This window comes from Acinetobacter sp. NIPH 817, from assembly GCF_000368405.1.
In the GTDB taxonomy this organism is placed as follows: Bacteria; Pseudomonadota; Gammaproteobacteria; order Pseudomonadales; family Moraxellaceae; genus Acinetobacter.
In genome coordinates, this window is the sequence record NZ_KB849420.1 from 961,666 (window position 1) to 1,048,808 (window position 87,143).

Below are 87,143 nucleotides of genomic sequence, written 5' to 3' on the forward strand. Positions count from 1 at the left end.
CGAGCAATGACTGGGCCGGGAGGTGTGGTGCTTGAAGATGAAAAGCATCTAGATACTTTTAAAAAATGGGCGCAAATTGGCCGTTCAAAAGGAGCTCAGATTTGGCTTCAAATTAATCATCCGGGTCGTCAAATGCAAGCGAACCTTGGTCAACAAACTTGGGCACCTTCTGCTGTTGCTTTAGATTTAGGAAAAATGTCAAATCGCTTTAATACGCCAATCGAAATGACTGAATCTATGATTACAGAGGTGATTCAGCGTTTTGCAAACACGGCACGTTTAGGTGAAAAAGCAGGATTTACTGGAGTAGAAATTCATGCGGCGCATGGTTATTTATTAAGTCAGTTTCTTTCTCCACTCAGCAATAAACGCCAAGATCGTTGGGGTGGCTCTTTAGAAAACCGTGCTCGTATATTAATTGAAATTGTAGAAGCTGTTCGTAAAGTAGTTTCACCTCAGTTTACTGTGGCGGTAAAACTCAATTCAGCCGATTTCCAACGTGGCGGATTTAGTGCAAAAGATGCCCAGCAAGTCGTTAAAATGTTAAATGAGCATGCAGTCGATTTGGTTGAGCTTTCAGGCGGTAGTTATGAAGCGCCAGCAATGCAAGGCCAGGCACGTGATGGACGAACACTTGCACGTGAAGCATACTTTCTAGAGTTTGCACAAGAAATTAGCAAAGTTGCCAAAATGCCTGTTATGGTGACAGGTGGAATCCGCCGTAAACAAGTGGCAGAGCAGGTAGTTGAAAGTGGTGTAGATATGGTTGGTATTGCTACAGCACTAGCAATTGAACCTAATTTGCCAAATGCTTGGAAACAAGGCCACAATGTCACACCAGAGCTAAAACCAATTACTTGGAAGAATAAAACACTAGCTTCACTTGCGAATATGGCTGTGGTGAAATTCCAGTTACGTAATTTAAGCGTTGCTAAAAAAACAAAACCAAATGTTTCACCAGCTTGGGCTTTAATTTTGCAACAATCAGCGATGTCGTGCCGTACCCGCCAATACAAAAAAGGCATGCGTGACTATACATTTGCTTCTTAATAAAAGAGTAGTGTTATGACAAATCCTAACGATTCAAATTGGATAATCTATGGAGCAAATGGCTACACGGGTGAGTTAATCGCTCGTGAAGCTGTACGCCAAGGTCTAAAACCAACTTTGGCTGGTCGTAACAAAGCCAAGGTTGAAACACTCGCTCAAGAGTTGGGGCTCAACTATAAAGCTTTTGGACTTGATAGCGTAGATGCAGTAAGTGAGCAAATCCAAGGCTTTAAGTTGGTCATGCACTGCGCAGGACCATTTTCAGCGACCTCGAAGCCCATGATGGAAGCTTGTATAAAAGCAGGTGCTCACTATCTCGATATTACTGGTGAAATTGCAGTTTTTGAATTAGCGCAGTCACTTAACAGCCAAGCCGAAAAAGCCGATATCGTGCTTTGTCCGGGTGTTGGTTTCGATGTGATTCCGACAGACTGTGTGGCAGCTGCCTTGAAAGAAGCACTGCCAGATGCGACTCATTTAGCACTTGGTTTCGACTCAAGAACAGGACTTTCACCGGGTACTGCCAAAACCAGTACAGAAGGTATGGCAGAGGGTGGAAAAATTCGTAAAAACGGAAAAATTACTACGGTTCCATTGGCACACTACGTCCGAACTATTGATTTTGGGGACGGTAAAAAAAGTGCCATGAGTGTTCCGTGGGGAGACGTATCTACAGCGTTCTATACAACAGGTATTCCAAACATTGAAGTGTTTGTACCTGCATTTCCCAAAATGATCTTGGGCGCGAAAATGATGAACTATGTACGCCCAGTATTAAAACTAAAAGCCGTACAGAAGTTTATTAAGTCGCGTATTGAAAAAACGGTCGTTGGGCCAAATGAGGAACTCCGTGCGAAAGTACCTACCTATGTGTGGGGTGAAGTGAGAAACTCACGTGGGGAAATAAAAACTGCCCGTATCCAAACAGAAAATGCTTATAGCCTTACCGTAAATGGCTCTCTGACTGTGGTGAATTATTTACTCAAAAATACCGTTAAAGGCGGTACATATACACCTGCAAAACTGATGGGTTATAAACTAGTGACCGAGTTGCCGGGTTCTGGTCCGCTGGTCATTAATTAAAAGCCTTTATTAAAATAGTACGTTTATAGATAGTCCCGAACAAGGAGTCACTCTTGTTCGGGTTATTTTTAAATATTTCAAGTAAATACAGCTTTATATGGGTGAAAGAAAAACAGAAAACAAAACACTCCATAAGAAATAATTTAAATTGAATATACTAAAAAGCGATAAATTTTTTTCATAACAAAGGAATGAGAATAATGAGAAAACTCATACTTTTTCTACATGCATCGCTAGATAGTTTTGTCGAAGGTCCAAATGGGGCAATGGACATAAGCTGGATTGCTTACGACGCCGATTTAGCAAATCATGCCAAAGAAGTTTTGAGTACTGCTGATACGGTTATTTGGGGGCGTGCAACTTACCAAATGATGCATAATTACTGGCCAACCATGCTTTCAAACCCAGAAGCTTCGGAGCACGAACGAAATCATGCTGAGTGGATTGAAAAAACAGAGAAAATCGTTTTTTCTACAACCCTAGATAAAGTTGAATGGAATAACTCTAGACTGGTGAAAGACCATGTCGAAGAAGAAATTAATAAACTTAAACAGAAGCAGGGCAAGGATATGGTAATTCTGGGGAGTCCTCGCTTTGCGCATTATCTGATGCAACTTGGTTTAATTGATGAATACAAAATTACGGTTTCGCCTGTGCTGATTAGTAGTGGCTTACCACTATTCCAAGGTATTCAAGAAAAGACTAATCTTAAACTTATTGAAAATAAAACGTTTGCTTCAGGTGCAATAGGCCTTCACTATCAAAAGATTGGCTGATTTTTTATAGTATTTATATAAAAAAGACGAATTACAGCCCTATTCTGTAATTCGTCTTTTTAGATTTATTGAATGTTACTTAAACGCTTAACAACTGCCTCGGCAATTTCCTTACTCGACTGTGGGTTTTGTCCCGTAATAATTCTATCGTCCGAAACTACATATGAGGTAAATGGAACAAATGCTTGTTTATATTTTGCTCCACGTTCAATGAGCCCATTTTGTAGTGAAAAAGGAACTTGAGACTTAATACCCGACAGCGTTTCTTCAATATTTGCGAAACCCGTAACGGTTCTATCTGCAATTAAAGGTTTGCCATTTTCATCCTGCAAAGGTAATAAACCACCCACGCCGTGACATACTGCTGAAACGATCCCTCCTTGGCGATAGATCTGTTCACTAATGTTTTGTAGAGCTTTATTGGTTGGGAAATCCCACATGGTGCCGTGTCCACCAGTATAGTAAATGGCTTTGTACTGCGAAGGATTAATCATATTTGGAGCTAATGTTGATTTTAACCTTTGCATAAATGCTGGGTCGGCTAAGTGATCTTGTACCGATTTGTCTAAATAAATAGACTTTAAGCTACGTTCATCCAGAGGAACATGACCGCCTAAAGGACTTACAAAATCCATGTCATAGCCAGCAGCCAAAGCGACATCGTAAAAATGAGTGAGTTCAGTCAGCCAAAGTCCTGTTTTATCCGAACGGAAAGGGTAAGCTGAGTGATTGGTCATCACGACTAAAATTTTTCCATTTGCTTTGCTAAGGTTTTGAGCCTTATCTGACTCTGCGGCATGTGCCACATTGGCAGTCAAAAAAATAGCAAAAATAATTGTTAACCAACGCTGAAAATCCCAAACTTTAAACATCACAGGCTCCTCATCTATCACCTGAGATCCATCGTATGTTTAAAGTGCACTTTAAGGTCAATAGTCCTCTAAGAAATTACGGTGTTTTTGCTTTGTCGTAATAGAGGTTCATGAGTCGTTCTGCATTTTCTTCGCAAGTAATTTCATCTGGTTTGTTATTAATCGCTTCAACCATGGTTCGTAAATTTTGCTTACTCACTTTTAGTTTTTGTTCTAAAAGTTCAATTTCTTGAATTTTTGATTCAAGTGTTTGGATGAGTGCGTCATGGTTCCAACTACTCACTTTTGAAGGGAGAAAAGCTTTAATTTCTGCTAAAGAAAATCCAACTTGCTGGGCTTGCTGAATTAAAGAAAGTTGCTTTAAATCGTTGTCGGTATATTCGCGGTAGCCATTTGATTTTCTTTTGGCTTTAGGCAAGAGTTTGATTTGCTCGTAGTAACGAATTGTAGGGGTACTTAAACCGCTTAGTTTAGATAACTCACTAATATTCATAACCACATACTCTATTGACATTCAAGTTAACTTTAGACTTATAGTCATGTAAAAGCAAGGTTCATAACTTTACTAAGCGCACACTTTCAGTAACAGCTTTCTATGCTTTGATAGATGAAAGAAAGAATTATAAATATGAACAATGAGGTGATGAAATGTCTAAACGTATATTACATGTCGTGACCAATGTTTCACGCTATAAAGATATCGATGAACCAACAGGGCTGTGGTTAGGTGAGCTTACCCATGCCTATGACGAATTTGAAAAGCAAGGGTATATACAAGATATTGTTAGTCCCAATGGCGGAAAAACTCCGATTGAACCAAAATCATTAGGAGCTTTGGTTTCTGATAAGTCTGTAAAAGCGAGGGAAGATGATCAAGCTTTTATGACTTTATTGGCCAATACTTTTAAGCCTTCTGATATTAATTGGCAAGATTATGATGTGATCTATTACACAGGCGGTCACGGTGTTATGTGGGATTTTTTAGATAATCCTGAACTGCAAGAAATCACCAAAAATATTTATGAAAAAGGTGGCATTGTTTCGAGTGTTTGTCACGGTTATTGCGGCTTGCTCAATGTAAGGCTTTCAAATGGCGAACGACTGATAAAAGACAAAAAGTTAACGGGCTTTGCTTGGAGTGAAGAGGTTTTGGCAGGGGTCGCGAAAAAGGTCCCATACAATGCTGAAGAGTTGGCTAAAGAATATGGTGCACATTATGATAAGGCCTTTATTCCATTTGCACCGCACGTAGTTCAAGACGGCAATTTAATTACAGGACAAAACCCGTTTTCTGCTAAAAAAACGGCTTTAGCGATAATAGAAGAGTTAGAAAAGAGTGCTTAATCTAGATAACTCATAAAATGATATAAATCGAACACTGCAAATCAGTGTTCGATTTATTCGTATCAAGCTACGAACGCCACCAATAATTTTCGACATTTGGCTCGTTTAAGTTTAAGAGTTCACCCATTTGAGGTGTACTAATCGCTAACTCGTTTTGTTGAGCCAAAGCCACTATACGTTCAAACGGGTCATCCCAAGCATGAAGTGCCAAGTCAAAAGTCCCATTGTGCACAGGCAACAAATGACGACCTTTTAAATCGATATGTGCTTGTAAAGTTTGCTCTGGTTGCATGTGAACATCTGGCCATTCAGGGTCATAAGCGCCAGTTTCTAACATAGTGAGATCGAAAGGGCCATAGCGATGTCCAATCTCTTTAAACCCATCAAAATATCCCGTGTCACCGCTAAAAAATACACGTAAGTCACTATCAATAATCACCCATGAAGCCCAAAGCGTCGCATTGCTATCGCCCATGCCGCGGCCTGAAAAATGATGAGCAGGGGTAGCAACCAATTTTAGTCCATCCACATGGGTAGTATCCCACCAATCAAGTTGTTGAACCTTTTCCGCTGGAATTCCCCATTTAATGAGCGTATCACCCACACCAAGCGGTGTTAAGAAATGTTCAACTTTATCGTTAAGTTGCATGACTGCATGGTGGTCGAGGTGGTCGTAGTGGTTATGCGACAAAATCACGCCTTTAATAGGCGGTAAGTCCACAATGCTAATCGGTGGCTGGTGAAAACGTTTCGGGCCAATCCACTGAAAAGGCGAGGCACGCTCTGAAAAAACAGGGTCGGTTAACCAAAACTCATTACGTAATTTTAACAAGATGGTTGAATGCCCAAGACGAAATAGGGAGCGGTCAGGCGCACTTAAAAGTTGTTCTTTTGACAAACTTAAAACAGGAATCTCTTTATTAGGTACCGTGTCTTTGGGTTTGTTAAATAAAAATTTCCACATTAACCCCAGTGTTTTTCCGAAAGAAGGCTGATGCTGGTTCGGGCATGTATTTCTAAATTTGCCATTTTGCTGCTGAGATGGCATTAAGGGAGAAGGCAAGTCTGTTGTGTTTAAAATAGTCATTTTGTTTTTCCTTATTGGAACAAACCTATATGTGCAAATAAGAACTTGGGCTAAGTGCTTATTTTGATTTATTTAAATGAGTATTTGCTCACTCATTAATTGCTTTAAAAATAAGGACGCCGCGCATCCTTAACTTTTATCTAAATTGAAACTGCATGCCAAAACGCTTCAAAACCAGATTTACGATAACGCTCGGTTTGAGAAGGATCTTGGGCAATAAAATTGAGTGTAACTTCGGCAAGCGCACCTAAAATTGAAGCGATAAATAACGGTGGATAATCTCTTAATTTGCCATCGTTAATTCTTTCTTGAATGTTTTGGGTGAGGTCACAAAAGGTTTGCATGCCAATTTGTTTGCTCTCTTCAGTAATTTGTTCTGATGTGGAAAGCTGTGCCATGACTTTACGTTTAAGAGGAGCTTCTAAACTCCAGTCCAAATAGCTTTGCCAGATATGCGACATTTGTGTTTGTAAGTCAGAATCAGTAGGGTAACCAAGCATCATCACTTGTCGTAACTCGGCCTTTAATGAAAGATATAACTGGTTAAGCAGTTCTTCTTTATTACTAAAATAGGTAAATAAAGTACCTTCTGCCACACCAGCGATTTTTGCAATTTTTGAGGTAGACGCACGTTCGCCAAGCTCTGCCAATGTTTCTATAGCAGCGCTTAAAATTGCATTACGTTTATCTTCACTACGAGGACGAGCCATATATAAATACATTAATTGAGTGATTACTCAATCATACATAAAAATAATGAGAGAGCAATCATATTTTGTATAAACCTTAATAATAAGATGAAAAAAAATATTACGAGTCAAATTGTAAAACGACTTTCCCTTTTGATCTGCCAGCATTTACATATTGAAGAGCTTCTTTTATTTGGAAAAAATCATAAGTTTGGTCAACTACAGGTTTAATTTTTCCAGCTTCTACCAATTCAGTAATTTTTGAGAGCTGTTGACCATTCGGCTGCATAAATAAAAATGTATAAGTAATGCCGTGTTTCTTTGCTTTATGTCGAATTGACCAGCTTAACATCGGGATAACACATTTTAGGAACCAATTCGGATTAATTGCCTCTACAAAAGCATGGTCAGGTGGGCCTGAAATACTAATAAGACGTCCACCGCGTTTAAGAACATTTAATGATTTTTCTAAAGTTTTTCCACCTTGCGTATCTAAAACCACGTCGTAGTCTTTAAGTTCTTGCTCAAAGTCCGTTGTTTTATAGTCAACGATGATGTCGGCACCTAGCTCTTTAACCCAACCACTGTTTTTGGCACTAGTTGTGGTTGCAACCGTAGCGCCAAGAGACTTGGCAAGTTGAATTGCAATTGAACCTACACCACCTGAACCTGCATGAATAAGTACTTTTTGGCCAGCCTTAACTTTTGCAATTTCAACTAGCACTTGCCATGAAGTTAAGGAAACTAAAGGTAGTGCTGCTGCTTGTTCCATCGAAATATTTTGCGGTTTAAGCGCCAGTGAAGACTCTTGAACGACCGTATATTCAGCAAAAGCACCGTTTAAATCGGTCTTGGCATAGACTTCATCTCCGACTTTAAACTGAGAAATCTTCGAGCCTACTTCTACAACTGTACCTGCAAAATCATTGCCTAAGATGAAAGGAAATGGGGCGGGCAGAATTGCCTTAAAATCACCATCTAAAACTCGTATGTCGAGAGGATTAATACTGGCTGCATGAACTTTAACAAGTACCGCATTTTCTGACACAGATGGTTTAGGCTGTTCATCGACCTGCACATCACTAATATTGCCGTAGCGGGTTATATAAGCTGCTTTCATTTGGAACCTCTATTCTTTTTGAAATTTTTTAATGTTTTAATTTTTGTTCTGTACTACACCTTCATGCTTCGCTGAATTAACTTGTCAAAGATTTTTACAGGAGCAAAGCGTCGTAATGCTTTTAAGCTTTTTGCAGTTTTTCCTGCTGTGTAACGTGGTACAACATGTTGACTCTCAATGACATTTAAAATGGTATGGGCAACCACACTTGGGTCATCTGACTTATTCATAGCGTTAATCATTTGTCGGTGTAACTTTTCACGCGTTTGATCGTAAAAAGAAACTTTATTGTCTGCTTCAAGTAAGTTTACTCCTAAAGATGTATTGGTATAAGCAGGTTCAATTAGAGACACACGAATTCCTTGTGATCTTAGCTCGTGGTCTAAAGATTCAGAATAACCTTCAAGTGCATGTTTAGACGCAGAATAAAGAGCGCCAAAAGGCATAGGTACAAGTCCAAGAATTGAACTGATATTTAAAATAAGCCCTGAGTTTTTCTGACGCATGTGCGGAATAACTGCGCGAGTCATTCGAACGGCACCGAAAAAGTTAGTATCAAAAATAGCCTGTGCTTGTTGCATTGAGCTTTCTTCAGCACCAGCGGGTGAAATTGCAAACCCAGCATTGTTAATTAAGACATCAATTCGGCCTTCACTTGCTATTACTTTTTCAATGGCTTGAGTGACTGAGTCATCTTGATTTACATCTAACTCAATCAGATGAAATTTATAGTTTGATGATTTTTTTGCTTGTCGGCTTGTGCCATAAACAATAAATCCTGCCTCATGTAAAAGGTCTGCGGTTGCTAACCCAATACCCGAAGACGCACCTGTAATGAGAACTACTTTGCTGGTCATATCATGTTCCTTACTTAAATTTTGTCGCCTGAACCAAATCAATTTCGGCTTGATTTTTTCATCATAATCTAAAAATAAAATAGTTACTACTAAAAAGATAGTGACAATATATTTTTGCCTGTGTATAGTGAGTATTAAATCGATACTTACTCTGTTTTTTATCTTTTCTCCCTTTGAAAGATCACTCATAAAAAACAGATAAATCAGATCAATGAATTAAATTTGAGGATCAGAGAAATGAAGTTTTTATTAAATACAGTGGCTATGAGTTTGACGGCGTTATCTGTTTTTAGCGCTCCCTTAACTCAGGCAGAGGTTGTGCCATCGGTTTCTTTTAATGAACCGTCAATTCAGGCACATAAAGTGTCATCAATTGCCGTTAGCAACCTGCAAGCAGGGCAAAACGCCGAGCAAGATACAAATTGGAAGAATGTACCAACTCAATTTATTCGTGCAGGTGACATTAACTTCGCTTACCGAGAATATGGTCAACAAAACGGTGGAACGCCTGTCATTTTCTTAAATCATTTAGCGGCTGTTCTAGATAACTGGGACCCACGAATTATTGATGGAATTGCGGCTAAACATCATGTTGTGGTGTTTGATAATCGTGGTGTTGGTGCTTCTACAGGTAAACCAGCCCAGTCGATTGAGCAAATGGCAGACGATGCGATTGCATTCATTCAAGCAAAAGGCTTTAAGCAAGTTGATTTATTTGGCTTCTCGATGGGCGGCATGATTTCACAAGAGATTGTTTTGAAGCAGCCAAATTTAGTTCGAAAAATGATTTTGTCGGGAACTGGCCCTGCGGGTGGTACAGGCATTAGTACGGTTGGACGAATTTCTAATTGGGATTTAGTTCGTGGAATGGCTACCGGCCAAGACCCTAAAGTTTATCTTTTCTTTACGCGTACAGAAAATGGTAAAGCTGCCGCTAAACAGTTTATTCAACGTATTAACGAACGTACCGAAAATCGCGATAAAGAAATCACCATTTCTGCCTACCGTGCCCAGCTTAAAGCACTCAAAAAATGGGGAAGTAAGAAACCTTCCGACCTTTCTGTGATTCAACAACCTGTGTTAGTTGCTAATGGTGATCATGACCGAATGGTCCCAACTGTGAACACCTATGATTTGGCAAAACGTTTGCCGAATAGCGCTCTCGTTATTTACCCAGATGCTGGTCATGGTGGAATTTTTCAATTCAATGAAGATTTTGTAAAACAATCACTTACATTCTTAGCGAAATAAGAACTTAAATTTAGGACAATGACGATGACAACAATTACACATCAAACAGCCGAGACCCAATTCATTGAAGTAGATGGAGCAAAATTTGCCTATCGTCGATGGGGTAACTCAAATACAGGGCAGCCACCGCTATTTTTTCTTCAGCACTTTCGAGGCGGTTTAGACAATTGGGACCCAATCATTACCAATGGTTTGGCACAAGGGCGTGAAGTCATTTTGTTTAATGGTCGAGGCATTGCTTCATCTACAGGTCAACCTCGTACCCGTATTGAAGATATGGCAGATGATGCAGCCGCAGTCATTCGTGCATTGGGCCTAAAACAAGTTGATTTATTAGGCTTTTCACTCGGTGGCTTTCAGGCACAAGATTTAGTACGCCGTCATCCTGAACTTGTAAGAAGACTTATGCTTTTAGGTACAGGACCACGAGGTGGTAAACCACGCGGTGACGACGCCGAAGTGGCGACATTGGTATTGAAACATGCCACAACTGCTGTGCCATCTGAAGAAGACTTTCTCTTTTTATTTTTTGGCCGATCTGAAGCTGCTATTCAAGCGGGCCGTGACTTTTGGCAACGTCGACATGAACGCAAAGATCAAGATACCCCAAGCTCAGTTGAAGTCATGCAGGCACAGATAGAAGCCAATATGCATTTTTTACCTAAACTTGATGAACAAGATCCATTTGCGCATTTACGTGAGATTAAACAACCTACTTTCATTTTAAATGGTGTCGATGATGTGATGATTCCGACCATCAACGCCTATCACATGGCACTTAACATTCCAAACGCGCAGCTATTTATCTATCCAGACGCAGGACATGGCGCTCAATTTCAATACCCTGAACGCTTTGTAAAGCATGCAATCCAGTTTTTAGATGAATAAATGCATGAGTTAGAGCTAATCAATTTGATGAATCAAGAAGGTAAAAATGATGAAATTTAAATTGTTGCTGTGGATGCTCACCAAGCTCATGCAGCGTGCGGTAAAAAAGAATCCGAAATGTGCAGCGTTTGTGAATGATAAAAATGTCACCTTTCAGATTCAGACGGCAAGTGGTGAAGGGCGATATTTTGAAGTTAAAAATGGCAAGATTAATTCGTACTCAGGGCTAACCAAGTCGCCAAGTTTTATCTTTACATTTAAGACTGCGAGTAAAGGATTCGCCGTATTGTCTGCTAAAGACAGTGTGAATACTTTTTTAACTGCACTTAAGACACAGGACCTTGTCATTAGCGGAAATTTTGTAGATGTGATGTGGTTTCAAAGTTTAGTGGACTTTATTCAACCTCATTCAAAATCATCTTTAACTGTGTGAGATAAGACCATGACTCAACCGCAATTAGAAACCAATCTTTTGAATCAGCCCTTAACTTTGCCGAATGGCGTTATCGTTCCAAATCGCTTAGCAAAGGCTTCAACCAGCGAAACCTTAGCCACCTATTCAAATAATCCAACTGAAAAACATGTGCGGTTATATCAGCGCTGGGCCGCATCAGGCATTGGCATGATCATTAGTGGCAACATTATGATTGACCGACGTGCCTTGGGTGAGGCGGGTAATGTGGTTGTTGAAGATGAGCGTGATTTTGCGATTTTACAAAAATGGGCGAAAACCGTGACCGTGCAAGGTTCTCAGTTGTGGGCACAGTTAAATCATCCGGGAAAACAATCACCCAAAGGATTAAATGTCCGTACTATTTCTGCATCGGCAGTGCCGTTTGGGCCAGAAATGCAATCTTTATTTGCGACGCCTGATGAAGCCACACAAGCAGAGATTATCGACATTATTCAGCGTTTTGGTCGTAGCGCAGCAATATGTAAAAAAGCGGGATTTGGTGGTGTTGAGATTCATGCTGCACATGGTTATCTGATTAATCAGTTCTTGTCGCCCTTACATAATTTAAGAAATGATGAATGGGGTGGTACACCTGAAAAACGCCGTCGTTTCTTAATGGAAGTGTATGCAGAAATCCGCAAACAAGTCGGTCAAGAGTTTCCGATTGCGATTAAGCTTAACTCGGCAGACTTTCAAAAAGGCGGCTTTACCGAACAAGACTCGTTAGAAACCATTCAGGCTTTAGCCGATGCAGGGATTGACCTGATAGAGATATCAGGCGGCACCTATGAATCTGGCGTAGCCAAAGCGCCACAAAAAGCATCGACCATTGCACGTGAAGCTTTCTTCATTGATTTCGCAGAAAAAGTTAGAAAACTTGTAAAAACACCGTTAATGGTTACAGGTGGTTTTCGGACTGTAGAAGGTATGAATCAAGCTTTGCAGTCTCAAGCGTGTGATGTTATTGGGATTGCGAGAATTATGGCGATTGAACCTGATGTACCCAAACTTTTATTAGCTGGCAAAAATGGTCTTCAGTCTGTGCACCCAATCAAAACAGGCATTAAGAAGGTCGATAGTCTGGGTGTTATGGAAGTACTTTGGTACACCCAACAACTAAAACGCATGGGTAAAGGTAAAGAACCAAAACCACATGAAAGTGGTTTATGGGCATTTCTTAAATCGATTTTACGTAGTGGTTGGGGAACGTATGCAACTCAACGGGCACGGGCAAAATAATCTGTTTACTTTACATGAGCCCAATAAAAAGCACTCCAATTGAGTGCTTTTATCTATTTAAGTTATCCAGTTTTTTGGCGAATAGGGCGCGTACCAATTTCGGCACCAGTGATTTGATCAATCACAATTGGTTTAATTTCAGTGCCTTGTTCTGCATCCAGAAAAGTCACCATTTTTTCGGGTTGTTCAAAGGGTTTATGTTTTCTACCCCATGCACCAATCACAAATAAAGCTGGTAAAAAATCTTTACCCGCTTCAGTTAATAGGTACTCTTCACGCGGCGGATGTTCAGAATATTGTCTTTTTTCGAGTAAACCTTCCTCTACTAAAACAGACAAACGTTTAGTTAGCATGGTTGGTGCAATACCTAAACTTTTACGGAACTGATCAAAACGTGTAAAACCCGCATGAGCATCACGTAAAATCAACATACTCCACGCATCGCCTAAAACAGAAAGACTTCTAGCGATTGGGCAGACTTCAAGATTGCTATTTTTACTCATATCGAATTAATAAACCCAATAGTAACTACTAAAAAAATACTAACACAATTCCACTAAATAAGCTATGACACTCGTAATGCCGATTGATAAGTTTTAGTTAAAGAACGGTGTATTTCAATATAGATTTAATCCTGCCAATAAGGTGTTTCACCATAGACTTCAGCAAAATAATCAATAATTACTCGAATATTTAAAGGCGGATGACGCACATTTGGATAAATTGCGGCAATATGCTGTGGTTGCGATTTAATAGATGCTTCATATTGCGGTAAAAGTTTTATTAATTTGCCATCCTTTAAAGCCTCACCAATTAACCAGTCAGGGAACAAAACAATTCCCATCCCATTGAGTGCAGCCGTCATTAAGCTCTCAGCATTATTTGAAGCAAGTAAGGGCACAATTGGATAATGTACCCATTCTTCATTGGGTTTTTTAACTAACCAACGGTTAGGACCTTCAAATCCTTTATAGACTAAGCATTTATGGTTATGGAGTTCTTTAGGATGATCAAGCGCGTCATATTTAGCGATGTAGCTAGGCGAGGCTGCCAAATGATATTTTTGTGTGCTGAAAATACGTGCATGAAATGATGAATCTGTCAGAGTTCCAATACGAAAAATTAAATCGGTACTATCCCGAAGAGGATCTATAAATTCGTCTGTCTGAATGAGTTCTATTAAAAGCCTTGGATAACGTTCTAATAAACCCGCTAACCAAGGCGCAATATGCCGTTGACCAAAAAATACCGGTGCATTAATTCGGACCAGTCCAGAGGGTTCTATTGTTTTATCTTGCAATGCCTTTTGAGCTTCATCAAATTGCTCTGTAATTCTTTTGGCATATTCAAAAAATAATTTGCCCGATTCGGTCGGAGTGATGGCTCGTGTATTTCGATAGAAAAGTTGTTGTCCCAACGCATCTTCTAACTGTTGAATGGTCCGAGAAATCATCGATGCCGACACATCTTCTTTTCTCGCCACAATAGAGAAGTTTTGAGCATTATATACACTGATAAAAAAGCGAAGGGTACGAATATCAATCGAATTGGTTAAATTCATCTGTGCAATTTCTGCAAAAGTGTTTCATGAATTATGCTGTTTTTCTATTGAATTGACTACTCTAACATTCGTTGTCTAAATAAAATGAGACAATGTTTTATGCAAATTCTATTACTGTTCCTCACCATTTTGGGTGGAATGGGGCTATCAGTGGAGGCAGGGCTTTTAGGGCCATTAGGTACAGAAGTCGGGGAGTTATGGGCCACTTTTAGTATTTTTGGCGTAGGGGCAGCCCTTACTTTTTTATTAATGCTGTTTTTTAGCCCACGTAACAGCCCTTCATTTTTTACCCTTCCATCTTGGCAGTTATTGGGAGGTGTTATTGGTCCCATCTACGTCATTATTCTCACCATTACTGCGCCGATTATTGGCATTGCCATGACCATGATTGGGATTTTGGCGGGTCAGGTTTTTAAGAGTCTTATTATTGATCACTATGGACTACTCGGAACTCCGCATAGAAAAGTAGATCGTAAACGTGTGCTTGCGCTTGTTTTTATTGTGGTTGCACTTTCATTAGTTGCAAAAGCATAAGAGGGTAATATGACAATATTCATGATTTTATTGGCTGTCATCGGTGGTGCGCTTTTAAGTGTTCAAGCCGCAATTAATGGTCAGCTTGGCAGTAAAGTAGGCGTATTTCGTAGTGCTTTTTTGACGTTTTCGGTAGGCGCTTTAATTACGGCATTGCTTATTTTTTACTTTGAGCCAAAACAAACTTTAACCCTATTAGACGTACCTAAATGGCAATTGCTTGGCGCAATGTGTGGCGTTCCCTATATTGTGATTATGGTCTTAGCTGTGCAAAGAATAGGGGCGGCTGTTGCTACGGTTGCGGTGATTTTTGGGCAACTCTTAATGAGTATGTTGATTGATAATTTTGGTTGGTTTGGCAATGAAATTCTGCCTTTTTCAACATATCGCTTAGGCGCACTCATCTGTTTAGCGATTGCACTGTATTTTATTTATTCGAGTAGTAAAACGGCTCAAGTTGAACCTAATAGCTAACATGCTTATAAAGCAGGAGAGTTTTATTAAGATAATATTTAAGATGTTCCTTAAATGTGTAATTTAATGAAAAACAATAATTAATTAAATATTATCTAGCCAATTTTACATTGACACCTTAAATATTGCAGATTAACATTTGCGGGCTGGCCTACATTGCCAGTCGGTTTTGACGGACCGTTATTTGAACCACATCAGGATTATTTCTTCTGAGGAATAGTTTTGTGTGTGCACACCCCGTTCCCTCCCGTTGCGGTAGGACGGGAGTGGGACACCTACGGGTGTGCTGGAGTTCAAACCAGTCCGTCAACCTGCTTCCGTTCTGCCACCATAATTTATAATGTTTTGGCAGAACTCCAAGTTTAAAGGAGTTGGCTTTGCACATTCATTATTTATTGGCAGACATTGCCAAGGTCTATAACGACACAACTTAAATCACTATAAAGCAGCTCGATCGCCGTTAGGCTTTTCAGGCTTTAAATCATTTCGATTAAAAACTTAGCAACAATAAAACTTGAGATGTGCCAAGCACAGTCTTTACGGCTTTGCTGTGCCTTTTTCTCCCAAAAAAGTATCTCATTTATATACAACAAAAATTTATAACGGTAAAAATATGCCAACTTTAGAAATATCTTCCAAAAAATTACAGGTTATTCATACTGCAATAGAACTGTTCAATAACTATGGATTTCACAATACAGGCGTGGACTTAATTGCTAGAGAATCCAAAATTCCTAAAGCCACTTTTTATAACTACTTTCACTCAAAAGAACGCCTCATTGAAAGGTGCATATCTTTTCAAAAAAGCCGATTGAAAGAAGAGATGCTAGCCATTATCTACTCAAGCCGTTACAGAACCTCAAGCGACAAAATCAAAGAGATTATTGTTTTACATGTCAATTTTAATAGCCTGTACTATCTATTGCTTAAAGCTATTTTTGAAATTAAACAGATTTATTCTCAGGCCTACCACATGGCAGTTGAGTATAGAAAATGGCTGCTTCGAGAACTTTTTGATCTGGTTTTTAGTTTAGAAAACTGCCCACTAAAACCTGATGCGAATATGGTTTTACACTTAATTGATGGTTTGATGTTTCAGATTTTAAGTTCAAACAGTTTGGATGAAAGGGATGTGGTGGTGGAGCGGTTTTTTGGTGTTGTATAAAAAGTTGTTCATAATAAGAATACATCATAAATTTAAATTTTTCAGCATTTTAAATTTGATAGAGAAAAATCAAAAAAATATCTGGTGTATGGTTACAGATTTCAATGAATCATTTACAATTTATCAATTATACAATTTATTAAATATAAGGTTGTTATGCTTAAAAGCTTTAGTCTTGATAAATATAAGGGTTTTGGAGATAGACAAATAGTTGATCTGAAGCCTATAACATTGTTGTATGGCGAGAACAACTCGGGAAAAAGTTCGATTTCTCGATTTTTACCATCGTTAAAGGAAAATTATAAACATAATAATACTACATTCTATCCTATAGGTATGTTGGGCAAAGCAAACAAAAATTTTATATATGGAACTTCAAGAAGAAGCAGTTTTGAACTCTCTTATGAAGATATCAACATAAATTATCAATTTAATATTATTAAAGATGAAGTATTGATTACACAAATTCATTTAGCGGATCAAAATTCTAATGAGGAAATATTTGATCTTGATTTAGATAAATTTATTTATCGTAAGAAATCTAGTCAAGAGGAATACATATTAAAAAATATGGTTCCATTCCCTACAAACAGTGAACTTTGTAAAAAACTAAATGAGAAACTTGAAAAAATTAGAAATGGAGTTCTTTGGATATCTCCTTTACGTTATGTACCACAACCTATAGAAGTTTTTAGTCAAACTAAAGTTTCAAAAAAAAGTAATGGCAGTGACACTATTCAAGTACTAGCGAATAGTAAAAAGAGTGATCAAAAAGTATTTAAAAAAGTAGATAAATGGATTAAAAAGATTTTTAATCAGAAGTTGGATTTAAGCTTTTCAGCTGTAGGTGATTATGAAGTCTTTACAACAAATATCTCACCTATAGATTTTGAAACAATTAAAGTTCCTATTGCAGAGAGCGGCATGGGAATATCACAAATTCTCCCTATATTGATAATCTGTGCACAGGTATTAGAGGGAGAAGTTAATAATGAAAGTTATTTAATATTTGAAAACCCCGAATTACATTTACATGATGCCTTACATAAAGATTTAGCAGAAATTTTTGCTGAAGTTGTAAACAATGTAGCTTCAACAAAAATTTTGATAGAAACACATTCAGAAGTTCTCCTTCAGGCAGTACAACTAGAGGTTATAAAAGGTACGATCACACCTGATGCGGTCTCTATCAATTGGATAAAAAAAATTGAGGAAAGAAATGTTGTTGAGAAGGTTTTTATTAATAATGTAGGACAACTTGATGAAAATTGGCCAGTTACAGCTTTTCAGACAAGTAATAACCTTGCAAAAAAACATGTTTTAGAATTATTAGCAAGAGAACAATAATGAAATATTTATTAACTAAAGAACTACTAGGATGTGAAGAAAAATATTCAGATATTTATCTTTTTCTAAAATTAGCTGCGCGTAAAAACTTTCAAATTGTAATAATTGAAGATGATGAAAAACTTAAAAATTTTCAGAAACATTTTAGTTCAACAGTTTTAAATATAGTTCTTGAAAAAATAAAGAAAGATGTAAAGCTATTTACAACTAGAAAGAGCAATTTATTCAAAATTAATTTAGTAAAAGATAATACAAGTATTACTATTGAGGAAGCTATAAATATAATAAGTCAACCTTTTTTGATATGTATGGAGAATAATAGAAATGATAAAAATTTTTTAAATTTTTTTAGTGATAATGAACAACAATATTTATTAAAAGATTTAGAAGCTAGTTGTGAATTAGTATATTGGAGTGGAGGGGGAACGGGTGAACTTAAGAAAAAGATAGAAAATGAAGATTTCTGTTCAACTACTAGTTATGTTTTTTTTGACTCAGATCGATTGCCTTTTGATTCTACTTCTATTCAAAAAGCTTCAAAAGAAATTGAAAATATTTGTATAAGTAAGAATATAAAATATTCTCTTCTACAGCGTAGATTTATTGAAAGTTATGTACCTATGAAATCCTTAAGTGGATATGTGTATCAAAATAAAAAAAATAAGAAAAAGTATAATAAATTATTTCAAGAGTTTAGTAAGTTACATTGTAATGATACTCGTCATTTTTATAATATGAAAGTTGGGCTTAAAGGTGATATTGGAAGGGTTGGAGGTAAACAAAAATTAATCAAAACTTATTTTTATAATATTCCTTCAGCAAAAATTCAGATTTTTGAAAATGGTTTTGGGGATAAATTATCAGCTGTTTATGAAGAGAAAATGCCTATATCTGAAAAAATGAAAGATATAGAGGGTTGGACTGAAATTAATGGAATTGTTAAAAACATATTAATGGTGATTTGAAATGGCTGCAATTTATACTGATCCTCAAATTCTTTTTATTGAGCAAATTGTTGAGTTAATGAAGGATGGATTATTACTTTGTCCTAAATTTCAAAGGAATTTTGTCTGGGAAGCTGAAAGACAGATCGAGTTATTAAATAGTATTAGAAATGGTATTCCAATTGGTTCAATTATGGTTTGGGAGACAAAGATTCCTGTTAAATGTTATGGAGAAATTGGATCAATTAAGTTGCCTGTTGTAAGTGATCAAGTATATAAGAAATATATACTTGATGGTTTGCAAAGGTTAACAACTCTATTTACTTGTTTGAATCGAAGTGAAAACAACAATGAGTTTAATAAATTTTATTATGATCTAAAAAAGAAAAAGTTTTTTTATAACTTGGATAGTAAGTCTAAGCACGAATTTATGATGCCTATGAATATTCTTTTAGATAGCGTAGGTTTATTAAAGTTCCAAAGAAATTTAATGTTAAAGCAGGATTTGAATAATGTAGAAGATATAATTGATGAGATTGATCAGATTTCTGCTGCTTTTAGGCAATATAAAGTTCCAGTAATTCCTATATCTACTGATGATATTAAATTAGTAACTAATACTTTCCAAAAAATCAATAGTAAAGGAGTTCTGGTAAATGCTCAAGAGATGATTCATGCATTAACTTGGAATGGTAATGATTATGATTTTAATGAGGAAATTGAAGCTCATAGAAATAATTTTCTATTTTTGCAGTGGGGCGATATTACAGAAGATATTTTACTTAAAACTATAAAAGTTAATTTGAATTTGAATATTTATAAAACTGATCCAACTGTGGTTAGTTCTAGAATAAATTCAAATGTTAGTATAATAAAAAATTCAGTATATTATTTAAAACAGGCTATATTGTTTTTTAAAGATGATGTTTTAGTTCCTTCTATTAATTTTTTACCATATTCATTTCAGTTAATTATTCTAGCTAATGCATTTTATAATTTGAAAGTTGATTATAAAGAGCTTTCCTTAGAACAAAAAAATATTATATCGAACTGGTTTTGGTTTACTAGTTACACTGAGATATTTTCTGGTGCTAGTGATAATGAAGTAAAAAAAATTATAGATAATTTTAATGAAAATTTTAAAAATAATGAAAATTATAAACACTTTAAAAGGTTGGTAAGTTATGATTTTGAAAAAAACTTTAGTTATAATTTTAGATCTGTTAAAACAAAGAGATCTATATTATATTTCTTGAAATTATTCTCTGAAAATAAGAGTTTTGAAGAAACTAAAAGAGTTGTTTCAATTCTTCAAAAAAATGGAAGTGCTTCTTTTTCTAATATATTGGAAAGTATTGAATTGGATGAAATAGATAATAAATTTTATCCAACTATTGCGAATAAGTATATTAATGCTGTTGATAGTTCTGTATTTGATGATATCTATAATAGTAAATATTTAGATTTATTTTTAAATGAAAGTATAATTAGTTTAAATACTAGTGAGGATGTGGAAATAACTGAGAAAATTTCATTTTTAGAAAGTCGATTTAATAAAATATACAATATAGAAAAAGAGTTTTATAAGGATATAGTTGATATATCTAAATAAGCTTGTGTAAATAATAAAAAGTAGAGATTACCAATGTCCAAAGTAAATACTGGATTACGTTATAGTGGACGAAGAGTTGGTAATTTGCACTATTGTTACTAAAGAAAGCTTACAATCATGTGGGCTTTTTTATTACACATTGCTTAAAAAATATACAGAAACCTCGATAAAACGAGTTGGAACGCTACAAATGTGAATGATACTTTAAATTTCACTCTTCCCAATAAGTGAGGTGAGCAATGAAATTGTTAGCTTTGTTCAGTATGGGAGTTGCAGCGAGTTATTGTTATAAAACTATAAAAAATAGCGAGCAAGCTCTTCTGAAACCAACTTTTGATGAAATAGTAAAAAACTTTGTATTAGCAGAATTTAAAGGCTAATACATACCATTAATTTTAATTAAATAAAAAGCTCATCGGAAGGTGGGCTTTTTTGTTGTTATAGAATTCAGTTTTATTTTTTAGAAAAAATACACAAACTCTCTTGTTTATTTAGGTGTGTTGACCTAACAATGCGATATAACAGGAGTGTCAAATTATGAAAACAAGAATTGGCTACATTCCTAATGAGGAAGAAGAAGAGGAATCTTTGCTTACGGCGAAAGTTGATTCTGAAATTGAAAAATTAAGAAAAAGAAGGGATGAACGCACACTAACCTATACTGATGAGGAAAACGATATTAAGCATAAAATTCAAATAGAATCTTCATTGAAGAGTTAATATTAGATCTTCACAACTATATTGCGAATTAATTTGCAAAACCATTTTTTTTAAGGGTATAGAAAGTAATACTTACATAGAATCTATGGCGATTACATTTAGCTATATTATTATTTCATTTTTTAACGTTAAATTTATCATAATTTCATAAAGAGGTACTGAAGCGTAAAAAGACTTTTGAATCTCATAACTATAAGGAGATGGAGATGCCAAGGTATTTAGCTATCGCAGATAAAATATATGAAAAAATAAAAAATGATAAGTTATATACTGAAAATACAGTTGAGAACTTAAATTGTCTAATCAGTGAAATCCGTAAAGCTATTAAAGGTACTGAGTTTAAACTTAAACATAATTTTATCAATTTTGAAGAGTGTCTCTTAAAGCCATTAGCTGAGTGCGAAGTCAAAATTGATCTTTCTCTTATGCCTAAGTTTCAAAATGAAGATGAATTTATTTTGTGGTTGGCTGGCTTTATTGAAAGAATAACAATCGGTGGAAAGCCAAAACTTCCTCCTACGTCTCAGATGATACCAAAAGGATTTGAATTTAATAAAGATATCAAATCTGTACCAATAATCCCCCAAAAAGAAGAAAGTGTTGAAATGATAATAAATTATTTTAAATCTGAGGATTACTTTAAAAAAACTAAAATATCTTCGTGAGAAGAATATGAAGGTGTATGTGCATCATACTTCTTTACACTGCTGAAAATATTACAGCGACCGCCTCTGGGGCGGTTTTTTTAGTTGAATTTTTTTAGCTTTAAATAGAGCTAAATCATTTAGGATTTTGAACAACATAAAAATTAACGCCAGTAGAATTCGCCAAAATTAGATAAACATTTTTTAGTCATAAAAAAAATAATACGGCATAAAGATCAACGTGATATGGTATGTGAACACCTCCAAAAATAAGGATTAGATATGTCGGGCAATACAACGAAATGGCTTTGTGTGGGTGGTGTTCTAAGTGGAGAGTGGAGAGAGCAGCAATTAGAAGCTTTTGATGTTGATCCTAATGATTTAAATACTCATAGTTATGAACCAATGAAACTTATTAATCCTGTTACCAAGGCAGAACAACATTTCTACGTATATACGGAGCTACAAGAACAAGCATATGAGAGGGCAATAAATTTTGCTTTATATAAAAATCAATAAGGATGAGAGAGCACTTAAGTGCTCTTTTTCTTATGAGCGGATAAATACCAGTTAAGTTTAAAATCAATTAAAAAAGCCCCTCATATCTGAGAGACTAGTCATATCAATTTTCTGGAATGAATGGCTGTAATTTCTTAAATAACTAAACAAATCAAATTGATAAAAGTAGTTAATATTATAATAAATCAGTGCACTAATTTATTTTTTATAGTAGCAGAGCCTCAAAACATCTTCCAAGGCACTGTTAATAAGAAATTATTTGTTATTTGGATCAGGTTGTTCATTATTCTCAGGCAGGTCTTTTACGGTGCCAGGAACTTGTGAAGGTTCAGTTTCAGTAGGTGGCGTTGCCACAGAATGCTTGTTCATTTGAGCTTTGATCATATTTGTGTTGTTAGTTGTATTTTGTGAAAAACTTTTAAAACCTGACATTTTTATCTTCTTATCTTCACTAGGGAGAGTTCATAGTACGCTTTAAAAGCCTTTACATTGCGGTAGTTTTAAGACTGATATGTGTTGATATGTCGTAGAAAAAATCTTTATCTCGACGACTTATTTCATAAATAAAATCAATTATATATAACCTGTTGAGTCTTATCCTTTAAATTTTGAAATTACGCGATCCAAATTTCAAGTAGGGGTACATAAAGCACACATATATAAATTATTTTAAGATAGTGGATTAATACAGTTTTAAAAATTAATTCAATCGAGTTGTCTACAAAATATTGATAGTATAAAAATATCGTTAGGCATAATATGCATGATTAAATTGGAGCATATTGATGCTAAAAGACATTACAATTATTGATTTCCAAGGTAAAGAAAAAAGAGCACAGGCAAACTATACGGAAGTAAATACTAATAAAATCAAACATTCATCTAGAGTTCAGAGACCAAAAGTTGAATATATTTTGTTAAAAGGTGAATTTATTTACCCTACTTCAAATTCTGTTTTCTACAGCTCCGATGGCAACAGCTATTATATAGAGTACAAATGACTCACTTCGGTGGGTTTTTTAATGGGTAAAATATAAAAAAAGAAGTTGGCTTTAATCTAAGCAAAAATAAGCTCATCGGAAGGTGGGCTTTTTTTAATTTATAAATTTCCATAGAAAGTTCACTTGTATTGTATATTTTTCAATCAATTATAATAAATTAAGTAAAATTAATATATTGTTTTATAATACTTTTTATCGGAAAATTTTACCAAAAGTTAAAAAAATCTTTATTTTAAATGAAGAGGTTAATGGAAACCTCTTAAATAAAATAAAGGAAATAAAATGGATATTTTAAAATTAATAGGCGGAAATCTGCTTGCAGTGGCTTTTGTAACGGGAACTCAAACAGCACATGCAGAATTTAAACGGTTTTCTGTGTCTGCTGGGTGGTTGCATGTCATGCCACAAGGAAAGGCAAATCCATTCAACATCAATACTGCTGTAGCAAATGGAACCACTGCCAAAGTCGGAACTATTTCTACTTCAGCATTTATGAAATCAATAGACCCTAATGCAACATTATCAACTGGGGAAAATGCCAAAGAAGTTCTCGATATGGTATTTAGTCATCCAGTCGATGAAAACGGCAATCAGCAACAATCGGTTGGTCAGTTATTAGGGCTTGTAGATGAAAATGACATGGTTTCGCCAGATATCACGGGTACAGCAACCATTAAAGGACTTGAACAATGGGACGCTCAAGGGTCAGGCCTTGAAGCTGATGATATAGATACTTTGGGATTAATGTTTAATTATTACGTTAATGAAAATGTGTCATTACAGCTCATCGGTGGGATTCCTCCAAAAGTTGATATTAAGGGGAAAGGAGAAATCAACGCTCCGTTATCTGGTTTTGCAAATCCTGAAGGGTTAGCTGCTTTGGTTATAGGGGATAAACTTGATTTATTACAAGACATTCCGATTACTAATCTTGGTAATAAATCGAAAGCTGCTACGGTACGTGCATGGACTCCAGCATTAGAAGCTCAATATCAGTTTGGTAAGGCAGGAGTAAATAAATTTCGACCATATATTGGCGCAGGAATTATGTATTCACGCTTTTCCAATATTAAGTTAAACGACCAAATTAATTCTGACTTAATTGCTGCGGGGCATATGATTCAGAATGTTCTAGATAACAATGCTGGTGCAGCTTTAGATGGCAAAACTTCGAGTGCAAATCCATATGTTCGAGTTAAAGCAACTGATGCGATTGCCCCAATTGTGAGTCTAGGAGCTACTTATGACATCACACCAAATTGGTATGCCGTTGGTTCAGTGTCTTATGCTAAGTTAAATAACCGCGCAAATATTGATGTGATTGATAGCAAAACAGGTAAGCAGTTAATTCATGCCTCAACCAAAGTTGATATTGATCCTTTAATTACATATCTAGGTGTGGGGTATCGTTTTTAATATTTGTCTTTAAATTAGAATCGTATTTACTACAGTAAAGAAAGCCCTGCTAAATATTGTTTTTAGTAGGGCTTTCTTAAATTATGAGAGCAAATTAAATATCATTGCTTAAACCACTTTTTGAACCTTTTGCGCCTTCGGCAAAGTTGGTTTCCTTCCCAAATATAACGCAATCATTGCACCCGTAAATGTAAGCATACATAGCGGTAAAAGAGAAATAGGGAAACTACCCGAGTAGTCTTTGACTATGCCCATGATAGAGTTCATAAGGCCAGTACCAATATGCGCGATAGTATTGACCGCCGCAATGCCCACAGCAACTAAAGTAGGTGGTAAACGTTCAGAAACCAAAGCCCAGAAAGGACCTTTAATGGCATAGTTACCCATCAAAACTAACGAGAATAAAAGCAAGCTTAATGTTAAAGATGAAGTAAAAATCGTAAGAAGCAAACCAAGACTCGTCACAAATAGCGGAATAGCTGTGTTCAAACTCTTATTACCACTTTTATCAGCATGTATGCCCCAAACAATCATAAACACAGCGGCTAAACCAAACGGAATCATATTTAACAGACCGGTTTGCATAGCAGTTAAATGAAAGGCTTTTAAAATTTGAGGCATCCATAACGATAAAATATTGCTGGTTGCTGAACTTCCTGCATAGATAATTGCGAAGAACCATAAATATTTATTGGTAATAAGAAGTTTAAACTTACTCTTTTTCTGCTCAGCACTGTCTTGTTTTTCAGAATTTAACAATTGGTTTTTTTCAAAAGTTAAGGTGTTTGAGAGCCATTCCTTTTCTTCTTGATTTAACCATTTAACATTATTTGCAGTGTTAGGCAGCCATACAAGACAAAATAAACCAAGAAGAATCGCGGGTAAGGCTTCTAAAATTAAAAGCACTTGCCATCCACTTAAACCCAGTAAACCATGTAAACCTAATAATAAAGCAGATAACGGTGAACCGATAAAGTTAGATAAAGGAATGGCAACCATAAATACAGCAACAATTCGAGCCATATATCGTTTTGGGAACCAGAGCGTTAAATACAGTAGTACGCCCGGGAAAAAACCAGCTTCGGCAGCGCCGAGTAAAAATCTTGAAATCGAATAAGAAATGGGGCCGGTAATGAAGGCGGTACAGCAACCCACAATTCCCCAAGTAATCATGATTCTTGCAATCCAGATACGTGCCCCCAGCTTTTCCATTGCCATGTTGCTGGGAATTTCAAATATAACGTAGGCAATAAAGAATAATGTCGCACCGAAACCAAAGGCGGTAGCAGTTAAACCAATTTCTTGGTTCATGGTTAAAGCGGCGAAACCAATATTCACCCGATCAATATAAGCGATGAAATAACAAAGAATGAGGAAAGGAAGAATACGAAAAGAAAGTTTACGGATCGTTGACTTTTCTACTTCCGATATAGATATATCATTTTTCATACATACTCCTTATGTACGTGAGAAATCAAACAGCTCGGTCGGGTTCTGATTTAAAATTAAACATTGCTCGTGTTTATCAAACACGATGTGTTTAAAATTTTTAAATGCGTCCTCATAAGTTATTGAAGATTCATGTTGGGTATGCGGCCAATCGCTTCCCCAAATGAGTTTGTGTAAAAAGCCTTTTTCTTTAAGAATGTTATAGGCCTGTCGTGCCATATTTATATTGTTAGGCGTAGTACCTAAACGGTAGAAACCGGACACTTTAATCCAGTGCTGTTTTACGTTAAGTAAGCTTAGAAACTTCTGATAATCTGGATCTTCAATCCCTTTAACTGGGTCAACTCGGCCAAAATGGTCAATCACGACATTAAAACTATAGTCACCCAGTTGTGGTAAAAGCTGGACCAGATATTTTGGTGGAGCGTGCAATTCAACTTGCCAGTTGAGACTTTCCACATTTCGTAAAAACTTTTGCCATTCAGGCGTATTTAGCGAAGGTGGGTTAAGACCGAATAGATTTAAGCGAATACCGACGATGCCTTGTTCTTTAAGTTGCAATAGCTCATCAAAAGCCGTCGTATGTTGAACAACGGCGATTCCTTTTAAACGGTCAGGGGATTGCTGAATTGCATTTAACATCGCTTGATTATTTGTACCCAAAAAGCTGGGTTGAACTAAAACGCCATGCGTAAAATTGTGTTGATCAAGATGAGAGACAAAACTTTCTACAGTTGCATCGTAATCAGGTGCGTATCGTGCTGTTTCGATACTGTGGTCCTGAGTCGAAAAAACATGTGCATGTGTATCTATACAGTTCATTTCCATCTCACATTACAAATTTTAAAGCGAAAATAGCGATTAAAGCTGCGATTAGTCCTACAGGAATGGCTTTAAATAACAGTTGATTAAAGAATTTGGATTTATCGATGTCTGCTGGTGCTGAAGCCATAATGAGGCTACCGCCAGATGAGAAAGGAGAAATAGCTGTAGCTTGTGCCCCCACAACAATACAAATGAAGAGCACAAGTGGATTTAGACCAGACGTAATTGCAAGTGCTGGAACAATCGGAAATAGGGTTGGGGCAACGACACCAAGCGTGCTTGAAAATACAGACATAATGGCACTGATCAGACATAGCAGTACTGGAATGACCCAAACAGGAACGTTGTGTGCTAACCATTCTGAAAGTGTCGTAATAATGCCGAGTTTCACCCCTAATGCGATGAGCATACCGACACCACAAATCATGATAAGCGTTCCCCAAGGCACAAGTGCAACAACCTTTTTCTCATCGGCAAGTTTCATGAGTAAACTGATGAGTGAAAAGGTAATGGCAAGGAAGGCAATATCAATTTTGGAATTTAAAAAGCTAATAGCTTTTGCATCTGGAAAAACAAGGTGCAAGATTGGAAAAACTAAAACAATCGACATCATTAAAATAATGAGAAAAATTGATTGTTTCTGCTTTTTGTCGAATGGTTCAGGCTTTTGATCTTCAATAACAATCGAATTACTTTTTCTATTCCAGAGGGTGTAAATTCCCAATACCGCAATTGGAATAATTAAAGTTAAGACAAAAATTCCGCTACTATATGAAAAAGCAGTTTGAGAGCTAATGCCTGTATTTTCCATTAAGCTTCGGAAAATAATGCCACTTTGAGAGGTCATAAAATTTGCGCCAGCTAAAGCGCCGTAATTTGCAGCCATCCCACCAATAATCATATTCATATTGGTTTTTTTACACAGCAGCAGGGTAATCGGTGCCATAAAAGCAAGTACGGTATAAAAACCTGCGCCTAGGCCGGCAATAATGGTCGCGGCGAAAAAAATCGCTAAAGGTAAAAACTGAGGAAACTTACGGCACTTATATAAAAGATGACTGGCGAGCTTTTCTAATGCGCCATTTGCCAGAGCAAAGTTATAAAACAGAGTAACAGATAAAATAATAAAGAAAATTTTGACAGGCCATAATTCAATAACTTCAGAAGGCTTAAGACCCATACCAAAACAACCGATCAGGTAGGCAAACGCGATTGTAAAAAATCCAATATTGATTTTTGTTTTATAACCTAAACCTATAGATACAGCTAAAGCCATCAGCATCAATGCAGTCATATTATCTTCCTTGATAAATATATAAACATCTAAACATATATATGTTTGGTTTTTTGTATTACATAGAACTATGCTAATATTGTCAAATCGATTTCATAATGTTTAACGCAAATGCTTGATGAGACTGCATTTAAAAATTTTAAATTGCCAAGATATGAAAAGGTCCGTTGGGAACTTCAAAAACTCCTGATCCAGTCTAAGTGGACAGTGGAAGAGCCTATTCCAAGCGAACAAGAGCTTGCGCAAATGTATAGCGTATCGGTTGGAACCGTTAGAAAAGCTGTAGAAGGGCTGGTTGAGGACGGCTTGTTAATTAAGTTGCAAGGAAAAGGCACTTTTTTAAAACAACCTAATTTTGAAAACTCACTTATTCGTTTTTTTAGACTACGTAATAAAAAAGGCGAACTCATTCAGCCACAAGGTCAAATTAAAAAAGTAGAAGTGTGTGAAGCGATACCGGAAGTAAACTCAGAGCTGGGGCTTGGGCTTACCGAAAAGTTGCTTTATATCGAGCGTGTGCGTAAGCATGAAGAAGTCGTTGTTTTAAGTGAAAGAATTTGGCTGCCTGAAGGTTTATTTAAAAATCTGGAAGAAATTCCGATCTCTGATTTTGGTAATTTACTTTATCCTTTTTATTATCAGCACTGTGGCCAATTTGTTTCTTCTGCAAGAGAACGGTTAACTTTTGAGAAAAACATTAAAGATAGCTATTTAAATAATAACCTTGACGATCCTTTGGTTAAAGTGTGCCGTATTGCAAAAAATCTTGAAGGGGGGGCTGTCGAGTACCGTGAGTCGTTTGGTTTAGCTCATAATTTTCATTATGAAATAGCAATTAACTAATTCTTTTTATAATCTTTAATTTTGGTTTGTAGTTGATTTTTTTACGATCTGGTGGAGGTAGACACTATCTCCTTAATGATTTAGCACCCGCTTCTCGAGCATTTCCATAAAAGTTTTTAAAATAATGTTGTGGTTTTTGCCTTTCCTCTCCGATCAATTACTTTGAATTTAAGAACTAAAAATATTGTAAGTTAAGAGATTTTTAGAATTCTGATCAAATTACTCTACTCATCTGTTATAGATCTAATATAAAAATTATATCAATTAATAAAATTATTATTATGAATTTTTATATAATTTATTATTTTATGGTAAATTTTGCGTTATAAATAGGTTTTACAAAAATGAAAAATATATTTACTTTTACTAAAACTGATCAAAAAACTATTCAATAGAGGGTTTACTTAAATGATGAACTTTTAAGTGCTATGACAGCAGAAAAACTGATTTATATTTCTTACGAAGATGATGAATTAATACAACCCAATGCTACAGATACTAGAGAGATTGAAAGCGTGACTCAATTAAATACATCTAATGATACGGCATCAATATTAACTAATTTATTTAGTTATGATGTAAGTACAGATAAAATTATTTTTAATGCACCAAGTGACAGTTACATTGTTGAACAAAAAATTAATAACACTTGGGTTCAGGTAAATCTTGAGGAAAAATTTGATTGGTTGAATACAGAATTTCGAGTAACTGTTACAGATCAAGCTGGAAATAGCTCTCAACCCCTAACCACTATAATTAATACTGGATCAGGGACTTACAGACCAACAGATACTGCCTCCAATCAAATTGTTAAAGGATCTACAGGAAATGACTATCTATATGGTGGTGATGGAAACGATACTTTAATTTCTAATACAGGCTCGGACTATCTATATGCTGGGACTGGTAATGACACGTTGATTTATGGTGGTAATTCAAATGGGTATACGGCTTTACTAGGTCAGACGGGTAATGATACTTACATTGTAGATAAAGCGGTACTTGGTTCATCAAGCTATGTTCATATTCTGGATAACCCGACTGAAGAAAATATTCTTCAATTAAAATCAGTCTCAGCTGACGAAATTATATTAAAACAATCTAATACAGATATCATCATTACATTTAGTAATTCATCATCAACCGTACATTTTGGTGAAGGACAATTATCTTCTATTGTATTTGATGATGGAACATTCTGGAATAAAGCTCAAATCGAAGCTAATACTATTGGCAAATTATTAGGCACAGATGCAAATGATTATTTACAAGCAGATGCTGAAATTTCAACTATTTATGGTTTAGAAGGCAATGATACGATTCAAGGTGGTGTACAGAATGATTATCTATATGGTGGTGATGGAGACGATACGTTAATTTCTAATACAGGTACGGACTATTTATATGCTGGGGCTGGTGATGACACGTTGATTTATGGTGGTAATTCAAATGGATATACGGCTTTACTAGGTCAGGCGGGTAATGATAGTTACATTGTAGATAAGGCATTGCTCAATTCGTGGAGTTACGTTCATATTCTAGATAACACGACTGAAGAAAATATTCTTCAGTTAAAATCAGTCTTAGCCGATGAAATTATATTAAAAAAGTCTAATACAGATATCATTATTGCATTTAATGATTCAACTGCCACAATACATTTTGGCGAAGGACAATTATCCTCAATTGTATTTGATGATGGAACTGTTTGGGATAAAGCTCAAATTGAGGCTAATGCTATTGGAAAATTATTAGGCACAGATGCAGATGATTATTTACAAGCCGATGCCGAAATTGCAACTATTTATGGTTTGGGAGGCAATGACACGATTCAAGGCGGTGTACAGAATGATTATCTATACGGTGGTGATGGAGATGACACGTTAATTTCTAATACAGGTACGGACTATTTATATGCTGGGGCTGGTAATGACACGTTGATGTATGGTGGTAATTCAAATGCGTATATGGCCTTACTAGGTCAGACGGGTGATGATACTTACATTGTAGATAAAGCATTACTCAGTTCATGGAGTTACGTTCATATTCTAGATAACACGACTGAAGAAAATATTCTTCAGCTAAAATCAGTCTCAGCCGATGAAATTATATTAAAACAATCTAATACAGATATCATTATTGCATTTAATGATTCGACTGCCACAATACATTTTGGTGAAGAACAATTATTTTCAATTGTATTTGATGATGGAACTGTTTGGGATAAAGCCCAAATTGACCAACATATTGCTAAACCTGTATTTGGTACAACTGGTAACGACGTAATCGAGACAAGCATAGCAAATCAAACTTACTCTTATATTCTAGGAGATGGTGCAGATACTGTGGTTTTTAATATTCTCGATAATACAGATAATTTAGGTGGAAATGTTAAGAGTGAGTGGACTGATTTTAATCTCGTAGAGAATGATAAAATTGATTTGTCTCAATTGCTTATAAATGAAAATGGAAATCTTCAAGATTATATTTCTGTAAAAGATACTGAGGCGGGGCTAATTATTTCAGTTGATAGAGATGGGTCTAGTCAATCTACGTATCATTCGCAAGAATTAATTTTGCTTACTGGTAAGCATGATACCTTAGAGAACTTAATACCTTCAAATACCTTTATTCATTAAGTTGTTTAATAAGAGACTAAAAAAAGAGACCATTAATTGGTCTCTTTTTAAACTTCCAATGATCCGCTTTTCAAGCATCTCCATAAAAGTTTTAAGATAATTTAGTTTTTTATTAGAATTAATAAGATAGAGGTCGGTAATTACTTAATCTTTATAAATTTTATTTTATTAAAAGATAAAGAAAAATTGAATAATATGTTTTTTTGTGTAAAATATTGTGACTATACGTACAATTCTGTATATGAGATGTTAACTAAAAAATTTATAACTTCTTCCCTTATTCTTTTTGCGGGTTTTCACCAATATGTCTATGCCATTGAAGATGTTTCTTTACCGAGTCAGGTGCTTCAAGATCAGCGTTTAAAAGAGCTTAACCAGCAAATACAAGACCAGCTTGCCCAGCAAACTCCTTACCAAAACACCAAGCCATTACAGGATTTTAAGCATCTGGTTGTTGAAGAGAGCCCATGTGTAGCGGTTAAAAAAATTAGTTTTGTCCCTTTAAATGATCAGTCTGAGTCTGAACTACAGCAATTTAACTTTGTGGTTAAAGCTATAAAAAAACACCCACAGAATGTTTTGGGTAAATGTATTGGAACCCAAAGTTTACATAACATCGTGAACTATGCCCAAAACGAACTTTTAAAAAAGGGTTTTATTACCAGTCAAATTATCGTGAGTCCGCAAGACTTAAATCCGGGTAATTTAAACCTGAGTGTGCAAATTGGTCGCCTGAATAAAATCATAATTCAGGAAGGTAAAATTTCCTCATTACAGCTTAAGACAGGCTTGCCCTTTAAAGCGGGCGACATTGTAAATCTAAAAAGGCTTGATCAGGGGCTGGAAAATCTCAAACGTGTCTACACAGTAGATATGCAAATTGCGCCTGCAAATAGTCAAGATAAAGAATTAACGGGCTATAGCGATTTAATACTTAAACTTCAGCCACTACAAAAAGTTAACTTCAATTTAAGTGTAGATGATTCGGGTAATCAGGATACCGGTACCTATATGGGAAACATCGGGATAGGTGTCAATAACCCGTTTCATCTAAATGATATTTTATCGTTAAATGTGAGTCACTCATTAGATGACTTTCATGAAGACTTAAACCGAAGTTATTTTGTTAGTTATCAATTGCCTGTTGGTTATTATGATTTAGGTCTTAGCTACAATGACTATCAATATAAGCAAACAGTCTTAGGTGCGAATGGTCCACTGCTTTACCATGGTAACAGCCAACAAGCCAACCTGAATTTGTCTCGTGTGATTAGCCGTAGCGGGCAGCATAAAACTAGTCTGTATGGAAAACTTTATCATAAGGAAAGCCAAAGTTTTATTGATGATGTTGAGATTAATGTCTTACACCGTAGAACCTCAGGCTGGAATTTAGGGTTTCAGCATCGTCAATATTTAGGAAATGCAGTATTAGACGGCAGCATCGATTACCGTCGTGGGATGGGAGTAGGTGCCCGAACTGCACCAGAAGAAAATATTACCAATATTGAGGGAAAACATCTTCCTGTTGAAGGTTACTCCCGTGCGCCACTTTTAAGTGCCGATTTACGTTTTAGCGCACCATTCCTTTTGCTCGAAAAACCTGCTCAGTACCGCCTTAACTGGCGTGGACAATATGCACCGAAAATTTTAGTACCGAATGACCGCTTTTATATTGGCGGGCGCTATAGCGTGCGTGGTTTTGACGGTGAACTCATGCTCTCCGGAGATAACGGACAGTATGTACAACAAGAAATCAGCTTGAATGCACCAATTCCTAATACCCAGTTTTATATGGCAGTCGATCAGGGCTGGGTCAATGGGCGTAATAGCATACCGGGCCAGCGTTATTTACTCGGGAGTGTTTTAGGGCTACGCACCTATCAAAATAGTTTTTATCTGGATGCCTTTACAGGTCGGGGACTGATTGCACCTGACAGCATAAAAAAAGACTGGGTTACCGGTTTTAGTATCAACCTTTCTTATTAATTTACTTTAGAAAAGACTTTATTCATGAACAAGAATAGTTATCGCATTATTTATAGCAAAGCACGTCAAATGTTTGTGGCTGTGGCTGAAAATGTACGGAGCCAAACCAAGGCATCAGGCCAAAGTGAAGCAAGTACCCAGAGCAATATTAATAACACTGAATTTCAGGCATTTCACCAACTCTGGCAAGTGAAAGCATTGGTTGCCAGTATAAGTTTGTGGATGCCTTTAGCACCTGTCTATGCGGGTATTGTAGCGGATAGTGCAGCAAATGCTGCGAATAGAGCAGTGATTGGTGCTGGTAAGAACTCGGCTGGTACAGTTGTTCCGGTAGTCAATATTCAAACTCCCAAAAATGGGATATCCCATAATATTTATAAACAGTTTGATGTACTGGCTGAAGGTGCCGTCCTGAATAACAGCCGCCAAGGGGCTACAACACAAACAGTAGGAAACGTTGCAGCCAACCCATTTTTAGCTACAGGCGAAGCGCGAGTTATTTTAAATGAAGTAAATTCGTCAGCGGCTTCACGCTTTGAAGGGAACTTGGAAGTTGCAGGGCAAATGGCAGATGTGATTATTGCCAACCCGTCTGGTATTAGTATTAAAGGTGGCGGCTTTATTAATGCCAACAAGGCAATTTTTACTACAGGTAAACCTCAGTTAAATGCTGATGGCAGTATTAAGCAGTTTACGGTTGACCAAGGAAAAATTACGGTTTCAGCAAACCCTAATTCTAAATTTGGACTAGGTGGAAATAATAACGATGCCAATTATGTGGACCTCTATGCGCGTGCATTAGAGCTTAGTGCTGAACTACGTGCCAAAAATGATATTCAGGTGATTGCTGGGGCAAATAATGTCAGTGCAGATTTGCAGGATGTTACAGCTAAAACAGGCACAGGAACTGCACCGACATTGGCTGTAGATGTTAAAGCGTTGGGTGGGATGTATGCTAATAATATCTATCTGATGGGGACTGAAAAAGGTTTGGGCGTGACTAACGCGGGGACTATTCAGGCAGTCAATAATCTGGTGATTACCAGTGCCGGAAAAATTGAACACAGTGGCACCATCAGTTCGACCAGTAAAACCCAAGGTTTAGTGAACATACAAACAACAGGTACGGGTGCAGCTGCCGATATCAACTCATCAGGCAGTATTAACAGTAATAGCATGCTAAATATCGATTCAGGTAATAACCTGAATGTAAATGCTAAAGAAATTATTATTAATGTCGGTAGCGTGGCTTCCTCACCTTTAATCGTTAATGCCAAAGGTAATATCAATTTAGCGGCAGATACCCGCATTATGGATGACTCACAAGGTGGAGATGTCTATATTGATGCTGCGAATATCAATCTTGCCGCTGGATCAGAACTCAAAAGTAACCGTGGTACAGCAACCATACAGGTACAAAAAGATTTGGTTGCAGCAAAAGGCGCAAAACTGATTGCTGCCAAAGATTTAAATGTTTTAAGTAACGGTAAGTTATCACTTACAGAGAACCATATACAGGCATCTTTAGGTTCAATCAATCTACAAGCAAATTCGGCTAATACCCAAAACCTGATTGATCTTCAAGGTGGGACGATTTATGCGGGTAAAGATTTAAACCTGTATAGTTCAGGAGATCTAAATCTAAAGAATCTTGGATTTTCACTTGAAAATGCTGCAACACGTGTTAAAAACATTAAAGCCTACAGTGGACGTGATCTGGTCTGGAACAATGCTGACAAAGCACTTCCTCTTATTACAGGTCTGGTTCAGCTTGATGCAGCCAATAATTTAACCGTTACAGCAAAAGAAATTTCCAATAAAGACAGCATTCAACTCCATGCCAATCAAATAGCACTCAATAGTGCACTGACTTCACAAAAGAATATCGACGTGAGTTCTGAAATTGCTGATCTTGTTTTAAGTCAGGCACTCAAGGCTCAAGGTGATATTAATCTAACCGCACTTGCTGGTGGAATTACTGCAAATAGCTTAAAGGCTACATCTTCGGCTGGAAAGATTTCTATACTCGCGAATAAAAATATAAATTTAAACTCGACCCAGATAACCAAGGCGATGCCTTCGGCTGATAAAGATGAACTAACAACTGATCAGTCTGTTATTAGTGGTTCAAAAGGGGTAACGCTTGGCTCGATTGGTGATGGCACCGTTAACTTGCAATCGGTACAAGTTAATGCAAATCAGGGCGATATATTAGTTTCGAGTAATAATGGAATCAATCTAAAGGCTAATACCGATGTAGTTGTTACTGGGGATACGGGTCGATTTAAAACGGTAAATAATGTTCTAAAGGGACAAACTGTTTCGATAGAAAATAGTAAATCCGATATTAAAATCCAAAATACAGACCTCAGCTCTACGGTTGGTAAACTTGCGATCAATAGTAGAGCGGGCATGAGTACAATTATCGATAGCGTATTAACGTCAAAAGGTAATACCGAACTCTATGCAAAAGATTTACTGACTTTACAGGGGGTGAATGCTACATCAGACCAGCATCTGGCGGTAAGCTCTGGTCGTACGGTTTATAGCAATGCTGAGTATACGCCAGCGACCAAATGGATTGCGGATAAAGTCACCAACCTAACATCTAAAGGGGTGACCTCTGTAACGGCTACAGGAAACCAAGTATTACAAAATACAAATTTAACGGGCGGAGCGGTTTTATTAGAGGCGGGTGGTTTTATTGCAGGTCAGACTGGATTGAACTTAAATGCGGTCGGAAGTGATTTACTCAAGAATGATACAAAGTTAAATAGTTTAAATGGTGACCTAACAATTCAAACCAATTCTAACTTAACGATTGACCCAAAAGTTTATAGTCTAAAGGCGGTAGGTGATATTGAGCTTGTATCTAAAAATGGCACTTTGACTTTAAAAGGCTATGGTGGAACAACCGGTAATGGATCAGAACAAGTTGTTAAGTTGGATACAGCAAATGGTGTTATCAATTTAGAAGGTGCTAAAGTTGATATTCAAGGTTCACAGTTAACAGCACAAAAAGATATTAAGATTGTTTCAAGTAAAGATGATGTGCTGATTGATGGAATAAAAAATAAATTAAATAATATTATATCTGATAAGCAGTTGAAGAATTCTAACGAAGAATTAGAAATTTTGAAAAGAGAATTAGAAAATGAGCAAAAAAATATAGAAAGTAAAGAAAATTATAAGAAGTATGCAGATGAATTAAAAGAAATTCATAAATTTTTTGAAGAAGGTATGGAGGTCATGAGAGATTTTAACTTTCAGCAAGGCCGTCAGATGATAGGCTTTGCAATGGAGAGAAAAAAATTATTAGAGCAGAAATATCCAGAAATAAATGGTCCATCAAATAAAATAAAATTATTGATAACTGATCTAGAAAATAAAATAAGTTACTTTAATAGTAATATAAATGGATCTGAACATTCTGAAGCTGAATTAACTTCAATATTAGGAAACGTAAACATTACTTCTGCTAAAGGTTTATCTATAAGTGGAGGAAATATTTCTGCTCAATCGGGACAAGTTAATTTGGAAGCAAGTGGAGTTTTAGCCGAACAGTATAAATCTTCAATTACTAGTGGGGCTAATCAGCCACCAAAATCATTAAATGCAAGTATTATTATTGATGGTCATACAGATTTTTATAGTAAAGGTACTGAAGGTGAAGGAAATTATAGCTTCAGAACACTAGTCAGCCCTACCATTATTAATGGTGATAAAGGAGTTACTATAAGAACAGTAGGTAAAACTAAAGATGATAATTTGGTTTTACAAGCTACTGGTATTACTTCAAAAAATGGTGACGTAAAAATAGAATCAAATAAAAGTATTTTATTTGATGCAGCTATTGAGCAAAGCTATGATCTGACCACCACGACTGAAAAGAAAAAATCATGGGGTGGTTTAAAGAAAAAGTACATTACGACTGTTTCTGAAAATAATGACACCAATGCAGCTTCAGTTGATATTTCTGCAAAGAATATTTCTATTGAAACGAAAAAACTAGATCCGTCAGTAGCTGCTCAAACTCCAGATAATAATATTGATATTTATTCTGGGCGTTTTACTGCTGAGGGTGGAACAGTTTCGATTAAATCTGGGGGAAATCTTAACTTTTACACTGTGGAAGAATCTTCTAGCAGTACAGTAGATGTTACAAAGAAAACCTCATATTCTAAACTTATCTCACTTTTAGCTTCCTCAAAAACTACAACTAATACAACACGAACACAGATTAGCGAATTACCTGCAACTTTAAAAGCAGACTATATTGGAACTAAATCAGGCTTTGATACTAAGCTTGTTGGAACAGAGTTTGAATATTTAAAAGATGCAACGATTGAAACAGGAGGAACGCTTGAGTTAATAGCCGCAAAGACATCTATTACAGAGCTCTTAAAAAAAGAAAAAAGCTCATTAGCTTGGCAGGCTATGCAGGATAAAGGCTCAATTACTGAAACTGCTCAATTACCGAGTTTTAACGGTCCAGTTCTACCTACATTTAAAGCGGCAGGTGGTTTAAGTGTACAAGTTCCAATTAGTGAAAAAGATGCTAATAAGGTAGAGCTACGTGATGCAATTCTTGAGTTATCTAAACAGCCTGGGAATGAATATTTAAAAGAGTTTGTTAATCGAAAAGATGTAGATTGGCAAATGGTTTTATTAACTCAAAAAGACTGGGACTATAAATCACAAGGTTTAACAGGAGCAGGGGCTGCGATTATCGCGATTGTAGTAACAATGGTTACTGCAGGAGCCGGGGCAGCAGTCGTGGGTGCTTTGGGGGGATCTGCGGCTACTTTAGGTGGATCTGCTATTGCTATGACACAGGCAGCATTGACATCTTTAGCTACTCAAGCAAGTGTGAGCTTAATCAATAATGGTGGAAATATAGGAAAAACACTTAAAGAATTAGGAAGTAAAGACTCAATTAAGAATTTGGCGGCTTCAGTTGTTACAGCAGGTTTATTAAGTCAAGTTAGTACAGCTCTAAATTTAAAACCAGATAGTACTGTTTTCTCAGATAGATTGGTAAACAACTTTACTACCTCAGTCAGTTCTACATTAGTACAAACTGCTATTAATGGAGGAGACTTAGAGGAAAACCTTAAAGTTGCTTTATTATCTGGTTTAGCTGGTGCATTACAAGGACAGATGGCACAAAATATTAAAGGGCTAGAAGATATTAATTACATTGCTCATAAGTTAGCGCATGCTTTAGCAGGATGTATTGCAGGAGCAATTCAAGGACAATGCCAAGCTGGTGCTATTGGCGGAGCTGTTGGTGAAATTGTTGCAGGTTTTATCCCTCCTTCAAGTGGTTTGCTGTATACAGAAGAAGAAAAAGAAAAAATATTAATGGTTGGACAACTAACCTCAGGCGTTATCGCTGCTTATGCTGGATATAATGTAAATGTTGCATCTAACTCTGCAAATATAGCCTTAACAAATAATGCTTTTAATGAAAAGAAAGTTAAAGAGCTATTGGACCAAGCAAAAGGATATATGGGAGAAAAGGGTGGACAAGCGTTAGATGCAGTTAGTAGAGGAATCGCTAAAGGTGACATAAGTGCTTTAAAAAATGCCCAAACTCAAATAGCCGAATATTTATTAAAAAAAGCAGATTCTGGTGGATTGTCACAAGCAGAAATGGTTACATTTGGTACCTTATATGCTTTGAATGAAACTTTATTTCCCACAAATATTCTAGATGTTATCCCTGGGGCAGGGAAAGCAATTGATGTGTGCTGAAAAAACAGGAGGTTTTAACTTGGTAAACTAAACACACTCATCAGGAGTTTACCATGAGCAAGAAACACAAGACTTACACCACAGAATTTAAAGCTGAAGCCATCAAATTAATTGAAGCCAATCAAGGCAATGTCTCGGAAACAGCCAGACAACTTAGCATTTCAATGCAAACTCTTTCAAATTGGAATACCAAAGCAAAGGCTGGAACTTTAGCAGGTACAAAACAGTATTCACCTGATCTAAACGCTCTACTCGAAGAAAATAAAAAACTCAAACAACAGCTCAAAATAGCTGAAATGGAACGTGAATTTTTAAAAAAGGCAGCAGCGTACTTTGCCAAAGAAAGTCAGTAAGGTACGCCTATATGAAACAAAAAAGATATTCTTTTCCAATTACCTTAATGGCTCGATTACTTCATGTTTCAGTTTCATGTTTTTATGATTGGCTCAAGAGAGGCGTGAGCAAAAGAACGATTCAACGAAATCAACAGACGATATTGGTGAAAATAGCCCATGAGGAGACAAAGCAGAGCTATGGTTATATTCGATTAACCAAATACTTACAAGCTCAGGGCATAAAAATGAGTATGTACGCTGTACGTCAGATAAAAGCGCTGAACCACCTGTATTGTAAGCGACACAAGCGTTTTAAAAGGACTACGAATAGTGACCATAATCGAGCGATCTATGAAAACCTGCTGGAGCAACAATTCTCAATGACTAGACCAAATCAAGCATGGTCAAGTGATATTACGTACATATGGACTGTTGAAGGATGGCTGTACTTAGCAGCGGTAAAAGACCTTTACACGAAGCAAGTGGTTGGCTATAGCTTAAATGAGCGCATGACAACACAGCTTGTTTGTAATGCGCTAAATATGGCTATTCACAATCAAAAACCAACCAAAGAACTGATTGTGCATTCAGACAGAGGAAGTCAATATTGCAGCCATGAATATCGAAATATACTTGAGCAATATGGTTTTCAAGGTTCAATGAGCAAGCGCGGAGACTGTTACGATAATGCACCGATTGAAAGCTTTTGGGGAATACTGAAAAATGAGTTAGTGCATCATTACAACTATCAAACCAGAGAAGAAGCCAAAGCAGATATTATAAAATACATTGAATTATTTTATAATCATCGAAGAATTCAAAAGGGTTTGGGTTTTAAGACACCAAATCAAATGGCCGAAGACTTTTATAAGTTGGCTGCCTAGAATCTCCCAAGGGAAAGTCTCCTGATAATTCAGCGTATATCAAATTGGTAAAGGTAATGATCTTTTAAAAGGAATTAGAGCAGCTGCCCCAGCTTCGGCAGCATCTGCTACTGCAAGATTAGGGTTGAGAGAAGATTTAGCTAAATTAGCAAATATACCTCGCAATATGGAAATTCAACCAGCAAATATATGGGGGAAAACTATTCAGGATATTAAATATTCATTTGAAATGGATGGTGCAGTACTTACATTAGTACCTCCTAAATCAAGTACTTCTGGATTAGCCCAAGTTTATAGTGTTAAAAATAGTGCAACGGGTATCAAAGAGTTTGAATATCATCCTGGTGGTGGTACACATTCCAGTGATGGGGTTAGATATTATAAAATAGTTATGAATGATGGAACTCAGTTTAGAATTATTGATCCAAATAAGAGTTTTAAACCAGGAACTATCACATCAAATCAGATTTATCTAAATCCAAATGGACAAAAATTGAAATATGAGAATGGTAAATGGGAAATTTGGAAATGAAATTAATTCCTGATCTATATGCACCAATTAACCCAAATAAAGGTGCTGCTGGCTTTAGCTTGGGAATGCGTTATATTGACTTCTTAGAGCAAGCTGAACATCTATTTATTAATGATTATTTGAACAAAATGCATTCTGATAGTATCTGGAGGATCTATGAACAAAGAGTATTTAATGAAATCACTCAAACTCAGTATAACTTTAACTATTGTTATTGGCAGGATTCAGTAGTATTAGTCTTTAATGGAGATAATTCTGAACTAGAGTCCATCCAGTTATATCCAGGCTATAAAGGTGCACTTTTTAAAGAATTTTATATTGGTAATAGCTTAAGTAAGCTTCATGAGAAATTTAAATTTTTCTTTTATGCTGATATGCATTATCTAATAGATAGTGATAGTGATAGTGATAGTGATAGTGATGAAGAGGAACCTGTTTTAATTAAAGGTGTAGCATTGAAAACTGACTATTTAGTTGAATATTCAGACACTTATTGTGACCATGTCATAGAACAAATAAATGTATTCAAAGTTAATACATAGAGTGAGCTTTTGTAATTCATAGAGATCGTTTAAATTTAACGATCTCTAGATCTATTTTAGAATTGGTATTTTGAATAAGTTGTTATGTTTTTGAACATCATTTTAAATGCTGGTTCAGTACTTTATTTAAAATACCTTTACTCTTAACTTCCGAAACTGTAGATGTATTAATATATATATTACTCTAATTAATGATGGCCCATTTTAAATGGGCTTCGTCCTATAAAATAGTAACTTATTCTTAATAAGTTCTATATTATACTTCCATGAATTAATAGAAAAGCTCTATTAATATAAAATATTCCTAACCCCCAACGATTCGCTTCTCGAGCATTTCCATAAAAGTTTTTAAAATAATATTGTGGTTTTTGCCTTTGTGAGTAATTAAGCAAATAGGTGTACTGTAATGCATTTTTTCCTTTGAAACAGCTTGCATAAAATCATCTTCAACCCATTTTTTTGCATAATGGTCAGGCAAAAAACCTAAGAATTTTCCAGTTAAAATCAAAAATGCAATTCCTTCACGGTCACTGGCTGTCGCTTTACAGTCTAAAAGCTGGTGCAACTTTGCCGCTTCTGGTGTTATTGCATAATTAGGAAGTACAGCTTGCCATTTTTTTAATTCATCTAGTTCCATCTTGCTACATTTGCCAAACAAGGGATGGTTTTTACCGCAGTACAAAAATGAACTTTCGCTATATAAATCAAAATAGTCTAGGCCAGACAGCGGAGTCACAAGGGGAATTGCTCCTGCATGTAAACGGTTATCTAATACACGGCACTCAATATCTGAAAGTGTGCTCATGCTAATGTTAATAAGCACTTCAGAATGTTCTTCGGCAAGTTGTGCCAGCGTATTGGTAATGTAGCCACTTGGCATGGTCACGAGGTTATTAATAATACCTATATTAAATTCACCCTTTAGACGGTTATGCATTTGATTGACTTTGGAGCGAAAGTCTTCGATAGAAGCGGTAAGCACTTCTATATATTCTAAAATTTCACGTCCTTCATCAGTCAATGCAAACCCTGCGCGGCCACGTTGACATAGCCGAATGCCCAGACGATTTTCTAAATCACTCATATGCAAACTAATCGCAGAACGGCTAATACCAAGAATACTTTCGGCAGACGTAAAACTGTGACAGTCACAAACCGTTTTAAATACTTTAAGTAATTTAATATCAAAATCAGTGACTTGATTTAATTTTTTAGGTTTCATTTAGTTTTGTTTTTTTAAATCTAAACTCAAGATAATTTGAATTTATCAAAACTATAGTGCTATGTACACTCAAAAAATAACCACAAAACAAGAAGAGTGATTATGTTTGATATCGACAAATTAACTGATGGCGATTCTGCATCGGAAACTGTTCAATCAAATGCTCAGATGAGCTTAAATTATCAAGCGCATTGGATGCCATTTTCTGCAAATCGCAATTTCCATAAAGATCCGCGCATGATTGTTAGTGCGAAAGGATCATATTTAATTGATAGTACTGGCCGTGAAGTCTACGACTCATTATCAGGGCTTTGGACCTGTGGTGCTGGGCATACGCTTCCTGAAATTCAGCAAGCCGTAAGTACTCAGTTGTCAAAGTTGGATTACTCACCGGCATTTCAGTTTGGTCATCCATTGTCGTTTCAATTGGCTGAACGAATTATTCAACTTATGCCTGAAAAATTGCAGCATGTGTTCTTTACCGACTCGGGTTCAGAGTCTGCCGACACCGCAATTAAAATGGCGCGTGCCTATTGGCGAATTAAAGGCAAACCAAGTAAAACCAAACTGATTGGACGTGCCCGTGGCTACCATGGTGTAAACGTTGCGGGGACAAGTCTTGGTGGTATCGGTGGCAACCGAAAAATGTTTGGTCAGCTTATGGATGTAGACCACTTACCGCATACCTTGCAGCCCGATTTAAGTTTTACCAAAGGCTGTGCAGAAACAGGTGGGGTAGAACTTGCCAATGAGATGCTTAAGTTAATTGAGCTACATGATGCTTCGAATATTGCTGCCGTTATTGTAGAGCCAGTGTCAGGTTCGGCAGGTTGTATTGTGCCGCCGACTGGTTATTTAAAACGCTTGAGAGAAATCTGCGATCAACACGATATCTTACTTATTTTTGATGAAGTCATTACTGGTTTTGGGCGAATGGGGACTTGGACGGCTTCAGAATATTTTGACGTTACACCAGATATTTTAAATTTTGCCAAACAAATTACCAACGGCGCTATTCCACTGGGTGGCGTAGTGGCAAGCCATGAAATTTATGATGCCTTTATGCAGCAAGATTTGCCAGAACATGCGGTTGAGTTTACCCATGGCTATACCTATTCTGCACATCCAGTTGCTTGTGCTGCGGCTTTAGCGACGCTCGATGTTTTAGAGAAGAAAAATTTAATTCATCAGTCGGCAGCTTTGGCTCCAAGCTTTGAAAAACTTTTACATGAATTAAAAGGCGCTCCAAATATTATCGATATACGCAACTGCGGGCTGATTGGTGCTGTGCAATTAGCACCGCGTGATGGCGATGCGACGATTCGTGGTTTTGAAATTGGTATGCAGCTCTGGAAAGCAGGTTTTTATGTGCGTTTTGGCGGAGATACCCTTCAGTTTGGACCAATGTTTAATAGCACAGAGGCAGAGTTACAACGACTCATGAATGCCGTTGGTGAAGCAATTTATCAAGTGAAATAACATTGATCGATTTAAAACTTAATTGGAAAAGATGAAAATACACAAGGAATAAAGATGAACACTTTAGAGAATTTTGACAGCAACACAATTGCCAACACAGACACCGATTCAAGCCAGCAAACCGTTAAAGTGGTAGGGCATTTTATTGATGGTGGACTCGTCACTAAAACCACCAAGAAACAGCCTGTTTATAACCCAGCGACAGGTGAGAGTACAAAAGAAGTTGCACTTGCAGATGCAGAGCTGGTCAATCAAGTCATTAAAATTGCAGAGCAAGCTTTTCCAGCATGGCGTGATACACCAGTTATTAAACGTGCGCGTGTCATGTTTAAATTTAAGCAACTACTTGAAGAAAATGCTGACAAGCTTTGCCAGCTGATTGGTGAGGAACACGGAAAAATTTGCCATGATGCCAAAGGTGAATTACAACGTGGGATTGAAAACGTTGAATATGCATGTGGTGCGCCTGAGTTTTTAAAAGGCGAATATTCAAAAAATGTGGGTCCAGATATTGATTCATGGAGCGAATTTCAACCGCTAGGTGTGGTTGCAGGTATTACGCCTTTTAACTTTCCTGCAATGGTTCCGTTGTGGATGTTCCCGATGGCAATTGTTTGCGGTAACTGTTTTATTTTAAAACCTTCGGAAAAAGCGCCTTCTGCCGCTTTATTTTTAGCGGAGCTTTTAAAACAAGCTGGATTGCCTGATGGTGTTTTTAGTGTTGTAAATGGTGATAAAGAAGCAGTTGATACGTTGCTTCATCATCCAAAAGTTCAAGCAGTTAGTTTTGTAGGGTCAACGCCTATTGCAGAGTACATATACCGTACGGCAACGGCGAATGGTAAGCGCTGCCAAGCTTTAGGCGGAGCAAAGAACCATGCGATTATTATGCCTGATGCCGATATTGATAATGTCGTGACTTCTTTGTTAGGTGCTGCATTTGGCTCATCTGGTGAACGTTGTATGGCGTTATCAGTCGCAGTTGCTATTGGAGATGAAGTTGCTGATGTTGTGATCGAAAAATTAAAACAAGAAATGAAGCAATTAAAGTTTGGGCACTATGCAGATGAGCGTAATGACTTCGGACCGCTCATTACACAAGCACATAAAGACAAAGTACAAGCTTTTATTCAAAGTACAGAGCAACAAGGTGCTAAAATTGTTGTAGATGGTCGCGATGCAAAACCCGAAGGTTATGAAAAAGGTTTTTTTGTCGGGCCAACTTTAATTGATCAAGTTTCGCAAGACATGACAAGTTACCAGCAAGAAATATTTGGTCCTGTTTTACAGGTCATTCGTGTACAAACCATGCAAGATGCAATGCAACTCATTAATGACCATGAATATGGTAATGGAACGTGTATTTACACTCGTGATGGCGAGGCTGCACGTTATTTTACGAGCAATATTCAAGTTGGTATGGTTGGGGTCAATGTGCCATTACCTGTACCAGTTGCATATCATAGCTTTGGTGGTTGGAAGCGTTCGTTGTTCGGTGATTTATATGCGTATGGCCCAGATGGTGTGCGTTTTTATACACGCCGTAAAACCATTACCCAACGTTGGCCTTCAACTCAGCTTCGTGAAGCCAAACAATTTGCTATGCCTACATTAAATTAATTAATAAAAAGGGAAAACTCTGATTTTCCCTTTTTTGTTTCGTACAAGTTGGAGAAGTACATTTTTAAGACGGTTATAAAATCAGTTTGTCAATTTGAAGGAATCGAATATGAACAATGATAAAACAATAAAATTAAGTGAAGGACTTTCTAATCGACATGTCACCATGATTAGTATTGGTGGTGTTATTGGTGCAGGTTTATTTGTAGGCTCTTCTGCGGCAATTGCAAAAGCAGGGCCTGCTGCCGTACTCGCTTATATAATTACAAGTATTTTAGTTTTTCTGGTCATGCGCATGTTGGGTGAAATGGCGGTAGCGCAACCTGATACAGGTTCATTTTCTACATATGCCCGTAAAGCAATTGGCCCTTGGGCAGGGTTTACCATTGGATGGTTATATTGGTGGTTTTGGGTGTTGGTGATTCCCATTGAAGCCATTGCTGGAGCTGAAATTTTACACGCTTGGTTCCCGCAGATTTCTAGTGCCGTTTATGCGTTTGCCTTTATTATTTTACTCAGTCTAGCAAACTTCTTTAGTACCAAAAGTTTTGGTGAATTTGAGTTTTGGTTTGCACTCATTAAAGTTATTGCGATTGTAGTGTTTATTATCATTGGAGCAATGGCTGTATTTGGAATGTGGCCTTTAGCCAAAAATGTCAGTGGTGTTGGTAACCTATTTTCAAATGGTGGATTTATGCCACACGGAATGGGCGGTGTTTTGTCAGCCATTTTAATCTCGGCATTTTCATTTTTTGGAATAGAAATTCTTTCTATTGCAGCGGCAGAATCTAAAAATCCGGAAGAAAAAATTAAACGTGCAACCAATTTAGTGCTTTATCGAATTATTTTATTCTTTGTTGTTTCGATTTTTCTTGCGGTTGCTTTGGTCGATTGGCGTTCACCAGACTTACAAAAATTCGGCACCTTTCAGTTTGTATTAATGAGTTTAAATGTACCTGAAACTAAATTGATTATGGATGCTGTTGTTTTTATTGCGGTTGCAAGCTGTATGAATGCCGCGGTTTATACCTCATCTCGAATGTTATTTGCTTTAGGTACACGCCACGAAGCACCGAGTATTGTGACAAAAATTAATAGGGCAGGTGTACCGACTTCCGCCGTATTTTTATCGACTTTAGTTGGTGTGATCTGCTGTGCGGTGAACTATATGTTTCCTGGGCAAGTCTTTGGGTTCTTGTTATCCACCACAGGTTCAATCGCATTACTGGTTTATCTTGTAATCGCATTTTCACAATTACGTTTAAGACATAAATTGGAAAAAGAGGGCGCAGCTATATCTTTTAAAATGTGGTTGTTCCCATGGTTAACGTGGTTTGTGATTTTGGTCATTATGACCGTTTTAGGTTATATGTTCTTATCGCCAACCTATAGTTATGAAACCACTTTATCTTTAGGCGTAACTTTGCTGGTGGTCATTTGCGGGGTGTTTGTAACGCGAAAGCGTAAAGCAACCAGATCGGTTGCCATGAATTTAGATTAATTAAAAAAAGAGTTTATAAAGACTTTGTGTAGTGAGATTTTATTCATCTATGCAAAGTCTTTTTGTTTTATTCAATTTTTAATGGTGTCTGTTTAAATATTCTATTCAGAAAAAAGTTCAAAGCATACTCTTCTTAACCATTGGTTGCTTGGCGTTTGATGAACTCGTGCATGCCAATGCTGCTTTACGCTATAAGTCGGAAAATGATAAGGCGGTTCTAAAACTTTTAAGCCACCTCTAACTAAAAGCACCTGACTTAAATAATGAGGAATGGTTGCAATCGCGTCTGTGTCTTGAACAACCAAACCAACCCCTAAGTAGCTTGGCAAACGAACTAGAATATTTCGATTTACTCCTAGTTTTTGTAACTCATGCTCCAGCACATAGTGTCCACCAGTTGCAAAAATATCGACATGTAGCTCTTGGCGAAATTCTTGGTCTGAAAGCGTTGTGCCTGTAAGCCTCGGATGTTCTTTACTGGCAATGCAAATATAACGTTGCTGGAAAAGCGTTTGCTGATAAAAACCGGCTTCGAGCTGAGGCAAAAAACCAATGGCTAAATCAATCTCTCCATTTGACATCATGAGTGGTGTATTGGCATCAATGGGGACAATTTCTAGGCGAATATTGGGTGCATGGGCACGTAAATAATTGATCAGTTTAGGTAATAAAACCAGATGGCTAATATCAGTCATGCTGATTTTAAATTGATAATTTGAAGTCTGTGGATCAAATTCAATATTGTAGTTTTGAACCAATTTCAGGCGGTTCAGAATTTCTACAACCAGCGGATATATTTGTTTAGATAACTCAGTAGGTTGCATTTTATTTTCAATACGGACAAAAAGTGGGTCCTGAAAATGCTCACGTAATTTATTTAACGCAATACTTAAAGTCGGTTGTCCAATTTCAAGCTGTTCGGCAGCTTTAGACACACTGCTATGTTTATAAATTTCAAAGAAAATTTGTAAAAGCCGTGTATCAAGATCAAACACTTTAATTTCCTTGTATTGATTTTATCAATACAGACTATTGTTTTTTGTGCATGGATTCAACAATTTTCGATTGTTACATTGATGATCAAGGAAGAATAGGCCGTAAAGGTACAAAGCATTCTTGTACAAATTGGCCTTAAATAGAGGATCTGAAATGGAACAGTTAGCAACGTTAGATGACTTGCCGAAACGTTATCTTGGTCAACTTGAAGAATCAAATTTAGTCCCTTTATGGCCAAGTTTACGCAATGTATTGCCCCCGCATAAACCGATGCCGCAGACCGTAGCAACTGCTTGGTATTTTCAGGATATTAAACCTTTATTGCTCGAAGCAGGTGAGTTAACACCGATTGAAAAAGCTGAGCGTCGTGTATTGGTTTTAGCCAATCCCGGACATGGTCTGGAAAATATGAAAGCCAGTTCAGTCATGTATCTTGGCATGCAGCTTTTGTTGCCAAAAGAGTGGGCGCCATCACATCGACACACCCCAAATGCAGTGCGCCTGATTGTTGAAGGTGAAGGTGCGTATACGACAGTTGAAGGTCAAAAATGCATGATGGAGCATGGGGATTTAATCCTTACACCATCTGGACTTTGGCATGAGCATGGACATGATGGCGATGAGCCTGTCATCTGGTTAGATGTACTGGATTTACCTTTGGTTTATTACATGGAGGCTTCTTATGTACAACCAGGCGAAATCCAAAAAGTGACCAGTGCTGGAAATGCTCATCATTATGGAACGGGCATTGTACCAACTGCACATTTTACCCGTGAAAATGCCTCGTATCCGATCATGCGCTACTCTTGGAAAGAAACCAAAAAAGTTTTGCATGCGCTTGCAGATGATAAAAACCATCAAGCTCCAATTCAGGTGACTTACATCAATCCTGAAACTGGTGATGACTGCCAAAATATTATTGGTTACTCAGCTTTAATGCTCAGACCAAATGAAATGCTACAGCTCCAACCGCGCTCTACTGCCCAAATTTTTCATGTGATTGACGGTCAGCTCCAAGTCAAAATTGATCAGAAAGATTTCAATTTAGATAAAGCTGATACAGCATGTGCACCATGTTTTTCTCATATTGATTTAATCAATACCTTAGATCAACCATGTTATTTGTTTATTGCAGATGAAGCACCCTTACAACGGAAACTGGGTTTGTACTCTGTGCGTGAGCGCCAGTAAATAGAATATTTTATAAGGATATAAATCATGTCAAATACTCAACAACCGATATTAATTGCTGGTGGCGGCATTGGCGGATTTGCAGCTGCACTCGCTTTGGCAAAACAAGGCTTTAAGATACAGGTTTTTGAACAAGCCCCTGAAATTGGTGAGATTGGTGCAGGTATTCAATTAGGCCCGAATGCATTTCATGCTTTTGATGCGCTAGGAATTGGTGAAATTGCTCGCAGTAAGGCGGTCTATACCGACTATATGGTTATGCATGATGCGATTGATGAATATCAGGTCGGTAAAATTCCAACTGATGAAAAATTCCGTGAACGTTTCGGTAACCCATATGCGGTGATTCACCGTGCTGATATTCATGGTTCATTGGTCGAAGGTGCTAAACAATACGGCAACTTGGAAATTATCACTAATTGTCATATTCAAAAAGTTGACCAAGATGATACTGGCGTAACCATTACCGATCAAAATGGCAAACAATATCATGGTCAGGCACTTATTGGTGCAGATGGGGTTAAATCTGTTGTGCGTGACACCTATGTTGGTGACCCTGCATTGGTTACAGGTCATGTGGTTTACCGTGCTGTAGTACCTGAAAGCGAGTTTCCTGAAGACTTGAAATGGAATGCAGCCAGTATTTGGGTAGGGCCAAATTGCCACCTTGTGCATTATCCACTGCGCGGTGGAAAGGAATATAACGTTGTGGTGACGTTCCATAGTCGTGATCAAGAGCAGTGGGGCGTAACCGATGGCTCTAAAGAAGAAGTGCTGTCTTATTTTCAAGGAATTTGCCCGAAAGCCCGTCAATTGATCGAGTTACCTAAAAGCTGGCGCCGCTGGGCAACCGCAGACCGTGAACCGATTGAAACATGGACTTTTGGACGTGTGACATTACTTGGTGATGCAGCACATCCAACCACGCAATATATGGCGCAAGGTGCATGTATGGCGATGGAAGACGCCGTAACTTTAGGTGAAGCGTTACGTGTTACCGACCATGACATTTTAAAAGCTTTTGATATTTATCAAAAAGCACGTGTGGCACGTACAGCACGCATTGTTTTGTCTTCACGCGAAATGGGCAAAATTTACCATGCAAAAGGTGTGCAACGCTTGGTTCGCAACGACTTGTGGCGTGGACGTCCTACTGAACGCTTTTATGATGCAATGGAATGGTTATATGGCTGGAATGTCAATAACTGCCTTGATGCAGTGAAAAACTATCAAGGGAATGTGGCATGAAACTTTATAGCTTTTTCCGCAGCGGTACATCGCATCGGACTCGCATTGTGTTGAACCTAAAGAATTTAGCTTACGAAGCGATTTATATCTCACTCGCTAAAAATGAACACCATCAAGCTGCTTTTAAAGCTTTAAATCCGCAAGGATTTGTACCGGTACTTGAAACTGAATCGGAGAACTTGTTGCAAAGTCCAGCCATTATTGAATGGTTAGAAGAGCAATATCCAAAGCCCGCTTTATTACCTACAGATTTACTAGGTCGAGAAAAAGTCCGTGCCATTGCTGCATTAGTTGGATGCGATGTTCACCCCTTAAACAACAAGCGTGTTCTTGAATATTTACGCCAGAACTTAGGGCTGGATGATGCACAAATCAATGCATGGTGTGCCAAGTGGATTCAGGATGGATTTGCTGCTTTAGAGCATATTTTGGAACAAGACCAGAATCGCAAAAAGTTTTGCTATGGCAATCAACCGACCATTGCAGATGCCTATTTAGTCCCACAAGTAGTTTCTGCCGAGCGTTTTAAAGTCGATTTATCGGCTTATCCAAACATTAATGAAATTTACCAACATTGCATGACCTTAGAAGCATTTCAAAAAGCAGCACCTGAACAGCAGGCCGATGCATTTTGAGTCGTGATTAAAGTAATAGAAGGAATTTAGATATGTCATTTATTTTTGAACCAATGACCACTGCGGGTCTATTTATTCACGGCTCAGCGCATAAATTTCCGGTACGCCGCGTGTATTGTGTTGGCCGTAACTATGCTGCTCATGCACGTGAAATGGGTTTTGACCCAGACCGTGAACCACCATTTTTCTTTTGTAAGCCAAATGACCTTGAGTCAGTTGTTCCGGTAAATACAGATGCGGTTGATATTCCATATCCATCTGAAACTTCAAATTTTCATTATGAAATCGAGTTGGTTGTTGCAATTGGTAAAGATGCCAAAAATGTCTCGGTTGAGGAGGCAGTGAACTATATCTATGGCTATGCCGTCGGTTTAGATATGACCCGCCGTGATTTACAGATGGCAATGCGTGAAAAAGGTCGCCCATGGGAAATCGGTAAGGCTTTTGATTTTTCTGCACCAGTTGGCCCAATTCATCCGATTACTCAAACAGGTGAAATCAATAGTGCCGATATTCATTTAACGGTAAATGGTAAAACCGAACAGCACAGCGATGTCAGTCACCTAATTTGGTCTGTGGCCGAAACGATTGCCAATTTATCTACGTTATTTGAATTAAAAGCAGGTGATTTGATTTTTACAGGAACTCCAGAAGGCGTGGGTGCTGTAGTGAAAGGTGATGTTATGCGTGCAGACATTACTGGACTGACTGGAATTACGGTGAATGTGAAATAAATCAAATTGATCTGATTTATTGAAATAGGTGCTCAACCTAAATAAAAAATACAGTTGGGCACTTTTGCTAAGGATTGCATATACGCCAATGTATTGGCGAAAGGAGCTCTCATGTCTCAAAATTCTATAGACGTACAAAGTTTCATTGATGAAATACCGCTATCGTCTTTGCAAAAATTAATCATGTGGTTGTGTTTTTTGATTGTTGCGATTGATGGTTTTGATACTGCAGCAGTTGGATTTATTGCACCTGCTTTAAAGGCAGAATGGGGGTTGCAAGCAACCGATTTGGCACCTTTATTTGGCGCTGGCTTATTTGGACTGATGGCTGGTGCACTCATTTTCGGACCGTTATCCGATAAATTAGGCCGTAAACCGATTTTGATTGGTTCGGTCATTATGTTTGGAATTGCCAGTGTTTTTGCCTCTTTTTCAGCAGATTTACAAACCCTAATTATTTGGAGATTTCTCACTGGTTTGGGTCTAGGTGGGGCTTTACCCAATGCAATTACTTTAACCTCTGAATATGCACCTACATCTCGTCGCTCTAATCTTGTAACCATGATGTTCTGTGGCTTTACAGTGGGTTCTGCTCTTGGTGGGATTCTTTCAGCTCAGCTACTTCCTCATATTGGTTGGCACGGTATTTTGCTTATTGGGGGAGTGTTGCCTTTAGCGACCGTACCTTTCTTATATTTTTTATTACCTGAATCTATTCGATTTTTAGTGCTTAAAAAGAAGAGCATCGAAAAAATTGAAAAGATTATTCACCGTATCGCACCGCATTTAAACAGTGCTCCTACGTTGGTTCCAACAGTCAATGAAGTCGAAAAATCAAGCTTGAAAGATTTGTTTAATAAAGGCTTTGCTTTGGGCACTTTTTTGATTTGGTTTACCTTTTTTATGAGCCTACTCATTATTTATATGATTTCAAGTTGGATGCCTACTTTATTAACCAATGAGGGATTTAATTTATCCAATGCGTCATGGCTGACCTCAATTTTCCAAATAGGGGGAACGATTGGTGCCATTGTCTTAGGCCTGCTAATGGATAAGATGGATGCAACCAAAATTTTAAGTACGGCTTATGTTTTTGGTGGTTTTTTCCTGATTTGTTTAGGATTTGGAATTGAACAGGCAAATACGGCTTTATTGATGTTTGCCATGTTTGGGGTAGGTGCAGGAATTAGTGGTTCGCAAGTAGGAGCAAACGCTTTTGCATCTAGTTTTTATCCAACACATTGCCGTGCAACAGGGGTAAGTTGGGCCAATGCAGTAGGGCGCTCAGGATCGATTGTGGGATCAATTATGGGCGGCTGGTTAATGTCATTAAATCTCTCCAGTTTTGAAATTTTAAGTATTTTAGCGATACCTGCATTTTGTGCCGCGGTTTCGTTGTTGCTTATTCAACGTTTAAAGAAAAATCAGCCTCAAGTTTTAGTTGCTTCAAATTGAGATAAGGCGATTCCACTGAACAAATATATGTCTGTGTCAAAGGATGGCGCAGCCAATAGTTAAAGGATGATTTGTTTCATGAAATATTTAAAAACACCATATTTAAAGTTTTCTACTCTTTTATTTATCTCTAGTGGTCATTCAATGTTGTGGGCAGCAGATACCACTCAACAAGGCGAAGATGAGTGGAAATTCACTTTAAAAAACGCCTATATTAACCGTAATTTTGTTAATGATGCACTCAAAGATACGGGTAGCTGGTCTCAGGCAGCATCTTTATTTTATAAATCGAAAATGCATGACACTCCGCTGCAAATTGCAGATAAGCCGATTACGATTGGGGCTGATGCTTCTGTTCAATACGCCGTTCGCTTAAGTTCAGACAAACATGTTGCTGACACAGTTTTGCCTTTTAATAAGGAAACACAATCTCAAGCATCGGACTTTTTAAAATACGGCGCCACTTTAAAACTGGGTTATGACAAAACACTTTTAAGTGTCGGTGAACTCTGGTTAGACCTGCCCGTAACAGCTGTGGATGCAAGCCGACAATTGCTTGCTTCTTATTGGGGAACCAATCTTAAGTCGCAACTTTCAGATCAGCTCTATGCTGAAATTGGTCGGGTTGAAAAAGTATCACCACGTAATGAAGAAGACTTTAAAAAGTTTTCCTTTACGGCAAATGGAATGACGAAAGAATCTGATGGCTTAAATTATATTGACCTGCGCTATCAATTTACGCCGTCACTCAAGGGTGAATATTACTTTGGTAATTTAGAAGACCTCTACAATAAACACTATGTAGGACTTGAGCATAATTGGAAACAACCTAATTTTGCGCTTACTTTTAAGTTTAAATACTTCAATGCAAAAGATGACGGCAATACTTTTGATATTGATGCGCAAAACATTGGCGTGCTAGAGGCTCTTAAAGTAAAAAATCATACCTTTGGCTTAGGTTACCAACAAATTATCGGTGAATCAGCTTACCCATTACCAGATGGTTTCTTGCCAGAAACTTACTTCATTAACTGGAATGCCACGGGATTCTTTAAAGAAGACGAAAAGTCTTACCATGTCATGTACGGCTATGACTTTAAAGATTACGTTCCGGGCTTAAATGCGATGGTGAAATACGTTTATGGAAATGACTTTAAAGCAGCCAATGGTGAGAAAAATCATGAAACAGAATCGAATGTGATTTTAAACTATGCATTTCAACAACCGCTCTTAAAAGGTTTTGCCCTGCAATACATTCGTATTGATTACAACGTAAAACACGGCAATGACTTTGGTGAAGACCGATTGTTTGTAAACTACACTAAAAAGTATTAAAGACTTTTAAAACTCATCATTAAAAAAGAGACCATTTACGGTCTCTTTTTTCTCTCATATTTTGAAATCTAGACTATCTACTTATTGGTATCAATAGAGACCAAAACCGATAAGCCGGGACGCAATAATTTAACGTCTTTTTGATTTTCAATGAGCTTGATTCGTAAAGGTAGACGCTGAACAATTTTGGTAAAGTTACCAGTTGCATTGGTCGCAGAGATCGGAGAGAAAAATGCGCCAGTAGATGGAGAGAAACTATCTACCACGCCTTTTAGCTCAACGTTATAAGCATCTACATAGACATTAACAGGTTGTCCGATCTTAATTTGTTTTAGCTCAATTTCACGGAAGTTTGCTTCTACATAGACTTGGTCTAAAGGCACAACCACCATGAGTGGATTACCAGCGTTCACAAAGTTACCTACGTTAGCTGACTTTTGACCAATCATGCCATCAATAGGTGCTCGAACTTCTGTATAACTCAAATTCAGTTTTGCTTTATCAAGTGCCGCTTGTGCTTGTTTAAGAGCAGCTTGTTTGGCTTTTACCTGAATTTTGTATTGGTTGAGCTGATACTGTGCATCAATCACTTTTTCTTTACTACTGTCTAAGTCAGCATATTGTTCAGTCAATGTAGTCTTAGATTGCTGTGTAATTAATCTAGACTCCGCTCCAAGTGCCTGTAGTTGCTCATAACGCGCCGTATTATCTTTTGTGAGTTTGATTCCAGCTTCTACTTTTCTCAGCTGTGCTTCAGTTTCTCGAATAACAGTGGGTTGTCTATCAACTGCCAGCATCGCTTCACTCACGTCAGCTTGTGCTTTTGCATAATTAGATTCAGCTTCTGCCAAAGCAGCTTGATAATCACGTGCATCGATTCGCGCTAAAAGTTGGCCTTTTTTTACGGTCTGATGATCTTTAATATAAATCTCTTCAATATTGCCAGAGACTTTAGGAGCAATGGTTGAGTACTCTACATCCACACGTGCATCGTCTGTTTCAATAGTCGAAGATGGTAAAAATATAAGTTTTAAAACCCATAAAATAGAAACTAAAACAATAATGAACGCAATAACCATAACCCAATGCTTTTTGAGATATTGCACCTTTATTAATTTGGCTGACTCGGTCGCAGAGTGATCTTGGGCTTCTAGAGTACTCATAAAGATTTTCCTGAGTTATGACTATTCATTAACTTAATGAGAGCAATGCGTGGTGGATAAGTTCTAACGGGTAAAATCAGCATAACGATAAATAAAATTGCAGTAAGGCCAGCTAAAATTAGATATTGATCGCTAATTACTAAAACAGATTGTTGCGCTTGAATCGCAGAATTGAGGGCAGATAAACCGCCTGAAACACGATCTGCACCATTTGCGGTAAGCACAGGGGGAGTAAGCGGATTAATGACAGGGCCTTGAATATTTTGGAAAACATGTTTTGCGGTATTTTCAATCAACCGTGTTGAATGGTATTCACCACGTACGCGATTGACCCAATCCAATATGCACACACCTAGTACACCGCTAATCGCACGCGGAGTGTTAATCATCGGTGATGCATAAATTGCCATGGTTGGATGAACACTGTTTGTACCCATCATTAAGAGTGAGAGCACGACACAGGTTTGGCCCAAACATGAGATGGCGTGCCAAAAGTAAAATTGGTCTTGATTCCAAGTGGTATCGAGTTGACTCGCACCTAGGCAACCAGCAATAACCAGAAGTAAACCAAAACCGTGTACATATCGGCTATCGACCCAAGCTTGATTTAAAAGCTTCACAACAATAGGAATATAGATAAATTGCAATGCCGTAATTTGTAAGCCAATCCACATGGTCTGAGTGGGTTTATAGCCATGCACAGCACTTAAGTAATTCAGTGGTAATGTGCTGGTGGACATACCAATAATGACAAAGCAAAAGAGAGCGAAAACAGCATAAGCAAAATTTCGGATTTCGAGCATTTGCGGTTTAATTAATGGGGTTGGATAACGCCATTCATGTATAAAAAACCAAGGTAAAGTAATGGCAGTAATTAAAGCCAATACACAAATTAATTGAGAATGGAACCAGTCTAAATGGTTGCCATGCAATAACATGGTGCTCAGGCTCGCTAAGCTAATAATCGCTAAAATGGCACCCATCCAATCGTAAGTTTTTATTCTTGAATAATTTGGTGGATCTTGGGGAATACCAAAATAAACCAGTGCAGCACTTAGCGCACAAAAAGGAATAGTTTGGAAAAATATCATTTTCCAGCCAATCACATCTAAATAAAAAGCAGAGAGAGCAGCACTTAAGTTGGGAAAGAATGTTGCTGTTAATGCGTAGCAGGCGAGACCCCATAGCCGAATATCAGGTCCTAAAAATCTAAGTGCGCAGGCCATGAGCAAAGGAATGGTTAGACCATTAGCGAGGCCTTGTAAGCCACGCAATAAATAAAAGATTTCGATATTGGGGCTAAAAGGAATTAAAACGCTAGAGAAGAGGCAAAGTCCTATCGCAAAAAACAGAACTCTGCGCATAGAAAAAATGACCGCCCAACTGGTGGATAGAATCATGCCAATAATCATGGCACTCGCGTAAATACTGTTGACCCAATAACCAGAGTCAACACTAATTCCCATCGCGCCACGAATGTCGACTAAGGTAATGCTCGTGATTCGGTTGTTAAATTCAACAGTCATTGCAGCAAATATTGCACCTGCTAAACCGATGAGTGGTTTTGTATTCATTTTTTACCTTAAATCTTAAACATCCATTCATTGCATGGAGCAGATATTTACTGTACTGTACCGATCGGTACTCTACTCTCTAATTAAATTTCCGTCAATTCTCGATTTTGAACTTTTCGATGAGTTACACTTAGAACGAAATCGCTAAAATTTTTATAAGGTCAATATGTCAGTTTCAACTAAAGCTTATGAAAAAGATCAAAAAATTCTGGATGCAGCAACCAAGTTTTTTTTGATTCACGGTTTTAGTGGCACAACGACAGACATGATTCAGAAGGAAGCGGGTGTTTCAAAAGCAACCATGTATGGTTGTTTTAAAAATAAAGAAGCGATGTTTGCAGCGGTGATTGAACGACAATGCACGAACATGCAAGAGCAAATCATTTTAGTAGAGACAAAAGCTGAAAATTTACGCTCGGCTTTAACCGAGATGGGGAAAACCTATCTGTGTTTTATATTGTCGCATTCAGGATTGGCATTTTTTAGAGTTTGTATTGCAGAAGCAGTTAGATTTCCCGAGTTATCTGAAAAATTCTTTGAAGTAGGCCCGCAAAAGCTTGCAAATATTATTGCGGGTTATCTTGAAAAATCTCAAAAAAATAAAGAGATTGAGTTAAATTCCTCTGCCGATATAGCAGCAAATATATTCTTGGCATTATTACGAAGTGATGCCCATCTAAAGTGTCTGACACATCCTAATTATGCAATTTCTGATAGTGAAATTAGTACTTGGGTTGAGTACGCAGTTGATTTATTTATGAAAAATATAAATTACAACCCCTGTTAATTTTGGGAATTTTATTCTATTTATCAGCTCTGCATGTAGAAGTTAAAAGAGACCAACGAGTGGTCTCTTTTTTTTTAATTGATTAGATAGCTGCTTTGGTCATCTCACCATTGACCAGTCTTAAAATCTTCAACGGGTTGCTATCTTTTAAAGCCTCTGGCAATAAGCTTTGCGGATAGTTCTGGTAACACACAGGACGCAAATAACGGTCAATTGCCAAGGTTCCAACAGAGGTACCTCGTGCATCTGAAGTGGCTGGATATGGTCCGCCGTGTACCATCGCATCACACACCTCAACACCCGTTGGATACCCGTTTATGAGTAATCGTCCAGCTTTTTCCTCTAATACTGGAACCACATCTGCAAACTCGGTTAAGTCTGCTTCATCAGCAATTAACGTCGCGGTAAGCTGACCATTCATACTTTGTAGAGCCTGAATGAGTTGCGCTTTGTCTTCAACTTCAATGACCACTGTCGCTGGCCCAAAGATCTCTTCTTGTAGAAGTTGGTCACCTGCCAGTAATAGCTCAACATCAGCTTTAAACAGTTGTGGCTGTGCCTGATTGCTTTGCTGGGCTTGACCTGCCAAGTGTTCAATGCCTTGATGCTCGGTTAAATGCTCAAGACCAGCGGTATAGCTTTTTAAGGTTCCGGCATTCAGCATAGTCTGTGCAGGTTTGCCACCCATAATTTCAGTTAGGTTACGAATGAGCTGGCTAAACTCGGCTGATTTAATGCCTAAAATTAACCCCGGATTGGTACAGAACTGACCACAGCCCAAAACAACTGAGTCGCCTAAGTCCTGTGCAATTTTATCCCCACGGTTTTTCAAGGCTTCCGGCAACATCAGCATTGGGTTAATACTGCTCATTTCAGCAAAGACAGGAATCGGTTGTGGGCGGGCCGCGGCCATGTCACATAAAGCTCGGCCGCCTCGTAGTGAACCTGTAAATCCAACCGCTTGTATTAAAGGATGCTTCACTAAAGGTTCACCCACGCCATTACCGTAGATCATGTTAAATACGCCTTTAGGCATATTTGATTTTTCTACGGCACGTTCAATTGCTTGAGCCACAAAATCTGCCGTGGCCATGTGTCCACTATGGGCTTTCACTACCACAGAACAACCAGCTGCCAGTGCAGAAGCAGTGTCGCCACCTGCGGTTGAAAAGGCTAACGGGAAATTACTCGCCCCAAATACAGCAACAGGACCAACACCAATTTTAATCTGACGTAGGTCTGGGCGAGGTAAAGGCTGACGCTCAGATAAAGCAGTATCAATACGGGCACCTAAAAAGTCACCACGACGCAATACTTTAGCAAATAGGCGCATTTGTCCACTGGTACGGCCCCGTTCATCTTGTAAACGGGCAAGTGGCAAAGCGGTTTCTTGCGAAATAGTCTCTAGAAAATCGGTGCCCAAGGCATCGAGTTCATCAGCAATGTTTTCTAAAAATGTAGCACGCTGTTCAGGTGAAGTATGACGGTAAGTTTTAAAGGCTTGGCTAGCTGCTACACAGGCCTGATTCACTTCCTGTTCGGTTGCATGGTGAAACTCATAAGGCAAAGCCTCACCAGTTGTTGCATTCACACTTTTTAATAAAGTTGTACTTTGTGCGCTACGTGAACCGCCAATAAAGTTGTGTCCGATAATGGTCATAACAAATATCCTGAAATTAATGAGAGTGTCTTGGGAGGTTGTCTTGATTTATGACTCGCATATATAAAGTTGCAGGTTCCAAACAACCGCCAGTAGATAATTGCCCCACCATGTTGCGATACATTTCTTGCCAAGGCGTTTGAGATGTAGAGACAGTTGGTTTCCATTCCTCGCGGCGTTTGTCTAACTCTTCGTCTGAAATGAGGACATTTACGGAGCGTTTATTGAGATCAATACGCAAACGATCATTGGTTTTTAATAAAGCAATGCCACCGCCTACCGCGGCTTCAGGTGACATATTTAAAATAGAAGGGCTAGCAGATGTTCCGCTTTGACGGCCATCACCTAAACAAGGCAAGGAGTCAATTCCTTTTTTAATTAACTCTGCGGGGGGAGCCATATTTACAACTTCCGCACTGCCAGGATAGCCTACTGTGCCCGCACCTCGAATGACCAAAATACAATGTTCATCAATGTCTAAGGCTGGATCATTAATTCGTGCGTGGTAGTCCTCTGGCCCTTCAAAAACGATTGCCCGTGCTTCAAAGCTATTTTCCCCATTTGGGTCAGATAAATAGGTTTTCTTAAATGCTTCACCCACAACAGACATTTTCATAATGGCGCTGTCAAAGAAATTACCGCTCAGCACAATAAAACCTGCACCATGTTTTAATGGCTGTTCATATGGAAAAATAACATCTACATTGGAGGTTTTTGCATTTTTAGCAATTTCACCCATTGTTTTACCGCTGACTGATGCACAGCCTTCATGTAAAACACCTGCTTTTTGTAATTCATGTAAAACAGCTGGAACACCGCCAGCACGGTGAAAACCTTCACCCAAATATTTACCCGCAGGCATACAGTTCACAATGAGAGGAATGTTCTCCCCAACGCGTTGCCAGTCTTCTAAACTCAGCTCAATGCCCATATGACGGGCAATTGCAATGAGGTGAGGAGGGCAATTACTTGATGCCCCTAATGCTGAAGCTACCGCGATGGCATTTTCAAATGATTGTTTGTTCATGATTTTAGAAGGGCGTAAATCTTCTAAAACCATTTCACAAATTCTTTTGCCTGTCATATAGGCCATTTGCCCTCGTTCGCGATACGGCGCTGGAATACTTGCACATGTCGGTAAAGACATGCCCAAAGCTTCTGCCAAGGCATTCATAGAAAGTGCAGTGCCCATGGTGTTGCAATGTCCGACCGAAGGCGATGCTGAAGTGGTCATTTCCATGAACCCTTCATAGTCAATTTCACCTGTGGCAAGTAAATTTCTTGCATGCCAAAGCACAGTCCCAGAACCAATTAACTCACCCTTAAAGTGACCATCTAGCATTGGACCGCCAGATAAAACAATGGCTGGTAAATCTGTTGTTGCGGCAGCCATCAAACAAGCAGGTGTAGTTTTGTCACAACCTGTGGTTAGCACCACACCATCAAGCGGATAACCATGTAATATTTCAACTAAGCCTAAGTAAGCTAAATTTCTATCAAGTGCGGCAGTAGGGCGACGGGTTTGTTCTGCAATCGGGTGAACGGGGAATTCCATGGGAATACCACCCGCATCTCGAATACCTGCTTTAACCCGTTCAGCAAGTTCTTTGTGGTGACGGTTACATGGAGTTAAATCACTGCCAGTTTGTGCAATACCAATAATCGGGCGACCTGATTGTAGTTCGGCACGGGTCAGGCCATAATTCATATAACGCTCAACATAGAGTGCTGTCATGTCAGCATGTTCAGGATCATCAAACCATTCTTGGCTACGTAAAAAAATCCGTTTATTTTGATCATTCATTTTTTTGATCCTTTCACTCATACTTTTTGAAATTTAGTTTATTCACGAGATGAATCTTACAATTCAGCCGATCGATAATACGTGAAAATTATAGTAATTCACGTTGCTTTAAATTACGCATCAAAGCATTTATTCCAAAATTCCACGGCGTTGCTTTGTCGCTGGTCATCACAGTGTTGTATAGGGTGCCGAGTTTTGGCGAATGGATACGGACCACATCTCCGACTTTATGGGTAAAGCCAGCCCCAGCTTGCTCACGATCTTGAGTAGGTGCAAACAAAGTTCCTAAAAACAGCACAAAACCGTCTGGATATTGATGATTTTCATTCAGGGTTTGTTGGATTAAATCTTCGGGGTCACGGCTAATTTGAGACATTGAACTCACGCCATTGAGCACAAAGTTATCTGTACCTTCAATTTTCAGTTCAACATCACAAGCACGAATGTCATTTAAAGTAAAAGTATGATCAAAAAGACGAATAAATGGACCAATTGCACACGATGCGTTGTTATCTTTTGCTTTACTTAACAACAAAGCACTACGACCTTCAAAGTCGCGCAAATTAACGTCATTACCTAAAGTCGCACCTAAAATTTTACCGTGACTATTTGCAACTAATACGACTTCTGGTTCTGGGTTATTCCACTCAGACTTTGGATGAATACCAATATTTTGACCAGTACCCACAGCCGCTAAAACGGGTGCTTTAGTAAAAATTTCAGCGTCAGTACCAATGCCCACTTCAAGGTATTGAGACCACATTTTTTGTTCAATTAAATACTCTTTGAGTTGAAGTGCCTTTGCAGAACCGGGTTCAATTGTTTTTAAATTATCACCAATTACCCCTTGTACAACTGCACGGATCGATTGAGCTTTTTGTGCATCGCCACCTGCTTGTTCTTCAATTACGCGCTCTAACATGCTTGCTGCAAAGGTCACACCAGCTGCTTTAATTACTTGTAAATCAATAGGGGCTAAAAAATATGCTTTGTTTGTATCTGGCTCAGCGACAGTATTGGCAAATAACTCATCAATTGACCCCACTAATTTTCCTTCAATTTCAGATAAAGCTTTTAAAGGATCTGAACTTTCAAGCAACTGGGAAATCGTGTGGAACTTTTCAGAAATATCAAAAACCTGATCGCCTTTTAAAAGAATCGGAGAGGGACCGGAAATTTGATTTGGAATCCACGCGCGACCAATTAAACATCCTTGAGTCGTATCGTCTGGTAATGAGTTCTGGGAATTTAACGTAAAGTTCATTTAAAGCATCCTTCTTTTATTTGAAATCATGATATGTTTCTTATTTAATAAACACCAATCGTAATAATTTAATTATTAATAACGAAAAGTTATCGAAAAGGATTTTTGAAAATGGCGGATTTGACTTACGCAAGCCTGAATAATTGGTTGAAATTCAAACATTTGGTATTATTGGAAACTTTAGCAAGGACCAATAATATGCATTTGGCTGCCGAGCAGATGAACCTAAGTCAGCCCGCGGTGAGTAAAATGCTAAAAGAAATTGAGAGCCTTCTCGGATTTCAGGTTTTTGAACGTCTGCCTCGCAATATGCCAGTAACAGCTTTAGGTGAACATGTAATTCGATATGCCCAGCGTGTATTAAATGATGCAAAGCATTTTGTCGAAGACATAGAAATTTTAAGATTAGGTGGACACGGTTTTTTAAAAGTAGGTGGTATCTTTGCCGCAACAGCAGTTGTGATTCCAAACTCCATTATTGAGATTAAGAAACAATGGCCATTACTTTCTATTGATGTTGTTGAACAAACCAGTGACCATTTAATGGAAATGCTAAGCGAACATACTTTAGATTTAGCCATAGGCCGTTTTACCGATGTGACACAAAGTCAGTTTTTTGATTTCCAACCGTTAGGCCCAGAGCCATTTTGTATTGTTGTTAATAATGCTCATCCATGTGCCAAGAAAAAGTTTTGTACATTACAAGAATTACTAAATTGGCCATGGGTACTCTATCCTAAAGGCACGCCAATTCGACAGCGTATGGAAGGCGCATTTGCCAGAGCAAAAGTCAAAATTCCTTTAAATACGGTTAATACCATGTCGATGCAGACCTTTTTGCAGATCTTAAAAGGCGCGCCCATGGTGGGGATGTTGCCCGAAGCCATGGTGATTGATCAGGTAAAAGAAGGGCAATTACAGATTTTAGAAACAGATCTAATTTTAGATGCGCAAGATTATGGAATTTTAACGCGTAAAGATGAGCCAGTTTCTGATATTGCAGCAGCATTTATTAATATTTTACTTAAAAATGCAAAACGTAAATAAGGTATTTAGCCTCAAGCCATAGTTAGGTTTGAGGCTTTAAAATTAAAAAGAAAAACCTGCTCTGTTTAGTAAGTTTATAAATATAAAACTGATATTAAAAAGTTATCAATATTTAGAAATTATTCATTGGAAATTATTGCAAGGACTCCTTATCGTTTAATTCACGACAATTACAAAAGTTTTTAAGTGAATAAAAACTAGGAAAGGACCTCTATATGAATGTGCTAATCACTGGTGGAACAGGTTTTATTGGAAAGCAAATTGCCAAAGAGATCTTAAAAGCTGGCAGTTTGACTTTAGATGACAATAAATCTCAGTCGATCGATAAAATTATTCTATTTGATGCATTTGCTGGCGATGATTTGCCACAAGATCCAAGAATTGAAGTGATTGTAGGTGATATTACCGATAAAACTACAGTTGCTCATATTATAGAAAATATTGATGTCGTCTGGCATTTAGCTGCTGTGGTGAGCTCAGCAGCAGAGGCTGATTTTGATTTAGGTATGGACGTTAACCTCTACGGACTTTTAAATTTATTAGAAGAATTAAGAAAGAAACAAACCACGCCTCGGGTTATTTTTGCCAGTGGCTGTGCTGTATTTGGTGGACAGTTGCCAGAGGTGGTGACAGACGAGACAGTAGTTACACCAAAGTCTTCTTACGGCATGCAAAAAGCAGTAGGAGAATTGCTTGTTTCAGATTATTCACGTAAAGGCTTTATTGATGGTCGTGTTTTAAGACTACCGACTATTGTGGTTCGTCCAGGCAAACCAAATAAAGCAGCATCAACATTTTTTAGTTCAATCATCCGTGAACCGTTAAAAGGCGAACCGGCTGTTTGCCCCGTACCTTCAGATACTCCAGTTTTTGTTACTTCACCGCGACGTTGTGTTGAATCAATGATTAAAGCAGCGTCACTTTCATCAGATGTACTTCAAGATAACCGAATTATTCCTCTACCAGGATTAACAGTTACGGTTAAAGAAATGCTTGAGGCGCTTGAAAAAGTCGCAGGCAAAAAAGCAACTGATTTAGTGCAATGGCAAGAAGACAAAACTATTCAACGTATTGTTAAAAGTTGGCCCGTTCAGGTGAAAGCTGAATATGCCGAATCTTTAGGTTTCCAAGCAGATGAAAATTTTGAAAGCGTCATTCAGGCACATATAGAAGATACCCAAAATTAATGGCAGTGATCGCCAATTGATGTGAGAGTTATTATGGAAGATATCAAGAATGTAACTGCTCTTGAAGAGCAGACAATTAAGCGTGTTTCGAGTCGAATTATCCCGTTTCTCATAATTTTATTCATTATGGCATTTCTAGACAGAACCAATATTGGTTTTGCTGCGCTACACATGAATGATGCACTTGGCATTACTCAAACCATTTTTGGTTTAGGTGCGGGCGTATTTTTCCTTGGTTATTTTATTGCTGAAGTACCGAGTAATATCTTACTTCATCGCTTTGGAGCACGGATCTGGATTGCCCGAATTATGATTACTTGGGGAGTCATTGCCGGACTTATGGGGTTTATTCATAGCGGTACTCATTTTATTGTTTTACGGTTTTTACTGGGCGTTGCTGAAGCGGGTTTCTTTCCGGGCGTTATCTTTTATTTAACCTTGTGGTTTCCCGCAAAATATCGTGCTCGTGTTTTTGCCACGTTCTATCTTGGATTACCAATTGCTCAAATTATTGGGGCGCCAATTTCAGTTGGTCTCATGCAATGGGGCAATACCATTGGTTATGAAGGTTGGCGTTTGATGTATATCCTAGAAGGTATTCCATCCATTATTTTGGGATTAATCTGTCTAAAATATTTAACCAATAATCCAAAAGAAGCACAGTGGTTAACGGCTGATCAGCGCCAATGGTTAATGTCTACACTAGAGCGCGAAGAAAAAGAAAAAGAGCAGTCTACTGAAGCTGCTTTAACTAAAGGTGAACTCATTAAACAAGTGTTTAAAAATCCTTTAGTTTGGATTATGGCAATTGTGTACTTTGGAATTACTTCTGGTTCAAATGCAATGTTCTTCTTCTTACCAAGTGTTTTAGAGTCATTCCGTAATACGTTTGGTATGCAAATTAGCCTGATTCAAAATGGTTTACTCACTGCAATTCCATATGCATTTGCAGCCGTCGGAATGGTTTTATGGAGCCGCCGTTCTGATCGTAAACAAGAGCGTTATAAAAATGGCGCTTGTGCTGCACTTATGGCTGCATTAGCAATTGCGATTGCACTACTTGTAAATCAACCGTGGGCAATTATTGTGGGCTTTATCTTTCTTGCAATTGGTGTGTTTAGCGCAATTAACATTTTCTGGACCATTCCTGGGCAAACTCTCACGGGAGTAGGAGCCGCAGCCGGAATTGGATTAATTAACTCGGTGGGTAATTTAAGTGGTTTTACGGGCCCATATTTAACTGGATATTTATATACGACCACAGGAACCTATATAGTAGCTTTTCTTGCCATTGCAGGCTTTGTAGCGATGGGTGGCTTAGGACTACTGCTATTAGCAAAGTTAAAATCGAATAGCTTAAAAGTAGAAAAACAGCAACTTAAAGTTCGAACAGCTGCGGAGATAAAATAATGGCGACCATCGGGTTTGTGGGTACAGGTATTATGGGAATGCCGATGGCTATGAATTTACTTAAGGCAGGTCATCAGCTAAAAGTCTGGAATAGAACCTCCTCTAAAGCAGATAGCTTAAAAGAGGCGGGTGCTCATGTTTGCTCTGAACTTGAACAAGTAGGGAAAGATGTAGAGTTTCTGATTTGTATGCTCAGCGATGGAAAAACTTGTGATGAGATTCTGTTTAAACAGCATGGTGCAATTTCACAGCTAAAACCTGAAAGCACGGTTATCGTCATGAGTTCGATACCTGTTGAAGTTGCAAAAGCACAAAATGAAAAGTGTAAAGAAAGAGGGCTTAGATACTTAGATGCTCCTGTTTCTGGTGGAGAAAAAGGTGCCCAAAATGCAAGTCTTGCTATTATGGTAGGCGGAGAAGCTGAAACATTTTCACAAGCTGAAAATATTTTAAGGGCAATGGGCCGACCAATTTTAGTAGGCGGGGCTGGCTGCGGAATGCTCGCAAAACTTGTAAATCAAATGATTGTAGCCACCACCATTGCAACAGTAAGCGAAGGTTTATTGCTTGCCAGTAAAGCTGGTGCCGATCCTATTAAGCTAAAACAGGCACTCATGGGAGGCTTTGCCGACTCCCCAATTTTACAGCAGCATGGTGAACGTATGCTAAATCGAGATTTTAAACCGGGAGGCACTGCTCGAAACCAGCATAAAGATATTCATACAGCCGTTAACTATGCCAAATCGCTTGAGCTGAATTTACCTATTGCCCAACAGGTCAGTCAATTATTTGAAAATATGCTTGCTGCCGGAGACGGTGAGTTGGATCATTCAGGTTTAATTCGTGAACTTGAGCGAATGAATCCAGTGTGATTTTGATTTAGCGGTACTTGATGAATAGACATAATCAAGTACCGCTTTTTTTTCTGGTATTAATTTTTTAAGGTCTGCATTTATTGCTTTTATATATTCTTAATATCTACTGACGGAGAAACCCCAAAAAAGCGTTTATATTCTCGGGAAAATTGCGACAAACTTTCATATCCGACTTGAATACTGGTCGTTGAAATATCATATTCTTCGGTCATTAATAAACGCCGTGCTTCGGTTAACTTCATTCTCTTTTGATACTGTAAGGGACTCATTGAAGTGATATCTCTAAAATGTTGATGAAAACTAGAAGCACTCATACCCATTGTGCTTGCCAGTTCTTCAACGCTAAAAGATTTTGCAAAATTTGTTTTCAGCCATTCAATCGCCTTCACAATTCGATGGCCGGTAGTTCCAGCCGCGACAATGCGTTTAAGTCGATCGCCTTGTGGGCTCATTAATAAACGATAAAAAATTTCCTTAATAATCAGGGGAGACAAGATGGGGATGTCTTGTGGTGTATCCAGTAGTTTTATTAACCGTATAAAAGCATCATTTAGTTCTGAATTGACTACTCCAACAGCCATTCCTTTTTTCTCAGTATTTACATCTTTAAAAGGGATATGGGCTTCAAGCATGATCTGGGCGAGTACATACGGGTCTAGGCGTAAAACTATTGAAAGATAAGGTCGTTCAACTGAAGCTTCAAGAACTTGAGCAATTACAGGTAGGTCAATTGCAGTAAAAAGGAAATGGTTAGAGTCATACGTATAGGTTTCTTCGCTAAGAATCACCTGTTTTTTACCTTGGGCAATCATACATAGACTTGCATCCATCATGCTGCTACTTGGTTGGGTCAATTTTTCTGCGCGATATAAAGTCAGTCCCATAATAGGTGTTTCGAATGTACCTTTTTCTCGGGTCCATTGATCGACAAGTTGAGCTAATTCTTGATTATGGTTTAGAGACCTATTCGCCATTCAGATTCCACCGATTACCCTCTGTGTTTTTATTGTAGGCATTTCAAATAAGAAAAATAGTGAGAAGTGCAACAATTCGGAGGATTAGGCAAATCTGTGAGAGGAATAGAACAACAGCTTACGATTTTCATTTTTATACTGATCAACATGGCACAAAGTCGATGAGTTGGAACTTAGTGAACCAAAACGTTCTAAAACCTATTTATGGATTTTCAAAATCTATAGCCATCAATGAATTTCCAGCGAAGAAATCGTCTTTATTTAAACATTAAACATGAGAGAAAAAATATGACAATTGAAGTTTTAGGTTATGCTGCGCTGTCATCAGAAACTCCTTTAGTTCCGTTTAAGTTTGAACGTAGAACCCCACGTGAAGATGATGTTGTTATTCAAATTGAATATTGTGGTGTTTGCCATTCCGATCTTCATCAAGCTAAAAACGATTGGGGATTTAGTACTTATCCAATCGTTCCGGGCCATGAAATTGTAGGTCGTGTCACTTCAATTGGTCCTAAAGTTACAAAATATAAGGTTGGTGATTTAGTGGGAATTGGCTGTATGGTCGATTCATGCCGTACTTGTTCAGCTTGTCATTCAGGGCTAGAGCAATATTGTGAAGAAGGTAACATCCAGACTTATGGCGGCGTAGATCGCCACGACCAACGCCCAACTTATGGTGGATATTCACAAAGTATTACGTGTAGCCAAGATTTTGTATTAAAAGTACCTGAAAATCTGGATGCTCAAGCTGTACCACCTCTACTATGTGCTGGTATTACGACTTGGTCGCCGCTGCGTCACTGGAATGTTGGAAAGGGTAGTAAAGTCGCTGTAGTCGGTTTAGGTGGTTTAGGACACATGGCGATTAAACTTGCCAATGCTCTAGGTGCAGAAGTGACATTATTCACTCGTTCAGCAAACAAAGAACAGGATGCAAAACAACTCGGAGCGCATCATGTTGTGTTATCAACAGATGAAGCTCAAATGAAATCAGTGTTAAATCAATTTGATTTGATTATTGATACGGTGCCTTATAACCATGACTTGAAGCCTTATATTCCAACACTAGCTTTAAATGGAACAATTGTGCTGGTCGGATATTTAGGTGAAATTAGCGCAAATTCAGTACCTATGATTTTAGGAAGAAAATCAATTGCAGGGTCGGTGATTGGCGGAATTAAGGAAACACAAGAGCTACTCGATTTTTGTGGTGAGCATAATATTGTTTCTGAAGTAGAAATGATTGACATGCAAAACATTAATGAAGCTTTTGAACGTATGCTAAAGAGCGACGTGAAGTATCGTTTTGTGATTGATATGAAAACACTGTCTGAAGATTAATTTAGTCGTCATTTTGGCTGTGCATACTATGCATAGTATGCACAGCTCAAAAGTTTAATATCAATGTGAGTGTTATGATTTAGAAGGAATGTATTTACGTATAGCAAAGATAAATAGCGTAAATAAAATACTAAAACCAAAAACAGGTAAGCTTAGCCCTAACACTAGACCCACCAATATTAACCCTATTTTTTGTGAGCCAGTTGCACGGTTCCAAACTAATAAGCTTTGACCAACAAAGTGAGTTGTCATGAGTTTAAAATTCGAGTTTTTAAACGCAGCCCTATATGCATAAACAATCATAATGCACAGTATGAAAGCATAAAGCGCCAGTACTAATTGATTTATCCAGCCAAATAAAACACCAATATGCGCATCTACTCCCCAACGAGTGAGCTTTGCCACCAGTGAATAGTCTTTAAAAGCAAGTTGATCGATGACTTTGTGGTGTTCCATATCAATTGAGATACTGTCTGCTTGAGTTGGCCATTTACGTTGAATCTCGGCTATCGTCCAAGCTTGATTTCCACTGGTGGGTGGCTTGATTTGTATTTGTGCTGCATCAATGCCATGTGCTCTGGCTATAGAAAGAGCACTATCGTACTCACTTGAAATAATATTTAAATTCAGGTTTTCACTATGTGGCATTTCGTGATGTTCATGGTGCATCACTGTAGGTAAATTATCTTCTTGAAGAGAAGTTGCTAATGTTGGGGTTTGCCAGTTAAGCCATTGACGAGCAACCCGAATATTATCTCCGGCCCATTCAGACCATGTAAGACCCGTAATGGCGATTATTAATAAGAGAGGGAATAACGCTAAACCCAACGTGCTATGCCATTTCAGTAATTTATTTTTTTGTGTTTGTCTGATTTTAAGATTTTGACGACGTTTCCACCAATTATATAGTCCAGTTAAAGTCAAAATAGCTAGCCAGCTTGCTGCCAGTTCACTATAAAAGCGCCCCCATTTTCCTAGTAATAAATTGCTATGTAGCTGGTCGAGTGTAGTTCGAAACGGAAGAACCCCACTGGTACCATAAACTGCTAGATGGCCTTTGGCTTGAAGCGTAAAAGGATCAATAAAAACGGCTTCACTCGTAAAATCATGTATAGAATCAGAGAAAATTACACGGGTTGTCTGGTCAGAGCTTGGGGCTGGTCTAACTTCAATCACCTGTGCAGACATAGGCATTACTTTTTTTGCGGCTTCAATTTGTTGGCTCAGCATATGTGGTGGTTGCTTCAGTGGCTCAACATATAGAACATCTTTATAGATCGCTTGCTCTATTTGAGGCGTAATTGCATAGAGTAAACCAGTGATTGCTGCGAACAAGATAAATGGCGCAATAAAAATACCAGCATAAATATGAGTTAAACGGTAAAGACTACGCCAGAAGGATGATTGGGTCTGCATCAGAAGAGAATATTTGTCAGGTGTTGGGCGGATTATAACGACTTATTTATCTTGATGCTGATTGAGCTGTAACCAGTATTAAATTATTTGAGTAGCTCTTAGGCATATTGTTTGGTTTGATAATTAAATGGTTTTTATTATTTGGTAAACTATATATTTTTTAATTACGCTTTAAGATCTTATTTACATGACATATTTAATAATTACATAACTTATTATTTAAAATAATTTTGATATATATAGTGTGTCTCTCTACAAGAACGGATGATATACAAATATCAGAATTATTATTTTAAAAACCGCTTATTTTAGGATAAGCGGTTTTATTAGAATAAAATTGTATTACAGTCCGAAATTAATGATGGCCTTGAGAAACGCCACCATTTCCATCAGGAAGACTAATTCTAATATTTTGCATCATGCCTTGATCTTCATGATCTAAAATATGGCAGTGCAATACAAAGTCACCGATGTAGCGTTGGTACTTGGTTCTAACAATGACTTTATAACTGGCTCCTTGTACGTTTTTAACCCAGATAGTATCTTTCCATGTCCCTTTTAGACCGCGATATTGTGGGTCAGGGGCAGCCGTTTTGTCATAGTCATCCACGGCATTTATATCACTGACATCTTTACCGTTAGGGTCATACACTGCCACCACTTGAAATGGGTTTACATGAATATGAAAAGGGTGGCTGGCTAATTTAGAGGTCAGTATCCATTCATCGGTTTTACCCAACTCGAGCGTACGGTCAATTCGGTCTGGTTTGTATGGTTTTCCATTCACCTGAAACTGAACTGGATCAGCATTTGTATCAATATTAAATTCTAAAAATTGTTTATACGGTGTAGCTGGTAAGTCCTGATGAGGAACAAAATGACTGAGTTTCAGATTTTGTTGTAAATCTTGAAGTACAGCGGGACGCATATCTGGGGCAATATTGCGTGCTGCATTATTGCTTAACGCCGTTGTTAATGACTGAGGTGCTGAAGTGGCTTTATTAACTTGAATGATACCCAGCAAGCGTTTCTGTGAATATGTACGGTCCACGTTAGCTGAAGCCGACGCTGCTTCATCAATTAAACAATAACGACCTTCTTGCGGGAATTGCATTAAGGCATCGAAACGGTAACCTGGTTGAAAGACGGTGACTGTTTTATCCATGACCTGTTTAAAGGTCAGACCATCAGCTGCAATCAGGTGTTGGTTCACAATAGGTCCTGTACAACTCTCACTTAATAATTTCTTTTCACCCATTGGGGTCAAATCGAGTTTGGAAGGAATATTTTGCATTTGACGAACGCTTAAGTTGATACTGTCGCGGACACCTGCATGTACCATTCGCCAACGCTCAACTTGTCCTGCAACCGCTTGAGTAATGAAAGGTTGTATTTCGCCATTAATACTCGTATATCGGCCTGATTTCCCCCAATCGCCCGGACCAAAACCCTGATAATCCCTAATTTCACCCATTTGATTGTTTTGGCAAATATAGTTGCCATTATTATCGGTTTCGATATTTCCGTTAGCATCATAGCAAGCATATTGGATTTGCTGAAAAACTAGCGTTCTTTCTTTAAAACCATAAGTAAGTAAATCTAAATCACCTGTCTTATTGGGGGTAGGCTGATGATATCCACGAATAATTAAAGCTCCCGCCATACCACTTGCAACTTGAATAGCGGTTGAACCATGTCGATGCGGGTGATACCAAAATGTTCCGGCTGGATGATCGGGTGGAATGTTGTATTCATATTGGAAATTAACACCCGGATTAATCGAAACTAAAACGTTATCACTATTTCCCGCCGGATTAATCCATAAACCATGAGTGTGCATGTTCGTACCATCAAAACAATGAGGTTTATTCACATCAAAATGATCGCCAGTACAACTTGGGTCTTTAGGAATTTTTTTGTGAGTAATCGGGTCTATATCAAGTTGATTATCTAAGTTTGCTCGTACGGTTTCTCCGGGAAATACTTCAATCGTCGGAGCAATATAAGGCGTATTGGGCTGCGTATCTGTACCTTGATAACTACGTAACACAACTTCGTCATAACGATTTGTTGCTGGGTTCCATAGTCTGTTCCTCGTTTTTTTAACTTTCCATGTAAATAATGCTTCATTTGAGGATTGCATTTGCTGCGTATTTGTTGATGACACTGTCGGATTTGGTGCAGCAAGTAATGCGACATGATTGCGAGCAACTGTCATATCGGGAGGGTCTTCTAATATACGTTCAGAAGAATCATTTGCTGATACACACCAACTCATTAAAGTTAGAGGTGTGCATAATATTAAATGAGCTATTTTCATAATGAATATAGGCCTGAAAAAATCAGGCCTCTCCCTTAATTATTATTTTGACGTTTCTAAGCGAACCTGAGAAATGCTCAAGCCTTGAGAGCTTACTTTTTCTTTCACTTGATCAAGCGTTAAATCGGTCGCAACAAACTGAACTTCTAAGTCTTCAGCAGCCATGCCTAATTGCTTAACTTGATCACTGACTTGATAGACCAATTGACCAATATGACCCGGATGTCCGCCGTGGTTATGATCTAACACACCGAAGTAGTTAATTGTGGCAACATAAATTTTTTGGTCAGGTTTATTTTTTGGAGATAAATAAATCTTATAGGTTAGATTTGGATTACCAATCATTTGGACATTATCTAAGATTAAATAGGTTTGTCCTGATGAGAGCTTTGTTTGAGTAAGTTGACTAGAGTTTTCTAAGAAAGTTGTAGTCTGAGGGTCTAAAGCTACTTTTTGAGTTACACCCATAAGCTTAATGCTTTTATTACTGCTGACTGGCTTATGATTCATTTTAAATAAGTTTGCTTTTTCAGCACCTTTACTACTCATGACATTAGCTTCAACTTTACAAGCATTTTCATTGGTATATCGCACTGGAATTTTACCGGGGGTGAATACATCTGCAATGGTCATGGTGACTTTGTTGCCGTTTTCATCTGCAAAAGTATATCGGGTGTCATACCAACTATCTGGCATACCTAAATTTTTCTTGGCCCATTCAAGGGTAATTGGTTGCCCATTCGCTTTTTTATTTAACCAGCATTGCCACAAGCGGTCGATATTGGCATGGTGCATATAAAATACGGGGTCTAAGCCTGCAATAGGTACAAATCCCATATCGGGTAGTACACAGTTTTTACCTACTGCACAGTGCATTACACCATGGGGTTGAGACTGTAATTGGTTAGAGAAGTCTGTGAAGTTATCCCATTTAAATGCTTGAGCAGCGCTGGCATTATCTGGATCTATGGCGCTGATATTTGCATTTAAACCGGGTGTACGGAACTGATCATATAAGGTACCTGCTTGTTTACCACGGACTAATTGAGGGAGTGCTAAGCCTTTACCATTAGCAGCTTTTTCTTGGTAATAATCCCAATAAGGAAGGGAATAATCTTGCCCAACATATTTACGAACTGTTCGCTCATAGAAATAAAGCATCATACGGTGCCAAGGTAAGAAATTTAGATTGCCATGTTGGCATGTACCCCAAACTTCATCGGTAAAGCCATCATTTGGGACTGATGAATTTTGGATATGCTTATAGTAACTGTCACATACTGCTTTACTGTATATCTGTAAACACTGTGGCATACGGTATTGATTAACATAATAATCTTTGTCTGTTGCATGTGTACCTGTACCAAAATAGCCATGCGTATTGGCCCAGTAATTAAAGCTTGTACGAAACTCAGGTGATAAAGGGGGAGCATTATTATTTGCTCGCATTTTTTCCAAACCCTTTTGTAATGCGCTTACTTTGGCTGGATCTTTTGCGAACTCCGTAGCACTCATTCGTAGCGAGTCAGCATGAGTTGCTAAACTCATGCTAAACAAGAGAGTGCCTAAAATATAATAATTTCTCTTCATAATTTTAAATCCTTGTCATGTTTAATATTCTTATATTTGATTATTAGTAATGTATGAATTTACCCTTGGTTTGGGTAATTCTTAATCTAATCTAGCATATAAAGAAGTTTTTATTAAAGGTTTATATCTAATATTAATAATGAAAAAATTTAATTTTAAATTCTGTAATTTTTTAGGAAAACTTAAATATTTAGTATATTATTTATAATAGTTTTTTATTAATAATTAAAAGGTTTTTAAAATAAAAATAATTATATTTTTGCTTAATGTGTTTTGTTTTTTTAAATTTATGGGTTTAAAGTCTCATTATTAAATAAAATGTTAGATATGAAGATTTTTGATTAAAATTAAATATTAAAAATTATTTTATTTGAATGGTTAGCATGCATGCTCTAAAGGTTTTGTATAAGGCTATCTATATTTTGAGTTTTAAAATACAAATTACAATTGCATGATTATTAAGTTTATTTTGTAATTTTGGCATTTTTATTGCTTAATTACTCTTATCTTTAGTACAACATTTGATTTACTAACTTATAAATGATGATTCAAACCGTCTTGCTCTCTTATGGTGTCTTTTTCATATGAAAAATGCACCAAATAAACACGTCTTTTTATTTTGCACTGTATTTGTGCGTTGGATGCTGTAATGAAGTCATTGGTTTCAATACTTACTTTACTCATTCTATGTGGATGCTCTTCATCTGAACAAAGTAGAAAAACTAAAGAAAACTTAGCAGCCCATTCGATATGTGTTTTTGATAGTACAAATACAAAAGTTTGTGTAGCCAAACCAGCCCAAAGAATAGTTTCTCTATTTGAGTCGGGTTTAGATGGCTTATATATGCTAGGGCAAGGTCATAAAGTGATTGGCATACCAGCCGAAGTATACATTCAACCTTTATTATTTAACGCCTATTCAAAAATAGATCAACGCATTGCCAATAAACAGCTTGCAACGCCTTCACAAGGTGCCAATGCAACCAATATTGAAAGTCTCGTGTTGTTGAAACCCGATTTGGTCATTTTGGGGAGTGGGCAGGCTCAAACGATCGCACTGTTACGACAGTTTGGTATTGCTGTATATGTGATGGAATCTGGCACTTACCAACAAGTGAAAGAAGAGCTATCTGAAATTGCCGTTCTTAGTGGTGCCCAAAAGCGCGCTCAAGAAATTTTGAGTTTTTCTGATGAAATTATGGCAGAAGTCGCAGCCAAAACAGCACGTCAGCCAAATAAGCAATCGATTTACTATGCGTGGTCAGGTGGGCGAATTTTTTCCACTTCGGGACGGGAGTCAATTACCAATGACTTTATTGAGCTGGCAGGTGCTTACAACATTGTTCAGACCAATGCTAACCAACCGAATGTAAATCCCGAGACTCTCATTGAATGGAACCCTGACAATATTGTGCTTTGGAATACCAACCCAAAACTAATTTATGAACGCAAAGAATTACAAGGCTTAAGTGCCGTACAAAACCGTAAGGTATTTAATTTGAGCCCTGCATTTATTTATAACCCACATACCATCAAAATCATTATTACGGCGATTTCTTTGAACCACAGCATTTACCCTGAACAGTCCGATTTACCAGTAAGTGCTTTACAACAGCGTATTTTAACCAAGTTGTATGGTGAGCACCTTGCCAAAGCATTGGTGCAATGAATATGGAAAAGCTGAAATATTATTGGTTTTACCCGTTACCTTTCTTCATGATTTTTATCTCTTTGCTCATTGGGCCAACGCAGACTTTGAGTGCATGGGACTATGTGCTGTGGGGTGTGCAAGCGGTGTTTGGTACGCCATATTTTGATGCTGAGCAATTTGGACTGATGCAAAACATTTTGGTCAATGTCAGGTTACCCAGAATTTTACTGACCTTTATGGTGGGGGCTGCGTTAGCAACTGCGGGAAATGGTTTACAGGCGTTGTTTCGTAACCCTTTAGTTGACTCGTATGTACTCGGTATTTCATCTGGTGCAGCGTTTGGCGCAGCTTTGGCACTTTCTTTAAGTTGGCTTTCGCCTAATCTATCAGCCTTTATTTTTGGTGTGTGCGCTGTTGCCTTAACCTATTTATTTGCGCATCAGAAACATGAAAGTCAGACTTCTTTAGTGATGGTGATTTTATCGGGCATGATTGTTTCGGGGCTGTTTTTGGCAGGCCTTACAATTATTCAATACTTAAGTGATCCATTTAAACTTCAAGTGATCGTGCAATGGACTATGGGTAACTTACATCAGGCTTCTTGGCAAAAAGTTCAATACGCCGTGCTACCGATTTGTATTGGACTTACTGGATTATTTGCGATGCGCTGGCGGCTAAACTTAATGGCCCTCGGTGCTGAAGAAGCTCAAGCTGTTGGTGTTAACCCAAGGTGGGAACAGCTTCTTTTAATTGTACTAGTGACTGTATGTACATCAACTTCTGTGGCTGCTGCTGGCATTATTAGTCTATATGGACTGTTTATGCCGCATATTGTGAGAATGTTGGTTGGGCCCGATCACCGCTACAGTATTCCTGCCAATATGATTTTGGGCGGCAGTTTTCTACTGTTGATTGATAATTTTTCTCGGGTTTTACTAACGTTTGAAATACCAATTGGTATTTTTACCATGTTACTTGGCGCGCCATTTTTCTTATTATTAATGAAAACACAGAGGACTCATTGGGCATGATTCAAATTGATCAGTTAAATTATGCCTATGGGCACAAACAGGTCCTTAAAAATATTCATCTGGAGTTTCCTGAAAATCAGTTTTCCGTCATTTTAGGGCGTAATGGTTGCGGAAAATCGACACTTTTTAAATTGATGGCGGGCCTAGAACCTGTAAAAGATGGCTTGATTCGTTACTCAGGAAAACCACTATCGGACTTTAAAGGCAAAGATCGGGCAGCCTTACTCGGCTTTTTACCGCAGTTTCATAAAACCGTATTTCCATTTTTGGTTAAAGATGTAGTGATTACGGGGCGTGCCGCTTTTAGCAGATATAGACCTTCAAAATCAGACTGGGAGCGTGTAGACCAAGCTTTGCTTGATTTAGACATCGAGCATTTGCGTGACCGTCCTTATACCGAACTATCGGGAGGTGAACGGCAATTGGTTATGATTGCGCGCATTTTAGTACAAGCACCCAAAGTGATTTTGCTTGATGAGCCAACCAATCATCTCGATGTTTATTACCAGTCTTATTTAATGAAAAAATTGCGTCAGTTGTCGCGGCAAAATTTTACGGTGATTGCGATTATGCATGATCCCAACTTGGCTTTTTTATTTGCAGATCATTTGTTTTTTATGCGCCAACACGAAGTCGTTAAGCCTGAGTCTAAAACACGAATCACCGATCCGAAGTTTTTAAAAAGTGTCTATGATGTTGAGTTCCATGAAGCCATGATTCAAGACAAAACGATTGTTATCCCTGATTATTCTTGGCTATGAATATGTTGAATTATCAGCTAGTGGGCAAAACTGATTATGAGTCAGCTGTAGAGTTTGCGCTTTATACAAGACAGCTCTTATTCCCAGAAATTTATCATGGGCAAGTTCCCAAAGATTTAAAAAATTTTGGGCAATATTATGTTAATGATCCATTAGGTTGCTTTATTACGGTAAAAGATAAAAACCGTATTATTGGCACCATTGCATATCGGGCGTATGACCATCGTTTTGATTTAAATCTGCCCTCTAAGACAGTGGAAGTGGTTAAGTTGTTTGTATTGCCTGAATACCGCCGTAATGGCATCGCAACCATGCTATGTAAAATGTTGTTTAGCTATGCACAGAAGAATGAAATTACCACTTTGTATTTGCATACCCATCCTTTTTTACCTGCGGCTGAAGAGTTTTGGCGGCTTCAAGGCTTTGATGTTATTAAAAGAGAATGGATCGATACCTATGACACCATTCACATGAGTAAATCTTTATAGCGCTTTATCATGCGTATGAAATCTTTTTTGAAAATGGGTAGGCGGATAACCCATAATTTTACTGAACATTGCAGTAAATGCTGCCGAATGCTCATAGCCCAAACTAAAGGCAATTTCAGTAATCGAGATATCTGCTTTTAACGCATTTAAAGCATAGATGATGCAGACTCGATTACGCCAAGCCTGAAATGACATGCCCGTTTCTGCCTTAAACCAGCGATGAAAAGTCCGTTCACTTTTATTGTGGTCATGAGCCCAATCTTTAGGGCTGCTATGAATATCGGGATGCTCCATAAACTCAGCACACTGTTTAGATAACAATGTGTTGTGAGGCAATGGAATAAACAGAGGCAGGGCTGATGCAGCTTCTAGCTCATATAACAATAAATCGATAAGAGCGCCGTCTCGGCCTGCACGTTGGTAGTCAATAGGTAGCTGATTTGCCTGAATGAGCAGTTGATGTAACAAAGGCGAGACTTGGATAACCTCGCAATATGTTGCCTGTCTTGGCGCATGGCCCGCTTCTATATACAAACTATAAGTACTGACTTTAGACAACCATACCTGATGTGGTTTACCTGCGGGTATCCATACACCGCTGTAAGGTAACACGAGCCATTGACCATCTTCGGTTTCAACTTTCATGAGTCCTTCGGGTGCATATAAGAACTGAGCACGGCGATGGCTATGCGTATCTAACAAAGTATCAGCAGGATAGTCTGATCCTAACGCTAGAACCGCTTGCGGTAGATGGTCTACATCATTAATTGGAATATTACGCATATATTTTTGTCTGAAATAAATAAAAATATGGCTTTTCTACGTTAGTTTGCCATAGGGCTATTTTATATCATGCCTCTATAAACGTGAGGAAGATGATGATGCTATATGAGCTATTTTTATTTGGACTACTTTCAGGCATAACCACTTGGTTATTTGGTTTTGGTGGTGGTTTTGTTGCTGTACCTTTGCTTTATAGCGTCATTATTCAAAAGTGGGGCAATGAAAGCAGTGTCGGCATATATGCCATGCAAATTGCAGTTGCCACATCAGCTTTTGTCATGCTCTGCTCGGCAAGTTTTGCAACCTTTCAACACTATCGGTCTGGACATATAGATTGGCAAAAAATCCGCTTTTTATGGGGTGGTATCGCATTTGGCGGAATAGTCGGTGCGGTAATGGCCTCATTGTTTAATGGAAATTGGCTTCGCTGGGTATTTATGGGCTATGTGTTCATAACGATTATTGATTGTTATTACCGACCTGGGTTTATGGTGACATCAAAGCAAAAGCAAAACTATGGTGAAAACAGCGAACTAATTAAAGGGGGAATTATCGGCTGGGTTGCAGCGCTTTTAGGTGTGGGTGGCAGTGTAATGACGGTTCCTTTGTTACGGCGGCGGGGTAGTTCTATGGCAGAGGCCGCGGCTATTGCAAACATTCTCACGCTGCCTTTGTCTTTAACTGCAACGCTGACCTATTGTGTATTGTCACTTTGGCAATCTACATGGGCACCTATTGGATTTATCGGTCTAATCTGGTTTGAAGCTGCTTTATTCTTGGTTGCTGGAACATGGATTGGGCTATATTTTTCAGAAAAATTTATTTCAAAACTACCTGATTTATGGCGTGCAAAGTTGTATCCGCTACTTTTAATAATAGTTCTACTCGTCATGATTTTTGTAAATTAATTTTTTATTTCAATTGATTGAAGAATAATCTCTCTTAAAAATAGAATCTCTAAATGCTCTAAAACTGCAAATTTTATGTCTTAAGTGGCTTTGAAAAAAGTTTGAAAAATAGACTTGAAATATATAGTGGCTTTATGCCACTATATATTCATCGAAGGTCATCAGACAAAAAGAGGATGATATGGCTATCCAGCTTTTAGATGCGGCAAGAAATGAAATTCCAGTGAAATTCACGCAGTTTTCTGGTGGCGAGCGTCATGTTCAAATTGATGAGACAACGTTAGGTTCACTATCTGGCAACGTATTGGTCCGCGCGCAAATGACCTCAAGTCACGATGTGATGGACTATTTACTACTTGAAAATATATTGCTGACTCAGGGTTTAACCGTTGACCTAGAAATTCCGTATTTTCCATATGCACGTCAGGATCGTATTTGTGCAGTAGGCCAAGCGTTCTCACTCGATGTGATGACGAAGCTACTTAATATCAATGCAGACAAAAAAGCAGGCAAACAAGGCAAAATCACTGTTTGGGACTGCCATAGTGAAGTAACAACAGCATTACTCGCTGCCAATACTTCTTTTAAAGAAGTTGTAAATATCAGTTCAGTCGACATCATCGCAAAGAGTGAAGCGCTAAGCACGCTGTTAAAAGATGAAAAAACAGTACTGATTTGCCCAGATAAAGGCGCAAAAGCACGCACACAAATGGTTGCAGACACTTTTAATCTTGAGCGCAAACAACCCATCACTATAGTTCAGTGTGATAAAAAACGTGACCCAGTGACTGGCAAAATTTTAGGTACGCATGTACATGCAACTGATTTATCAGGCCTAACAGCGGTCATTACCGATGACATTTGTGACGGTGGTGCAACCTTTATTGGTATTGCCAAAGAACTCCGTCGCCTCAATTGCACTAAGGTCGTTCTATATGTGACCCACGGTATTTTCAGTAAAGGAATAGAGGTTTTTGATGGGTTGCTTGACCAACTGTTTACCTCAGACAGCTTTACACAACAACCATCAGACAAAATTTCAGTAATTGCTTTTGCAGCAAAATAAAGAGAACAAAGATGACTATTAAACTTAATCCATTAAACGCTATCGATTTTTATAAAGCTGATCACAGACGTCAATATCCAGCAGGCACAGAGTACGTGTACGCAAACTTTACACCGCGTTCATCTCGACTCGCTAAAATGTTGCCTGACTTTGACGATAAAGTGGTGTTTTTTGGTCTTCAGGGTTTTATCAAACACTTTTTAATCGATACATGGAATGAAGGTTTTTTCAAGCAACCTAAAGACAAAGTAGTAGCAGCATATAAACGCCGTATGGATAGTTCTCTAGGTGAAGGTGCTGTACCGGTCGATCACATTGAAGCATTACACGACTTGGGGTATTTACCTTTACGGATTAAAGCATTGCTAGAAGGCAGCCGCGTCAATATGCGTGTACCTGTGCTCACCGTAATTAATACCGACCCGCGTTTCTTTTGGTTAACCAACTATATTGAAACGGTGTTAAGTGCTGAGCTTTGGAAAAGCTGTACTACCGCGACGATTGCCTACGAGTACAAACGTTTATTAACTCAATATGCTGTAAAAACTGGCGCACCGCTTGATTTTGTACCTGTGCAAGGACACGATTTTAGTAGCCGTGGCATGAGTGGAATTTATGATGCGGCGCAATCGGGTGTCGGGCACTTAACCAGTTTTATTGGAACAGACTCGGTTGCTTCAATTGACTATGCCGAAGAATATTACAATGCCACAGGTGTGATTGGGGTATCTGTACCAGCGACCGAACACAGTGTGATGTGTATGGGTACGGAAAACAGTGAGCTAGAAACCTTTAAGCGTTTAATCTGTGAGCTTTATCCATCTGGTGTGGTTAGTGTTGTATCTGACACTTGGGATTTTTGGCGAGTGATTACCGAGTTTACAGTGGCTTTAAAACCTGAAATTTTGGCGAGACAACCGAATGCTTTAGGCTTAGCTAAATTGGTTTTCCGTCCAGACTCTGGTGACCCTGTTAAAATTATTTGTGGTGATCCAGACGCAGAAATTGGCAGCCCAGCCTATAAAGGCGCAGTTGAATGTTTATGGGAAGTGTTTGGTGGTACAACAACTGAGCAAGGCTATAAAGTTCTTAATGAACGTGTCGGTTTAATTTATGGTGACTCAATTACCCTAGATCGCGCACAGCGTATTTTGGAAGGGCTGGAAGCCAAAGGCTTTGCTTCAAACAACTTGGTGTTTGGGATCGGCAGCTTTACCTATAACTACTTAACTCGCGATACCTTTGGGTTTGCTGTGAAAGCAACTTGGGGCCAAGTGAATGGTGTAGGTCGCGAGTTGTTTAAAGACCCAATTACAGACTCAGGTGTGAAAAAATCTGCGAAAGGTCTATTACGCATTGAAGAAAGTGAAAATGGTTTTACCTTGTTTGATGAGCAAACAGCCGAACAAGAACAAGGCGGAGCACTAAAAACCATCTTTGAAAATGGTAAACTTCAATATGAGTGTACTTTGGATCAAATTCGTGAGCGTTTATCCATCGCATAACTGAGTTTAGATGAGCCGTTGCGTGTGTATCGGCTCATCATTTTTATTGAGAGGCTGAACGTGACTATTCAAACTGAACAAGAATTCCTTGCCAGTTATGATCGCCGAGATTATGACGCACCTTTACTTACGGTCGATATGGCTATTTTCTCGGTATTTAATGGTCAGTTGCAGGTACTACTCATTAAGCGACCCAACTTTCCAGCCAAAGATCAATGGGCTTTACCGGGCGGTTTTGCCGATTTAACCCATGACCAAGATTTGATGGCCACGGCTTATCGTAAGCTGGTCGAAAAAACAGGGATTGCTTCACCTTACTTGGAACAAGTTGCCTCTGTCGGCAATGCTAAACGTGACCCGCGTGGTTGGGCCGTGACGATTTTGTATTTTGCTTTAATTGATTTTAATGCTTATCAACACCAAGCGTTGGCTGAATACAGTGAATGGGTGCCAGTAGCAAAAGCACAAGATTTAGCATTAGCTTTTGATCATAACGAATTACTGACTTTGGCATTAGAGCGTTTAACCAATAAAACCCGCTATACCGCATTACCAGCCAGTCTGATGCCTGAATTATTTACGCTGACTGAGCTACAAACCATTTATGAAATTATTCTTGGGCAATCCTTAGAAAAAAAAGCATTTAGACGCCGTATGATAGAAGTTGGCGCAGTTGAAGAAACCAACCACAGTAAAATTGTAGGGAAACGACCAGCTCAGCTTTACCGCTATGCACTCGATTCTTTCGATTTTATATTTCCTCGCTCACTCGAATTACCCAGAAATAAAGAGGGTGAAGATAAGCAAAACAATGAGCTTTCTGACTAGCGCATCTTGATGTACTTTTGATTTATAATGCCGCGCTTATGATTGATGTCATGTTTTGATCAGCACTTTGCCTATGTCACACGTTTCTCCCTGCTTCCAGCAAAACCAGTTTTTTGTATTGGTGGAATATCTCACTTCACTGCATGAAATTTATCCTGTGAAACATGATTTTGCAGGATATCCAGCTGCAATGACATTGGCAGATCGTGTACATTCAGATCATGATATTGCGCCACTTGAAGCCAGCAAAAGTTATCCCGACTCAATCGATAAAGTCTTACACTTTTCAGGTAAGGCACGAGACATACAAGACTTTGAGTGCTTTTTAGAACAAGCTCAGTCAGCCAATATTCAAAACTTGTTATTGCTTACAGGCGACAAACTTAAAGAGCATCATCATGGTCGAGATGGACAGCCTCGTAGTCGATACTTAGAGTCTGTAAATGCTGTAATGGCAGCCAAGCAGCATGGCGGGTTTCGTATCGGAGTTGCTTTTAACCCATTTAAATATGTTGAAGCTGAGCGTGATGCACAATATTTAAAACTGCATAAGAAGATTAAAGCAGGCGCTGACTTTATCATTACCCAATTGGGTTATGACATTGAAGCCTTAAAGCAAGCCAAATCATTTTTAACTAAGCATAATTACTCGCAGCAAATACTCGCTTGTGTGATGCCACTGACTTTGGCACGTGCCAATTTTATGGTGAAGCATAAAGTCGCAGGTATTGTGATTACCCCACACATGTTAAAAGTCTTGGCAGAAGAAAAACAGGCAGGGCATACAGACCGAGTTTATTTACGCTGCGCTTTACAGATTTTGATATGTAAACATTTAGGGTTTGCAGGAATTCACTTATCTGCTTGTCATAAGCCAGAAGAACAAATGCTGCTTGAAAGCTACGTCGAGCAATACAGACATTTGGAGCTTAAAGCCTTAGAAGAACTTTGGAATTCACTTTGGCAAGTCACGTCAGGCAACGAGTTTTCACCTGAAATTGCTCGGTTTTCGCGTCAGCCGACCTCTAAACAATTAATCAAATATCGCCAACTGCATGTTATGCATGAAGCAATGTTTGGATCAAAAATTGCTAAAGGCGTCGGACGTTTTATTTTCAAGGCATCTTTTTGGGAAAATGCTTTGGTCGCCAAATTCTTACTTAAAACAGAAGTACTGAGTAAACATAGCCTAGTGGGTTGTGAAAGCTGTGGTCAGTGTCGCCTAAGCGATACTTTATATATTTGCCCTGAAACATGTCCAAAAGGTTTAGCCAACGGGCCTTGTGGCGGTACAACTTTAGACCGCTGCGAATTTGGTGACCGTGAATGCATTCACTCTATTAAAGCACGACTTGCAAAAGCCATTGAACAAACCAAAATATTAAAAGAAAAACTGATTCCAACTGTGCCTATTGAAACAAGAGGAACCAGTTCTTGGAAAAATTGGTATTTAGCGACTGAGGCATAAGTTGTATAACTTCCTTAATTTGATTTTGTTAAAAAATCAATTTATATGCTAAAGCACGGCGATAATTTAAAAATAACAATCGTTTGCCTTAATTATGTCCAATTAAAGTGATCACCTAGGAGTATACTTAAAGCAAATCTTTTGCGTTAAAAGAAAGGCTGTCTCAATGAAAAAGTTGGTTGCTCTACTTACTGTAATTGTTGTTTTAACTGGATGTGTCTACGACCCTGTTAATTATAACAAAATACACGACCAAGAGTTCCAAGATCACCTCAGGCAAAACGGTTAGCAATAAAAAACCCACTCAATGAGTGGGTTTCGTATATTCGTTATCTATCTATTCAATATGTGAAAGGTAGAATTTAAATGAAACGGTATTAACTTAGTAAAATTCATTAAAAGAGCAGATAACAATCAGCTCTTTTTTAATTTAAGCTTTAATTTTTTTTAATTTTAGGGAAAATAAAAGCACAATAATTTTTAATTTTAGATCATGAAAGCATTTCTTATATATATTTATCCTTATATCGAGAAGATTGTAGAAGTAGGTACAACATTAGCTAAATTTTCACTAGGTCTGGGTGTTGTTTTAATTACTTGGTATTTTATTCGTATTAGGTATTTTCCAACTGATATGGAATTGGGTGATGGATTACTATTTATGATGCTAACATTTAAATTTATGATGTTAGTAGTAGTTTTTTTAGTGTCCCACTATGCATTAGGGAAAACTATACAGAAAATATTCATCAGTTTTAAAAACTTTTTTATTTTTTTAAAAGCCCCTGTTGATAATACTAAATCATCAGTAAGAAAATTTAGTTTAGATAAAATTAAAAAAACTTCTGATCGCTATTTTTTATATTTATGTTATACGGTAGCGGCTTTTTACTTTATCTTTATTTTATTATATTTTTATGAAGATACATTAAATAGTGATTGGAAAAGTATCCTAATAAATCTAAGCTTTCTAATTGTTAACTCAGCATTTGTTCTAAAAATTGTTGATAGCACTTTAGATGATTTTAAGAAAAGCTCTGACAATTCTGACAATTCTGACAATTCTGACAATTCTGACAATTCTGACAATTCT

At 37.9% G+C, this 87,143-nt stretch carries 75 protein-coding genes and 1 pseudogene (1 of these 76 running past the window's edge); 52 read left to right on the top strand and 24 right to left on the bottom strand.

All coding sequences use genetic code 11. The features are described from left to right. The 3 genes from F968_RS08270 to F968_RS08280 all read left to right on the top strand — a co-directional run. Positions 1–1,050 carry the 3' portion of an NADH:flavin oxidoreductase/NADH oxidase family protein gene (locus F968_RS08270; protein ID WP_004792101.1) on the top strand. It extends 189 nt beyond the left edge of the window, so the window shows 1,050 of its 1,239 coding nt (coding positions 190–1,239); the start codon falls outside the window, past its left edge; the stop codon is at positions 1,048–1,050. 15 nt (positions 1,051–1,065) lie between these two features. Beyond that, entirely contained in the window at positions 1,066–2,133 is a 1,068-nt protein-coding gene (locus F968_RS08275; RefSeq protein ID WP_004792103.1) for a saccharopine dehydrogenase family protein, read from the top strand. Positions 2,134–2,333: 200 nt separating this feature from the next. After that, complete coding sequence (locus F968_RS08280; RefSeq protein ID WP_004792105.1) at positions 2,334–2,909, top strand: dihydrofolate reductase family protein; 576 nt, start codon at positions 2,334–2,336, stop codon at positions 2,907–2,909. A 65-nt stretch (positions 2,910–2,974) separates the two neighbouring features. Here the strand turns inward: F968_RS08280 and F968_RS08285 are convergent, their stop codons facing one another. After that, entirely contained in the window at positions 2,975–3,781 is an 807-nt protein-coding gene (locus tag F968_RS08285; RefSeq protein ID WP_004792107.1) for a type 1 glutamine amidotransferase domain-containing protein, read from the bottom strand. Positions 3,782–3,857: 76 nt separating this feature from the next. Further along, positions 3,858–4,274, bottom strand: a complete 417-nt coding sequence (locus tag F968_RS08290; RefSeq protein ID WP_004792109.1) for a MerR family transcriptional regulator — start codon at positions 4,272–4,274, stop codon at positions 3,858–3,860. Between the two features lie 155 nt (positions 4,275–4,429). On the opposite strand from F968_RS08290, the gene F968_RS08295 reads away from it, so the two are divergent. Beyond that, a complete protein-coding gene (locus tag F968_RS08295) occupies positions 4,430–5,125 on the top strand; it encodes a type 1 glutamine amidotransferase domain-containing protein (protein ID WP_004792111.1) in 696 nt (231 codons plus the stop codon). Positions 5,126–5,192: 67 nt separating this feature from the next. On the opposite strand, the gene F968_RS08300 is transcribed toward F968_RS08295, so the two are convergent. The 4 genes from F968_RS08300 to F968_RS08315 form a co-directional block, all read right to left on the bottom strand. Then, the gene (locus tag F968_RS08300; protein WP_004792112.1) at positions 5,193–6,212 is read right to left on the bottom strand and encodes an MBL fold metallo-hydrolase; all 1,020 of its coding nucleotides are present in this window, start codon (positions 6,210–6,212) and stop codon (positions 5,193–5,195) included. 140 nt (positions 6,213–6,352) lie between these two features. After that, positions 6,353–6,922 (bottom strand): TetR/AcrR family transcriptional regulator, encoded by a 570-nt coding sequence (locus F968_RS08305; protein WP_034596592.1) that lies wholly within the window; start codon positions 6,920–6,922, stop codon positions 6,353–6,355. 100 nt (positions 6,923–7,022) lie between these two features. Further along, complete coding sequence (locus tag F968_RS08310) at positions 7,023–8,021, bottom strand: NADP-dependent oxidoreductase (RefSeq protein WP_004792116.1); 999 nt, start codon at positions 8,019–8,021, stop codon at positions 7,023–7,025. A gap of 53 nt (positions 8,022–8,074) precedes the next feature. Beyond that, the gene (locus tag F968_RS08315; RefSeq protein ID WP_004792119.1) at positions 8,075–8,878 is read right to left on the bottom strand and encodes an oxidoreductase; all 804 of its coding nucleotides are present in this window, start codon (positions 8,876–8,878) and stop codon (positions 8,075–8,077) included. 237 nt (positions 8,879–9,115) lie between these two features. Here F968_RS08315 and F968_RS08320 point away from each other — a divergent pair, with 237 nt between their 5' ends. The 4 genes from F968_RS08320 to F968_RS08335 are packed head-to-tail and all read left to right on the top strand — an operon-like array spanning position 9,116 to position 12,710. Beyond that, complete coding sequence (locus F968_RS08320) at positions 9,116–10,129, top strand: alpha/beta fold hydrolase (RefSeq protein ID WP_004792121.1); 1,014 nt, start codon at positions 9,116–9,118, stop codon at positions 10,127–10,129. A 24-nt stretch (positions 10,130–10,153) separates the two neighbouring features. Continuing rightward, positions 10,154–11,017, top strand: coding sequence for an alpha/beta fold hydrolase (locus tag F968_RS08325; RefSeq protein WP_004792123.1), 864 nt, complete (start codon positions 10,154–10,156; stop codon positions 11,015–11,017). Positions 11,018–11,063: 46 nt separating this feature from the next. After that, entirely contained in the window at positions 11,064–11,450 is a 387-nt protein-coding gene (locus F968_RS08330) for a hypothetical protein (RefSeq protein WP_004792125.1), read from the top strand. A 9-nt stretch (positions 11,451–11,459) separates the two neighbouring features. Beyond that, a complete protein-coding gene (locus F968_RS08335; RefSeq protein WP_004792127.1) occupies positions 11,460–12,710 on the top strand; it encodes an NADH:flavin oxidoreductase/NADH oxidase family protein in 1,251 nt (416 codons plus the stop codon). Between the two features lie 62 nt (positions 12,711–12,772). Here the strand turns inward: F968_RS08335 and F968_RS08340 are convergent, their stop codons facing one another. Next, positions 12,773–13,213, bottom strand: a complete 441-nt coding sequence (locus F968_RS08340) for a winged helix-turn-helix transcriptional regulator (RefSeq protein WP_004792129.1) — start codon at positions 13,211–13,213, stop codon at positions 12,773–12,775. Positions 13,214–13,338: 125 nt separating this feature from the next. Further along, the gene (locus F968_RS08345; RefSeq protein ID WP_004792132.1) at positions 13,339–14,271 is read right to left on the bottom strand and encodes a LysR family transcriptional regulator; all 933 of its coding nucleotides are present in this window, start codon (positions 14,269–14,271) and stop codon (positions 13,339–13,341) included. Between the two features lie 99 nt (positions 14,272–14,370). Between F968_RS08345 and F968_RS08350 the strand changes: the two genes are divergently transcribed. From F968_RS08350 to F968_RS08390, 10 genes are all read left to right on the top strand, one after another. Continuing rightward, positions 14,371–14,805: a DMT family transporter gene (locus tag F968_RS08350; RefSeq protein ID WP_004792134.1), complete on the top strand. Its 435-nt coding sequence runs from the start codon at positions 14,371–14,373 to the stop codon at positions 14,803–14,805. 9 nt (positions 14,806–14,814) lie between these two features. Next, positions 14,815–15,279: a DMT family transporter gene (locus tag F968_RS08355; RefSeq protein ID WP_004792136.1), complete on the top strand. Its 465-nt coding sequence runs from the start codon at positions 14,815–14,817 to the stop codon at positions 15,277–15,279. A gap of 613 nt (positions 15,280–15,892) precedes the next feature. Then, complete coding sequence (locus tag F968_RS08360) at positions 15,893–16,444, top strand: TetR/AcrR family transcriptional regulator (protein WP_004792137.1); 552 nt, start codon at positions 15,893–15,895, stop codon at positions 16,442–16,444. Positions 16,445–16,600: 156 nt separating this feature from the next. After that, entirely contained in the window at positions 16,601–17,791 is a 1,191-nt protein-coding gene (locus F968_RS08365; RefSeq protein ID WP_004792138.1) for an AAA family ATPase, read from the top strand. Continuing rightward, the gene (locus tag F968_RS08370) at positions 17,791–18,756 is read left to right on the top strand and encodes a hypothetical protein (RefSeq protein ID WP_004792140.1); all 966 of its coding nucleotides are present in this window, start codon (positions 17,791–17,793) and stop codon (positions 18,754–18,756) included. The genes F968_RS08365 and F968_RS08370 overlap by 1 nt, the downstream gene beginning before the upstream one ends. A 1-nt stretch (position 18,757) precedes the next feature. Continuing rightward, positions 18,758–20,347, top strand: a complete 1,590-nt coding sequence (locus F968_RS08375; protein WP_004792141.1) for a DUF262 domain-containing protein — start codon at positions 18,758–18,760, stop codon at positions 20,345–20,347. A 239-nt stretch (positions 20,348–20,586) separates the two neighbouring features. After that, the gene (locus F968_RS19700; protein WP_004792143.1) at positions 20,587–20,727 is read left to right on the top strand and encodes a hypothetical protein; all 141 of its coding nucleotides are present in this window, start codon (positions 20,587–20,589) and stop codon (positions 20,725–20,727) included. A gap of 157 nt (positions 20,728–20,884) precedes the next feature. Then, positions 20,885–21,067 carry a hypothetical protein gene (locus tag F968_RS08380; RefSeq protein ID WP_004792145.1) on the top strand — a complete coding sequence of 61 codons (183 nt, stop codon included), beginning with the start codon at positions 20,885–20,887 and terminating at the stop codon, positions 21,065–21,067. A 206-nt stretch (positions 21,068–21,273) separates the two neighbouring features. After that, positions 21,274–21,732, top strand: a complete 459-nt coding sequence (locus F968_RS08385; protein ID WP_004792147.1) for a hypothetical protein — start codon at positions 21,274–21,276, stop codon at positions 21,730–21,732. A gap of 261 nt (positions 21,733–21,993) precedes the next feature. Continuing rightward, positions 21,994–22,230, top strand: a complete 237-nt coding sequence (locus F968_RS08390; protein ID WP_004792149.1) for a hypothetical protein — start codon at positions 21,994–21,996, stop codon at positions 22,228–22,230. Positions 22,231–22,485: 255 nt separating this feature from the next. On the opposite strand, the gene F968_RS20440 is transcribed toward F968_RS08390, so the two are convergent. After that, positions 22,486–22,662, bottom strand: coding sequence for a hypothetical protein (locus F968_RS20440; protein WP_004792151.1), 177 nt, complete (start codon positions 22,660–22,662; stop codon positions 22,486–22,488). A 353-nt stretch (positions 22,663–23,015) separates the two neighbouring features. Here F968_RS20440 and F968_RS08395 point away from each other — a divergent pair, with 353 nt between their 5' ends. After that, positions 23,016–23,231, top strand: coding sequence for a hypothetical protein (locus F968_RS08395; RefSeq protein WP_004792153.1), 216 nt, complete (start codon positions 23,016–23,018; stop codon positions 23,229–23,231). A gap of 282 nt (positions 23,232–23,513) precedes the next feature. Beyond that, entirely contained in the window at positions 23,514–24,647 is a 1,134-nt protein-coding gene (locus tag F968_RS08400; RefSeq protein ID WP_004792155.1) for an OmpW/AlkL family protein, read from the top strand. Positions 24,648–24,755: 108 nt separating this feature from the next. Here F968_RS08400 and F968_RS08405 read toward each other — a convergent pair whose 3' ends face one another. From F968_RS08405 to F968_RS08415, 3 genes are read right to left on the bottom strand one after another with little or no spacing between them, the layout of a single operon-like run. Further along, positions 24,756–26,096 carry an MFS transporter gene (locus tag F968_RS08405; protein ID WP_004792157.1) on the bottom strand — a complete coding sequence of 447 codons (1,341 nt, stop codon included), beginning with the start codon at positions 26,094–26,096 and terminating at the stop codon, positions 24,756–24,758. A gap of 9 nt (positions 26,097–26,105) precedes the next feature. Further along, entirely contained in the window at positions 26,106–26,918 is an 813-nt protein-coding gene (locus F968_RS08410) for an amidohydrolase family protein (protein ID WP_004792160.1), read from the bottom strand. Positions 26,919–26,925: 7 nt separating this feature from the next. Then, positions 26,926–28,215, bottom strand: coding sequence for an SLC13 family permease (locus F968_RS08415; protein ID WP_004792161.1), 1,290 nt, complete (start codon positions 28,213–28,215; stop codon positions 26,926–26,928). 111 nt (positions 28,216–28,326) lie between these two features. Between F968_RS08415 and F968_RS08420 the strand changes: the two genes are divergently transcribed. From F968_RS08420 to F968_RS08455, 7 genes and pseudogenes are all read left to right on the top strand, one after another. Further along, complete coding sequence (locus tag F968_RS08420; protein ID WP_004792162.1) at positions 28,327–29,058, top strand: GntR family transcriptional regulator; 732 nt, start codon at positions 28,327–28,329, stop codon at positions 29,056–29,058. A gap of 515 nt (positions 29,059–29,573) precedes the next feature. Then, positions 29,574–31,697, top strand: a complete 2,124-nt coding sequence (locus F968_RS20820) for a calcium-binding protein (RefSeq protein WP_116772759.1) — start codon at positions 29,574–29,576, stop codon at positions 31,695–31,697. 246 nt (positions 31,698–31,943) lie between these two features. Next, the gene (locus F968_RS08430; RefSeq protein ID WP_004793839.1) at positions 31,944–33,683 is read left to right on the top strand and encodes a ShlB/FhaC/HecB family hemolysin secretion/activation protein; all 1,740 of its coding nucleotides are present in this window, start codon (positions 31,944–31,946) and stop codon (positions 33,681–33,683) included. Positions 33,684–33,707: 24 nt separating this feature from the next. Further along, positions 33,708–39,440: a two-partner secretion domain-containing protein gene (locus F968_RS08435; RefSeq protein ID WP_004792169.1), complete on the top strand. Its 5,733-nt coding sequence runs from the start codon at positions 33,708–33,710 to the stop codon at positions 39,438–39,440. A gap of 53 nt (positions 39,441–39,493) precedes the next feature. Next, a protein-coding gene (locus tag F968_RS08445) for an IS3-like element ISAba22 family transposase (protein ID WP_085942227.1) occupies positions 39,494–40,659 on the top strand; the annotation gives its coding sequence in 2 pieces (ribosomal slippage) (positions 39,494–39,752 and positions 39,752–40,659; 1,167 coding nt in all). A 43-nt stretch (positions 40,660–40,702) separates the two neighbouring features. Further along, positions 40,703–41,191 (top strand): annotated as a pseudogene (locus tag F968_RS08450) (hypothetical protein); the annotation flags it as partial. Beyond that, complete coding sequence (locus F968_RS08455; RefSeq protein ID WP_034596599.1) at positions 41,188–41,733, top strand: hypothetical protein; 546 nt, start codon at positions 41,188–41,190, stop codon at positions 41,731–41,733. The pseudogene F968_RS08450 and the gene F968_RS08455, both read left to right, overlap by 4 nt. 304 nt (positions 41,734–42,037) lie before the next feature. On the opposite strand, the gene F968_RS08460 is transcribed toward F968_RS08455, so the two are convergent. After that, positions 42,038–42,955: a LysR family transcriptional regulator gene (locus F968_RS08460; RefSeq protein WP_004792175.1), complete on the bottom strand. Its 918-nt coding sequence runs from the start codon at positions 42,953–42,955 to the stop codon at positions 42,038–42,040. A 96-nt stretch (positions 42,956–43,051) separates the two neighbouring features. Here F968_RS08460 and F968_RS08465 point away from each other — a divergent pair, with 96 nt between their 5' ends. The 3 genes from F968_RS08465 to F968_RS08475 all read left to right on the top strand — a co-directional run bounded on the left by F968_RS08465 (position 43,052) and on the right by F968_RS08475 (position 47,555). Further along, entirely contained in the window at positions 43,052–44,434 is a 1,383-nt protein-coding gene (locus F968_RS08465) for an omega-aminotransferase AptA (protein WP_085944188.1), read from the top strand. Positions 44,435–44,488: 54 nt separating this feature from the next. Continuing rightward, entirely contained in the window at positions 44,489–46,054 is a 1,566-nt protein-coding gene (locus tag F968_RS08470; RefSeq protein WP_004792178.1) for a CoA-acylating methylmalonate-semialdehyde dehydrogenase, read from the top strand. A gap of 109 nt (positions 46,055–46,163) precedes the next feature. Then, positions 46,164–47,555: an amino acid permease gene (locus F968_RS08475; RefSeq protein ID WP_004792180.1), complete on the top strand. Its 1,392-nt coding sequence runs from the start codon at positions 46,164–46,166 to the stop codon at positions 47,553–47,555. A gap of 101 nt (positions 47,556–47,656) precedes the next feature. Here F968_RS08475 and F968_RS08480 read toward each other — a convergent pair whose 3' ends face one another. Then, on the bottom strand, positions 47,657–48,550 hold the full coding sequence (locus F968_RS08480; protein WP_004792181.1) for a LysR family transcriptional regulator: 894 nt from the start codon (positions 48,548–48,550) through the stop codon (positions 47,657–47,659). Positions 48,551–48,704: 154 nt separating this feature from the next. Between F968_RS08480 and F968_RS08485 the strand changes: the two genes are divergently transcribed. The 6 genes from F968_RS08485 to F968_RS08510 all read left to right on the top strand — a co-directional run bounded on the left by F968_RS08485 (position 48,705) and on the right by F968_RS08510 (position 55,149). Continuing rightward, positions 48,705–49,742, top strand: coding sequence for a cupin domain-containing protein (locus F968_RS08485; protein ID WP_004792183.1), 1,038 nt, complete (start codon positions 48,705–48,707; stop codon positions 49,740–49,742). Between the two features lie 27 nt (positions 49,743–49,769). Then, positions 49,770–50,990 carry a 3-hydroxybenzoate 6-monooxygenase gene (locus tag F968_RS08490; RefSeq protein WP_004792186.1) on the top strand — a complete coding sequence of 407 codons (1,221 nt, stop codon included), beginning with the start codon at positions 49,770–49,772 and terminating at the stop codon, positions 50,988–50,990. Continuing rightward, positions 50,987–51,625, top strand: coding sequence for a maleylacetoacetate isomerase (maiA, locus tag F968_RS08495; protein WP_004792188.1), 639 nt, complete (start codon positions 50,987–50,989; stop codon positions 51,623–51,625). The genes F968_RS08490 and maiA overlap by 4 nt, the downstream gene beginning before the upstream one ends. Positions 51,626–51,657: 32 nt before the next feature. Beyond that, positions 51,658–52,359: a fumarylacetoacetate hydrolase family protein gene (locus tag F968_RS08500; protein ID WP_004792190.1), complete on the top strand. Its 702-nt coding sequence runs from the start codon at positions 51,658–51,660 to the stop codon at positions 52,357–52,359. A 111-nt stretch (positions 52,360–52,470) separates the two neighbouring features. After that, positions 52,471–53,814: an MFS transporter gene (locus F968_RS08505; protein WP_004792191.1), complete on the top strand. Its 1,344-nt coding sequence runs from the start codon at positions 52,471–52,473 to the stop codon at positions 53,812–53,814. A 78-nt stretch (positions 53,815–53,892) separates the two neighbouring features. Next, a complete protein-coding gene (locus F968_RS08510; protein ID WP_004792193.1) occupies positions 53,893–55,149 on the top strand; it encodes an OprD family outer membrane porin in 1,257 nt (418 codons plus the stop codon). Between the two features lie 77 nt (positions 55,150–55,226). On the opposite strand, the gene F968_RS08515 is transcribed toward F968_RS08510, so the two are convergent. Then, entirely contained in the window at positions 55,227–56,312 is a 1,086-nt protein-coding gene (locus F968_RS08515; RefSeq protein WP_004792195.1) for an HlyD family secretion protein, read from the bottom strand. Next, a complete protein-coding gene (locus tag F968_RS08520) occupies positions 56,309–57,886 on the bottom strand; it encodes an MFS transporter (protein ID WP_004792198.1) in 1,578 nt (525 codons plus the stop codon). The genes F968_RS08515 and F968_RS08520 overlap by 4 nt, the downstream gene beginning before the upstream one ends. A gap of 166 nt (positions 57,887–58,052) precedes the next feature. Between F968_RS08520 and F968_RS08525 the strand changes: the two genes are divergently transcribed. After that, entirely contained in the window at positions 58,053–58,673 is a 621-nt protein-coding gene (locus F968_RS08525) for a TetR/AcrR family transcriptional regulator (protein WP_004792200.1), read from the top strand. 82 nt (positions 58,674–58,755) lie between these two features. Here F968_RS08525 and F968_RS08530 read toward each other — a convergent pair whose 3' ends face one another. From F968_RS08530 to F968_RS08540, 3 genes are all read right to left on the bottom strand, one after another. Further along, a complete protein-coding gene (locus tag F968_RS08530) occupies positions 58,756–60,333 on the bottom strand; it encodes an aldehyde dehydrogenase (NADP(+)) (protein ID WP_004792202.1) in 1,578 nt (525 codons plus the stop codon). Positions 60,334–60,349: 16 nt separating this feature from the next. Beyond that, positions 60,350–62,137: an IlvD/Edd family dehydratase gene (locus F968_RS08535; protein ID WP_004792203.1), complete on the bottom strand. Its 1,788-nt coding sequence runs from the start codon at positions 62,135–62,137 to the stop codon at positions 60,350–60,352. A gap of 88 nt (positions 62,138–62,225) precedes the next feature. Continuing rightward, the gene (locus tag F968_RS08540; RefSeq protein ID WP_004792205.1) at positions 62,226–63,401 is read right to left on the bottom strand and encodes a fumarylacetoacetate hydrolase family protein; all 1,176 of its coding nucleotides are present in this window, start codon (positions 63,399–63,401) and stop codon (positions 62,226–62,228) included. Between the two features lie 111 nt (positions 63,402–63,512). On the opposite strand from F968_RS08540, the gene F968_RS08545 reads away from it, so the two are divergent. The 4 genes from F968_RS08545 (at position 63,513) to F968_RS08560 (ending at position 67,917) form a co-directional block, all read left to right on the top strand. Then, positions 63,513–64,448, top strand: coding sequence for a LysR family transcriptional regulator (locus tag F968_RS08545; RefSeq protein WP_004792206.1), 936 nt, complete (start codon positions 63,513–63,515; stop codon positions 64,446–64,448). A gap of 215 nt (positions 64,449–64,663) precedes the next feature. Further along, positions 64,664–65,635 carry a D-erythronate dehydrogenase gene (gene denD, locus F968_RS08550; protein ID WP_004792208.1) on the top strand — a complete coding sequence of 324 codons (972 nt, stop codon included), beginning with the start codon at positions 64,664–64,666 and terminating at the stop codon, positions 65,633–65,635. A 33-nt stretch (positions 65,636–65,668) separates the two neighbouring features. Continuing rightward, complete coding sequence (locus tag F968_RS08555; RefSeq protein WP_004792210.1) at positions 65,669–67,045, top strand: MFS transporter; 1,377 nt, start codon at positions 65,669–65,671, stop codon at positions 67,043–67,045. Continuing rightward, positions 67,045–67,917 (top strand): NAD(P)-dependent oxidoreductase, encoded by an 873-nt coding sequence (locus F968_RS08560; RefSeq protein ID WP_004792212.1) that lies wholly within the window; start codon positions 67,045–67,047, stop codon positions 67,915–67,917. The genes F968_RS08555 and F968_RS08560 overlap by 1 nt, the downstream gene beginning before the upstream one ends. A gap of 89 nt (positions 67,918–68,006) precedes the next feature. Here F968_RS08560 and F968_RS08565 read toward each other — a convergent pair whose 3' ends face one another. Further along, the gene (locus tag F968_RS08565; protein ID WP_004792214.1) at positions 68,007–68,894 is read right to left on the bottom strand and encodes an AraC family transcriptional regulator; all 888 of its coding nucleotides are present in this window, start codon (positions 68,892–68,894) and stop codon (positions 68,007–68,009) included. A 288-nt stretch (positions 68,895–69,182) separates the two neighbouring features. Between F968_RS08565 and F968_RS08570 the strand changes: the two genes are divergently transcribed. Further along, complete coding sequence (locus F968_RS08570) at positions 69,183–70,235, top strand: NAD(P)-dependent alcohol dehydrogenase (protein ID WP_004792216.1); 1,053 nt, start codon at positions 69,183–69,185, stop codon at positions 70,233–70,235. A 72-nt stretch (positions 70,236–70,307) separates the two neighbouring features. Here F968_RS08570 and F968_RS08575 read toward each other — a convergent pair whose 3' ends face one another. The 3 genes from F968_RS08575 to F968_RS08585 all read right to left on the bottom strand — a co-directional run bounded on the left by F968_RS08575 (position 70,308) and on the right by F968_RS08585 (position 75,561). Beyond that, entirely contained in the window at positions 70,308–71,651 is a 1,344-nt protein-coding gene (locus tag F968_RS08575) for a PepSY-associated TM helix domain-containing protein (RefSeq protein WP_004792217.1), read from the bottom strand. A gap of 355 nt (positions 71,652–72,006) precedes the next feature. Then, entirely contained in the window at positions 72,007–73,971 is a 1,965-nt protein-coding gene (locus tag F968_RS08580) for a multicopper oxidase family protein (protein ID WP_004792219.1), read from the bottom strand. A 42-nt stretch (positions 73,972–74,013) separates the two neighbouring features. Continuing rightward, complete coding sequence (locus F968_RS08585) at positions 74,014–75,561, bottom strand: tyrosinase family protein (RefSeq protein WP_004792221.1); 1,548 nt, start codon at positions 75,559–75,561, stop codon at positions 74,014–74,016. A gap of 649 nt (positions 75,562–76,210) precedes the next feature. On the opposite strand from F968_RS08585, the gene F968_RS08590 reads away from it, so the two are divergent. Genes F968_RS08590 through F968_RS08605 form a run of 4 tightly spaced genes read left to right on the top strand, consistent with a single transcriptional unit; the run spans position 76,211 to position 79,492 of the window. Next, entirely contained in the window at positions 76,211–77,230 is a 1,020-nt protein-coding gene (locus F968_RS08590) for an ABC transporter substrate-binding protein (RefSeq protein WP_004792223.1), read from the top strand. A gap of 2 nt (positions 77,231–77,232) precedes the next feature. Continuing rightward, on the top strand, positions 77,233–78,243 hold the full coding sequence (locus F968_RS08595) for a FecCD family ABC transporter permease (protein WP_081399507.1): 1,011 nt from the start codon (positions 77,233–77,235) through the stop codon (positions 78,241–78,243). Further along, the gene (locus tag F968_RS08600; RefSeq protein ID WP_004792226.1) at positions 78,240–79,004 is read left to right on the top strand and encodes an ABC transporter ATP-binding protein; all 765 of its coding nucleotides are present in this window, start codon (positions 78,240–78,242) and stop codon (positions 79,002–79,004) included. Before F968_RS08595 ends, F968_RS08600 begins: the two co-directional genes overlap by 4 nt. Continuing rightward, positions 79,001–79,492 (top strand): GNAT family N-acetyltransferase, encoded by a 492-nt coding sequence (locus F968_RS08605; RefSeq protein WP_004792227.1) that lies wholly within the window; start codon positions 79,001–79,003, stop codon positions 79,490–79,492. The genes F968_RS08600 and F968_RS08605 overlap by 4 nt, the downstream gene beginning before the upstream one ends. On the opposite strand, the gene F968_RS08610 is transcribed toward F968_RS08605, so the two are convergent. Then, on the bottom strand, positions 79,487–80,275 hold the full coding sequence (locus tag F968_RS08610) for an AraC family transcriptional regulator (protein ID WP_004792229.1): 789 nt from the start codon (positions 80,273–80,275) through the stop codon (positions 79,487–79,489). The genes F968_RS08605 and F968_RS08610 overlap by 6 nt on opposite strands. Before the next feature lie 98 nt (positions 80,276–80,373). On the opposite strand from F968_RS08610, the gene F968_RS08615 reads away from it, so the two are divergent. The 6 genes from F968_RS08615 to F968_RS20445 form a co-directional block, all read left to right on the top strand. Continuing rightward, the gene (locus F968_RS08615) at positions 80,374–81,183 is read left to right on the top strand and encodes a sulfite exporter TauE/SafE family protein (protein ID WP_034596208.1); all 810 of its coding nucleotides are present in this window, start codon (positions 80,374–80,376) and stop codon (positions 81,181–81,183) included. Between the two features lie 181 nt (positions 81,184–81,364). Then, positions 81,365–82,249 carry a phosphoribosyltransferase family protein gene (locus F968_RS08620; RefSeq protein WP_004792233.1) on the top strand — a complete coding sequence of 295 codons (885 nt, stop codon included), beginning with the start codon at positions 81,365–81,367 and terminating at the stop codon, positions 82,247–82,249. An 11-nt stretch (positions 82,250–82,260) separates the two neighbouring features. Beyond that, positions 82,261–83,754 carry a nicotinate phosphoribosyltransferase gene (locus F968_RS08625; RefSeq protein ID WP_004792236.1) on the top strand — a complete coding sequence of 498 codons (1,494 nt, stop codon included), beginning with the start codon at positions 82,261–82,263 and terminating at the stop codon, positions 83,752–83,754. 60 nt (positions 83,755–83,814) lie between these two features. Further along, the gene (locus tag F968_RS08630) at positions 83,815–84,582 is read left to right on the top strand and encodes an ADPR responsive transcriptional repressor NtrR (protein ID WP_004792239.1); all 768 of its coding nucleotides are present in this window, start codon (positions 83,815–83,817) and stop codon (positions 84,580–84,582) included. A gap of 73 nt (positions 84,583–84,655) precedes the next feature. Beyond that, positions 84,656–86,050 carry a methylenetetrahydrofolate reductase C-terminal domain-containing protein gene (locus tag F968_RS08635; protein WP_004792240.1) on the top strand — a complete coding sequence of 465 codons (1,395 nt, stop codon included), beginning with the start codon at positions 84,656–84,658 and terminating at the stop codon, positions 86,048–86,050. A 493-nt stretch (positions 86,051–86,543) separates the two neighbouring features. Next, the coding region (locus F968_RS20445; protein ID WP_004792242.1) for a hypothetical protein at positions 86,544–87,143 on the top strand (600 nt) is incomplete at its 3' end.

Bases quoted from the DNA above. Each gene is read 5' to 3' on its own strand.
- F968_RS08580 (WP_004792219.1), bottom strand. From the start codon at position 73,971: ATGAAAATAGCTCATTTAATATTATGCACACCTCTAACTTTAATGAGT.
- F968_RS08485 (WP_004792183.1), top strand. From the start codon at position 48,705: ATGGAACAGTTAGCAACGTTAGATGACTTGCCGAAACGTTATCTTGGT.
- F968_RS08490 (WP_004792186.1), top strand. From the start codon at position 49,770: ATGTCAAATACTCAACAACCGATATTAATTGCTGGTGGCGGCATTGGC.
- F968_RS08470 (WP_004792178.1), top strand. From the start codon at position 44,489: ATGAACACTTTAGAGAATTTTGACAGCAACACAATTGCCAACACAGAC.
- F968_RS08565 (WP_004792214.1), bottom strand. From the start codon at position 68,894: ATGGCGAATAGGTCTCTAAACCATAATCAAGAATTAGCTCAACTTGTC.
- F968_RS08435 (WP_004792169.1), top strand. From the start codon at position 33,708: ATGAACAAGAATAGTTATCGCATTATTTATAGCAAAGCACGTCAAATG.
- F968_RS08575 (WP_004792217.1), bottom strand. From the start codon at position 71,651: ATGCAGACCCAATCATCCTTCTGGCGTAGTCTTTACCGTTTAACTCAT.
- F968_RS08395 (WP_004792153.1), top strand. From the start codon at position 23,016: ATGCTAAAAGACATTACAATTATTGATTTCCAAGGTAAAGAAAAAAGA.
- F968_RS08310 (WP_004792116.1), bottom strand. From the start codon at position 8,021: ATGAAAGCAGCTTATATAACCCGCTACGGCAATATTAGTGATGTGCAG.
- F968_RS08290 (WP_004792109.1), bottom strand. From the start codon at position 4,274: ATGAATATTAGTGAGTTATCTAAACTAAGCGGTTTAAGTACCCCTACA.
- F968_RS08275 (WP_004792103.1), top strand. From the start codon at position 1,066: ATGACAAATCCTAACGATTCAAATTGGATAATCTATGGAGCAAATGGC.
- maiA (WP_004792188.1), top strand. From the start codon at position 50,987: ATGAAACTTTATAGCTTTTTCCGCAGCGGTACATCGCATCGGACTCGC.
- F968_RS08400 (WP_004792155.1), top strand. From the start codon at position 23,514: ATGGATATTTTAAAATTAATAGGCGGAAATCTGCTTGCAGTGGCTTTT.
- F968_RS08320 (WP_004792121.1), top strand. From the start codon at position 9,116: ATGAAGTTTTTATTAAATACAGTGGCTATGAGTTTGACGGCGTTATCT.
- F968_RS08585 (WP_004792221.1), bottom strand. From the start codon at position 75,561: ATGAAGAGAAATTATTATATTTTAGGCACTCTCTTGTTTAGCATGAGT.
- F968_RS08380 (WP_004792145.1), top strand. From the start codon at position 20,885: ATGAAAACAAGAATTGGCTACATTCCTAATGAGGAAGAAGAAGAGGAA.
- F968_RS08535 (WP_004792203.1), bottom strand. From the start codon at position 62,137: ATGAATGATCAAAATAAACGGATTTTTTTACGTAGCCAAGAATGGTTT.
- F968_RS08415 (WP_004792161.1), bottom strand. From the start codon at position 28,215: ATGACTGCATTGATGCTGATGGCTTTAGCTGTATCTATAGGTTTAGGT.
- F968_RS08375 (WP_004792141.1), top strand. From the start codon at position 18,758: ATGGCTGCAATTTATACTGATCCTCAAATTCTTTTTATTGAGCAAATT.
- F968_RS08555 (WP_004792210.1), top strand. From the start codon at position 65,669: ATGGAAGATATCAAGAATGTAACTGCTCTTGAAGAGCAGACAATTAAG.
- F968_RS08280 (WP_004792105.1), top strand. From the start codon at position 2,334: ATGAGAAAACTCATACTTTTTCTACATGCATCGCTAGATAGTTTTGTC.
- F968_RS08570 (WP_004792216.1), top strand. From the start codon at position 69,183: ATGACAATTGAAGTTTTAGGTTATGCTGCGCTGTCATCAGAAACTCCT.
- F968_RS08345 (WP_004792132.1), bottom strand. From the start codon at position 14,271: ATGAATTTAACCAATTCGATTGATATTCGTACCCTTCGCTTTTTTATC.
- F968_RS08420 (WP_004792162.1), top strand. From the start codon at position 28,327: ATGCTTGATGAGACTGCATTTAAAAATTTTAAATTGCCAAGATATGAA.
- F968_RS08525 (WP_004792200.1), top strand. From the start codon at position 58,053: ATGTCAGTTTCAACTAAAGCTTATGAAAAAGATCAAAAAATTCTGGAT.
- F968_RS08330 (WP_004792125.1), top strand. From the start codon at position 11,064: ATGATGAAATTTAAATTGTTGCTGTGGATGCTCACCAAGCTCATGCAG.
- F968_RS08405 (WP_004792157.1), bottom strand. From the start codon at position 26,096: ATGAAAAATGATATATCTATATCGGAAGTAGAAAAGTCAACGATCCGT.
- F968_RS08500 (WP_004792190.1), top strand. From the start codon at position 51,658: ATGTCATTTATTTTTGAACCAATGACCACTGCGGGTCTATTTATTCAC.
- F968_RS08340 (WP_004792129.1), bottom strand. From the start codon at position 13,213: ATGAGTAAAAATAGCAATCTTGAAGTCTGCCCAATCGCTAGAAGTCTT.
- F968_RS08335 (WP_004792127.1), top strand. From the start codon at position 11,460: ATGACTCAACCGCAATTAGAAACCAATCTTTTGAATCAGCCCTTAACT.
- F968_RS08625 (WP_004792236.1), top strand. From the start codon at position 82,261: ATGACTATTAAACTTAATCCATTAAACGCTATCGATTTTTATAAAGCT.
- F968_RS08300 (WP_004792112.1), bottom strand. From the start codon at position 6,212: ATGACTATTTTAAACACAACAGACTTGCCTTCTCCCTTAATGCCATCT.
- F968_RS08390 (WP_004792149.1), top strand. From the start codon at position 21,994: ATGTCGGGCAATACAACGAAATGGCTTTGTGTGGGTGGTGTTCTAAGT.
- F968_RS08610 (WP_004792229.1), bottom strand. From the start codon at position 80,275: ATGCGTAATATTCCAATTAATGATGTAGACCATCTACCGCAAGCGGTT.
- F968_RS08455 (WP_034596599.1), top strand. From the start codon at position 41,188: ATGAAATTAATTCCTGATCTATATGCACCAATTAACCCAAATAAAGGT.
- F968_RS19700 (WP_004792143.1), top strand. From the start codon at position 20,587: ATGAAATTGTTAGCTTTGTTCAGTATGGGAGTTGCAGCGAGTTATTGT.
- F968_RS08350 (WP_004792134.1), top strand. From the start codon at position 14,371: ATGCAAATTCTATTACTGTTCCTCACCATTTTGGGTGGAATGGGGCTA.
- F968_RS08595 (WP_081399507.1), top strand. From the start codon at position 77,233: ATGGAAAAGCTGAAATATTATTGGTTTTACCCGTTACCTTTCTTCATG.
- F968_RS08605 (WP_004792227.1), top strand. From the start codon at position 79,001: ATGAATATGTTGAATTATCAGCTAGTGGGCAAAACTGATTATGAGTCA.
- F968_RS08520 (WP_004792198.1), bottom strand. From the start codon at position 57,886: ATGAATACAAAACCACTCATCGGTTTAGCAGGTGCAATATTTGCTGCA.
- F968_RS08545 (WP_004792206.1), top strand. From the start codon at position 63,513: ATGGCGGATTTGACTTACGCAAGCCTGAATAATTGGTTGAAATTCAAA.
- F968_RS08325 (WP_004792123.1), top strand. From the start codon at position 10,154: ATGACAACAATTACACATCAAACAGCCGAGACCCAATTCATTGAAGTA.
- F968_RS08515 (WP_004792195.1), bottom strand. From the start codon at position 56,312: ATGAGTACTCTAGAAGCCCAAGATCACTCTGCGACCGAGTCAGCCAAA.
- F968_RS08590 (WP_004792223.1), top strand. From the start codon at position 76,211: ATGAAGTCATTGGTTTCAATACTTACTTTACTCATTCTATGTGGATGC.
- F968_RS08365 (WP_004792138.1), top strand. From the start codon at position 16,601: ATGCTTAAAAGCTTTAGTCTTGATAAATATAAGGGTTTTGGAGATAGA.
- F968_RS08620 (WP_004792233.1), top strand. From the start codon at position 81,365: ATGGCTATCCAGCTTTTAGATGCGGCAAGAAATGAAATTCCAGTGAAA.
- F968_RS08530 (WP_004792202.1), bottom strand. From the start codon at position 60,333: ATGACCATTATCGGACACAACTTTATTGGCGGTTCACGTAGCGCACAA.
- F968_RS08615 (WP_034596208.1), top strand. From the start codon at position 80,374: ATGCTATATGAGCTATTTTTATTTGGACTACTTTCAGGCATAACCACT.
- F968_RS08430 (WP_004793839.1), top strand. From the start codon at position 31,944: ATGTTAACTAAAAAATTTATAACTTCTTCCCTTATTCTTTTTGCGGGT.
- F968_RS08505 (WP_004792191.1), top strand. From the start codon at position 52,471: ATGTCTCAAAATTCTATAGACGTACAAAGTTTCATTGATGAAATACCG.
- F968_RS08540 (WP_004792205.1), bottom strand. From the start codon at position 63,401: ATGAACTTTACGTTAAATTCCCAGAACTCATTACCAGACGATACGACT.
- F968_RS08635 (WP_004792240.1), top strand. From the start codon at position 84,656: ATGTCACACGTTTCTCCCTGCTTCCAGCAAAACCAGTTTTTTGTATTG.
- F968_RS08360 (WP_004792137.1), top strand. From the start codon at position 15,893: ATGCCAACTTTAGAAATATCTTCCAAAAAATTACAGGTTATTCATACT.
- F968_RS08475 (WP_004792180.1), top strand. From the start codon at position 46,164: ATGAACAATGATAAAACAATAAAATTAAGTGAAGGACTTTCTAATCGA.
- F968_RS20440 (WP_004792151.1), bottom strand. From the start codon at position 22,662: ATGTCAGGTTTTAAAAGTTTTTCACAAAATACAACTAACAACACAAAT.
- F968_RS08385 (WP_004792147.1), top strand. From the start codon at position 21,274: ATGCCAAGGTATTTAGCTATCGCAGATAAAATATATGAAAAAATAAAA.
- F968_RS08370 (WP_004792140.1), top strand. From the start codon at position 17,791: ATGAAATATTTATTAACTAAAGAACTACTAGGATGTGAAGAAAAATAT.
- F968_RS08410 (WP_004792160.1), bottom strand. From the start codon at position 26,918: ATGAACTGTATAGATACACATGCACATGTTTTTTCGACTCAGGACCAC.
- F968_RS08355 (WP_004792136.1), top strand. From the start codon at position 14,815: ATGACAATATTCATGATTTTATTGGCTGTCATCGGTGGTGCGCTTTTA.
- F968_RS08295 (WP_004792111.1), top strand. From the start codon at position 4,430: ATGTCTAAACGTATATTACATGTCGTGACCAATGTTTCACGCTATAAA.
- F968_RS08600 (WP_004792226.1), top strand. From the start codon at position 78,240: ATGATTCAAATTGATCAGTTAAATTATGCCTATGGGCACAAACAGGTC.
- F968_RS08460 (WP_004792175.1), bottom strand. From the start codon at position 42,955: ATGAAACCTAAAAAATTAAATCAAGTCACTGATTTTGATATTAAATTA.
- F968_RS08510 (WP_004792193.1), top strand. From the start codon at position 53,893: ATGAAATATTTAAAAACACCATATTTAAAGTTTTCTACTCTTTTATTT.
- F968_RS08315 (WP_004792119.1), bottom strand. From the start codon at position 8,878: ATGACCAGCAAAGTAGTTCTCATTACAGGTGCGTCTTCGGGTATTGGG.
- F968_RS08305 (WP_034596592.1), bottom strand. From the start codon at position 6,922: ATGGCTCGTCCTCGTAGTGAAGATAAACGTAATGCAATTTTAAGCGCT.
- F968_RS08285 (WP_004792107.1), bottom strand. From the start codon at position 3,781: ATGTTTAAAGTTTGGGATTTTCAGCGTTGGTTAACAATTATTTTTGCT.
- denD (WP_004792208.1), top strand. From the start codon at position 64,664: ATGAATGTGCTAATCACTGGTGGAACAGGTTTTATTGGAAAGCAAATT.
- F968_RS08560 (WP_004792212.1), top strand. From the start codon at position 67,045: ATGGCGACCATCGGGTTTGTGGGTACAGGTATTATGGGAATGCCGATG.